This is a genomic window from Streptomyces sp. STR69 (genome assembly GCF_024519455.1).
Lineage (GTDB): Bacteria > Actinomycetota > Actinomycetes > Streptomycetales > Streptomycetaceae > Streptomyces.
Genome location: NZ_JALJRY010000007.1, coordinates 118,880 through 232,991, shown reverse-complemented (window position 1 = coordinate 232,991; position 114,112 = coordinate 118,880). Strand labels below are relative to the sequence as shown.

Here is a 114,112-nt window from a genome sequence, read left to right as displayed (position 1 = left end):
CGCAGCTCACGCTTGCTGAGCGGCCGCCGCGTCCCGAGCAGACACAGCGCGAGGTTCATCAGCCGCTCGGCCTTGGCAATGGCCATCGACGCCCTTCGCCTTCCTCTGTACTTACGAACGATGACCGTACCGCCCCGAGATGGCCTGACAAAAGCCGAGGGCCCATGCCCGAGCAGGCATGGGCCCCGGGTGATCGGGTCCGGTCGGATCCGGTGATCAGACGGCGACGAGGTCGACCACGAAAATCAGGGTCTCGCCCGGCTTGATCGCCGGGGTCGGGCTCTGGTTGCCGTAGGCGAGGTGCGCCGGGATGGTCAGCTGGCGACGGCCGCCGACCTTCATGCCCTGCACGCCCTGGTCCCAGCCCTTGATGACACGGCCGCCACCGAGCGGGAACTTGAACGGGGTGCCGCGGTTCCAGCTGGCGTCGAACTCCTCGCCGGTGCTGAAGGCCACGCCCACGTAGTGGACGGTGACGTTCTGGCCCGACTTCGCGACCTCGCCCTCACCCTCCCAAAGGTCCTTGATCTCCAGGTCGGCCGGGGGTGCGCCCTCCGGGAAGTCGATCTCGGGCTTCTCGATGCTCACGTCTCTAGCTCCTGCTTGTGTACGACAAGGCAACTCGGACAGTCTCGCATCCCGGCCGCGCGGATGCGTCGGCCAGGCTCTTCACCCGCGGGGCTACATCGCCGCCAGGATGTCGACCGAGAACACCAGGGTGTCGCCCTTCTTGATGGCGCCGCCGCTGGGCGGGTTGTCGCCGTAGGCCAGGTCGGCGGGCGCGACGATCAGGACGCGGCTGCCGACCTTCTTGCCGGTGACACCCTGCGCCAGGCCCTTGACGACCGACTCCATCTGCGAGATCGCGAACTGGCTCAACCGGCCCTGGGAGTACGTCGATTCGAACTGCTTGCCGGTGCTCCAGACCACGCCCTCGAACTGGCACAGGATCGTCTGGGACGCCTTGACGACGGCTCCGTCGCCCTCCAGGACGTAGTTCGACACCAGCTTCTTCGGCGGGTCCACCTTCGGGACGGTGACCGAGGGGGCCTTGCCGTCGGTGTTCGTACCGACCTTGGGCAGTGCGCTGTCGGACTGGGCGACGGCCTTGCCCTTGGCGGAGCTCTTGATGTTGAAGGCGTCCTGCACGTCGATCACGAAGACGAGCGTGTCGGTGCCCTTGATGCCCGCCTGACTGTTGCCCGCGGTGCCGTATCCCCAGGTCGGCGGGATGGCCATCTCGACCCGGCTGCCGACCTTCCGGCCCGCCAAGCCGTAGCGCCAGCCGTCGATGATGCTGCCCTGGGCGAGCTGGATGACCAACGGGGTCTTGCGGTCGTAGGAGTTGTCGAACACCTTGGCCGTCGACCAGATCTGGCCCAGGTAGTTGACCTGGACGAAGTCGCCCTCCGCGACCGCCTTGCCGCTGCCCGCGATGACCGTCTTGACCGCGAGGTTCTTCGACGGATCGCCGGTGCCCTTGGCGACGGTCGGCTTCTCGTCGAACTTCGTGCCCGCGGTGATCGCCGGCACCGGACCGTCCACGACCTTCGGCGGCGGAGCGGTCGTGGCCGAGGCGGACGGCGACGGCGACGCGCTGGCCTTGCTTGAGGAGGAGTCGCTGTCACCGCACCCCGCGAGCGTCACAAGTCCTGCGGGAACAGCGATGAGAAGGGAGCGTCGGCGCACGGTGAAGGCCTCGTATCGGTCGATCTTGTTGATGGCGTGCGCGCAACTCTACGGCGTGGCACGAGCCCCGTACGCGAAACGTACGGGGCCCGTGTGGCGTACCGAATATGTATCCGGACATCGGTATCCGGACGCTTTTGCCTACATTCCGGCGATCAGTTTCTCCACCCGGTCGTCCACGGAACGGAACGGGTCCTTGCACAACACCGTGCGCTGCGCCTGGTCGTTGAGCTTGAGATGGACCCAGTCGACGGTGAAGTCCCGCCGCTGTTCCTGGGCCCTGCGGATGAAGTCGCCGCGCAGCCGTGCCCGAGTGGTCTGCGGCGGAACGGACTTGCCCTCGAAGATCTTCAAGTCGTTGCAGATCCGGGCGGCTTGGCCCTTCCTCTCCAGGAGGTAGTAGAGCCCTCGGCGACGGTGGATGTCGTGGTACGCGAGGTCGATCTGGGCGACCCGCGGGTGGGACATGGTCATGTTGTGCTTGGCCCGGTACCGCTCGATCAGCTGGTACTTCATGACCCAGTCGATCTCGGTGCCAATCCGGTCGAGGTCCTCGGCCTCGATCGCGTCGAGGGTGCGGCCCCACAGTTCGAGGACCTGCTCGACGGTGCCGGTACGGATGCCGCGGCGATCGACGAAGTCCACGGCCTTCTCGTAGTACTCGCGCTGCACCTCGATCGCCGAGGCCTCGCGACCGCTGGCCAGACGCACCTTGCGCCGGCCCGTGATGTCGTGGCTCACCTCACGGATGGCCCGGATCGGGTTCTCCAGGGTCAGGTCACGCATCACCGTGCCCGCCTCGATCATGCGCAGCACCAGGTCGGTGGCACCGACCTTGAGCAGCATGGTCGTCTCGGACATGTTCGAGTCGCCCACGATGACGTGGAGACGGCGGTAGCGCTCGGCGTCCGCGTGCGGTTCGTCGCGGGTGTTGATGATGGGCCGGGAACGCGTCGTGGCCGAGGAGACGCCCTCCCAGATGTGTTCGGCGCGCTGGCTGACGCAGTACACGGCGCCGCGCGGGGTCTGCAGTACCTTGCCCGCGCCGCACAGCAGCTGACGCGTGACCAGGAAGGGGATGAGGATGTCCGCGAGCCGGGAGAACTCGCCGTGCCGTGCCACCAGGTAGTTCTCGTGGCAGCCGTACGAGTTGCCCGCCGAGTCGGTGTTGTTCTTGAAGAGGTAGACGTCGCCCGCGATTCCTTCCTCGTGCAGGCGTCGTTCGGCGTCCACCAGGAGTCCTTCGAGAATGCGCTCGCCGGCTTTGTCGTGGGTGACCAGTTCGGTCACGTTGTCACATTCGGGGGTCGCGTATTCCGGATGTGAGCCCACGTCGAGATAGAGCCGGGCGCCGTTTCGCAGAAAGACATTGCTGCTGCGGCCCCATGACACGACACGGCGGAAGAGGTACCGAGCCACCTCGTCGGGAGACAGACGTCGCTGTCCCCTGAACGTACACGTGACGCCGTACTCGTTCTCCAGCCCGAAAATGCGGCGGTCCATGAGTGAACATTACGCCCGATCCCCTGTGCTGAAACGGGGTTCGACCGCTCGGTTTGGATCATTTTCCGATGAAGCCGCAACGACCGCTCCCCCGGCGGGAGCTGCGAGGACCCGCCCGGTGGCCAGCAGGACCAGCAACGACACCGCCCCGGCCGCCCCCGGCACGGCGAACCCCCACAGGGCCCCACCGGCCTCTACGACCGGCCCCGCGACGCCCGTTCCGACCGACGCGCCCACGGTGAACGTCGTCACAAGCCAGGAGAAAGCCTCGGTGACCGTCCCTTTCGGGGCATGCCGGTCCACGATGATGAACGCACAGGCAAGAACGGGCGCGAGGAACACCCCGGCGAGCACGGTCAGCAGCACCATGGCGACCGCGCCCGGCATGAGCATCAGCGGCAGGTAACACACCGCCAGCAGCCCCACCAGGACCCGGAGTCGGCGCTCGGGCGTCCCGCTCCACTGCCGCGCCCCGTAGACCGTCCCGCCCAGCAGCGCGCCCAGACCGATGGCCGCCATGAGCCACCCGTACACCACGTCACCGCCGTGGCCGTCCGCGTACGGCACGGAGGCGACCGTGATGGACCCGAGCGCCATCCCGACGAACAGGAACGCGCCCAGCAGCGCCAGCAGCCCCGGCGAGCGCAGGGCGCCCAGCCAGTGCGCCGCACGCGGAGCCGACCGCCACGCGCGCGAGGGGGGCGACACGACCACGGAGAGGGCGCCCAGCACCCCTATGACGTTCAGCACGAGCAGCGCCACCGGGGCGGACCACAGCGACACGAACACCGTCACGAGCAACGGCCCCACGGTGAACATGACTTCCTGCGCCACGGCGTCCATGGCGTACGCCGTGTGCACCTGCTCCTCCCGGCGCAGCACGGCCGGCCACAGGGCACGCAGACCGCCCTCCAGGGGCGGCGCGAAGAGGCCCGCGGCGGCCACGGCGACATAGGCGAGCGGAAGCGGATCGGTGCCCCAGCAGGCGAAGACGGCCATCCCGAGGGCGGAGAGGACCGCGGCAGGCAGCTGCACACGCGGCTGTCCGTGGACGTCCACCAGCCGGCCGAGGAGGGGCTGCCCGACCGCGTTGGCGATTCCGTAGACGGCCGCCAGCGCCCCGGCGAGGCTGTAGGTGCCGCCCTCGGCTCGGATGAAGAGCACGATCGCGATCGCGGCGGTGGCGTTCGGCAGTCGGCCGACCAGCGTGCCCACCAGCAGACGAGTGGCGTGTCGCGCCCTGAGGATCTCCAGATATCCCACGGCCATGCCCCACCCTCACGTTTTACGTATAACTTCCACCGTCATACGTACCATGTGCCCTGTTCACGAGTCCAGACGAAGCACAGCCGAAGGAGCAGCCCCACGGTGGCACGAGGCAGCACCCGCCCCACGAGCCGCGACGTCGCCCGGGCCGCGGGGGTGTCGCAGGCCGCCGTCTCGCTGGTGCTCGGCGACAAATGGCGAGGCCGGGTCTCGGAGACCACCGCCGAACGCGTCCGGGAGGCCGCACGCGACCTGGGCTACCGCCCCAACCTCGCGGCCCGCAATCTCAGGCTGGGACGCACCCGTACCGTCCTCCTGGTCGTCCCCGCGCTGACCACGGAGTTCTTCGCCGGCGTCTACACCGGTGCCGCCCGCGTCGCCGCCGAACACGGCTTCGGGGTGGTCCTCTACCCCTCTCCCGAGGGCATCGGCCCCGCCCGTGACCCCTTCGCCTCCGCCCAGGCCGCCCTGGACGGCGTCATCGCCTCCTCCATGGCCGCCGACGCCCTCACCGCGATCCGCGGCGACCAACTGCCCCTGGTGATGCTCGACAGCGACCCGGAGGGCAGCCTCGGCGCCGCGACCGTCAACCTGGACATCGCCGACGGCGTCCGCCAGGTCGCCGACCATCTGCTGGCCCTGGGCCACCGCCGCTTCCTCCACCTCGCCGCGGACATCCCGTCCTGGACCTTCGAGGTACGCGCGCGTGAACTGGCCGCACGCGTCGGCGAGTTCGAGGGCACCACGATCCGTACGACCCGCGCCCCCATCTCGATCGAGGGCGCCCTGACCGCCGCAGAGGCCGCCCTCTCGGCACCGGGCCCCCGGCCCACCGCGCTGGTCTGCGACGACGACAAACTCGCCGCCGGCGCCTACAAGGCCGCCCGCCGCCTCGGCCTGCGCATCCCGGAGGACGTGTCGATCACCGGCCTGGACGACCTCGCCCTGGCCACCGCCCTCGACCCGGAGCTGACCACCGTCCGCCTCGACGCCGAACTCTTCGGGGAACACGGCATGCGCGCCCTCCTGGCGGTCCTGGACGGCCGTGTACCGGAGGAGGGGGACATCCCGGTGGAACTGGTCGTACGAGGCTCCACGGCGCCGCCGGGCAGCCCCTGACGCCCCGCTACGCCCGTGCGCCCCGGCCGATGACCGGCCGGGGCGCACGAAGGGCTAGGAGCTGAGCGAACGTCGGCTCACTTCTCGGCGTCGTCCTCGCCGTCGTCGTCGGACTCCGCCGAGGCGTCCGCGTTGGCACTGTCGAGCAGTCGGGACAGCTCGCCACCGACGATCCGCTTGAACTTGCGGGCCTGCGGGCGGGTACGGTCCAGCACCGCGACCTCCAGGCGCTCGGCGGGGATCTCCCGCTCGGTGCCGTTGGTGTCACGGGACAGGGACTGCACGGCCAGCTTGAGCGCCTCGGCGAGGGTCATGCCGTCACGGTGACGCTGGTCCAGATAGGTACTGATCGTCTCCGCGTTGCCACCGACCGCGACCGAGCCGTGCTCGTCCACGATCGAACCGTCGTGCGGCAACCGGTAGATCTGATCGCCGTCTGACGTGTCCCCGACCTCCGCGACGACCAACTCCACCTCGTACGGCTTCTCGGCCGCACTGGAGAAGATCGTGCCGAGCGTCTGGGCGTAGACGTTGGCGAGACCGCGGGCGGTCACATCCGCACGGTCGTAGGTGTAACCGCGCATGTCGGCATAGCGCACGCCGCCGATCCGCAGGTTCTCGTACTCGTTGTATTTTCCGGCTGCCGCGAACCCGATCCGGTCATAGATCTCGCTGAACTTGTGCAGCGCACGGGACGGGTTCTCGCCGACGAAGACAATGCCGTCGGCGAACTGCAGCACGACCAGGCTGCGGCCACGGGCGATGCCCTTGCGGGCGTACTCCGCCCGGTCGGCCATGGCCTGCTGGGGTGAGACATAGAACGGCGTCGACACCGGTATCCGTCCCTCTCTTTAAAGTTCCGTCGAAGTCACTGGATCACCTTGATGAGAACGGGCCCGCGGTCAGAGCAGCGCGGCGCGCGGGCCGTCGGGCTGCTGCAGTCGCCGCTCCAGGATCGAGGCGGCGATCTCGGAGGACTCGTCGTCGGTGAGCCGGCGGAAGCCGTCCTCGGTGATCACGGTGACGATCGGGTAGATCCGGCGGGCCACATCGGGTCCACCGGTCGCCGAGTCGTCGTCAGCGGCGTCGTAGAGGGCCTGCACCACGAGGGTCGTGGCCTCGGACTCGGTCAGTCCGTCGTGGAAGAGCTTCTTCATGGCGCTGCGGGCGAAGACCGAGCCGGAGCCGGTGGCCGCGTAGCCCTGCTCCTGGGAACGGCCGCCCGTCACGTCGTAGGAGAAGATGCGGCCGACGCCGCGGTCCACGTCGAAGCCGGCGAAGAGCGGGACCACGGCCAGGCCCTGCATGGCCATGCCGAGGTTGGAACGGATCATGGTGGACAGTCGGTTCGCCTTGCCCTCCAGGGAGAGTTGGGCGCCTTCGACCTTCTCGAAGTGCTCCAACTCCAGCTGGAAGAGCCTGACCATCTCGACGGCGAGGCCGGCGGTGCCGGCGATACCGACGGCCGAGTACTCGTCCGCCGGGAAGACCTTCTCGATGTCCCGCTGTGCGATGACATTGCCCATGGTGGCCCGTCGGTCACCGGCGAGCACCACGCCACCGGGGAACGTGACGGCGACGATGGTCGTGCCGTGCGGGGCCTCGATGACGCCCTGGGTGGGCGGCAGTTGCCGGTTGCCCGGGAGCATCTCCGGCTGGTGGTCGGAGAGGAAGTCCATGAAGGACGACGACCCAGGCGTCAGGAAGGCAGCTGGCAGACGCCCGGTGCTACGAGTGTTGGCTTCCACGAGGATCCTTCCAAGTAGGCGGCAGCCCGACGAACAGCGTCGGGATCATCTCCCAACTTGCCGATGGCCGAATTGCAGTTGAAGCACAGTACGCAACGGACCCTACCCGTCTCGTGGCAGTGATCCACATGAACGGCGGAGGCATTCCTTTACCGCTCGGAATACCGCTCCGAACGCGGCCGGCTCTCCCCGAATCGCACGCGATTCGTGCGCTCCGATGCGAGGACTGCGTGCGGCTTGGTCCCACCGCACCGCACGCAGCACTTCATCTTCGCCTCGCCCGCCACCACGCCACCCCGTTCACCTTCGAATTGAAGGACAGAGCGACCTACTGGCCGCCCTTCTGAACGAAGGACCGCACGAAGTCCTCGGCGTTCTCCTCCAGGACGTCGTCGATCTCGTCCAGGACGGAGTCCACGTCGTCGCTCAGCTTCTCGTGGCGCTCCTTGAGGTCGTCGGTCGCCTGTGCTTCTTCGACCTGCTCTTCGACCTCCTCCGTGGAGCGCGTCGCCTTCTGCTGTCCGCCGCCGGTGTCCTTGGTCGCCATAACCCTCACCCCGCTCGGTTCGACGTTCTTGATCAGACCCTACTTGCAGGGACTGACATCGGCCCCGCAGTTCCTACAACGTACGGCGGCCACCTCGATGATTCCCGGCCACCGGACATTCCACCCTGTCCGGAGCCCCGGGCCCGAGGGTCCTGTCAGCCGCCCGACAGGACCCTGACCAGGTCTTCCGCCGTACGACAGCGGTCCAGGAGCTCCTTGACGTGATTACGCGTTCCGCGAAGCGGTTCCAGGGTTGGGACGCGCTGCAGCGAGTCCCGGCCCGGGAGGTCGAAGATCACGGAGTCCCAGGAGGCCGCCGCGACATCGTCGGCGTACTGCTCCAGGCAGCGTCCGCGGAAGTACGCGCGCGTGTCCTCCGGAGGCGTCGTACGCGCCCGCTCGACCGTGTCCTCGTCCAGCAGCCGCTTGATGCGACCGCGGGCCACCAGACGGTTGTAGAGGCCCTTCTCGGCCCGTACGTCCGCGTACTGGAGGTCGACCAGCTGCAGCCGGGCCGCGTCCCAGTCGAGGCCGTCCCGGCGCCGGTAGCCCTCCATGAGCTCCCGCTTGGCGACCCAGTCCAGCTCGCCGGCCAGGCTCATCGGGTCGTTCTCCAGGCGGTTGAGCGTGTCCTCCCAGCGGGCGAGGACGTCCTTGGTCTGGTCGTCCGCGTCGGAGCCGTAGCGTTCCTCGACGTACTTGCGGGACAGCTCGAAGTACTCCATCTGCAGCTGGACCGCGGTGAGTGTCCGGCCGCTGCGGAGGGTGACCAGGCGCTTGAGGGTGGGGTCGTGGGAGACCTGGTGGAGGGTGCGGACCGGTTGGTCCACGGCCAGGTCGACCGCGATGAAGCCGTCCTCGATCATGGAGAGAACCAGGGCGGTGGTGCCGAGCTTCAGATACGTCGAGATCTCGGAGAGGTTCGCGTCGCCGATGATCACGTGCAGGCGGCGGTACTTCTCGGCGTCCGCGTGCGGTTCGTCGCGGGTGTTGATGATCGGGCGCTTGAGGGTGGTCTCCAGACCGACCTCGACCTCGAAGTAGTCGGCGCGCTGGCTGAGCTGGAAGCCGTGCTCGTGCCCGTCCTGGCCGATGCCCACGCGGCCGGCTCCGGTGACGACCTGTCGGGAGACGAAGAAGGGCGTCAGGTGGCGCACGATGTCCGAGAAGGGGGTCTCCCGCTTCATCAGGTAGTTCTCGTGCGTGCCGTAGGAGGCGCCCTTGTTGTCGGTGTTGTTCTTGTAGAGGTGGATCGGCTGGGCGCCGGGGAGTTGGGCGGCCCGCTCCGCCGCCTCCGCCATGATGCGCTCGCCGGCCTTGTCCCACAGAACGGCGTCCATGGGGTTGGTGACTTCTGGAGAGCTGTACTCCGGGTGTGCGTGGTCGACGTAGAGACGCGCGCCGTTGGTGAGGATGACATTGGCCAGGCCGATGTCCTCGTCGGTGAGCTGGGTGGAGTCGGCGGCCTCCCGGGCGAGGTCGAAGCCTCGCGCGTCCCGCAGCGGATTCTCCTCCTCGAAGTCCCAGCGGGCCCGCCGGGCCCGGTGCATCGCCGCCGCGTAGGCGTTGACGATCTGGGACGAGGTGAGCATGGCATTGGCGTTGGGGTGGCCGGGGACGGAGATCCCGTACTCCGTCTCGATGCCCATTACTCGCCGTACGGTCATGCGGCCCTCCTTGCCCGGCGGCGCCCTCGGTCGGGGGCGCCGCTCAAGTACCGCTGGCGCTCCGGTGCGTGTGCGGTGCCCGTCCCCGCACTGCGCGACTCGGCGGTACCGAAGAGCCTAGAACGGCTTTGCGCTGGTGGGGAGATCATTTGCGTCATTGCCTTGCGCGCCCCTTGTCGCGGTCATGGCCTGAAAAACAGTTGGCTGCGGGTACCCGCATAGGGCACCCGCAGCCACCCTGCTTTTTACAGGTACTGACCGGTGTTCGCCACCGTGTCGATGGAGCGTCCGGTGTCGGCGCCCTGCTTGCCGGTGATGAGCGTACGGATGTAGACGATCCGTTCGCCCTTCTTTCCGGAGATCCGGGCCCAGTCGTCCGGGTTGGTGGTGTTGGGCAGGTCCTCGTTCTCCTTGAACTCGTCCACGCACGCCTGGAGGAGGTGCGAGACGCGGATGCCCTTCTGCTTGTGGTCGAGGAAGTCCTTGATGGCCATCTTCTTGGCCCGGCCCACGATGTTCTCGATCATGGCGCCGGAGTTGAAGTCCTTGAAGTAAAGGACTTCCTTGTCACCGTTGGCGTAGGTGACCTCCAGGAAGCGGTTCTCCTCGGATTCCGTGTACATGTGTTCCACGGCCGTCTGGATCATGCTCTGGACGGTGGCGGTCTTGTCGCCGCTGTGCTCGCCGACGTCGTCGGGGTGGAGCGGGAGGCGTTCGGTGAGGTACTTGCCGAAGATGTCCTTGGCGGCCTCGGCGTCGGGACGTTCGATCTTGATCTTCACGTCCAGGCGGCCGGGGCGCAGGATGGCGGGGTCGATCATGTCCTCGCGGTTCGAGGCGCCGATGACGACCACGTTCTGCAGGCCTTCCACGCCGTCGATCTCGGCGAGCAGCTGGGGGACGATGGTGTTCTCCACGTCCGAGCTGACACCGGATCCGCGGGTGCGGAAGAGGGATTCCATCTCGTCGAAGAAGACGATGACGGGTGTGCCCTCGCTGGCCTTCTCACGGGCACGCTGGAAGACCAGGCGGATCTGCCGCTCGGTCTCGCCGACGTACTTGTTGAGGAGCTCGGGGCCCTTGATGTTGAGGAAGAAGCTCTTGCCGGTGGCCTGACCGGTGACCTCGGCGACCTTTTTGGCCAGCGAGTTGGCGACGGCCTTGGCGATGAGCGTCTTTCCGCATCCGGGAGGCCCGTACAGCAGGACGCCCTTGGGCGGCCGCAGTTCGTGCTCCTTGAAGAGGTCGGGATAGAGGTACGGCAGTTCGACCGCGTCGCGGATCATCTCGATCTGGCCGCCCAGACCGCCGATCTGCTCGTAGCCGATGTCGGGGACCTCTTCGAGGACGAGTTCCTCGACCTCGCTCTTCGGGACGATCTCGTAGACGTAGCCGGAACGGGGTTCGAGCAGCAGGGCGTCGCCGGGGCGGATGGTGATGTCCAGCAGTGGCTCGGCGAGCCGTACCACCCGCTCCTCGTCGGTGTGCCCCACCACGAGGGCGCGTTCGCCGTCCTCAAGGATCTCCTTGAGGGTGACGATGTCGCCGACGCGCTCGTACTCCATGGCCTCGACCACGTTGAGCGCTTCGTTGAGCATTACTTCCTGGCCGCGGCGGAGCTCTTCGAGATCCACGCTTGGGCTGACGTTCACCCGCAGTTTGCGGCCGCCGGTGAAGATGTCCGCGGTGCCGTCCTCGTTGGCCACGAGGAAGACACCGAAGCCGGCCGGCGGCTGTGCGAGCCGGTCGACTTCTTCCTTGAGGGCCACGATCTGGTCGCGGGCCTCACGGAGCGTGTTGGCGAGTCGCTCGTTCTGGGCGGACACCCCGGCCAGATTGGTCTGCAGCTCGACGATCCGCTCTTCGAGAATCCTCGTGTGTCGCGGAGAGTCGGCGAGCTTACGTCGCAGGACGGCGATCTCCTGCTCAAGGTAGGCAATCTGCCCGGACGGGTCGTCGGACCCTCGTCCCGGGCGGATGCCGCGGTTCATGTCGTCGTCGTGGGCTGCCACGGTCCTCACCTCCTCCAAGGGGAGCTGGACGCTTCCAGACCCTACCTGGGTGGGTGTCGATTGAAACCCCTAGATCACAAAGACTGTCAAGGTGTGTCGTCGGTCACCCTGCGCTCTCCCTCACGCCGTCTGGATACCCACTCAACGTGATTCAGAAGCCGACTGTTCCAAGGGTGGGTCGGTCAAAATCCTTCATGGGGGACGTGAGTTGCCGTGACGGCGGGTTCGGGGCCCGGCGAAATTCGGCCGAAGTGCCCCCTGACGGAGAGTGTCCGCGCGGACGGTGCCCGTCATGTCGTGGCGTGAAACCAGGGATCTCCAGGAAGTGTCGCCCGGGGGCGCGGAGGTAGGGTCGAAGTGTTCAACACCCGGCGGAAGCAGGAGACATCACCGTGCAGGACGAGGCAGCGGCCGACGGCGAGGCGCTGGAGGTCTGGATCGACCAGGACCTCTGTACCGGCGACGGCATCTGCGCCCAATACGCCCCCGAGGTCTTCGAGCTGGACATCGACGGGCTGGCCTATGTGAAGAGCCCGGACGACGAGCTGTTGCAGGACAAGGGCGCCACCACGCCGGTGCCGCTGCAGCTGCTGGTCGACGTGGTGGACTCCGCCAAGGAGTGTCCCGGAGACTGCATTCATGTCCGGCGGGTCACGGACCGGGTCGAGGTGTACGGCCCCGACGCGGCCTGAGAGCCGCTGTACCGGTGGCTCCGGGGCGTCAGACGCTCTGGGTGTTGCCGGGCGTGGAGCGGACGAACGTGCCGTTCTTCCACTGCCACTTCGCGCTCTCCTTCACGTCCGGGCAGCAACTGGGCACGTCCTGGGTCGAGTAGCCGAGCATCGTCGCGAGTACGGCGCCGTCGCGTACGGCGAACTCGGTGACCGTCTCCCGGGCCTTCGGCGCGATCAGGGTGGCCACCACGCGCGGCTTGTCGGCGTGCGCTGCCCGGGTCAGGACGTAGACGCCGTCGGGCGGGGTGCCCATACCGGCGTCGCAGTGGACCACGGCTACCGTTTCGGGCCTGCCGTCGCCGTCGAGGTCGCCGGAGGCCTGCTTCTGGACGACGGCCTTCTGGGGACCGCACTGGATGGGGAAGTCGACCCCTGTGGTCGCGGGGGCCGGGGCGGTGGAGAGCGCGGGCTTCGCCTGCGGGCCGGAGGCCTGGGCGGCGCGCGCCGAATCGGGCTGCAGGACCGAGGAGAGCGCCACGACGGCGGCGAGTGCCGTGGCGGTGGCGACCCAGTGGATGGGCCGGGTGTTCGTGTGTGCCAGTTCCAGTTCCGGGACGGCGGAGTGCTGCACTAGGAGTGTCTCCTGTGAGGGCTGTGCCGGTGGGGGTGGCCTGCATGGTGCCACACGTCACAATGCGGGGGAACGGCGGGGTCGACAGTTCGTTCGCGTGATCGCACGGGAGGGTTCTTCCGCTGTGGCGGTACGTCAGAAGAGAGACGCCGTGGCCGGGTTCCGGAGGTCTTCCGGGAACTCGGCCACGGCGTTCGTGCGTTGAGTGCGGCACAGGGCCGCCATGGAGCGGGCTCAGCGGCCGGCGGCTCCGCCGTCGGCGTTCGGGCCGGTGTAGTCGTCGCCGTAGGCGCCCTTGGAGGGGCGGCGGCGGCGCATGGGGGGCTCGACGCCGTCCGCGAGGCGGCGGGCGGTGAGGAGGAAGCCGGTGTGGCCGATCATGCGGTGGTCGGGGCGGACGGCCAGGCCCTCGACGTGCCAGTTGCGGAGCATCGTCTCCCAGGCGGTCGGCTCGTTGAAGGAGCCGATCTCGCGGATGGACTCGACGGTCCGCGCAAGCTGGGTGGTGGTCGCGACGTAGCAGCACAGGATGCCGCCGGGCACGAGGGCCTTGGAGACGGCCTCCAGGCACTCCCAGGGGGCGAGCATGTCGAGGATGACCCGGTCGACGTCCATGTCGGACAGGTTGTCCTGGAGGTCGCCGACGGTGAGCTGCCAGGCAGGGTGCGGGCCGCCGAAGTAGCGCTCCACGTTCTGCTGGGCGATCTCGGCGAAGTCCTCGCGGCGCTCGTAGGAGTGCAGCATGCCCTGGTCACCGACGGCGCGCAGCAGGAAGCTGCTGAGCGAGCCGGAGCCCACGCCCGCTTCCACGACGCGGGCGCCGGGGAAGATGTCCGCGAAGGACAGGATCTGCCCCGCGTCCTTGGGGTAGACCACGGCGGCGCCGCGGGGCATGGACAGGACGTAGTCGGGGAGCAGGGGGCGCAGCGCGAGGTAGGCGACGTTTCCGGTGGTGCGGACAACGCTGCCCTCGGGTGCGCCGATCAGCTCGTCGTGCGGGAAGGAACCCTTGTGGGTGTGGAAGTTCTTCCCCGCTTCGAGCGTGAACGTGTAGTGGCGGCCCTTGGGGTCGGTCAGCTGAACCTGGTCCCCGACCTTGAAGGGCCCGCGCCTGCGGGCGGCACCGGTCGGTTCGGACATGTGACCAGCCTACCGGCGATTGCCGGAGCCGCCGACCACGCGCGCGTGCCTCAGTTGGGGCGGGCCATGGCCTTCACGAAGGCGCGCTCCACGTCGGCCGCGGAGAGGACGCCGTAGATCTCGCCGGTCTCCTCGACCACGAGGTATTCGGTGGCCGGGGTGGCGCGCAGGGTGTCCAGGAGGTCCTCTCCGGCCAGTTCCGCGGAGACGCGCATGCCGTCGGTGAGGTCCTGGGCGAGGCCGCTGACGGAGACCCAGGGGCGGCGGTGTTCGGGGACGCCGACGATGGCGGCCTCGCGGACCAGGGAGAGGGGCTGGCCGTCGGCGTCGACGACGACCAGGGCGCGGGCGCCGGCGGCGTTGGCGCGGCGCAGGGCCTCGGAGAGGGGGGTGTTGGTCTCGACGGGGACCGCGCGGCGGGTGAGGTTGCGGGCGCGGAGGTCCGGGAGGTGTTCGCGCAGGCGGGCCATGCGGAGGCTGTTGCCGGCGCCGGTCCAGATGATCGCGGCGAGGATCGCGGCCAGGAGGGCGTCAGTGACGGTGTCCATGCCGCTGATGTCCTCGGTGTTGGTGCCGAGGGCGCCGGTCTGGGTGAGCAGCGGGAGGCCGATCAGGACGGAGACGGCGAGGGCGCGGCCGACCCAGGCGGCGGCGATCGTGCCGCTCATGGGCCTGCCGGTGATCTTCCAGACGACGGCGCGGAGCATCCGGCCGCCGTCGAGGGGCAGACCGGGCAGGAGGTTGAAGGCGGCCACGATGAGGTTGGAGACCATCAGGCCGGCCAGCAGGACGCCGGGGACGGTGCCGGGCTCCACCGGCTGCATGGCCAGGTAGAAGATGCCCGAGAGGATCAGCGAGAGCAGCGGGCCGACGAAGGCCAGCACGAATTCCCTGCCGGGGGTCTCGGCCTCCTTCTCGATCTCGGAGACGCCGCCGAAGAACTGCAACTGGATGCGGCGGACCGGGAGTTTGAAGCGGAGGGCGGCGACGGTGTGCGCGAGTTCGTGCACCAGGACGGAGCCGTAGAAGGCGACCGCGAAGAAGAGGGCCACGAGGTAGCGGGCGGCGCCGAGTTCGGGCAGCACGCGGTCCAGCTGGCCGCCGAACACCCAGGTGATGAGCGCTGCCACGAGGAACCAACTGGGCGCCACGTACACGGGCACCCCGAAGGGCCGCCCCATCAGCAGGCCCCCACCGGGCTCCTTGGGGCGCTGCGGGGGGCGCCCCTTGGGCATGGCGGTGCCGCCGGGGCGGGCGTCGGGGGGCGTGGGCGCGCCTGTGTGAGCGTGCGGCTCCGTGTGGGCGTGGGGGCGGTCGGGGGCCCGGTCGGCGTGCGGGGTGTCGTGGGGGGCGGTGGCCTTGTCGGGGGTACCGGTCGCGGTGTCCGTGTCGGCGTGTGGGGTGGGGCTGGTGGACGGTGTGCCGGATACCGGCGTGGACGGGGCGTTGTCGGCGGCGGAGTCGGCGGACTGCGTGCCCGTTTCGGACGCCGGCGCGGCCTCGTGCGGGGCGGAGCCCGCGAACGGCGTGCCCGACCCCGGCGCCGACAGGCCGTCGTGTGGGGCGGGACTGGTGGACGGCGTACCGGAGGTCCCCGCCGACGTGTCGTCGGGCGGAGTGGAGTCGCCGGACGGCGCACCCGATGCCGGGGCCAACGGGCCGTCGTGCGGAGCGGAGTCGGTGGACGGCGAGGCGGAGTCAATGGTCGGCGTGTCCGATCCCGGAGCCGAGAGGCCGTCCTGGGGCGCGGGGCTGGTCGACGGCGGGCTGTCGCTCGCGGTGGGCCCGGACGGCGGTCCCGGCTCGTTGCGGTCCGTCTGTGTCGTCCCGGACGGAACCGGCGTCCCCGAGTGGTCGGGGGTGGCAGGCTCGGGTGAGGTGGTCGGCTTCGTGTCGTTCTTGGACGACGTGCCGGGGTTCTCGTGGTTCCGGATCGGCCTCTCGGTGCCGTTGTGGGGGGTGTCGTCGTGTTTCGGTTCGGGGGTGCCGGGATCGGCGGCCGGGGTCGTGGCACCCGTGGCGTGTTCGGTCGGCTCGTCGTTGCCGGACCGCGGCTGTGCGCTGCCGCCGCTCTCGTCCACGGTGTCCCCTCGTTCGAAGCGTCCTCCGCGCCAGCCGGGCGGAGGGGTCTCGGGTCGATGGTATGCGGCGGTCGCGACGCGTTCCGCCCCGGCACCCCCCGTGTTTCCCCGGCTGTCGCGGGCGCGTCGGCCGGGGGCGGGTCACTGTCAGTGGCGGGTCGTAAGGTCTGTGGGCATGGAGACGAGTGCGGAGGGCGTCGCGGGGACAGTCGGCGACGAGGGCGCGGCGGGGCCGGGCGCGGAAGCGGCAGTGGAGGCGGGGACGGTGGGCGTGGTCGAGCGGGTCGCCATAGCGCCCGCTTCCCTGTCCCCCTCGCGTGCCGGCGACTTCATGCAGTGCCCGTTGCTGTACCGGTTCCGGGTGATCGACCGGCTGCCGGAGAAGCCCAGCGAGGCGGCGACCCGGGGGACTCTGGTCCACTCGGTCCTTGAGCGGCTCTTCGACGCGCCGGCTGCCGAGCGTACGGCGCCACATGCGAAGTCGCTGATTCCGGGGCAGTGGGACCGGCTGCGGGAGACCCGGCCGGAGGTCGTGGAGCTGTTCGCCGACGATCCGGAGGGCGAGCGGTTGGCGCGCTGGCTCGGGGAGGCGGAGCGGCTGGTGGAGCGCTGGTTCTCCCTTGAGGATCCGACGCGGCTGGAGCCGGCCGAGCGCGAGATGTTCGTCGAGGCCGAGTTGGACTCGGGGCTGAAGCTGCGCGGGATCATCGACCGGGTCGATGTGGCGCCCACGGGTGATGTGCGGATCGTCGACTACAAGACGGGCAAGGCGCCTCGGCCGGAGTACGCCGAGGGCGCGCTGTTCCAGATGAAGTTCTACGCGCTGGTGGTCTGGCGGCTGAAGCAGGTCGTTCCGCGGCGGCTCCAGTTGGTGTACCTGGGCAGTGGGGACGTGGTGACGTACGACCCCGTCCTCGCGGATCTGGAGCGGGTGGAGCGCAAACTGCTGGCGCTGTGGGAGGCGATCCGGCTGGCCACGGAGACGGGCGAGTGGCGGCCACGGCCGACCAAGCTGTGCGGCTGGTGCGACCACCAGGCGGTGTGCCCGGAGTTCGGCGGCACTCCCCCGCCGTATCCGCTGCCGGTGCGGGTGCGGGCGGCCGACGGCGCAGCGGCCGAAGGTCCGGCGGCGGACGGTGACTCCACAGCGGGCTAAGGGCAGCCGACGGTGTTTCTGACGAAGGCACGGCGGCCGACCCCGGCACCGTCGGCGGAGTCGGCGGCCCGGGCGCTGCCGGGCCGGGCGCCGACCCCGTCGGCCCGGGCGGGTCTGCGGATGTCGAGCAGGGCAGAATGGGCCCGGGCTAGCGAAGGAGACTCACGTGGCCATCCGCGTCCTACTTGTCGACGACCAACCGTTGCTGCGCACCGGGTTCCGGATGATTCTGGAGGCCGAGCAGGATCTGGCGGTCGTCGGCGAGGCCGGTGACGGTCTGCAGGCGCTCGACCAGGTGCGGGCTCTGCAGCCCGATGTCGTGCTGATGGACATCCGTATGCCGCGGATGGACGGGGTGGAGGCGACCCGGCAGATCACCGGTCCCGGGCGGGACGGCCCGGCGAAGGTGCTGGTGCTGACCACCTTCGACCTCGACGAGTACGTGGTGGAGGCGTTGCGGGCCGGTGCCAGTGGCTTCCTGCTGAAGGACGCGCCGGCGAACGAGCTGGTGCAGGCGATCCGGGTGGTGGCCGCCGGCGAGGCCATGCTCGCGCCGAGCATCACGCGGCGGCTGCTCGACAAGTACGCCGGGCATCTGCCGTCCGGTGACGAGCCGGTGCCGGACGCCCTGCACACGCTGACCGAGCGTGAGGTCGAGGTGCTGAAACTGGTGGCGCGCGGGCTGTCGAACGCGGAGATCGCCGCCGATCTGTTCGTCAGCGAGACCACCGTCAAGACGCATGTGGGGCACGTCCTCACCAAGTTGGGCCTGCGGGACCGGGTGCAGGCCGCGGTGTACGCGTACGAGAGCGGGCTGGTGCGCCCCGGCGCGCAGTAGAGACGGGTACCGAGCGGAGAGGGCGCCCCTTCCTGACAGGGGCGCCCTCTCCGTGTCTGCGGGGCGGGTTCAGCTCTTGCCGCGTTGCCGGAAGCGGAACACCGTCGGGTCGTCGACGCGTCGAGGAACCAGTGCCACATCCCGTCGACAGGACAGTGGCCGGCCCCGCCGCGATGGGCAGGACCGGCCACTGGTGGAACTTGCTCACTGCGTTGTCAGGCGGTCACACGCCTCGGCCGAGCTCCCACAGCTGCAGGGTCGAGGAGGAGTTGAGCGCGTACGCGGTGCCCGTGATGTCGTCGCGGGCGGCGACGTACTGCTTGCCCTGCCACAGCGGGATCAGCGGGACGTCCGTGGCGACGATGTCCTGGATCGTGGTGAGGCTCTTGGCGGCGGCGAGCCGGTCCGCCTCCTGACGGGACTCCGGGATCAGGGTCTTGATGATCTCGGAGTTGCTGTACGGCAGCTTGAGGAAGTTGTCCGTGTCGAGGAACGGCGCGAGGTAGTTGTCGGCGTCGGGGAAGTCGGGGAACCAGCCCATGCCCCAGACGTCGTACGAGCCCTTCCGCTCGGCCGGGACGAACGTGGACCAGGGGTCGCCCTTGATCGTGACGTCGAACAGGCCGCTGTTGTTGAGCTGCGTCCGCAGCTGCTCGAACTCTTCCTTGGTGGCCGAGCCGTAGTGGTCGGTCGTGTAGTGCAGCGTGAGCTTCACCGGGGTGGTGATGCTGGCCTTGGTCAGCAGGGACTTGGCCTTGGTGACGCTCGGGTTGCCGTACTTGTTGAAGAACGAGTTCGAGTGGCCGGTGATGGTCGCGGGGACCATGGAGTAGAGCGGCTCGGCCTCGGTGCCGTAGACCTTGGAGACGAGTTCGCCGCGGTCGATGAGCTGGGCCATCGCCTCGCGCACGGCCTTCGTCTTCACGCTCGCGGCGTCGGTGTTGAAGGCCAGGTAGCGGATCTCGAGACCGGGCATCTCGACGAGGTCGATGTCGCCGTTCGAGTCGTCGCCGAGCTTCTGGATCTGCTCCGGCGACATGGTGCGCGTCATCACGTCGATGTCGCCCTTGCTCAGCGCGGTGCCCATGGAGGTCGCGTCCGCGAAGGAGCGCATCTCGACCTTGCTGTTGTTCACCGCCAGAGTCCCCTTGTAATTGGGGTTCTTGGTGAACGTGGCCGTGGTGATCGCGTCGTCCTTCTGGGCGACCGAGAGCGTGTACGGGCCGGAGCCGTCCACGCTGAAGCCGTCGCGCAGCTTGTCCTTCTGGTAGTCGTCGGGGTTCACGATGCCGGCGACCGGGGTGGACAGCTTGTACGGGAAGGTGGCGTCGGCCGACTTCAGGTGGAAGATGACCTCGCGGTCGCCCTGGGTCTCGACGGTGTCGACGGTCGACAGCAGGGCGAACACACCACTGTCGGCCTTGATGCGCATCGCGCGGTCGATCGAGTACTTCACGTCTTCCGCGGTGATCTTGTCGCCGTTGGCGAACTTCAGACCCGCGCGCAGGGTGCAGGCGTAGCGCTCGCTGCCGGTGTCCGTGAAGCCGCACTTCTCGGCGGCCTCGGGGACCGGGTCGCCCTCACCCTTGGGCTGGATCATCAGGGTCTGCACGGTCTGGCGCAGGATGTTCCAGGTGCCGACGTCGTAGGCGTAGGCGGGGTCGAGCGGCGCCGGAGCGTCCTTCGTCGCCTCGAACCGGTCCGTGGTGCCGACGACTATCGCTCCGCCGCCGGAACTCCCGCTGCCGGAGCCGCCACAGGCGGCGAGCACCGGCGCGAGCAGGCCGACGACAGCCGGCAGCACCAAAGTCTTGCGGTTCATGCTCGAGTTTCTCCAGAGCTGTTCGATTCCGTGTACCCGGCATGCATAGGGTGGTGACGCCGATCACGGGGGCAAGGGCGATGTTCTCGCCTTGAGGTTAGTCCGGACCCGCACAGGGGTTCGCGGCCACCGCAGTTGAGTTCCCATCACGCTGCGGAACCGGCTGTGGACAGACCGAAAACCCGCCGACGGAAGGATTAGTGCAGCGTTTCACCAATCGGGACACAACGGTGCGTGATCGGCCTCAGAAATGGGGTGAACAGCACAGTACGGCGACGATGTCGACTCCCGTACACGTGGGGAACCTCACACCGTCAACTCGGTTGAACAGCGCCGGAATTCGACCGGTCGACCGGGTCCGAATTCCTTTCCCAATGAACTTTGCACGCTCGGTGAACGGCTGACGCATTTCCGTCATCGGTCGGTCATCAGTCCCCGCAGAAATGCCAGGTCGACGACTTCCAGCGAGGTCACGACGGTGCGCCGGGCGGTCGGGGCAATGGGCTGCACGGACGGCACGGCCACCACCAGACAGCCCGCCGCCTCCGCCGCCGCGACACCGGTCGCGGTGTCCTCCACGACCGCGCAGCGGGCCGGGTCGACGCCCAGGCGGGCGGCGGCGAACAGATACGGATCGGGGTACGGCTTGGTGCGTGCCACCTCGTCGCCGGCGACCGTCAGCGCGAAGTGCTGGGGGCCGAGCGTGGTCAGGACGCGGTCGATGATGCGCCGGTGCGAGGCGGAGACCAGGGCGGTGGGGATCTCGTACTCGGAGAGCTCGGCGAGGAGTCTGGCGGCGCCCGGCATCAGCGGCAGGGCCCGCCCGATGCGGTCCTCGAAACCGGCGTTGAGCAGAACGGTCAGCTCGGCCAGGGTGATGTCGGCGCCGGTGGCCTCGATCAGGAAGCCGGCGCTGCGGGTCATGGGGCCGCCGACCACGACATGGCGCCAGGAGTCGTCGAGGGTGTGCCCGAGGGCGGCGAAGACCTCGGCCTCGACGTCCCACCAGAAGCCCTCGGTGTCCACCAGGGTGCCGTCCATGTCGAGGAGTACCGCCTGCAGGGCTGAGCCTTCGGCCGTACGGGTTCCGAGCGCGGGGACCGTGCTGGTCATCCTGGCGCACCTCCTTGAGGGACGATCAGGCCGGCCGCCCCTGATACCAACAAGGGCGACCGGCCTGCGGTGGACCGACCAGTGTACGACTTATCCGATCAACGTGCGTTGAAGTACTTCGCCTCGGGGTGGTGGATCACGATCGCGTCCGTGGACTGCTCCGGGTGCAGCTGGAACTCCTCCGACAGGTGGACGCCGATGCGCTCCGGCTCCAGCATGTCGGCGATCTTCGCGCGGTCCTCCAGGTCGGGGCAGGCGCCGTAGCCGAGGGAGAAGCGGGCGCCCCGGTACTTGAGGGCGAACATGTCCTCGACGTCGGTGGGGTCCTCGCCGGCGAAGCCCAGTTCGGAGCGCACGCGCGCGTGCCAGTACTCGGCGAGGGCTTCGGCCAACTGGACGGACAGGCCGTGCAGTTCGAGGTAGTCGCGGTAGGAGTTGGACTCGAAGAGCTTGGCGGTCTCCTCGCCGATGCGGTTGCCGACGGTGACGATCTGGAAGCCGACGACGTCCTTCTCGCCGGACTCCTCGGGCCGGAAGAAGTCGGCCAGGCAGAGGCGGCGGCCACGGCGCTGGCGCGGGAAGGTGAACCGGGTGCGCTCGTTGCCCTCGTCGTCCAGGATGATCAGGTCGTCGTCCTTGGAGACGCAGGGGAAGTAGCCGTAGACGACGGCCGCTTCGAGGAGGTTGTCGGTCTGGAGCCGGTCCAGGAGGCCGCGCAGCCGGGGGCGGCCCTCGGTCTCCACCAGTTCCTCGTACGTCGGTCCCTCGCCCGTACGGGCCTGCTTGAGGCCCCACTGGCCCTTGAAGAGGGCGCCCTCGTCCAGCCAGGAGGCGTACTCCTTGAGCTGGATGCCCTTGATGACCCGGGTGCCCCGGAACGGCGGGGTGGGGATCGGGTTGTCGACGGCGACGTCGGAGCGGACGTGGCCCTCCTCGGGGCGCTCCTCGACCTCTGTGACGGCCGCCGTCGCCCGCACCCTGCGCTGCTTGAGCTCGGGCAGCTTCGCGCCGGGCACGCCCCGCTTGACGCCGATCAGGGCGTCCATCAGACGCAGGCCCTCGAACGCGTCGCGGGCGTAGCGGACTTCGCCCTCGTAGATCTCGTGCAGGTCCTGCTCGACGTACGCCCTCGTCAGCGCCGCACCGCCCAGGATGACCGGGTAGTCCGCGGCCATCTTGCGCTGGTTGAGCTCCTGGAGGTTCTCCTTCATGATCACCGTCGACTTGACCAGGAGACCCGACATGCCGATGACGTCGGCGCGGTGCTCCTCGGCGGCTTCGAGGATCGCGGAGACGGGCTGCTTGATGCCGAGGTTGACGACGTTGTAGCCGTTGTTGGACAGGATGATGTCGACGAGGTTCTTGCCGATGTCGTGGACGTCGCCGCGCACCGTGGCGAGCACGATGGTGCCCTTGCCTTCCGCGTCGGACTTCTCCATGTGGGGTTCGAGGTAGGCGACCGCGGTCTTCATGACCTCGGCGGACTGCAGCACGAACGGCAGCTGCATCTGCCCGGAGCCGAACAGCTCGCCGACGACCTTCATGCCGTCCAGGAGCGTCGCGTTGACGATGTCGAGGGCGGGGCGGGTCTCCAGGGCCTCGGCGAGGTCGGTCTCCAGGCCGTTCTTCTCGCCGTCGATGATCCGCCGCTTGAGCCGCTCGTCCAGCGGGAGGGCGGCCAGCTCCTCGGCGCGGCCCGCCGTCCGGGACTTGGTGGTGGCGCCCTCGAAGAGGGCCATCAGCTTCTGGAGCGGGTCGTAGCCCTCGGCGCGGCGGTCGTAGACGAGATCGAGGGCCGTCTTCACCTCTTCCTCGGTGAAGCGGGCGATCGGGAGGATCTTCGAGGCGTGGACGATCGCGGAGTCGAGGCCCGCCTTGACGCACTCGTCGAGGAAGACGGAGTTGAGCAGGACACGGGCTGCCGGGTTGAGACCGAAGGAGATGTTCGACAGGCCGAGCGTGGTCTGGACGTCGGGGTGACTGGCCTTGAGTCGGCGGATCGCCTCGATGGTGGCGATGCCGTCGCCCCGCGACTCCTCCTGGCCGGTGCAGATGGTGAAGGTCAGGGTGTCGATGAGGATGTCCGACTCGTGGATGCCCCAGTTCGTCGTGAGGTCCTCGATCAGCCGCTCGGCGATGGCGACCTTGTGCTCCGGCGTGCGGGCCTGGCCCTGCTCGTCGATGGTCAGCGCGATGAGCGCGGCGCCGTGTTCCTGGGCGAGCCGGGTGACCTTCGCGAAGCGGGAGTCGGGGCCGTCGCCGTCCTCGTAGTTGACGGAGTTGATGACCGCGCGGCCACCGAGCTTCTCCAACCCGGCCCGGATGACCGGGACTTCGGTGGAGTCGAGCACGATGGGCAGCGTGGAGGCGGTGGCGAAGCGGCCGGCCAGCTCCTCCATGTCGGCGACGCCGTCGCGGCCCACGTAGTCCACGCAGAGGTCCAGCATGTGGGCGCCCTCGCGGATCTGGTCCCGGGCCATCTCCACACAGTCGTCCCAGCGGGCGTCCAGCATGGCCTCGCGGAACTTCTTCGAACCGTTGGCGTTGGTGCGCTCACCGATCGCCATGTACGCGGTGTCCTGGCGGAACGGGACCGTCTGGTAGAGCGAGGCGGCGCCCGGCTCGGGCTGCGGGCGGCGCTCGGTGGGAGTCGCCTCGCGGACCCGCTCGACGAGCTGGCGCAGGTGCTCGGGGGTGGTGCCGCAGCAGCCGCCGACCAGGTTCAGGCCGTAGTCGCGTACGAAGTGCTCCTGCGCGTCCGCCAGTCCCTCGGGGTCGAGCGGGAAGTGGGCGCCGTCCTTGGTGAGGATGGGCAGGCCCGCGTTCGGCATGCACAGCAGCGGGGTGCGGGAGTGGCGGGCCAGATAGCGCAGGTGCTCGCTCATCTCGGCCGGGCCCGTCGAGCAGTTCAGGCCGATCATGTCGATGCCGAGGGGTTCCAGCGCGGTGAGCGCGGCACCGATCTCCGAGCCCAGGAGCATGGTGCCGGTGGTCTCGAAGGCCATCGAGACCAGCAGGGGTACGTCGACGCCGGTCGCCTCCATGGCACGGCGGGCGCCCAGGATCGACGACTTGGTCTGGAGGAGGTCCTGGGTGGTCTCGACGATCAGGGCGTCGGCGCCACCGGCGAGGAGTCCCTCGGCGTTCGCCTGGAAGCCGTCGCGGAGCGTGGCGTAGCCGATGTGGCCGAGGGTGGGCAGCTTGGTGCCGGGGCCGATGGAGCCGAGGACCCAGCGTCGGCGGCCGTCGCGGGCGGCGAAGTCGTCGGCCGTCTCGCGGGCGATGCGGGCACCGGACTCGGAGAGTTCGTGGACGCGGTCGGCGATGTCGTACTCCGCCATGGCGGAGTGGTTGGCGCCGAAGGTGTTCGTCTCGACGCAGTCGACGCCCGCGCGGAAGTACTCCTCGTGGACCGAGCGGACGATGTCCGGACGGGTGATGTTCAGGATCTCGTTGCAGCCTTCGAGATTCTCGAAGTCGTCGAGTGTGGGCTCCTGCGCCTGGAGCATGGTGCCCATGGCTCCGTCGGCGACCACCACGCGGGTGGCGAGTGCCTCTCGGAGCTCGGACACACGGGTCCGGCTGTCGGCAGAAGGGGTCAGTGGCGACGAGGCCATGAAGGGGCTCCCTGGAGTGCGACGGCTGTCGGCTTTGCGGCTTCCCTGGGAACCTCTCACGGAACTCCCCGGGGAGCGTGCACGCCGCCAGGGTAACGGGGTCGGGCGGGAGAATGCTCGACGCGTCCATGGGGCGGACCGGGGTGACGGGCGGATCAACCCCGTCTAGGTTCTCGCGACGAGTGACGCAACAGGAATCGACCGACCATTAGCGAGAGGTCGGCATGGACCGGTAGTGTTCGACATTGCCGAACGGCGGCGGCAGCGTCGCGCATCGGCGGTCGAACCGGACGGAGGCAGTACGGCGATGGCACGGAACATCCAGTCGCTCGAACGGGCGGCCGCGATGCTGCGCCTGCTCGCGGGCGGCGAGCGACGGCTCGGCCTCTCGGACATCGCCTCGTCGCTCGGCCTGGCCAAGGGCACCGCCCACGGCATCCTGCGCACCCTCCAGCAGGAGGGCTTCGTCGAGCAGGACGACGCCTCCGGGCGCTACCAGCTGGGCGCCGAGCTGCTGCGCCTGGGCACCACCTATCTCGACGTGCACGAGCTACGCGCGCGTGCCCTGGTGTGGACGGACGACCTGGCCCGCTCCAGCGGCGAGAGCGTGCACCTGGGGGTCCTGCACCAGCATGGCGTCCTGATCGTGCACCACGTCTTCCGGCCCGACGACAGCCGGCAGGTCCTGGAGATCGGCGCCATGCAGCCGTTGCACTCCACGGCCCTGGGCAAGGTGCTGTCGGCCTACGACCCGGTCGCGCACAGCGAGGTCCTGGAGGCCGACCGCAAGCCCTTCACCGAGCGCACGGTGTCCGAGCTGGCCGACTTCGAGCAGGTCCTGGACGTCACACGCGCGCGTGGGTACGCGGCCGACGTCGAGGAGACCTGGGAGGGCGTCGCGTCCATCGCCGCGCCCATCCACGACCGGCGGCGCATGCCGGTCGGCGCGGTCGGCATCACGGGCGCCGTGGAGCGGCTGTGCCGGCCCGACGAGGACGGCGCGCTGCGGCCCGAGCTGATCGCCGCGGTACGGGACTGTGCCCGCGCGGTGTCGCGGGACCTGGGCGCCGGGCGGTTCTGACCTCAGCGGATTCACAGCGAGAACTCACCGGAACGTCATGGGGACGTTCCGGTATTAGTCGTACTCTGGACGTCAAAGTCGGCCAAAACGTCAAATCACCACACACGGTGTCCGCCTGACTGCCGTGCGCATCGACCACGAGACCGATAGCTCACGCCAATCAATAACGATCGTGTTTTCGATAACAGCACTCTTGACGCGCCTGTAACCCCGGAGCAAGACTCCCGTCCATCGGTCGGCATTGTCGAACACCTACCGGCAATACGCGCTAGAGTGTGGCAACGCCAAAGGCCGACATCGCTCTCACCCCCGAGGGCGCACGAACCCCCGGCGGGACCCGGGGTTCGGCTTCCCTGGACGAAGGACAAAGGAGTCGCGGGTGTCCAGCTCCGACATCTTCATCGGCGAAACCATAGGTACCGCCGTACTCATCCTGCTCGGCGGTGGCGTCTGCGCCGCCGTCACGCTGAAGGCCTCCAAGGCACGTAACGCCGGCTGGCTCGCCATCGCCTTCGGGTGGGGTTTCGCCGTCATGACGGCCGTGTACATCTCGGCACCGCTCTCCGGTGCCCACCTCAACCCGGCCGTGACGCTCGCACTCGCGATCAAGGACGGTGGCTGGGACAACGTCCCGATCTACTGGGCCGGGCAGCTGCTCGGCGCCATGATCGGCGCGACGCTCGTCTGGGTGGCCTACTACGGCCAGTTCCAGGCGCACCTGACCGACAAGGAGATCGTCGGCGAGCCGGCGGCCAAGGCCGTCGAGGCCGAGGAGAAGGGCGCGGGCCCGGTCCTGGGCATCTTCTCCACCGGTCCTGAGGTCCGCAACGTGGTGCAGAACCTCGCCACGGAGATCATCGGCACCGTCGTCCTGATCCTCGCCATCCTGACGCAGGGTCTGAACGACAAGGGCAACGGCCTCGGTGTCCTGGGCGCCCTGATCACCTCGTTCGTGGTCGTCGCCATCGGTCTGTCGCTCGGCGGCCCGACCGGTTACGCGATCAACCCGGCCCGTGACCTGGGCCCGCGCATCGTGCACGCGCTCCTGCCCCTGCCCAACAAGGGCGGCTCCGACTGGAGCTACGCGTGGATCCCGGTGGTCGGTCCGCTGATCGGCGGCGCGATCGCTGCGGGTATCTACAACCTCGCTTTTGCTTAGAAGCAGAATTCCAAGCACTTCCAAGCACTGAAGCAGTCGTAGAACCAGTCCTCACGACCACGGAACCCCTCAGGAGCACACAGTGACCGACGCGCACACCGCCGGACCGTTCATCGCGGCCATCGACCAGGGCACGACCTCCAGCCGCTGCATCGTCTTCGACCGGGACGGCCGTATCGTCTCCGTCGACCAGAAGGAGCACGAGCAGATCTTCCCGAAGCCGGGCTGGGTCGAGCACAACGCCACCGAGATCTGGACCAACGTCCAGGAGGTCGTCGCCTCCGCCATCGAGAAGGCCGGCATCACCCGCGACGACATCAAGGCCATCGGCATCACCAACCAGCGTGAGACCACGCTGCTGTGGGACAAGAACACCGGTGAGCCCGTCCACAACGCCATCGTCTGGCAGGACACCCGCACCGACGCGCTCTGCAAGGAGCTGGGCCGCAACGTCGGCCAGGACCGCTTCCGCCGCGAGACCGGCCTGCCGCTGGCGAGCTACTTCGCCGGCCCCAAGGCCCGCTGGCTGCTCGACAACGTCGAGGGCCTGCGCGAGCGCGCCGAGGCGGGCGACATCCTCTTCGGCACCATGGACAGCTGGGTCATCTGGAACCTGACGGGCGGTGTCAACGGCGGCAAGCACTACACCGACGTCACCAACGCCTCCCGCACCATGCTGATGAACCTGCACACCCTGGCATGGGACGACAAGATCGCCGAGTCCATCGGCGTCCCGCTGAACATGCTCCCGGAGATCCGCTCCTCCGCCGAGGTCTACGGCGAGGTCACCGGCGGGCGCCTCGGCGAGCTGCTCGGCGGCATCCCGGTCGCCTCCGCGCTCGGCGACCAGCAGGCGGCCCTGTTCGGCCAGACCTGTTTCGCCGAGGGCGAGGCCAAGTCCACGTACGGCACCGGCACCTTCATGCTGATGAACACCGGCGAGAAGATCATCAACTCCTACTCGGGCCTGCTGACCACGGTCGGCTACCGGATCGGCAACGACGCGCCGGTCTACGCCCTGGAGGGCTCGATCGCCGTCACCGGTTCACTGGTGCAGTGGATGCGCGACCAGATGGGCCTGATCTCCACCGCCGCCGAGATCGAGACTCTCGCGCTCTCGGTCGAGGACAACGGCGGCGCCTACTTCGTGCCGGCCTTCTCCGGTCTGTTCGCCCCGTACTGGCGCTCCGACGCCCGCGGTGTGATCGCCGGCCTCACCCGGTACGTCACCAAGGCGCACCTCGCGCGTGCCGTCCTGGAGGCCACCGCCTGGCAGACCCGTGAGATCACGGACGCCATGACGAAGGACTCCGGCGTCGAGCTCGCCGCGCTCAAGGTCGACGGCGGCATGACCTCCAACAACCTGCTGATGCAGACGCTCTCGGACTTCGTCGACGCCCCCGTGGTGCGCCCGATGGTCGCCGAGACCACCTGCCTCGGCGCCGCCTATGCCGCCGGTCTGGCCGTCGGCTTCTGGACCAGCACCGACGACCTGCGTGCCAACTGGCGCCGGGCCGCCGAGTGGACCCCCAACATGGCCGCGGAGAAGCGCGACCGTGAGTACAAGAGCTGGCTCAAGGCCGTGGAGCGGACCATGGGCTGGCTCGACGACGAGGAGTAAGAACCCCACATGACCAGTCAGTCCACCCTGCAGTCCGTGCCTGCCCTCGGTACGCACCCGGCCTCCGGCTCGAACCCGAGCCGGGCCGAGACCCGGGAGCAGCTCTCCAAGGCGACGTACGACCTCCTCGTCATCGGCGGCGGCATCCTGGGCATCTCCACCGCCTGGCACGCCGCGCAGTCCGGGCTGCGGGTGGCCCTGGTCGACGCCGGCGACTTCGCCGGCGCCACCTCCTCCGCCTCCTCCAAGCTCCTCCACGGCGGTCTGCGCTATCTGCAGACCGGCGCGGTGAAGCTGGTGGCGGAGAACCACTTCGAACGCCGTGCGGTGTCCCGCCAGGTGGCCCCCCACCTGGCGAACCCGCTCACCTTCTACCTCCCCGTGTACAAGGGCGGTCCGCACGGTGCGGCGAAGCTCGGGGCGGGCGTCTTCGCCTACTCCGCGCTCTCCGCGTTCGGCGACGGCGTCGGCCACCTCCTGTCCCCCGCCAAGGCGGCGCAGGACGTGCCCGAGCTGCGCACCCAGAACCTCAAGGCCGTGGCCGTGTACGGCGACGACCAGATGAACGACGCCCGCATGGCGCTGATGACGGTCCGCGCGGCCGTCGAGGCGGGCGCGGTCGTCCTCAACCACGCCCAGGTCACCGGCCTGCGCTTCACCCAGGGCCGGGTGACCGGCGCGGAGCTGCGCGACGCGACCTCCGGCGACGAGTTCGGCGTGAGCGCCCGCCTGGTGCTCAACGCGACCGGCCCCTGGGTCGACCACCTCCGCAAGATGGAGGACCCGAACGCGGCCCCCTCGATCCGCCTCTCCAAGGGCGCACACCTGGTCCTGAAGCGCACCTCCCCCTGGAAGGCCGCGCTCGCGACCCCCATCGACAAGTACCGCATCACCTTCGCCCTCCCCTGGGAGGACATGCTGCTGCTCGGCACGACCGACGAGGAGTACGAGGGCGACCCGGCGGACGTCTCGGTCACCGAGAAGGACATATCCCAGATCCTGGACGAGGCCGCGTTCTCGGTCCGTGACCAGCAGCTCTCCCGTGACCTGATCACGTACTCCTTCGCCGGTCTGCGCGTGCTGCCCGGCGGCCCCGGCAGCACGGCGAAGGCCAAGCGCGAGACGGTGGTGACCGAGGGCAAGGGCGGCATGCTGTCCGTGGCGGGCGGCAAGTGGACCACGTTCCGGCACATCGGCCGTACGGTCATGGAGAAGCTGGAGGCCCTTCCCGGCCGCCCGCTCGGCGAGGACTTCGAGCCGATCTCCTCCCTCCCCAAGAAGCTCCCGCTGCCGGGTGTGGCCAACCCGCGCGCGGTCGCCCACCGTCTCCTGGTCGACAACCCGGCGCCGGGCCCGCGCATGGCGGCCGACACGGCGAAGCACCTGGCCACGCACTACGGCTCGCTGGCCTTCGACATCGCCCGACTCGCCAACGAGAACCCGGAGTTGGGCCAGCGCGTCCACCCCGACGCCCCCGAGATCTGGGCGCAGGTCGTCTACGCCCGCGACCACGAGTGGGCCGAGACCCAGGACGACGTCCTGCGGCGGCGCACGACCCTGACGATCCGCGGGCTGGCCACGGACGAGGTGCGGGCGAAGGTGCAGGATCTGCTCGACAAGAAGTAGGCGGTACGACGTTGAAGGGGCGGTTCCTTGGTGGAGGAACCGCCCCTTCGACGTGCCGCGACGGGTTGTGTGTCGTGTGCGGCTGAGTGGGGACTTGGCGCGCCCACGCGGCGGAGCCGCACACCGACACAGCCCCGCGCCCCTTCAGGGCGCCTCTGCTACCGCTCTTACAGCTTCCACGTTGCTCAATTCCCCGCGACGCACGATCAGTTCGCGGCCCAGCAGAAGTGCCCGCCGGGACGCCGGCACCGGATCCGGCAGTGTCGTCAGGTCGGTCAGGTGGGCGAAGCCGATGATGCGGCGGACGATCTCCGTGCCGGCGTAACCGACCGAGTCGGTCCAGACGCGGGACAGGAAGCGGTCGAGGAAGGCGTCGTCGAAGAAGGTGTCGACGCGGCTCGGCCACAGGCGCCGGAACTCGGTCTCGAACGCCTCCCAGGACAGCCGGAGTTGGTCGCCGTGGTCGGACAACGTGCCCAGCGCACGCGCCCGTTCCTCCGACACCAGCACGTTGGCCCAGTACAGGCCGAGGTCGTAGCCGATCGGGCCGACGAAGGAGAACTCGGGGTCGAAGACCCGTACCACCGGGGCCCCTTCGCGCTCGCCGACCATGACGCTGCCGGTGTGCAGGTCGCCGTGGAGGAGGGCCTGCGCGCTGGTCATGAACGTGTACCGGAGGTCCGCGACCTCCGTGCGCAGGCGGGCGTCGGCACGGAAGTCGGCGGCCAGGTCCGTCAACTCCGGGAGCCAGTGGTTGTGTTCGTGCTCGATGTACGGCTCGGAGAGCACCACGTCCTCGGTGATCCTGCACAGCTCGGGACTCACCGAGGCCGCGATCAGCGCCTTGCGGTCGGCGGACTCCATGCCGAAGTCGCTGGTCGCGAAGGCGAGTTGGGCGACGAATTCGCCGATCCGCGCCGAGGTGTCGGGACCGTACGACGTACCCTCGTTGAGGACCGTGCGCAGGACCTCCAGGTCGGACATGTCCTCCATGACGAGGGCGTAGTTGTCGGCGTCGTAGCCGTGGATCGACGGGATCTTGTCGGGGGCGACGCGGGCCACCTGCTCGTAGGCACGGGCCTCGGCGTCGGCGCGCTCGGGGCTCATCGGCCAGGAGGGCCCGGCGACCCGTACCCACGGCAGCGCCTGCTTGACGGCGAGGCTGTGGCTGCCGTCGGCGTTCGAGGCGAGGAACACCCGGTTCATGTTGCCGTCCGACACCTCGCGGACGTGGATGTCGGTCACGTCCGCCCAGTGGCCGCGCTCGTGCAGGTACGCCGGGATGTCGTCGGTCTCCAGGATGCGGTAGCCCATCGTACGAACTCCTCGAACTTCCTTATGCGGTGCGGCGCTTGGACAGGGTGAAGCTGAAGACCAGGGCGAGGATGAGGACCGCGCCCTCGACGACGTCCTGGGTGTAGTAGGGCAGGCCCTTGATCGTCAGACCGGTGGTGATGATGCCGATGAGGACGGCTCCGAGCGCCGTGCCCCAGACGTTCGGGCGGCCCCGGCCCAGCACCGAGGTGCCGACCAGGGCGACCGCGACCGCCTCCAGCAGCTGCGAAGTGCCCGCGCTCACGTCTCCCTGGCCGATGCGGGACGCCAGGATCAGGCCGCCGATGGAGGCGAGGACGCCGGAGAGGACGTAGGCCAGGGCCCGGTACGCGCCGACGCGGATGCCCGCCAGGCGGGAGGCCTCCGGGTTGGCGCCGATGGCGTAGAGGACGCGGCCCCAGCGGGTGCGGGCCAGGAACACCCAGGCGACGACCGTCAGCGCGCCGAAGATCACCACCGAGACGGGGATGCCGAGCAGCGTGCCGCGGTCGATGCGGAGGAAGCCGGCGGTGAACTTGCCGGGGGCGGTGGTGCCGTCCGACTGGGTCATGCCTGCGGAGATGGACTGGCCGTCGACCAGGATGAGTTTGGTGCCCTGGATGACGAACATGGTGCCGAGGGTGGCCAGCATGTCCGGGATCTTCATGACGACGATCAGCAGGGCGTTCAGGAGTCCGGCCAGCGCGCCCGCCGCGATCACGGCGAGGATCGCGACCGTGCCGACCTGGTTGTACGTCACCATCGTCTTGGCGGCGACGGTGACACCGAGCCCGGCGACCGCGCCGACGGACATGTCCATTCCGCCGACGGCCATGGTGAGGGTGACGCCGAGGCCGAGGATCGCGGCGACGGAGACGTACCGGAGGGTGTCGAGGAGGGTCGCCGACTCGCGGAAGGAGCCCTCGCTCAGCGCGAAGTACAGGAAGAGCGCGACGGTGACGAAGATGAAGCCGTACTTGATGACGGCGTTCTGCACGAGCGCGGCGGTGGAGACGGCGGGCGCCGCCGTCGCCTTCGGTGCGGCCTCGGGGCTCTGGGTGGTGGTCATGGCGTACTTCCTGAGTGGGCCGGGGTCACACGGACGCCGAGATGGTCTGGATCACGCGGTCGCGTTCCGCGTCTTCGCCGTACGCGTCGAGGTGGACCTCGCCGGCCGCGAGGACGACGACCCGGTCGGCGATCTCCAGGACCTCGTCCACGTCGGCGGAGAGGACGAGTACCGCCGCTCCCTCGGCGGCCAGCGCGCGGGCGCGGCGGCCGATGTCGCGCCGGGCGCCGATGTCCACGCCTCGGAACGGCTCGTCCAGGATGAGGACACGGGGAGTGTGCGCGAGCCAGCGGCCGACGACGACCTTCTGCTGGTTGCCGCCGGAGAGTTCCTCCACCGTGCTGTGCTCGTCGCGGGCGACGACCCCGAGGGCGTCGATGGTCTCGCGGCCGAGGGCGTCCTCCTTGCCCGTGTTCACGAGTCCGCCCCGGGACAGGGACTTGAGGAACGGCAGCGAGATGTTCTGCGCCACCGACCAGCCGGGGACGAGCGCGTCGGCGTGCCGGTCCTCGGGGACGAGGTGGACGCCGGCGCGGATCGCGTCGGCCGGGCGGCGGGGCGTGTAGGGCAGCTCGTCGAGCGCGACCGTGCCGGTGGTGAAGGGCTCGGCGCCGAACAGGCCGCGGGCGAGTTCCGTCTTGCCCGCGCCCAACAGGCCTACGACACCGGTGACTTCACCGGCGCGGAGGTCGAGGTCCAGGGGTGCCCGTCCCTCGAAGAGCTGGACGCCGCGCAGGGCGAGGACGACGTCCCCGTGCTCGCCGCTGCGTTGCGGGCGGGCCGTCGTCACCTCGTGGGCCTGAGCGAGCATTGCGCGCAGGGCGCTGTCCCAGTCGAAGGGCTTGACCTGGTCCTCGGTGAGACGGCCGTCCCGCAGTACGACCAGGCGGTCGGCGAGGGCGTCGATCTCGCCGAGGCGGTGGGAGACGTAGAGGACCGCGATGCCGTCGTCACGCATCTTCTCGACGAGGGCGAAGAGCCGCTCCGCCTCGGCGGCGGAGAGGGCGGAGGTCGGTTCGTCGAGGACGAGCAGCCGGGGGCGGGTGGCGAGGGCGCGGGCCAGGATGAGCAACTGGCGGTCGGAGATGCCGAGTTCGGTGACGTCCCGGCGCAACACGGCGTCGCTCCAGTCGAGTTCCAGCGCGGCCTGGATCTCGCGGGCGCGCGCCAGGACACGGCGGCCGTTCAGGAACGGGTTGCCGCGGCGCTGGGCCAGCTCCTCGAAGACCAGGTTCTCGGCGACGGAGAGGCCGGGCACGATGCCCTCGCCGATCCGCTGGTGGACCGTCTGGATGCCCAACTGCCGGGCGGCGGACGGGGACTGGAGAGCTGCGGGCTCCCCTGCGACCCGCACCTCCCCGCCGTGGTCCGTGTGCACGCCCGACAGGATCTTGATCAGCGTGGACTTTCCGGCGCCGTTCGCACCCAGCAGCGCGACCACGCTGCCCGGTGCGATGTCGAGCGAGACGGAGGCCAGCACCGTCTTGCCGCCGAAGGCCATGCTGACGTCGCGGAGCGAGACCGCGGCGTCAACGGCCGTGTCAGTGGGCGACATTGGGGATCCAGTCGGCGGTGCTCACCTTGGAGAGGTTCAGGGCGGGCAGCGCCGCGCGCAGCTGGTCCATGTTCTGGATCTTGTTCTTGCGCAGGAAGTCCTGGGTGATGGCGACGGCCGGGAAGTCGACCGAGGTCTTGTTCAGCTGACCGGCCAGTTCGAGGGCGGCCGTACGGACGACCGCCGCGCCGACGGCGGACGGGTCGGTGCCGGCCGTGGCGACCCACGGGCTGTTGGCGGCGGTCATGTTCTGGATGTCGGCGTTGGAGACGTCCGCGCCGAAGACCTTCACCTTGCTCTGGAGCTTCTTGTTCTGGACGGCGAGGACGGTGCCCTTGGCCAGCTCGTCGTAGGGGGCGAAGACGCCCACCACGTCGGAGTGCTGGGTGAGCGCGGCGGAGACCAGGGGAACGTTGTCGGTGGCCGTGGAGTCGGTGACCTTGCCGACCTTGAACTGCTGCTTCCAGCCCTGGGCTGCGACCTCCTTCGCCCAGACGGTGTTCCGCTTGTCGAGGGCCGCGTAGCCGGCCACGTTGACGTAGCCGACCTTGGCGCTCTTGCCGACCGTCTTGGCCATCACGTCGAGGACGGCCTGCGCCATGCTGGCGTCGTCCTGCTCGGTGCTGATCACGGACTTGTTGGTCTGGTCGACGTCGTAGACGACGACCTTGATGCCCTTCTTCACCGCCTGGTCGATCTCGGGCTGGATCGTCGACGGGAAGCCGTGGTCGATGATGATCGCCTGCGCGCCGGAGTTGATGGCCGAGGACAGGTCGGTGGCCTGCTTGGCGTTGTCGGCCTGCGCGTCGTACACGGTCAGGTCGACGCCGAGGGCCTTGGCCTGCGCCTTGGCGCCGTTGCCCCACTGCTCGAAGTAGTCGCCGGCGCCGCTCTGCCGTACGAGCGCGACCTTCACCGTGCCCTTGCTGAAGGGGGCCGGCTTCTTGCCCGTGGCGGCCGAGGCCGAGGCGGCGGTGTCGGCGGTGGTCTTCGACGCGTCGCTGGACTGGGAGCAGCCCGCGAGGAGAAGGGCCGAGGCGGAAGCCAGCGAGAGCGCGGCGAGGGGGACACGGGTGCGGGACATGAGGGGCTCCAGGTGCAAGGTGGTGCAGAAGGGGTGAAGAACGGGCATGCGTGACCCGGAGCGTGGGAAAAGGAATCAGCCACCGCGGAACGGGTGGTGGACCGCGGCACGAAAGGCTCGCGGGGCTCCGGATGTGGTCAGCGACAGCTGGCTGTGGTCGACCGGAGCAAGTCCACGTACAGCCGCCGCACGAGCAGCAGCGTCTTCATAGGGAGATCATGAGAATGATTTCAGCCATTGGTCAAAGGGATGGAAGCGGTTTCTCAGCTGGTGAGACAACGACTACGTCACATCAGGCCTGGTCATCGACGGCGGTTACCATCACATAACCGGCCCCGACCCGGGACGACGGGCCTCGCTGTACCCCCTTTGCCTCCCCCACCGGTCCGGTGTTCGTCTCGGCATCCGGACATCCCTCCCACTTTTCCGGAGTTGCTCCCATGACCCTGCTCACCACCTGGCCCGAGTCCGGTCCCGAGAATCTCGTGCGCCGCACCGCCGACCCCGTCGAGATCGCCGCCGCGCTCGCCCCCATCGGCGTGCGCTACGAGCAGTGGCCGATCCGTGAGGACGTCCCGGCCGACGCGGACAGCGACACCGTCTTCGCCGCCTACGGCCCGGAGATCGACAAGCTGAACGCCGAGGAGGGTTTCACCACCGTCGACGTCCTCGGTCTGCACCCCAGCGACGACCCGGAGTACCCGGCGAAGGCGGCCGGCGCCCGCGCGAAGTTCCTCCAGGAGCACACGCACGACGACGATGACGAGGTCCGCTTCTTCGTCTCCGGCTCCGGCATCTTCTACCTGCACGTCAACGGCGAAGTACACGCCGTCTACTGCGAGAAGGGCGACCTGCTGGGCGTGCCGCGCGGCACCACCCACTGGTTCGACATGGGCACGAAGCCCGCCTTCACCGCGATCCGCTTCTTCCACGAGGAGGACGGCTGGGTCGGCAACTTCACCGGCTCGACCATCGCCTCGCGCTTCCCCGACTACGACACGATCGACGCGGGCTACCAGCAGGACAAGGCCGCCGCGTGAGTCTGCGGTACACCGTGGACGCCGTGGTGCTCGACATCGAGGGCACCACGAGCGCCACGGGTTTCGTCGTCGACGTGCTGTACCCGTACTCGCGCTCGCGCTTCGCCGACCTGCTCACCGAGCGGGCCGACGACCCCGCCGTGTCCCGGGCGATCGCGCAGGTCCGCGAGCTGACGGGCGCCCCGGACGCCGACGCCGTACAGATCGAGAAGACCCTCAACTCCTGGCTCGACGAGGACCGCAAGGCCACGCCTCTCAAGACCCTCCAGGGCATCATCTGGTCCGAGGGCTTCGCCCGCGGCGACCTCGTCTCGCACTTCTACGACGACGTCGTACCGGCCCTGCGCACCTGGCACGCGGCGGGCCTGCGGCTGTACATCTACTCGTCCGGGTCAGTGGCGGCGCAGCGCGCCTGGTTCACCTCCAGCCCCGAGGGCGACCTCCTGCCGCTGGTCTCCGGTCTCTACGACACGGAGAACGCCGGTCCCAAGCAGGAGCCGGAGTCGTACCGCCGTATCGCGGCGGCGACCGGCATCGAGCCGTCCCGGCTGCTCTTCCTCTCCGACCGGCCCGGCGAGTTGGACGCGGCCGTGGCCGCGGGCTGGCACGCGGTGGGTGTACGGCGGCCGGGAGAGCCGTACTTCGAGCAAGGCGTCGGCGACCACGCGCAGGCGAGGGCGTTCGACGAGATCAGCATCACCAGTTCAAGGAGCACCACGTGACCACCGAGATCAGTGACCTCGACCTGAAGGAGGCGGGGGCCCAACTCGCCGCCGAGTCCGCCCGGTTCGCCTCGTTCGGCTGGATGCGGGGGACCTCCGGTAACTTGTCTGTGGTGGTGGGCCGGGATCCCCTGCGGCTGGCTGTGACTGCTAGCGGGCATGACAAGGGTGAACTGACTTCTGACGATGTGGTGTTGGTGGACGGCGTTGGTGCGGCCGTGCGGGGTGGTAAGCCGTCTGCCGAGGCTGAACTGCACGCCCGTGTTGCTGCGTTGACCGGTGCGGGTGCGGTCGTTCATGTGCACACCGTTGCGTCCGTTGCCATGGGGCGGCGGGAGCCGGGCGGGATCGTGTTCAAGGATGTCGAGATGCTCAAGGGTGTCGGTCAGCCTGCGCATGATGTTGAGGTGACCTTGCCTGTCATCGTCAACAGTCAGGACATGAAGGTGTTGGGGGATCGGCTGGAGGCGGCTCGGGATCCTCGGATGCCGGCCGTTGTTGTCGCCGGCCATGGGCTTTATGTGTGGGGGGCGGATCCTCGGCAGGCTAGGCATCACACCGAAGTCGTTGAGTGGTTGCTGGAGTTGGAGCTCAGCTCTCCCCGGGAAGCGTAGTAGTTCGTCTGCGGGCCGGTGGGGGCTGGTCGCGCAGTTCCCCGCGCCCCTAAAAGACAAAAGATGGGGCGCGGGAATTTGACGCTACTTCACACTCGCCGCTACTTCAGGCGGTCACCTGGGAGTTCGCCTGCTGATACTTCCAACACGCCGCGCTCTGTGACCAGTCCCGTCACCAAGCGGCCCGGGGTCACGTCGAACGCGGGGTTGTGGCCCCGCGATTCCGCCGGAGCCGTCCGAACTCCCGCCCACTCCAGCACCTCGGCCTCGCCCCGGAGTTCGATGTGGATCTCGTCGCCGGTCCTGGTGGCGAGGTCGACCGTGGTTGTCGGGGCCGCCACGAGGAACGGGATGCCGGCGTCCGCGCAGGCCAGGGCGACGCCGACCGTGCCGACCTTGTTCGCGGTGTCACCGTTGGCCGCGATGCGGTCCGCGCCGACGATGGCCGCGTCGACCTCGCCGCGCAGGATCGTGCCGGCGGCGGCGCCGTCTGCCTGTACGTAGTGCGGGATGCCCTCCTGCACCAACTCCCAGGCGGTCAGGCGCGATCCCTGAAGGAGCGGACGCGTCTCGTCGGCGTAGACGACCTCCACCAGCCCACGCGCGTGCAGTTCGCGGATGACACCGAGCGCGGTGCCCCAGCCGGCGGTCGCCAGCGCACCCGTGTTGCAGTGCGTCAGAAGCCTCAACGGCCGCTCCACGCCCACCTTCTGGACCAGCCAGTCCGCGCCGAAGGCGCCCATCGCGCGGTTGGCCGCGACGTCCTCGCGCTGGACGGCGGCGGCCTCCTCCAGCACCGCGTCGAGGCCCTCGTCGAAGCGGGTCATGACCCGGTCCACGCACACCATGAGGTTCACCGCGGTGGGCCGGGCCTCGCGGACGCGGGCGACGGCCGCGCGCACCTCGGCCTCGGTCCAGCCCTCGCGCTCACCCTCGATGATCGCGAGCGCGACACCGTACGCGCCGGCCGCGCCGATCGCGGGGGCGCCGCGCACCACGAGGCGCTGGATCGCGTCGACCAGGGTGTCCACATTGTGGACAGCCACCGTCTCATGGCGATGCGGGAGCAGGGTCTGGTCGATGAGCGCGAGGCCGCTGCCGGTCCAGTCGACCGCACGCAATTCCTGGGGCATAACGGGACACTCCTGCTGTTCCGATGGTGTCGGACACCGTACATGACCTCGAAGAACCACAGTTCGAGACAGTCGAGCAGGTGTCTCAAAACGAATGTTAAAGTCCAGCTCCCGCAGCCCGAAGGCCGAGACGAAGGAGGACGTGTGCTGCTGACCATGCGCCGTTTCCTCGATCACGGCCGCTGCGCGAGCGACTGCTGTCGACGCTGACCTGTCCCTCTCGCGTCCACCCCTCGTCTCTTCCTGTCTCACCATCTGGTCGCACGCGCTCCCGCCGGAGCGCGCCTTGCCGTACCCCGGAAGGTCCCCATGCTCCGCAGATCACGTCGCACCCTGCAGCTCGTCGCCGCCACCACGCTCATGGTCACCGCAGCCACCGCCTGCAACGCCGCCGCGAAGACCGACGCCTCGGACAACGCGAGCGGCAGCAGCGGGAAGTCGTTCACGCTGGTCACACCGGACGCGGTCGGGCAGAACGAGTTCCTGAAGCTCGCCGTCACCGGGGTGAAGGCCGCCGCGAAGACGCACAACGGGACCGAGAAGGTCTACGAGTCGACGGACACCGCGTCCCAGCAGCAGAACGTGCAGGCCGCCGTGGACGCGAGCCCGAACGTGATCGTGCTGGTCGGCTTCGAGTTCGCCGACATCGTCGCCCAGCAGGCCAAGGCGCACCCGAAGCAGCAGTTCCTGATGATCGACGCGTGCACGACGAAGACGTATCCGAACGTCACCTGCGCGGTCTTCCGCGAGCACGAGGGTGTCTATCTCGCGGGCGCCGAGGCCGGGTTGCTCAGCAAGAGCGGCAAGGTCGGCGCGGTGGACGTGCTCGACACGCCCCAGTTCCGGCGCTACAGCGACCCGTTCGCGGCCGGTGCCAAGAAGGTCGCCGCCAAGACGTCCGCGTCGACCCGCTTCGTCGGCGGCCAGTCCCCGTTCGACGACTCGGCGCGCGCCAAGGAGCAGGCCAACTCCCTGCTCTCCAAGGGCACCGACCAGATCATGGCGGCTGCGGCGGCCGGCAACTACGGCGTGTTCGAGGCCGCGAAGGCCAAGGGCGCGTTCGCGTACGGCGTCGACGTCAACCAGTGCGTCTCCTCCCCCGGCACGGTCGTCGACAACGTGATCAAGAAGACGGACGTCGCCGTGGAGAAGGGCGTCGAGCAGGTCCTCGCGGGCAAGACCGGCACCTCGGTGTCGTACGGCCTGAAGGAGGGCGGCATCAGCCTCACCGGCCTGGAGACGGGCGTCGACTCGTCGAAGTGCGTGATCGCCCAGCACAAGGACGTCCTCGCGAAGGTCAAGGCGCTGCGCGACCAGATCGTCTCCGGAGAGCTCAAGGTCGATGACCCCGCCGCCAGTTGACCCTGCGGTCGAGCTCCGGGGAATCACCAAGCGGTTCCCCGGCACGCTCGCCAACGACTCCGTCGACCTGACCGTCGGACACGGCGAGATCCACGCCTTGATGGGAGAGAACGGCGCCGGCAAGTCCACCCTCATGTCGATCCTCTACGGCATGGAGCGCGCCGACGCTGGCTCCATCCGGATCGACGGGCGCGAGGTGACCTTCGGCGACCCGAGCGCCGCCATGGCCGCCGGGCTCGGCATGGTCCACCAGAGTTTCAAGCTGTTCGACTCGCTGACGGTCGCCGAGAACGTCGTCTACGCCGCCGAGCCGCGCCGCTTCGGCCTGGTGGACCGGGCCGCCGCCCGCCGCCGGGTGCGTGAGCTGGCCGAGGAGCACGGGCTGGCCGTCGATCCGGACGCCCGGGTCGGGGAGTTGCCGGTCGGGCTGCGCCAGCGCGTGGAGATCCTGAAGCTGCTGCACCGGGGCGCCCGCACACTGATCCTCGACGAGCCGACCGCCGTGCTGACCCCGGCCGAGGCGGACGCCCTGTTCGCGGTGCTCAAGTCGCTGGCCGCACAGGGTCGTACGGTGATCCTTGTCACGCACAAGCTGCGCGAGGTCCTCGAAGGCAGCGACAACGTGACCGTTCTGCGGGACGGCCGGGTGGTCGCCCGCCTGGTCACCGCCGAGACCTCCGCCGACGAGATCGCCGCCGCGATGACCGGCCGCGCGGTCGAACTGGACCGGGTGCACGCACCCGGGACACCCGGTGACGTGGTCCTGGACGTGAGAGACCTCACCACGGACGCCGTCCACGATGTGGGACTCACCGTCCGCGCCGGGGAGATCGTCGGGATCGCGGGTGTCGCGGGCAACGGCCAGAGCGAGCTGATCGAGGCCCTTGCCGGGCTACGGCCGGTCGCCTCCGGACAGGTGATTCTCAAGGGGCGGGACATCACGCACGCCTCGGCCACCGAGCGCCGGGCGCAAGGCCTCGCCTACGTCCCGGAGGACCGGCACGCGGTCGGTACGGCACCGGCGGCCACCGTCGCGGACAACCTCGCGATGGGCCACCACCGAACGTCCCTGTCCGCGAAGGGTCTTCTGCCGCCCGCGTCCGTACGCGCCCACGCCGGACGGCTCATCGAACGCTTCGGCATCAAGGCAGCCACCCCCGAGGTGCCCGCCTCCGCGCTCTCCGGCGGCAATCTGCAGAAGCTGCTGATCGGCCGCGAACTCGCCCATGAGGCGCCGCTGTTGCTCGTCGAGCAGCCCACACGCGGGGTCGACATCGGCGCCATCCAGAACATCCACGACCAGATCGTCGCCTACCGCGACGCCGGTCACGCCGTCCTCCTCGTCTCCGCCGAACTGAGCGAGATCCGGGGCCTCGCGGACCGGGTCCTGGTCATGTACGAGGGCCGGGTCACGGCGACGTACACGAAGGACGAGGCCGACGAACGAGCGCTCGGGCTCGCCATGGCGGGCGGGGCCGTGGCGCCGACGGAGGCCGTCGACTGACATGACACTCACCCGAATATCCGGAGCCCTGCGCTCCCCCATCACCTTCTCCGTGCTCGCGGGCCTGGTCATCGGCGCCCTGTTCCTCGTCGGCACCGGCGCGGACCCGCTCACCGCCTACAGTGCCGTCCTCACCGGCTCGCTCGGCGCCGACGGCATCGGCTCCACGCTGAGCACCGGCACCAGCGTGCTCGGCATGGCGCTCGCGCTGGCGATCCCGCTGCGGGCCGGGCTGATCAACCTCGGCGGCGACGGCCAGATGGTCCTCGGCGGCATCACGGCGGCCGTGACCGGCCTCTACTCGCCGCTGCCGGCACCCCTGACCGTCGTACTGGCGCTGCTCGCCGGCATGGCGGCTGGCGCCGCGTACGCCGCGCTGGCCGCCCTGTGCGAGAACCGTCTCGGCGTCCCGCTCCTGGTCAGCAGCCTGCTGCTGAGCTACCCGGCGGTCTCCCTCGCCTCGTACCTCGCGCGCTACCCGCTCAAGGAACCCGGCTCCAGCCTCCCCCAGACCCGGGCAATGCCGGACGGCGTGGCACTGCCCGCGTTCGGCGACTCGACGGTGACGGTGGGCCTGCTCCTCGTCGTCCTCGCGGCGGCCGGGTACTGGTTCACCGACAAGCGCACGGCCTTCGGCTACGAGATCCGCATGACGGGCCTCAACTCCCGTTTCGCCGCCTACGCGGGCGTCGAACGCCGGGGCCTGACCCTCAAGTTGATGTCCGTCTCCGGCGCACTGGCCGGACTCGTGGGCGCCATAGGGGTGTTGAGCTTCCCGTACCGCTTCGTCGACGGCTCGCTCACCGCGCCCGGCTACACCTGGACGGGCCTGACGGCGGCCCTGTTGGCAGCCGCAGCCCCGCTCGGCACGGTCGTCGCCTCCTTCTTCTTCGCCGTCCTCGCGGTCGGCGGCCTGGCGATGGAGCGCACGACCGAGGTGCCGCGCGAGCTGACCCAGGTGCTCCAGGCCATCGTGATCGTGTTCCTCGCGGCCCGACTCCGCTTCCCGACGAAGTGGTTCACCAGGCGTACTCAGGAAAGCGGGGCCGCGTGATGTTCTTCGACTCCGACCTGCTGATGTCGGCGCTGCGCGCGCTGACCCCGATCCTGCTGGCGGCACTCGGCGGTGCCCTGTGCGAGCGGGCGGGGGTCTTCAACATCGGCCTCGAAGGCATGATGCTGATGGGCTGTTTCACCTCGGTGGCCACGAGTTGGTTCACCGGCAGCGCCTGGCTCGGCGTCCTCGCCGCTGCCCTCGCGGCAGCCGCGTACTCGCTGATCCTGGCCGTGGGCGCGGTAACTCTGCGCGGGGACGCGGTCGTTCTCGGAATCGCCATGAATCTCCTGGCAGTTGGCCTGACCAGCTTCCTTCTGCGTACGGTCTTCGGTGTGCAGGGCACTTTCGACGATCCGTCACTCGCCGGGCTGCCGTTGATCGGTGGATTCACCCCGCTCGCTTATCTGGCCTTCGTCGCGGTCGCCATCGCCGCAGTCATGCTGTCCCGGCATGTGTGGGGGCTGCGGCTGCGCGGGGTCGGTGAGGCACCGGACGCGGCGGCCACGCTCGGGGTGAGTCCGGCGAAGTACAAGTACGCGGCGGTGCTGGTCTCCGGTGTCCTCTGCGGACTCGCGGGGGCCCAACTCGCGCTCGGCAACGTCACGTTGTTCTCGGAGAACATGACGGCCGGCCGGGGCTGGATCGCGGTCGTCGCGGTGATGCTCGGCCGCGCGGCCCCCGTCGGCGTACTGCTCGCCGCGCTGCTCTTCGGCCTCGCCGAGGCCGCCGGCTTCCGCCTCCAGGGCGTCGGCCTGCCCCAACAGGCCACCGACGCCGCGCCGTACGTCGTGACGCTCGTCGCCCTCTTCCTCTCGACGGCCCGCCGCCGTCGCCGTACCGCCAACTCCCCTTCCGGAGCCACCACATGACACAGGACCTGCTGCCCATCACCCGCATACCGCGCACCGGGCTTCCGGCGCACGCGGTCGTCGTCGGCGACCCGGCGCGTGCCGCCGCCGTGGCCGCGCTGCTCGACGGTGCCGAGGAGGTGTCGTACCACCGCGAATACCGTGTGTTCAGCGGGAGTTGGAAGGGCCTGCCGGTCACCGTCGCCTCGCACGGGGTGGGCGGACCGGGTGCGATCCTGCTGTTCCAGGAGCTGGCGGACGCGGGGGTCCACACCTTCCTGCGCTTCGGCACGGCGGGCGCGATGAAGCCCGGCATCGGCGACGGCGACCTGGTGATCGCGGAGGCGGCCGTACGGGACGACGGTGTCACGCAGCAACTGCTTCCACCCGAGTACCCGGCCGTCGCCGCCCCCGAGGCGGTCCTTGCCCTCCAGCGCGCGGCCCGCGAGACCGGCGCCCCGCATCACCGGGGCATCGTCTGGACCCGGGCCGCCTTCCAGCCCGGTCTCATTCCCCTCTTCTCCTACGACGGCGCCGGGCTCGCGGCGATCGAGATGGAGCTGTCGGCGCTGCTGGTGACGGCCTCGCTGCGGGGTCTGGTCGCGGGTGGCGTGCTGGTCATCGACGGGGCCAACGCCGATGAACTCGTCGACGCGGACGCCACTGGTGGGTACGACCCGCACCGGGAGGTCGTCGCGGCCGGTGTCGAGCGCGGTGCGGTGGTCTCGCTGGAGGCGCTGCGGCTGCTGGCGGAAGGGAACGAGGCGTGAGCATCGATCTGTTGGTGCACGGCGGGGATGTCCTGACCGTCGACGAGGCCGGAACTGTCGTACAGGACGGGGCAGTTGCCGTCCACGAGGGCGAGATCGTCGCCGTAGGCCCTGCCGAGGAGCTGAAAGCACGCTTCACTGCTGCGGATTCGATCGACGCCGAGGGCTGTCTCGTCCTGCCCGGGCTGATCAACACACATACCCACCTCGCGATGACCCTGCTGCGCGGTCGCGCCGACGATGTCACTCTCCAGGGCTTCCTGGAGCGGGTGTTGAAGTGGGAGGCCGAGCTGCTGGCGCCGAAGAACGTGGCGGCGGCGGTGCGGCTCGCGGTGGTCGAGAGCGTGCGGGCCGGGGTCACCTCGGCGCTCGACATGTACTGGTTCCACGAGGCGGCCGAGCAGGCGGCCCGGGAGGCGGGCTGGCGGCTGCACACCGGGCCCACCTTCATGGACGTACCGGAGCCGCCGGACGGCATCGCGTACGAGGACCGACTCGACTGGGCGCGAAGGGACTTGGCGGCGCGGGGCGGGGCACGCCCGGGACTGCGCCCGGTCCTGTTCGCGCACTCGACCTACACCCTCGCCCCCGATCAGCTCGTCGAAATCGCCGCCCTGGCGCGGGAGTTCGGGGCGCTGCTGCACATCCACGCGGCGGAGAACGCGACCGAGGTCGCCACCGTCGAGGTCAAGTACGGCAAGCGGCCTGTGGAGTTGCTCGACTCGCTGGGGCTGCTGGGTCCCGATCTGCTGCTCGCGCACGCCGTGGACCTGACCGGCCCGGAGATCGCGGCGCTGGCCCGCACGGGCACGTCGGTGGCCCATTGTCCGGTGTCGAACCTGAAGTTGGGGTGTGGGATCGCGCCGGTGCCGCGGTTGCTCAGCGCTGGTGTCACCGTCGGGCTGGGCACGGACGGGGCCGTCAGCTCCAACACGCTGGACGTGCTGGGCGCCGTGCGGCAGGCCGCGTTGGTGCACAAGGCGGGCGGCGATCCGACAGCGGTCGGGGCCGAACAGGCCGTACGGATGGCGACGATCGAGGGCGCGCGGGCGCTGGGGCTCGGGGAGCACCTCGGCTCGCTCGAAGTGGGCAAGCGGGCCGATCTGATCGTGCTCGACCTGGGCGCACCGCATCTGCGGCCCCTGCACGACCCCTGGTCGACGCTCGCCTACGCGGCGCACTCGGCGGACGTGCGGGACACGGTGGTGGACGGCCGGGTGCTGATGCGGGACCGGACACTGGGCACACTGGACGAGGAAGCCGTGATCGCGGAGCTCGAATCACTTGCCTGAGCTGTGGATTTCCCACCCGTTCAGCCCACTGAACCCGCATAATGTGCCTGATACATCGGATGTCTGAGCAACAGGGAGGCCGGTCATGGCAGTGACCGATGAGGCGATCGAGAAAATCAAGGGAATGATCGTCTCCGGCGCGCTGCGTCCCGGGGACCGGCTGCCCAAGGAGAGCGAGCTCGCCGCCGAACTCGGCCTGTCCCGCAACTCCCTGCGGGAGGCAGTGCGTGCGCTGTCGCTGATCCGCATCCTGGATGTGCGGCAGGGCGACGGCACGTACGTCACGAGTCTGGATCCTCAACTCCTGTTGGAGGCGCTGAGTTTCGTCGTCGACTTCCACCGCGACGACACGGTGCTCGAATTCCTGGCCGTACGGCGGATTCTGGAGCCCGCTGCCACGGGGATGGCGGCACTGCGGATCAGCGAGCAGCAACTGGACGCGCTCACCCTGCAGTTGGACGCGCTGGGCGGTGCCCCTTCGGTGGAGGAACTGGTCGCCTGCGACCTGGAGTTCCACCGGGGCATCGTGCAGAGCTCCGGCAACTCGGTGCTCTGCTCGCTCCTCGACGGTCTGTCGGGCCCCACCACGCGGGCCAGGATCTGGCGCGGGCTGACCCAGGAGGACGCGGTCAGCCGGACCCTGCACGAGCACCGGGCGATCCTGGGCGCGCTGCGCGACCGGGACGCGGAGGCGGCGCGGTCGTGGGCGACGGTGCACATCGCGAGCGTGGAGCAGTGGCTGCGTTCGACCCTGTGAACGAGTGGGTGGGTCAGCTGATCCATCGGAGGAGTGACCTGCCGGTCCGCGTCCGCACCGGGTGGCGATCTTGTGTGTTCGACCGGCTCGGACGGGGCAGGCATGGGGTCACTCCCCCGTGCAAGGGGGCTGCGGGCGCCCCCGTCGGACGCCGTAAGGTTGGGGCGTACGCGAGGGCAGATCGGAAGGAGGCGCTGGGTGATCGAGCTGGAGGGGGTTCCCGAGCTGATCGACCCAGTGATGGTGGCCGCGTTCGAGGGCTGGAACGACGCCGGCGACGCCGCCTCCACCGCGGTCGCGCATCTGGACAGAGAGTGGAAGGGCGAGGTGTTCGCGGCCCTGGACGCCGAGGACTACTACGACTTCCAGGTGAACCGGCCCACGGTGTGGATGGATTCCGGTGTGCGAAAGATCACTTGGCCCACGACCCGTCTCTCGGTGGTCCGGGTCGGCGGTGAGAAGCCGCGTGATCTCGTACTCGTCCGGGGTATCGAACCGTCGATGCGCTGGCGCTCGTTCTGCAACGAGCTGCTGGGCTTCGCGCACGAGCTGGGCGTGGAGCTGGTGGTGATCCTGGGCGCGCTGCTCGGCGACACCCCGCACACACGTCCGGTGCCGATCAGCGGGACCACGTCCGACGCGGACCTGGCGCAGCGGATGGACCTGGAGGAGACCAAGTACGAGGGTCCCACCGGGATCGTCGGCATCCTCCAGGAGGCGTGCACGCACGCGGGCGTACCGGCCGTGTCGCTGTGGGCGGCGGTGCCGCACTATGTGTCGCAGCCGCCCAACCCGAAGGCCACCCTGGCGCTGCTGAACCGCCTGGAGGACCTGATCGACGTGCGCATCCCGCTGGGTGAGCTGCCCGAGGACGCGCGCGCCTGGCAGGTCGGTGTGGATCAACTGGCCGCCGAGGACAGCGAGGTCGCCGAGTACGTCCAGACGCTGGAGGAGGCCCGCGACACCGCGGAGCTGCCGGAGGCGTCGGGCGAGGCGATCGCCCGCGAATTCGAGCGCTATCTGCGGCGCAGGGACGGCGGGGGCAGTCCGCCGCCGGGTGGGCATGCCACGGCGGACGGCAGCGACAGCGCGTCGTATCTCCGGGACAACCCCGGCGGCGGCCGTCCGAAGCCGACGAGGCCCGCGAAGCCGGAGACTGAGCCCGAGACCGGGCCCGACACCGAGGCCGACGACGAGGATTCCTCCGAGGAGTGAGTCCGTCCTTCAACTGGGCGTGAAACAGGGGCGGTTCCTCCCACCCGGGAGGAACCGCCCCTGTTCTGTCCGCTGTTGCTACAGGGCCACGCCCAACAGGGCGTCCACGGCACGGGAGACGACGCCGGGGGCGCCCTCGTCGCTGCCGCCCCGGTCGCGCTGGACGGCGGCCCAGCGATCGACCGCGGCGAGCGCGGCGGGGGCGTCGAGGTCGTTCGCGAGGGCTTCGCGCATCTCCTCGACGAGCTTCAGGGCGGAGGGGCCGTCCGGCCGGGAGACGGCGGCGCGCCAGCGGCCGAGCCGGGCGACCGCGTCCGCGAGCACCCCGTCGGTCCACTCCCAGTCGGCGCGGTAGTGGTGGGCGAGCAGCGCCAGCCGGATCGCGGCCGGGTCGACGCCCTCGCGGCGCAGCGCCGAGACGAAGACCAGGTTGCCCTTGGACTTCGACATCTTCTCGCCGTCCAGGGCGACCATGCCGGCGTGGACGTACGCCTTCGCCATGGGGAACTCGCCGGTCAGCACCTGGGCGTGCGAGGCGCCCATCTCGTGGTGCGGGAAGGCGAGGTCGGAGCCGCCACCCTGGACGTCGAAGCCCATGCCGAGGTGGTCCAGGGCGATGGCCACGCACTCGATGTGCCAGCCGGGGCGGCCGGCGCCCAACGAGCCACCGTCCCAGCTGGGTTCGCCCTCGCGGGCGGCGAGCCACAGGATCGGGTCGAGCGGGTTCTTCTTGCCCGGACGGTCCGGGTCGCCGCCACGCTCGGCGGACAGCAGGCGCATCGCGGCGGCGTCGAGGTTCGAGACCTTGCCGAAGTTGGGGTCGGACCCGACGGAGAAGTAGGTGTCGCCCTCGAGTTCGTAGGCGGCACCGGCCTCCCTGAGGCGCTCGACGAGCGGCACGATGCCGGGTATCGCCTCGACCGCGCCGATGTAGTGCTTCGGGGGCAGCATGCGCAGGGCGGTCATGTCCTCGCGGAAGAGCGCCGTCTCCTTCTCGGCGAGGGCCACCCAGTCGACGCCGTCGCGCACGGCGCGCTCCAGCAGCGGGTCGTCGACGTCGGTCACGTTCTGGACGTAGTGAACCTGCCGCTTGGTGTCGAGCCACACGCGCTGCACGAGGTCGAACGCGTTGTAGGTCGCCGCGTGCCCCATGTGGGTGGCGTCGTACGGCGTGATGCCGCACACGTAGAGACGGGCGACGGGACCGGTGTCCGGGGTGACCAGACCGCCGGTCGCGGTGTCGTGGATCCGGAGGTCGCGGCCCTTGCCGGGCAGGGCGGGGACCTCAGAAGCGGGCCAGGCATACATGTCATGAGCGTAACCGGACAGATGTTTCGCATACGAACCGGACCAGGCCGGACGACCGGTAAGGCCCTCTTGCACAACCCCGCTCGCCGTGCTGCTACACGGGCGGCCACGGAATGGCCGGCCATTCCCCGCTCGGCTCGGGATGCTTGCCGGCCGCGAGCAACGCGTCGACACGCGCGCGCGTGGCATCGAGTTCTACGGCGGTGATCAGCTCGGCGAGCTTCCCGGCGAGCCCTCCACCGTCCCTGAGGGCCTCTCTGAGCCCCTGGAGGACGTCGACCGCCTCCTGGGTGAGCTGCTCCCCCGCCCAGCCCCACAGGAGGGTGCGCAGCTTGTTCTCGGCGTTGAAGGTGACTCCGTGGTCGATGCCGTAGAGGCGGCCCTCGTCGGCGGGCAGCAGATGGCCGCCCTTGCGGTCGGCGTTGTTGATCACGGCGTCGAGGACGGCGAGCCTGCGCAGCCGCTCGTCGTCGGCGTGCACCAGGAGGGCGGTTTTCCCCTCGCCGACCTCGGCGAACCCGATGGCCTTCCAGCCCGCTTCGGGCTCCTCCGCGTCGACCAGGGCGAGCAGTTCGGGTCCGCCCTCGTCCGTCGACGCCTCGATCCACAGCTGGCACATGCCCTCGCCGTACGGCCCGTCGCGCAGCACGGTCGTAGGAACGAGGCCCCAGCCGGTCGCCTCGGAGACCTCGTAGGCGGCGACCTCGCGCTGGGCGAGGTTGCCGTCCGGGAAGTCCCAGAGGGGGCGCTCCCCGGCGACCGGCTTGTAGACGCAGGACGCCTCGCGGCCCTCGTACGTCACGGAGCAGAACAGCACGGCGTTCGACGCCTCGCGGATGCGTCCGCGTACCTTCAGCTCACCCTTGGCGAGCAGCTCGGCCGTGGTCACGCTCCGCGGCGGTATCCGTTCTGGCGCGGACATACGTGTCCTTCCGGGTCGAGCGGGAGGCTGCACAGCGGGCACGGCGGCCGGCCGGCGTTGACGACGTCGAGGGCCCGCTTGGCGAAGGCGCGGGCCTGGGCGCCGGTGAGCCGGACCCGCAGCATCGGGGGGCCGTTCTCCTCGTCCTGGAGCAGCCGCTCCTCGGCCTCGGCGAGGTCCTCCTCGGACTCCGCGTCGAGCTCCACGAGGGCCTGCGCCTCGACGATCATGCGCTGTTCCTCGCCGTCCCAGGCCAGCGCCATGGTGCCGACGCGGAACTCCTCCTCGACGGGAGTCTCCAGCGGGCGGGTGTCGGAGATCTCGGTGGGGGTGACGGCGGGGACGGCCGCGCTGCCGCCACTGCGCCGTACGACCTCGTCCAGAAGCTCGTCCATGCGCTCGGCGAGCGCGGCGACCTGCGTCTTCTCCAGGGCCACGCTGGTCACCCGAGGACCGGAGGCGGCCTGGAGGAAGAACGTACGGCGCCCGGGCAGACCGACCGTACCGGCTACGAAGCGGTCCGGCGGGTCGTAGAGGAACACCTGACGGGACACGTCCTGTCTCCATTGGAATCGACTGCTGACAAGTGCGGCGCTACTGCGACCGCTTCACCCTACTGCGGCCGACGATCACGGTGCGCCCGCGCCGCCCCCGACCGTGGCCTCGTCGCCCGGGGGCTCCTCGCGCGGCGCCAGGGAGGCGAGATCGCCGGTGTCCCCGAGCCGTACGAGAAAGGGCCTGAGACGGGTGTAACGGATCGCGGTGATGGAACACGGTTCTACGGAGATCCGCTGGAAGAGGTCCAGATGAAGTCCGAGTGCGTCCGCGACGAGGGACTTGATGATGTCGCCGTGCGAGCACATCAGGTAGACGGCGTCGGCGCCGTGATCGCGCTCCACGCGCGCGTTCCACTCGCGTACGGCCTCGGCCGCGCGGGTCTGCATCGCCCGCATCGACTCGCCGCCGGGGAACGCGGCGGCCGAGGGGTGCGCCTGGACGACCTCCATGAGGGGCTCGTCCTTGAGTTCGGCGAGCTTGCGGCCGGACCAGTCGCCGTAGTGGCACTCCCCGATCCGGTCGTCGGTGTGCGCGCGCAGGTCGGGGCGGGCGTCCAGGAGGGGCTGGAGGGTCTCCTGGCAGCGTTGCAGCGGGCTGGTGACGACCTCGGCGATCGGCAGCGCGGCGAGCCGTCCGGGGAGCGCGGCGGCCTGGGCGTTGCCCCGCTCGTCGAGGGCTACACCGGGCGTCCAGCCGGCGAGCACTCCCCCGGTGTTGGCGGTCGAACGTCCGTGCCGGACAAGGATCAACGTGGGCATGCCGCCAAGGGTAGGCGCACGTCCGGGTGCAGGTTCGGCCGGACGGCGGGAGAATACGCACCGTGATCGTCGACTACGCCATCTACCGCGACGGACGCCGGACGAAGGGGCCCGGCGACTTCTCGGACGGCCTGGACCACTGCCGTCGGGTGGGTGACGCGTTCGTCTGGATCGGTCTCTACGAGCCCACGGAGGACGAGTTCGACAAGGTCACCCAGGAGTTCGCGCTGCACCCGCTGGCCGTCGAGGACGCCCTGACCGCGCATCAGCGGCCCAAGCTGGAGGTCTACGACGACTCGCTGTTCATGGTCCTCAAGCCGGTCGGCTACGAGGCGGACAGCGACGTGGTCACCTCCGGTGAGGTCATGGTCTTCGTGGGCGACTCCTTCGTGGTGACCGTCCGGCACGGTGAGGAGGCCCCCCTGGCGGCCGTACGGCACCGTCTTGAGGAGGAGCCGGAGATGCTGCGGCACGGGCCCACGGCGGTGCTGTACTCGATCGCGGACGCCGTGGTCGACCACTACGTGGACGTGGCGGGCGAGTTGCAGACGGACCTGGAGGAGCTGGAGGCGGCGGTGTTCTCGCCGACCGGCGGCGGCTCACGGACGACGGCGTCGCGGATCTACGCCTTCAAGCGGCAGATCCTGGAGTTCCGCCGGGCCACCGGACCGCTCGCGCAGCCGCTGTCCCGGCTCGCGGGAGCCGGTCTCGCCGGGGACCGGGTGCGGTTCGTGCACGACAAGGCGCGGCCGTTCTTCCGGGACGTGAACGACCACCTGATGAAGGTCAACGAGTCCGTGGAGGGCCTGGACCGGCTGGTCTCGGACGTCCTGGCGGCACATCTCGCGCAGACCGGTGTCCGGCAGAACGACGACATGCGGAAGATCTCCGGGTGGGCGGCCATGGCCGCGGTGCCCACGATGATCGCGGGCGTCTACGGCATGAACTTCGACCACATGCCGGAGCTGCACTGGCTGTGGGGGTATCCGGCGGTGATCCTGCTGATGGTCGCCCTGGAGGTGCTGTTGTACCGGACGTTCAAGCGGCGCGGCTGGCTGTAGCGGCCCTCCGCCCGGGCGCCGTTCAGGCTCACGCGAACTCGGGTGCCGTCGTGGCCGGTCCGCCGAGGGCGTCGCGTCGTTCCGGCATCCTCAGGGACACCATCCGGCGCCAGCCGCCCAGCCGTTCGTAGACGTACACGGCGTGGATGCCCGCCGCCAGGGCCACCGACTTGGCCCGCGGCCAGCCGAGGACGCGTCCCATGTGGGCCATCACGGCGAGACTCACGTCCCGGTAGATGCGGATCTCGGCGAGCGCGCACTCGCGCAGCGTCCGCTGGATCGCGCGGCCGTGTCCGGCAGACGCGAAGCGCAGCAACTCCTCGTGGCAGTACGCGAGATGGTTGTCCTCGTCGTGCGAGATCATCCGCACCGCGCGGCCGAGGTCGGGGTGGTCGGCGAAGTGCCTGCGCAGCAGGTCCATCTGCTCGGAGGCGCGCTGTTCGGTGACCCGGCTGTGGGCGAGGTAGACGACGATGTCCTGGACGGTGAGCGGCTGGTCGCCCTCGAGCTTCTCGTGCGCGAGACCGATGCCGTGCCGCTCCAGGAGCATCGTGTAGTCGGTGTCGGAGGGCACCGGGACTGGTTCGAGGCCGCGCTTCTTCAGAAGGGCGTTGAAAATGCGCCCGTGCTTGTCCTCGTCGGCGCCGTGCCGGCTGATCTTGGGGGCGAGGTCGCGTTCGGTCGGCGGCACGAGGGCGGCGATGCGCCCGTTCTCCCAGCCGCCCTGGGACTCTCCGCCGGCCGCGATGGAGCAGAACAGCCGGAAGGACTCGTCGTCGTCGAGGATCTCCTGGAACAGGCTCTTGGCCGAAAGCATCTGAACGCACCTCCATGCAGGATTTCGACGCATTCCGCAAAGAACGAGTCAAATGCGACGTCAGAGGTGCTGCAACAGCTGTGTCGGACAACTCCGCCGAAAGGAGGACGGCCGATGTCCCGACGGGGGCGTAACCGCGCGGGCTGCCGCGCGTTGTTCCCCGTGACGGCCGTGGCGGGGAAGACCCCCCGAGCCCCCACCACGGCCGTAGAAAACTTCCGTACGGCAGAGCCGCGTTACGCAAGACCCGCGCGCTCCAGTGCGTCGGTTCCGGCGCGGAGGGCGGCGATCCGCTCCTCCAGGGTCCAGCCCGCCGGGGCGAGCGTCAGGGTGGTGACACCGGCCGCCGCGTACTCCTTCATCCGGTCCGCGATGCGGTCCACGGAGCCCAGGAGCGTCGTCTTGTCGATCAGGTCGTGCGGGATGGCGGCGGCGGCGCCGTCCTTGTCGCCGGCCAGGTACTTGTCCTGGATCTCGGCAGCCGCCGCCTCGAAGCCCATGCGCCGGGCCTGCTTGTTGTAGAAGTTCTGCTGTCGGCTGCCCATCCCGCCGACGTAAAGGGCGGTGTACGGGCGGAAGGTGTCGGCGAGCTTCTCGACGTCCTTGTCCTCGCCGAGGGCGAGCGGGAGCGTCGGGACGATGTCGAAGCCTTCGAGGGTCTTGCCCGCCTTCTCGCGTCCGGCCCGCAGATGCCGGACGGCGGTGTCCTCCAGGTGCTCGGCGGACGGGAAGATGAGCAGCGCGCCGTCGGCGATCTCGCCGGTCTGCTCCAGGTTCTTCGGACCGATCGCCGCGATGTAGAGCGGGATGTGCTCGCGCTGCGGGTGCACGGTCAGCTTGAGGGGCTTGCCGGGGCCGCCGGGCAGCGGCAGCGTCCAGTGCTCGCCGTCGTACGACAGCCGCTCGCGGGTCATCGCCTTCCGTACGATCTCGACGTACTCACGCGTGCGTGCCAGCGGCTTGTCGAACTTGACGCCGTACCAGCCCTCGGAGACCTGCGGGCCCGAGACACCGATGCCGAGACGGAAGCGGCCCCCGGACAGCGAGTCGAGGGTCGCGGCGGTCATCGCGGTCATCGCGGGCTGGCGGGCCGGGATCTGGAAGATGGCCGAACCGACGTCGATGCGCTCGGTCTGCGCGGCGACCCAGGTGAGAACCGTGGCCGCGTCGGAGCCGTAGGCCTCGGCGGCCCAGCACACGGCGTAGCCGAGGCGGTCGGCCTCCTGGGCCACGGCCAGATTGTCGCCGTCCATTCCGGCACCCCAGTAGCCGAGGTTGATCCCGAGCTGCATGGCAGACCCCTTACCCATCAGTAACGTCGCTGTTGTGCCGACCCTAGCGCGAGGCGGTCCCGGCGGACAGGACGGGTGCCGGTGAGTGGTCACGGAGCGTGCCGTGCGAGGGACTGTGGATCATCGTGCAAATCGGTTGTCCACAGGCAACCACAGGCCAGGTTCAGGCCAGTAATCTCGGCGTTCATGGAGCAGAGGCATCTCGGCCGTACCGGCCTTCGTGTGTCCCGGATCGGACTCGGCACCCTCACGTGGGGGCGCGACACCGACGAGCATGACGCCGCGGACCTCTTGAAGGCGTTCTGGGAGGCCGGCGGCACCCTCGTCGACACGGCGGACGTGTACGGCGACGGGGAGGCCGAGTATCTGCTCGGACAGCTCATAGAAGGGCTCGTGCCGCGCCGGGACCTGGTCATCTCCACGAAGGCGGGGAGCGTGCCCGACCCCGACCGCCGCTTCGACGGCTCGCGCGGCCATCTGCTCGCCGCGCTGGACGCCTCGCTGGCCCGCCTCGGCACGGACTACGTCGACCTGTGGCACATCCACGCCTTCGACCCGTTCACGCCGCTCGAGGAGACCCTCCAGGCCCTCGACCTGGCGGTCAGCAGCGGGCGGGCGCGCTACGCGGGCGTCTCCAACTACTGCGGCTGGCAGCTCGCCAAGGCCGCGACCTGGCAGCTCGCGGCGCCGGGCACGCGGACGCGGCTGGCCAGCACACAGCTGGAGTACTCGCTGTTGCAGCGAGGTGTGGAGCGCGAGGTGCTGCCGGCCGCGCTCGACCTGGGCATCGGGCTGCTGCCCTCCTCGCCGCTCGGGCGCGGGGTGCTCACCGGGAAGTACCGGCACGGCACACCGGCCGACTCGCGCGGCGCCTCGGAGCACATGGGGCTCTTCGTCGCGCCCTACCTCGACGACACGGCGACCCGCATCGTGGACGCCGTGACGACGGCCGCGGACGGACTCGCCGTGACACCCCTCCAGATCGCCCTGGCCTGGGTCCGCGACCGGCCCGGGGTGGCCGCCCCGATCGTCGGCGCGCGCAACGCGCAGCAGCTCACGGCCGCGTTGTCAGTGGAGGCGCTTAGTCTTCCTGACGAGATCTGCCGAGCGCTCGACGATGTGTCGGCGCCTCTGCACCGCTATCCCGATCACGACTGGAGCACGCTGTGAGCACGGACCCGGAGACCACGGAGACCTCACCGGCCGAGGGCGCGGAGGCGACGCAGGACGCCGTGGCGGACGTCGCCGAGGGCGCGGACGCGGGTGAGGCTACAGCTGCGGAGGGCGCAGAGGGCACCGGTGAGGCCACTGCCGAGGCTGCCGCCGCGCCCGAACTGTCCGAGGCCGCCGCCGAGTTGCTCGCGCAGCGGCTGGAGCGGGAGCGCATCGAGCGGCGGAAGGCGGAGAAGGCCGGGCCCATCGTGGCGGGGACCAAACTGAGCGGGACGGCCGCCGATCTCCTCGCTGCCGTCCGAGCCGTGGAGAGCGGCGAGAAGCCCGTCGCCACCGCGTTCACCGGGCCGGAGCCCGCCCCGCGCCGATCCGCCGCCCCCGAAGCCGTGCGGCGGCCACAGCCCGTCACGGCCGAGCCCGGCGCCCCGGCCACCGAGACCGTCGCGTCCGTACGGCAGGTGCTGGTCGAGGGCGGCGCGCCCGAGACCCTCGCGGCACAGGTCGTGGCAGCGCTCGGCGAGGGCGCGGACGACGAACTCCGCGAGGATCCCTGGCAGTTGCTGCGCATCCCGGGGGTACGGCCCGAGCAGGCCGACGGGTTCGCGCGGGCGCTGCTCGGCGCCGAGTGCGCACCGGACGACGAGCGGCGGGGCCGGTCGGTCACCGGCTGGCTCCTGGAGCAGGCGGCCCTGGCCGGGCATACGGCCCTGGAGGCCTCGGCGTTGACGGCCGCACTGGCCAAGCAGGGCGTGCCCGACCCCGACGCGGCGACGCAGAGCGCCGTCGCGGAGGGCGAAGTACTGCTCTTCCAGGACGCGTTGGACGAGCCCGCGGTCCCGGTGCAGCGCACGGACGACGAGGCGGAAGAGGAAGCGGAGCGTCCGGTCCGGGTGCTGATCGGCCTGGAGCGTTACGCGCTCGCCGAGGAGAGCCTCGCCGACGGGCTGGCCAAACTGATCAACTCCGTGCCGAAGGAGGACGGTTCGGCGGCGGACTGGGAGCGGGCCGGTGCCGCCAAGGGGTCCACCGGCGAGCTGATCCGCGCGGTCGCCGGGCACGGCCTGGTGCTGCACACCGGCGGGGAGGCGTCCCTCGACGAACCGGCCGCGCTGCTGCACGCGGCGGCGGACTTCGGACTGCGCGCCTGGGCCGCCGCGTACAGCCCGGTGGGCCGGGACCGGTTCACCGCACTGCTGACGCGGTCCGCCGAGGCGGCGGGTGCCGCGCCCGGCGAGCCGCACCGGCCGGGGTCGGACGGCTCCGTGCCGGAGGGCCTCGTTACAGGGAACCTCGCGGCCGAGTCGGAGACGGGCACACCGTCGGGTCCGGTGGCCGAGAACGCCAGGGCGGAGCGTCACGCGTCAGATGGCCCCGGGCTCGGCGACGGCCCCCGAGTGGCAACCGTCGCCGGGCTGTTGGCCGGTGCCGAAGGGCCCGGGCGGGACGCGGACGGTGCGCTGGACCTGGACCTCCTCGTCGTGCTCGACGCGCCCCAGCTCGACGTGGAGACGGCCGCCCTGCTCACCGAGTCGCTGCCGGACGGCGCCCGGCTGGTGCTGGCCGGGGACCCTGCGGTGCTGTGGTCGGCGGGCCCCGGGCGGGTCTTCGCCGATCTGCTCGCGGCACGGGCCTGCCCCCACGTCGTCTCCCGCCGCCCCGACCTCGGTCCCGTGGGCGAGCTGGTCTCCGGCATCGGCATCGGCGAGCTGAACCAGGTGGAGGCCCCCGGCAAGGAGGTCGTGATCGTGCCGGTGCGGGACGCCGGCGAGGCCGTGCACCGGACCGTGCAGCTCGTCGCCGACTCGGTGCCGCGCGTGATCGGCGTCCCCGCCGAACAGACCGTGGTGATCACCCCGGGCCACGGCGGCGCGGCCGGCACCCGCGCCCTCAACGCGGCGCTGAAGGAGCGGTTGAACCCCGGCCCCGGCCGGTTCGGCGGCTTCGACCCCGGTGACCGGGTCGCCTACTCCCCCACCCCGGGCCGTACCGTCATCGGCCAGGCGGTGAAGGCCGACGCCGAGGGGCTGCACCTGTCGTGCGCGGGCGAGCCCGTCGTCGTACCGAAGGAGCGGGTGGAGCAGTCCGTACGGCACGGGTGGGCGTTGACCGCGCATCAGGCGGTGGGGGCGCGGTGGCCCGCGGTGGTCGTGGTGCTGCCCGGGGACGCGGCGCAGGCGCTCAGCCGGCCCTGGGTCTACACGGCGTTCAGCCGGGCGGACCGTCATCTCTCCGTGGTGCACGGCGTCGATCAGGCGCTGCCCCGCGCCGTCGCCGAGATCCCGGCCAAGCCGCGCACGACCCGGTTGCCGGTCCTGCTGCGACCGCAGGTCCCGGCAGGGGGCTGAAGCGGACGCCGCGATGACGAACGACGACGACGACGGTCACGTAGGGGTTCCTTCCGTGACCGCCGCCGTCGTTCGTCACAGCCGGCGCGGTGCGGCTCAGCGATCCGCTTCCAGCGCCTCCAGGTCCTCGTCCTCGTCGAGATCAGCGTCCAGGTCGGGATCGAGTTCGTCGTCGATCACGTCCTCGATCTCGGCTCCGGGCTCGTCCGCCTCGTCGATGTCGTCCAGTTCGTCGTCGATCTCGTCGTCGAAGACCGCGCTGACGTCGAAGCGGCACACCACCCGCTGGGGGTCGACCCCCTCGAAGGGAGCCTCAAGCCAGGCACCGGGCTCGGCCGCTTCGTCGGCCGCGGTCACCCACAGCGTGGAGTCGCCCTCCTCAAGGCCGAACTCCTTGGGCCGGGAGGCGATCTCGTCGGCCTCGAACTCGTCGAAGAGAATGCCGAGCGCACCGTGGATCGTGCCGGAGGCCTCCGTGCCCGTGCCGTCGCCGACCGCCGCCTCGACCCGCTGCGCCTGCGCGAGCAGCCGCTGCGGTTCCGCCACGGCGTAGTCGCGACGGATCAGCACACTCACCGCGTTCGGCTCCTCGGGGCCGGTGTACGGCGGCAGGGAGTCGTCGGTACCGGGGATCTCGAAAGGCGTGACCTCGTCATAACGGTCGTAGAGCAGCTCGTCATAGACCTCGGCGGCAGCGGCGAGCTGGTTGAACGCCTCGTAGACGGCCGGGTCGTCCTCCCCCGACCGGCCTTCGACCGCGGCCAGGTGGCGGTCGAGCGCGGTCTTGACCGCCTCGGCGGCGGCGCGTACCTCGGCAGCGGTGGGCTGCGCAGCATCAGACATAGTGCAGACGCTATCCGTACCGGGGCTCTGCCCGCACAATAGATGCGATGCCGGAATACGAATTTGTCGACGTGTACGTACCGCGCGGGGTCTCCCGCAAGGACGCCACACGTCTGCTGACGGACCACGCCGAGTACGGACACTGGGAATTGGACCGACTGAGCCTGCTGCGCGACGGCAGCCGCAGGGTGCGGCTGCGCCGGCGGATCATCCGCCAGGTGCGTGCCACGTGGTGAGCTGAGTCGGGCGAAACGGAGCGGGCCCCGGCTGTGCGGGGCCCCTCCGTCGCGCAGATCACATGTTCCCGGGTGCTACGCCATCGCCTTCGCCTTGCGGTAAAGCACCGCGCCCGCGAGCAGCGCGCCCGCTCCGACCGGCAGCGCGAGGCCCAACGGCAGATCGGCACCGGTGTGCGCGAGCTGCGGGCCGCCCTGGGACCGGACGGCGGACTGCGCACCGGGCTGGGTGACGTGGGCCGCGCCGGTCGGCGTGTGACCGCTGTTCACCGGTGAGATGCCGCCCGGCGAACCGGGGTGAGCGGGCGTGACCGGGTGAGTGGGAGTTCCGGGGTGACCGGGGGTCCCCGGGTGGCCCGGAGTGCTCGGGTGGCCCGGCGTTCCCGGCGGGGTCGTCCCGTGACCGCCGCCCGGAGGCGTGCCGTGATGACCACCACCGTGGTGGCCGCCACCATGGTGACCACCGCCGCCACCGTCCTGACCTCCGCCGTGGTGACCCCCACCATGGTGACCGCCGCCACCGTGATGCCCGCCGCCGCCCGGAGGCGTCCCGTGGTGGTGGCCGCCGTCGTTCCAACCGCCGCCGTTGGCGCAGTCGTTGCCGGTGACGGCGTTGCCGATGCCGATGACGTCGACGCTGTTGCCGCACACGTTCACCGGCACGTCGATCGGTACCTGGACGTGGTTGCCCGAGCCGACACCGGGCGAGCCCGAGGCATGTCCGCCGGCATGCGAGCCCCCTGAGCCGCCGTGCGCGCCGTGTCCGCCGGAGCCACCGTGTCCCCCTGAGCCGCCGTAGCCGCCCGAGTTTCCGTAACCCCCCGAGTCACCGTAGCCACCGGACGACCCATGGCCGCCGTAACCACCGCTGCCCCCGCCCTGGTTGGCGCACCTGTTGCCGACCGCCGGGTTGAGGATCCCGACCACGTTCACGGTGTTGCCGCAGACGTTGACCGGCACATGCACCGGTGCCTGCACGGTGTTGCCGGACAGTACGCCGGGCGAGTCCGAGGCGAAGCCGTTCGCGCCCGAGTCGGCGTGGGCGACACCGCCCGCGGCGGCGATCACCCCGGTCGCCGCCGCCATGGTCATCAAACTCTTGCGGGTGACCTGTCGCATTGTTGAATTCCCCCCTGCCTTCATTCCCTGCTGTCATTCCTGACTGACTGAATTCCTCGCGCGACTCCCCGCCCGATTCCCGGCGAAAGGACGCGCAAAGACCCGTCGGCCCCGGAGCGCATGGCGCGCGCTCCGGGGCCGAGGACGTGGTCACCCCTCAGTGGGGCGACGTCACTTGTTGATGCAGGTGTTGCCGAAGGCGGGGTTCAGCAGACCGATCACCGAGATCGTGTTGCCGCACACGTTCACCGGGACGTGCACGGGAACCTGGATGACGTTGCCGGAAACGACACCCGGGGAGTGCACAGCGGCACCCTGAGCGCCCGAGTCGGCGACGGCCAGGCCCGCTCCCGCGAGAACCAGGCCACCGGTGGCAGCCGCAGCGGCGACGACCTTCTTGATCATTATTCCTCCTTGTTGGCAAAAGCGATCTCGTGTTGCCGATCGCATCACCTGTAACGAGGAGGGAGTAATGGAGCTACGAGCTTATGAGCACATTCACTCGTCCCAGTCGCCCCCCGCACACGCGGTCGAATTCAGGCGTCAACCGGTGTCACCCGGCCTCCTACGACGCGTCGATGAAGCGGTCCAGGACCCGCACCCCGAACTTCAGCCCCTCCACCGGCACCCGCTCGTCGACGCCGTGGAACATGCCCGCGAAGTCCAGCTCCGGCGGCAGCTTGAGCGGTGCGAAGCCGAAGCCGCGGATGCCCAGATCGTCGAAGGACTTGGCGTCCGTGCCGCCGGAGAGCATGTACGGGATCGCCTTCGCGGTCGGGTCCTCGGCGAGCAGCGAGGACTGCATCGCCTCGACCAGGGGCCCGTCGAACGAGGTCTCCAGGGCCTTGTCGGAGTGCGCGCCCTCGCGCTTCACCTTCGGCCCGAGGATCCGGTCGAGGTCGGCGAGGAACTCCTCCTGGTACCCCGGCAGGAACCGCCCGTCGACGTGCGCGGTGGCCTCGCCGGGGATGACGTTGACCTTGTAACCGGCGTTCAGCTGCGTCGGGTTGGCGGTGTTGCTCAGGGTCGCGCCGATGAGCTTGGCGATGCCGCCGAGCCGCTTGAGGGTCGACTCCATGTCCTCGGGGTCGAGCTGGGTGCCGAGCGCGTCGCCCAGTTCGTCGAGGAAGGCGCGCGTCGTCTTCGTGACCCGTACCGGGAACTTGTGCCGGCCGATACGGGCGACCGCCTCCGACAACTCGGTGATCGCGTTGTCCCGGTGGATCATCGATCCGTGCCCGGCGGTGCCGGCCACGGTCAGCTTCATCCAGTGCATGCCCTTCTCGGCCGTCTGGATCAGATAGAGCCGCCGCTCCTCGCTCACCGTGAACGAGAACCCGCCGACCTCGCTGATGCCCTCGGTGACGCCGTCGAACAGCTCGGGGTGGTTGTCGACGAGGTGCCGCGCACCGTACGTGCCGCCCGCCTCCTCGTCCGCGAGGAACGCGAGCACGATGTCGCGCGGGGGCCGGCGCCCGCTGCGCAGCCGGTCGCGGACGACCGCCAGGGTCATCGCGTCCATGTCCTTCATGTCGACCGCGCCGCGCCCCCACACGCACCCGTCCGCGACCTCGCCTGAGAAGGGGTGGTGGGTCCAGTCCGCCGCGTTCGCCGGTACGACGTCCAGGTGGCCGTGGATGAGGAGTGCGGGCCGGGAGGGGTCCGTGCCCTCGATCCGGGCGACCGTGGAGGCGCGTCCCGGGTGCGACTCGAAGATCTGGGGTTCGAGGCCCACCTCGGCGAGCTGCTCGGCGACGTACTCGGCCGCCTTGCGCTCACCCGGGCCGGAGTGGTCGCCGTAGTTGCTGGTGTCGAACCGGATCAGCTCGCGGCAGAGGTCCACGACCTCGTCCTCACCGGTGACGCCCTTGGCCGTGCCCGTGTCGCTCACGCTGCTTCCTCCCACTGTCACTGCTGGCGGTCCAGCCCTCATCCTCTCTCTCCCCGGCCCGCACCCCAAGGGCGGTCCGGGCCCGTCACACGCCGTTCACGCGGGAGGCGGGTGGGAACAGGGGGTGATCGGCCACCCCTGGAAGCCTGGTAATGTTTCCTTCGTCGCCGCGGGGGAAGCCACGCGCGACAGACACCTTGTCCGGGTGGCGGAATGGCAGACGCGCTAGCTTGAGGTGCTAGTGCCCTTTACAGGGCGTGGGGGTTCAAGTCCCCCCTCGGACACATCGCAGGCGAGGGTCGCGACCACCAAGGTCGCGGCCCTCGCCGCATTTGTGGGGGATGTCTCCTTCGACCCGAAGATCACCAGGTCAGAGCGTTGCCGGACGCTCACGGAGCGCCCCCGTTCGGCTGCCCCGAGTGGCCGTCGGCAGGCGGGGCGCCTAGCGTCGTACTAAAATTTCCGGCTTGTTACGGAACGGAGCTGGAGCCGGACAACCCCAGGCATACCTGCGGGCCCGCCAGCACCCCGGAAGTTTCCGGGTTCGAGACGCGAGGACCGATGGCAGCCATACACGAGAGCAGTGCTCTCGGGCTTGACGAAGAGATCCGCACACAGTTCGGCGATACGGCACGATTCTCCGCGGCGCCCGCCGCCTCGGCCCGCACGCTTGTCGATATTTTCGACGCGTCAGTGCGGTCGTATCCCGACGAGCTCGCCCTGGACGACGGCACTGTCCGCCTCACCTACCGCGCACTCGCCGTCGAGGTGGAGACCCTGCGCCGCACCCTGGCCGCGGCCGGTGTCGGCCTCGGCGACCGCGTCGGTGTGCGCGTCCCTTCCGGGACCAACGACCTCTACATCGCGATCCTCTCCGTACTCGCCGCCGGCGCTGCCTACGTCCCCGTCGACGCCGAGGACCCGGACGAGCGGGCCGAGCTGGTGTTCGGCGAGGCCGACGTCCGTGCCGTGATCGGTGCCGAGCACGCACTGACCGTGCTCGGGCACAGTGACGTCCCGGCCGCCCGGCCCGGTGTCGAGCAGGACGCGTGGATCATCTTCACCTCCGGCTCCACCGGCAAGCCCAAGGGTGTCGCCGTCACCCACCGCAGCGCGGCGGCCTTCGTGGACGCCGAGGCGGCACTGTTCCTCACCGACGACCCGATCGGTCCGGGTGACAGGGTCATGGCGGGGTTGTCCGTCGCCTTCGACGCGTCCTGCGAGGAGATGTGGCTCGCCTGGCGCTACGGCGCCTGCCTGGTGCCCGTGCCGCGCTCGCAGGTCCGCAGCGGCGCCGACCTCGGCCCGTGGCTGGTGGACCAGGACATCAGCGTCGTCTCGACCGTGCCGACCCTGGCCTCCCTGTGGGAGCCGGAGGCGCTCAACGACGTACGCCTGCTGATCTTCGGCGGTGAGGCCTGCCCGCCCGAGCTGGTGCAGCGGCTCGTCACCGAGGGCCGTGAGGTCTGGAACACCTACGGCCCGACCGAAGCGACCGTCGTCGCCTGCGCCTCCCTGATGACCGGCGACGAACCGATCCGCATCGGACTCCCCTTGAACGGCTGGGAGTTGGCCGTCGTCGACGAGGCCGGGGTGCCCGTACCGATGGGCGGCAGCGGCCAGTTGGTGATCGGCGGGGTCGGACTCGCCCGCTACCTCGACCCCGAGAAGGACGCGGAGAAGTACGCGCCCCTCGAATCGCTCGGCTGGGAACGGGCGTACCGCAGCGGCGACTTGGTCAAGGCCGAACCGGAAGGCCTGATCTTCCTCGGCCGTGCCGACGAGCAGATCAAACTCGGCGGACGCCGGATCGAGTTGGGCGAGGTCGACGCGGCCCTCCAGGCGCTGCCCGGAGTCGCGGGCGCCGCCGCCGCCGTACGAACTGCCCGCAGCGGCAACCAACTTCTCGTCGGCTATGTCGTCACGCAGGAGGGCTGGGACCAGCCCTCCGCCGTCGAGAAGCTGCGGGCCGAACTGCCCGCCGCCCTAGTCCCGTTGATCGCCCCGGTAGAGGACCTCCCGACCCGTACGTCGGGCAAGGTCGACCGCAACGCACTGCCCTGGCCGCTCGAAGGTCTGGAGACGGGCGGCGCGAAGGAGCAGCTCTACGGCACGGAGGCCTGGCTCGCCGAGCAGTGGGCCGAGGTGCTCGGCATCCCCGTGGGCAGCGCAGCCGACGACTTCTTCGCGATCGGCGGCGGCAGCCTGGCCGCAGCCCAACTCACCACCCGGCTGCGCACCCGTTACCCGAGCGCGGCCGTCCTCGACATCTACCAGCAGCCCACGCTCCGCAAGTTGGCCCGGCACCTGGAGGACTCGGCCCAGGGCGACGGCACGGCCCGCGTGATCGCGCCGGTCCCGACCCGCGCCAAGGTGATCCAACTCCTCGCGCTGGTCCCCCTGTTCACTCTGGCAGGCCTGCGCTGGACAGTGGCACTGGCCGCGCTCGGCAACGTACTCAACGGTTACGCCTGGCTGCCCACCGCCTCCTGGTGGCTGGTCGCCGCCGGCGCGCTGCTGCTCTTCAGCCCGCCCGGCCGCCTCGCGATCTCCGCGGGCGGCGCACGTCTGCTGCTGCGCGGCGTGAAGCCGGGACGCTACGACCGTGGTGGCAGCGTCCACCTGCGGCTGTGGGCGGCGGAGCGGCTGGCCGAGTTCAGCGGCGCGACCGCGCTGACCGGCTCCTGGCTGGAGCGGTACGCGCGCGCCCTCGGCGCCAAGATCGGGCCCGACGTCGATCTGCACTCCCTTCCCCCGGTCACCGGCATGCTCAAGCTGGGCCGGGGTGCCGCCGTCGAGTCCGAGGTGGACCTGTCCGGCTACTGGCTGGACGGCGACCGTCTTGAGATCGGCCCGGTCAAGGTCGGCGCGCACGCCGTCGTCGGCACGCGCAGCATGCTGTTCCCCGGTGCCCGGGTGGGCAAGCGGGCCGAGGTGGCGCCGGGTTCGGCCGTCACCGGCACGATCCCGACCGGCCAGCGCTGGGCGGGCGCGCCCGCCGTCAAGCTCGGCAAGGCCAAGCGCAACTGGCCCAAGGAGCGCCCGCAGCGGGGCACGTACTGGCGCGCGATGTACGGCATGACGGGCTTCGCGCTCACCATGCTCCCGGTGGTCGCCGGAGCCGTCGCGCTCCTGGTGACCAGCCTGTTCGTGGCACCGGGCGACGGTCTCGGCGAAGCCCTGCGGGGCGCGTCCCTGGCCCTGGTCCCGGCGACGCTCGCCTTCGGGCTGACGTACGCGCTGCTGATCCTGATCGGTGTACGGCTGCTCAGCCTCGGGCTGCGCGAGGGCACGCACCCCACGCACAGCCGCATCGGCTGGCAGGCCTGGACGGTCACGCAGCTGATGGATCTCTCCCGCGAGACCCTGTTCCCGCTCTACGCCGGGCTGGTCACGCCGGTGTGGCTGCGGCTGCTCGGGATGCGGATCGGGCGGGGCGCCGAGGTGTCGACCGTCCTCGCGCTGCCGAGCCTGACGACCGTCGGTGAGGGTGCGTTCCTGGCCGACGACACATTGACCGCGCCGTACGAGCTCGGTGGCGGCTGGGTGCACATCGGGCGGGCCGAGATCGGGCGGCGGGCGTTCCTCGGGAACTCCGGGATGACCGCGCCCGGACGGAGCGTGCCGGACGGCGGACTCGTCGGGGTGCTGTCGGCGACGCCGAAGAAGGCGAAGAAGGGCACGTCGTACCTGGGCCTGCCGCCGGTGAAACTGCCGCGCAGCACGAGCGGCGGCGACCAGAGCCGGACGTACGACCCGCCGGCCAAGCTGCTGTGGGCCCGCGGGCTCGTCGAGCTGTGCCGGATCGTGCCGGTGTTCTGCTCGGCGGCGCTCGCCCTGCTGACGGTGGCCGCGCTGTGTGCGCTGGGGGTGTGGGCGCCGCTGCTGGCGGGGCTCGTGCTGCTGGCGGTGGGCGCGCTGGCCGGGCTGATCTCGATCGTGGCCAAGTGGACCCTCGTGGGTCGGCACCACGGTGCCGAGCACCCGCTGTGGAGCGGTTACGTGTGGCGCAACGAGCTGGCGGACACCTTCGTCGAGGTCGTGGCGGTGCCGTGGCTGGCCGGTTCGGTGCCGGGTACTCCGGTGCTGACGGCCTGGCTGCGCGGGCTCGGCGCGCACATCGGCAAGGGCGTCTGGGTGGAGAGCTACTGGCTGCCGGAGACCGACCTGGTGACCCTTGAGGACGCCTCGACGGTGAACCGCGGCTGTGTGCTCCAGACCCACCTCTTCCACGACCGGATCTTGCGGACGGATACTGTGGTCCTCCGTGCGGGCGCGACGCTGGGTCCTGGCGGAATCGTCCTGCCCGGCAGCGAGGTCGGGGCGCGCACCACTCTGGGCCCCGCGTCACTCGTGATGGCGGGGGAGTCCGTTCCGGACGACACCCGCTGGCTGGGCAATCCGATCGAGTCATGGCGATCCTGAACACGGGTCGCGCGGCGTCGGCTTCGGAGGGCGGTGCACGGGTACGAGATACGAGCACAGCGCAGGGAGCAGACGCAGCAGTGACCGTTCAGCAGGCGGCGGGTCCGGACCCGTATTTCCCGGCAAACGGCGATGCCCGCTACCGGGTGCACCGCTATGAACTCGCGCTGGACTACCGCCCCGGCCCCAACCGGCTGGCCGGCACGGCCCGTATCAACGCGATAGCGGGCCGTGCGCCGCTGCCCGAATTCCAGCTGAACCTGGGCGACTTCAAGATCGGCCGGATCCGGGTGGACGGCCGCCAGCCGCACTACACGCACCGCGGCGGCCGGTTGCGCATCCGGCCCGCGAAGCCGCTGCGGGCCGGTGCCGCGTTCACCGTCGAGGTGCACTGGTCGGGCAATCCCAAGCCGGTCGCCAGCCCCTGGGGCGGCCTCGGCTGGGAGGAACTGACGGACGGCGCGCTGGTGGCGAGCCAGCCGATCGGGGCACCGTCCTGGTACCCGTGCAACGACCGCCCCGCGGACAAGGCGTCGTACCAGATCTCGATCACGACGCCGTCGGCTTACTCGGTGGTGGCGGGCGGACGACTGCTGACCCGGACGACCAAGGCCTCCACGACCACTTGGGTGTACGAGCAGTCGGCGCCGACGTCGAGTTATCTGGTCGGCCTGTCGATCGGCAAGTACCAGACGGTGCTGCTGGGCGACCCGGGTCTGGGCGGAGTCCCGCAGCACGGACACATCCCGTCGGACCTACTCCCGGAGTTCTCAAGGGACTTCGCGCGGCAGCCCGCGATGATGGAGCTCTTCCAGGAACTGTTCGGCCCGTACCCCTTCGACGAGTACGCGGTCGTGGTGACGGAGGAGGAACTCGATGTCCCCGTCGAGGCACAGGGGTTGTCGCTGTTCGGCGCCAACCACGTTGACGGGGCCCGGGGTTCGGAGCGACTGGTCGCGCACGAACTGGCCCACCAGTGGTTCGGCAACAGCGTGTCCATCGCCGACTGGCGGCACATCTGGCTGAACGAGGGCCTCGCCAAGTACGCGGAGTGGCTGTGGTCCGAGCGCTCGGGCGGCCGTACGGCCCACCAACACGCCGCCGCCGCACACCGGTTGCTCTCCACCCTCCCCCAGGACCTGCGCCTCGCCGACCCCGGCCGCAAGTCCATGTTCGACGACCGCCTCTACGAACGCGGCGGCGTCACCGTCCACGCGGTGCGCTGCGCGCTCGGCGACATCGCGTTCTTCCGCATGCTGCGGAGTTGGGCGAGCGTGCACCGCAACGGCACGGTGACGACGGCTACGTTCACGTCGCATGCTTCCCGGTTCACTTCCGAGCCGTTGGACCAGCTCTTCGACGCGTGGGTGTACGGGACGCGGTTGCCGCCGATGCCTTCGGCGGAGACGGGGATCGCGGTCTGAGCTGTCGGCTCCGTTGCGAGTGGGGAACTGACGGAGTATCAAGTGACTTCACGGGGGTGAGGTCATGGGAGCCGCATGGGGCCGGGGGCGCGCGGAGACGGGCGAGTGGCTGGAGGTCTACGGGGCGACCGAGCCGCAATCTGTCCCGCTGGAGCAGATGTTCGCCACCGGATCGGACACCGCACGCCCTTTCACCGGGTACCTCTACGTCTGGTCGCTCGGGTACACGGGGGACGACGCGCCGTCCGTGAAGGTCACGCTGCTGTTCCCGGCCATGGGTGGTTGGCGGGTGAAGGACGTCCAGGCCGTCGTGTACCACCTGCCGCCGGTGGCGGACGAACGGGCGTGGCGGACCACGCCGGCCAGGGACCTGCGGGCGGCCGGGCCTGCCCTGGAGGCCGCCGGCAAACTCACGGCGGACCTGGTCGGCTTTCCCGAGATCAACGCGATGATGTCCGCCGCGGCCCATCTGAGGGCGCGCAGTGCGCCGCAGATGCGGGACGAGGAGTGGTTCGTCAAGAGAGTGCACTGCAGTCCCGGCGGGATCCTGCACCAGGGAGTCGAGTGGACGCTCCCGGCGAACTTCGTGCAGCAGATCGGGAGTCGGGTCACCGGCGCCCTGCTCGTGGAGTTCATCGGTGCGGCACCCGCGTACGAGGACACCGCCCCTCCTGGCAACGAGCCGCTGCCGCTCCTGGCCTGCGCGACGCTCACGCGCGACAAGGAGACGAAGCTGCCCGAGGACGCCTACGTCCGGCTGCCGCTCCGCGTCACCCCCGAGCGTCCGCGATCGTAGCCCCGGCACAATATGCCCATGACCCCAACTACCAACTGCCCCTGCGGCCTCCCCACCCCCTACGACAACTGCTGCGGCCGCTACCACTCAGGCACCGCCGCCGCCCCCACCGCCGAGGCGTTGATGCGCTCCCGCTACAGCGCCTTCGTGCGGTTGGACGCGCCGTATCTGCTGCGCAGTTGGCATCCGCGGACCCGGCCCGCCGAACCGCTCGACCTCGACCCGGGGATGCGGTGGACGGGGCTGGAGATCCTGGAGACGGGGGGCGGGTCTGCGCTCCACCAGGCGGGGACCGTGACGTTCCGCGCGTCGTACAAGGGCGGTGCGATCCATGAGCGCAGCCGGTTCGAGCGGGTCGACGGGGCGTGGGTGTACGTCGACGGGGAGTTCCTGGACTAGGACAACCAGGTCAACTACGGGGCCAGGATGTCCAGTTCCTGAAGCGCGCCGATCGTGATCTCGCGGGTCAAGGTCTCCGCGCGGACCGCGTCGCCCTCGCGGACCGCCTCCGCGACCTGGACGTGCAGGGTGACGGCGGCCGGGTCGGGGTCCTCGAACATGACCTCGTGGTGGGTGCGGCCGGCCAGGACCTCGGTGACGACGTCGCCGAGGCGGGCGAACATCTCGTTGCCGGAGGCGGCCAGGATCACCCGGTGGAAGGCCACGTCGTGGACGAGGTAGGCCTCCAGTTTGTGGCCTCGTGAGTTGGCGACCATGCCGATCACGCACTCGGTGAGTTCCGCGCACTGCTCCGCCGTGGCGAACTTCGCCGCCAGGCCCGCCGCGATCGGCTCGACCGCGGAACGCAGCACCGTGAGTGAGCGCAGCTGCTGCGGACGGTCGGCACCGGCCAGCCGCCAGCGGATGACCTGCGGGTCGTAGACATTCCACTCGGCCTTGGGCCGTACGGTGACGCCCACCCGGCGGCGGGACTCGACCAGGTGCATGGATTCGAGGACGCGGACCGCCTCGCGCATCACGGACCGCGACACCTCGAAGTCCTTGGCGAGCTCGTCCGTGCGCAGGACGCTGCCCGGTGGGTACTCGCCCGCGGTGATGGCGGGGCCGAGGGAGTCGAGTACGCGGCCGTGCAACCCGCGGCCCGGAGTGGTCATGCACTCAGCGTACGGGGCGCGTCACCGAACCAAAAAGTCAGACTTATATGTCACAGACTCTTGAATTCGTCGTACCTAATCGGTTTCAGTGGGATCGACAACAGGTGTCGTCGACGGAGACAGTGAGGCAGCGATGCGTACCCCCCATGTCGTCGTGGTGATGGGCGTAGCGGGCACCGGGAAGACCACCATCGGTCCCCTGCTCGCGGCCCGGCTCGGCGTGCCGTACGCCGAGGGCGACGACTTCCACCCGCAGGCCAACATCGCCAAGATGTCGGCCGGGCACCCGCTGACGGACGAGGACCGGTGGCCCTGGCTGGACGCCATCGGTTCCTGGGCGCACGGGCGCGCGGGACTCGGCGGGGTGGTCAGCAGCTCGGCACTGAAGCGGTCGTACCGCGACCGCCTGCGGGCCGCCGCTCCCGGGGTCGTCTTCGTGCATCTCACCGGCGACCGCGCGCTCATCGAGGACCGGATGGCGCACCGGCACGGGCACTTCATGCCGACCGCGCTGCTCGACTCGCAGTTCGCGACGCTCCAGCCCCTGGAGCCGGACGAGGCGGGGGTCGCCGTGGACGTCAGCGGCAGCCCGGAGCAGATCGCCGAGCGGGCGACGGCCGCGCTGGAGCAGGTCCCCGAACCGACCGTCTGACACCTGTAGCCGTACCCGTACCTCCCCTCCCCTCCGTATCCGCAAGGAAGCCACCGTGACCAGACTCAGCGTCGAGATGCTGGCAGCGGACCCCGTCGAGCCCATCACCTCGGCCGGCCACGCTCAGCTGGGCATCGCCGTACTGGCGGGCATCGCCGTCATCGTCCTGCTCATCACCAAGTTCAAGATGCACGCCTTCCTGGCGCTGACCATCGGCTCGCTCGCGCTGGGCGCGTTCGCCGGGGCGCCGCTGGACAAGGCCATCACCAGCTTCACCACCGGGCTCGGTTCGACCGTCGCCGGTGTGGGTGTGCTGATCGCGCTGGGCGCGATCCTCGGCAAGCTGCTCGCCGACTCCGGCGGCGCGGACCAGATCGTCGACACGATCCTCGCGAAGGCGGGCCCCCGGTCGATGCCGTGGGCGATGGTCCTGATCGCCTCGGTGATCGGGTTGCCGCTGTTCTTCGAGGTCGGCATCGTGCTGCTGATCCCGGTCGTGCTGATGGTCGCCAAGCGCGGCAACTACTCGCTCATGCGCATCGGCATCCCCGCGCTGGCGGGCCTGTCGGTCATGCACGGGCTGATCCCGCCGCACCCCGGTCCGCTGGTCGCCGTCGACGCCGTCAAGGCCAACCTCGGTCTGACCCTCGCGCTCGGCGTGCTCGTCGCCATCCCGACCGTCATCATCGCCGGGCCGCTGTTCTCGAAGGTCGCCGCCCGCTGGGTGGACGTGCAGGCCCCCGAGCGGATGATCCCGGCCCGCCCATCGGAGGACCTGGAGAACCGTCCCGGCTTCGGTGCGACCCTCGCCACGATCCTGCTGCCGGTCGTGCTGATGCTCTCCAAGGCGCTGGTCGACATCATCGTGGACGACCCCACCCACACCGTGCAGCGCGTCTTCGACGTCATCGGCTCCCCGCTGATCGCGCTCCTCGCGGCCGTGATCGTCGGGATGTTCACGCTGGGCCGCCCGGCCGGCTTCACCAAGGAACGGCTGTCCTCGACCGTCGAGAAGGGCCTGATGCCGATCGCGGGCATCCTGCTCATCGTCGGCGCGGGCGGCGGCTTCAAGCAGACGCTGATCGACTCCGGTGTCGGCCAGATGATCCTGGACATCTCCAAGGACTGGTCGATCCCGGCGCTGCTGCTGGCCTGGCTGATCGCGGTGGCGATCCGGCTGGCGACCGGCTCGGCAACGGTCGCCACCATCTCCGCGGCCGGTCTGGTCGCCCCACTGGCCGCCGACATGTCCTCGACCCACACCGCTCTCCTCGTCCTGGCGATCGGCGCGGGCTCGCTCTTCTTCAGCCATGTCAACGACGCCGGATTCTGGCTGGTGAAGGAGTACTTCGGCCTGAGCGTCGGCCAGACCCTCAAGACCTGGTCCGTCATGGAGACGATCATCTCGGTGGTCGCAGGCGGACTGGTCCTCCTCCTCTCGCTCGTGATCTAGGGGTACGGGAATGAGTCATCCTCTCTTCGACATCAGTGGCCGTACGGCCCTGGTCACCGGTTCCAGCCGGGGCATCGGACTCGCCCTCGCGCAGGGCCTGTTGGAGGCCGGCTGCACGGTCGTCCTGAACGGACGCGACGGCGAACGCCTCACCAAGGCCGCCGCCGAACTGTCCGGCGATGTCCACACCGCCGCCTTCGACGTGACCGACGGTCCGTCAGTGGCCGCCGGAATAGCGGACGTCGAGGAACGGGTCGGCCCGCTGGACATCCTGGTCAACAACGCGGGCATGCAACTGCGCGCCCCGCTCCTGGAGTTCACCGACTCCGACTGGCACCGCATCATCGACACCAACCTCACCAGCGCGTTCCTGGTCGGCCGCGAGGCGGCCCGGCGGATGACGGAACGCGGCCACGGGAAGATCATCAACATCTGCTCGCTGCAGAGCGAGGTGGTCCGCCCCGGCATCGCGCCCTACGCGGCCACCAAGGGCGCGTTGAAGATGCTCACCAAGGGCATGTGCGCCGACTGGGGCCCGTCCGGCGTCCAGGTCAACGGTCTCGGCCCCGGCTACATCGAGACGGAACTCACCCAACCCCTCGTCCAGGACGAGGAGTTCAGCGCCTGGGTGCGCAAGCGGACCCCCGCCGGTCGCTGGGGCAGCACACGGGACCTGGTCGGCGGGGTGCTGTTCCTGGCGTCGCCCGCCGCGGACTTCGTGAGCGGACAGGTGCTGTACGTCGACGGCGGCATGACGAGCGTGCTGTAGAGAACGGGAGTCCGGACATGCTGGGTTGTGTGATTCATGGTCAGGACGACCTGCGGGTCGAGGAGTTGACAGTGCCCGAGCCCGGCCCCGGCCAGGCCCTGGTCGCCGTCCGCTACGGCGGTGTCTGCGGCTCCGACCTCCACTACTGGCGCCACGGCGGCGTCGGCGACTTCCGCCTCAAGGAACCGATGCTGCTCGGCCACGAGGTGGTCGGCACGGTCCTGTCCTACGGCCCCGGGGGCTCAGGTCCCGCCCCCGGTACGGCAGTTGCGGTGCACCCGGCCACTCCGTGCGGGGTCTGCCCCGAGTGCGCGGACGGGCGGCGGAACGTCTGCCGGGACACCGCATATCTGGGCAGCGCGGCGCGCTTCCCGCACGTTCAGGGCGGCTTCGCGGCCCAAGTCACCGTCCCCGCAAACCAGTTGAGAGCGGTCCCGGCGGGCCTGGAGCTGCGCCGGGCCGCCCTCGCCGAACCGCTCTCCGTCGCGCTGCACGCCGTACGCCGGGCCGGAGACGTGACCGGACGCCGGGTGCTGGTCACCGGCGCGGGACCGATCGGCTGTCTGGTCGTCGCGGCGGCGAAGGCGGCCGGCGCGGCGCACGTCACGGTCACCGATCTGCTTCCGGCGGCCCTGAGTTACGCCACCGCGGCCGGTGCCGACACCGTCGTACGGGCCGATGATCCTGACGACTCCGGGTGGCCGTCGGAGGTCGACGTGGTCATCGAGGCGTCCGGGGTGGCGGCGGGGTTGGACACCTGTCTGCGGCTGGTGCGGCGGGGCGGGGTGGTCGTGCAGCTCGGGATGCTGCCGCCGGGGCAGAGTCCCTTCGCCGGGAATCTCGTCGTCAGCCGGGAGATCGAACTGCGGGGTGCGTTCCGCTTCGACTCGGAGTTCGACGACGCGCTCCAACTCCTCGCGGTGGAGCCCGCGTTCGACGCGCTGGTCAGCGCGGTGGTACCGGTCCGGGACGCCGAGTCGGCGTTCGCGCTGGCGGCCGACCGAAGCCGGTCCTGCAAGGTGCTGCTGGACTTCGGGAGTTGAGCCGATCCTGCGCGGTGCCGCTGGATCCCGGTGGTTGAGCCGGCCCTGCGCGGTGCTGCTGGACTTCGCGCCCTGAGTCGAGCCGCGCCGCCCGGCTCGCCTCCTGAGTCGGGCCTCGCGGCCTTGGCGTGCCCTCCGAGCCCAGGCATCGGCCCCCCCGACTCGTCTCCTGAGCCCAGTCGTCGGCCCCTCGGCCTGCCTCCCGAGCATCGATTCGCCCCTGCTTTCGCATCTTGGGCGCATTGCCTTCCCGGGCGGGGCGGCCCGTCCCATCATGAGGGAACCCACTGGGGCCCGCGCGCGCCCACCGGCCCGGCGAGGCAGGCCCGGGGGGCGATCGCATCGGGGGACGTCATGGGGGTTTCGCTCGGCGTGCGCATATCGGCGCTGTGTTTCGCGGGGGCGTTGGCCATCGGGACCGCCGCCGCGTGCGGTGGTGGCGACGGGGACACCGCGAGCAAGTCGTCCGAAGGTGGGAGCGGCGGGGGCACGAGTGCCGTCGGCGGGACCGTGAACGGAGGGCAGGACGGGGGCGGGACCGGCGACACGGGCGGCTCGGGCGGCACAGGCAGTACGGGGAGCACAGGCGGTACAGGTGGCGGCATGCCCACCTGGAAGGCGCCCGATGGAAACGGTGGCAGTGGAACGAGCGGCTCGGGGAGTTCAGGTGGATCCGGTGGCTCGGGCGGATCCAACGGGTCCGGCGGATCGGGCGGATCGGGCAGTTCGAGCGGTTCCGGCGGATCGGGCGGATCCAACGGGTCCGGCGGTTCGGGCAGTTCGAGTGGTTCGGGCAATACAGGCGGCGGAGGCGGCGGCAACATAGCGGGCCCCGCCTGGTTACCGCCCGGGCCGCACTCGCCCAACACCGACACGGAGATCGATCCCGAGGTCGTCTACGACCTGCTCGGTGAGAAGCCGGCGAGCTGCGCGGACACCGCCAAACAGATCCCGGCCGATCTCTCCAACGACAACTGGCGAGTGCTCCACGGTCTCGCCGAGGCGTGCAAGGCCGTGCAGGGCCAGGGCGGCGACTGGGATCTCGCGGCCTCGGACTACGCGGCGCTCCAGGGCAAGTCGAAGGGCTGCAAGACCGGTGCCGCCTACACCGCACTCGGCGGAATCCTGCGGTTCCACGGACAACACCCCTCCACCACCGTGAAGTTGAAAGCTTCCTCGTCGGGCGGCGGTGGAGCGGTCTGCCACTTCCGGATCGATTCCGTGAAGGCGGGCACCGATGGCGCGGCCAAGCCGGGCGACACGATCACCGTCACGGTCAGCGGCCTCTACTTCGACAAGGTGGAGCTGCTGGGCGGTGCGAGCACGATGACCATCGCCGGTGCGCCCGCCGAACTCCCGGATGACGACCCCGGCACCCCGACCAACCCGCCCGACCAGTTGACCTTCAAAGTCGTCGTCCCGGATCCGGGACCGGGAAGCTACGGGCGGAAGGTCGCCGTGAGCCTCTCCCACAACGGGGGAAAGCCGGTGACACTGAAGAACGCCTTCACCCTCGTCGCCCCCGGCCCGTCCCCCGACGACTCCCCGGTCACGTCCCCCGGGGTATCCCCCTCGACCGGCGCCGCCCACTCCCGGTGAACGCCCCCACACCGGAACCGCCCGGACCGCCGGACCCACCCGGACCGCCAGAGCCACCAGACCCGCCCAGTCCACCGAGCCCACCCGGACCACCAGAGCCGCCCCATCCACCGAACCCACCGGGCCCACCCGACCCACCGACCCCGCCCCCCGAACCACCCCCCACCCCCGGCCCCCCGAAATGGGTCGAGTTCCTCGGCACCGCCGGCTCGCTGCTCTCCCTCCTCACGGCCGTGCTGTTCTACTTCGGCTGGGCCAGCACGGACGCCGAGACACGGGCCCTCGGACTGCGGGACACGCTCTTCCGGTTCTCCACCGCCGACTACCTGCTGCGCAGCGTGGACGCGCTCTACTTCCCCGTGCTCGTGGCGGCGGCCGTGTGGATGGCGGCAGCGGCCCTGCACCACCGGGAGGAGCGCGACCCGGAGCGCACCGCGCGGGTGCTGCGCGTCCTGCGGTACGCCTGGCTGCCGTCGCTCCCGCTGCTCGCCCTCTACTACGTCGCCCCGGGCGCGCTGAATCTCGTCGTCCCGCTGGCGATCCTCGCGGGCGTGCTGCTCAGCGCGTACGCGTACACGCGGCCCGCCGACCGGCGCAGGGCGGCGCGGATCTGGGTACCGGCCCTGCTGGTCGCCGTAGTCTCACTGTTCTGGGCGGTGTACGCGTACGCGGAGATCGTCGGCCGGGGCCGCGCCGCCGAGACGACCGCCACGGTCACCGACGAGTTCCCGGCCGTCGTCGTGTTCAGCAAACAGGACCTGCTGATCCGCGGCGGCGGCAGCTGTGTCTCGGCCGTCGCGGAAAAGGGCAGCCCCTACCACTTCCGGTATGCCGGGCTGCGCCTGTTCCACGTCTCGGGCGACCGCCTGTTCCTCGTACCGCGGTACTGGGCCCCCTGGGACGGCACCCTCTACGTGCTGCGGGACGGGGACCCCGGGCTGCGCGTGGAGTACGTCAGCGGGCGCGGCTACCGGGCCAGGGAATGCTGAGCGCGCTCAGGGCCGCCACAGCGGGTGTTCCCGCTTCGCCCACTCCCTGCTCACCGACCCGGTGCGCAGGCCCGCCCGTGCCTCCGGGTCGCCGAGCGCCATGCCGATGTGGCCGCCCAGCACGATGCCGATCGTGAGGGCGAGCCAGTCGTGGACGAAGGTCGCGCTGGTGCGCCACATGATCGGGGTGAGGTGGGTGAACCACATCATCAGGCCCGTGCCGAGCATCACCAGGGTCGCGCCGGCGATCCAGTTGGCGTAGATCTTCTGGCCGGCGTTGAACTTGTCGGCCGGGCGGGCCGACCGGCGTTTGTCGCGCATCAGGGCGCCGCGCAGCCAGACCCGGTCGTGCGGGCCGAAGCGGTTGAGGAAGCCGAGGTTGACGCGGAAGCCCCGGGAGAAGAGACCGAAGAGGACGGGTACGGGGAGCGCGACCCCGGCCAACTCGTGGATGCGGACGACGAGTTGGCGGCGGCCGACGAGTTCGGCGAACTCGGGGATGTAGAGGCAGGCCGCCGTGGCCACGCAGATGCCCATCAGCGCGGCCGTGGTCCGGTGCACCCAGCGCTCGGTGCGGCCGAAGCGGCGGATCCGGGCCGAGGGCTCCGTCTGCGGGGCGTGGGCTTCAGCTCGTAGGGTCATCGTCGCGTCCGTTCGACTTGCCGACCCAGGCGTCGACGTCGTAGCCCCGATCCTCCCAGTAGCCGGGCTTCACGTGCTCGGTGACCGTGATGCCGGAGAGCCACTTCGCGGACTTGTAGAAGTACATGGGGGCGACGTAGAGGCGGACCGGGCCGCCGTGGTCGTGGCCGAGGTCCTTGTCCTGCATGCGCAGCGCGACCAGGATGTCGGAGCGGCGGGCCTGGTCGAGGGTGAGGCTCTCGGTGTAGGCGCCGTCGAAGCAGGTGAAGCGAACCGCCCCGGCCTTGGCGCGCACTCCCGCGGCGTCCAGGAGCCGGGACAGTCGCACCCCCTCGAAGGGGGTCCCGGGGACCCGCCAGCCGGTGACGCACTGGACGTCCTTGACCAGCCGGGTCTGCGGCATCGCGCGCAGGTCGGCCAGGGTGTAGGTCGCCGGTTTGTCGACCAGGCCGTCTACTGTCAGGCGGTAGTTCTGGGCGTTCCTGTTCGGCACGGACGCGGTGACGGAGTAGTAGCGGAAGCCGCCGCCGTTGGGGAGGAGTCCGGTCAGCCCGGTGGGGTCCTTGCCGGAGAGGGCGCCCAGGAACCCGTCCATGCCCTTCTGCAGGACGGGCGCGGACACGACACCGAGGGCGCCCAGGCCGAGGGTGCCGAGGAGGACACGGCGGCCGATGGGCCGGCCCTGCGCTTCCTGCTCCGCAACCTCGGGCTCGGGTTGTTCAGGGTTCACGCACTCATTCGAACACCCGCGACCCCGGCGCGGCCAGGGATCGCGGATGCTCGTCAGACTTCCGTAACCACTTCTTACGTGCTTCTCAGCAACGACAGCTCGACCACAGGTTCCTACGGTGTCTCTGTGGCCGCCTTGTCCAGCTGGAACGCCTCGTTGCCGAGCCCGATGCGGGCGTGCGCCTCGGGGTTGCGGGAGCGCAGGAACAGACCTTGGGCCAGGCCGACGATCAGGGCGAGGCCGACGATGCCGGGCAGGATCCAGCTCAGGGACGAGCCGGGGCCCGCGCCGACCAGGACGTCGAAGTCCTTGACGGTGTAGACGGCGATGACGACGAGCGCGATGCCGGAGAGCGCGGAGGTGACCAGCCGCCAGGCCTGAGCGCGGGCGGAGCCGCGGCGGGCGAAGAAGACGATCACCGAGAGGGAGGCGGCGGCCATCAGCAGGATGACGCCGAGGGCGCCGATGTTGCCGAACCAGGTGAACAGGTGCAGGACCGGTTCGGTCGGGTCGCCGGTGGGCTTGTCGTCGGCGACCGCGAAGACGATCACGATCACGGCGGACACGGCGGTCTGGAGCAGCGAGCCGGTGCCGGGAGCGCCGCTCGCGCTCGTCGTACGGCCGAAGGCGGACGGCAGCAGGCCCTCGCGGCCCATGGCGAAGGCGTAGCGGGCGACGACGTTGTGGAAGCTGAGCATGGCCGCGAACATGCCGGTGACGAACAGGACGTGGAGCACGTCGGTGAAGGTGCCGCCGAGGCGGGCGTCGGTGAGGTAGAAGAGCAGGCCCGCGCTCTGCTTCTGGGAGACGCCGATGATCTGGGAGGGTCCGGTCGCGACGGTGAGCGCCCAGCAGCTGAGCGCGAAGAAGACGGCGACGCCGCTGACCGCGAGGAACATCACGCGCGGCACCAGGATGTGCGGGCGGCTGGTCTCCTCGGCGTACACCGGGGCCTGTTCGAAGCCGAGGAAGGCGGCGATGCAGAAGCACAGGGCGGTGCCGACGCCGGCGCCGCTGAGGGTGTCGGGGTTGAAGGCGTGCAGCGACAGGCCCTCCTTGGCCGGGTCGGCGACGGCCGCGATGTCAAAAACAACAACGAGCGCGACCTCGACGATCAGCAGCACGCCGAGCACGCGAGCGTTGACGTCGATCTTCAGCCACCCGAGCCCGCCGACGACCGCTACGGCCACCAACGCCGGTATCCACCAGGCGACTTGGACGTGGGCGTAGGTGGAGAACAGCCCGGAGACCTCGAAGCCGAAGATGCCGTAGATGCCGACCTGGAGGGCGTTGTACGCGACGAGCGCCACCAGGGCCGCGCTCGCGCCCGCGGTGCCGCCGAGACCGCGGGAGATGTAGGCGTAGAAGGCGCCCGCGTTGTGGACGTGCCGGCTCATCTCGGCGTAGCCGACGCTGAAGAGGACCAGGACGACGCCGAGGAGGACGAAGAGCAGGGGCTGCCCTTCGATGCCCATCACTGCGAATGTGGTGGGCATGACACCTGCGACCACCATGAGGGGCGCGGTCGCGGCGAGCACGGAGAGCAGCAGGCCTCCGGTGCCGAGGCGGTCGGCGCGCAGGGCGCGCTCCTGCCCTCTGAACGTACTGATGCCGCTGCCGCCGCCGTCCGCGGTGGCGCTGCTCGTGCTGGAACTGCCCGTCGTCATGGCGGGAACGTCCTTTCGGGGTCGCTACGGGTTCGTTGCTACGGGTTCGTTGCTACGGTCGCGTTACTCCGCTACGGCGGCGTCGCTACGGTCGCGTTTCATCGCTACCGAGCCGTCGGTACGGGGGCGTTACGTCGTACCGAGCGCATGGTCGCGCGCGGCACGGAAAGTGGTGAGCGGGTCGCGGTCCGGGTAGGACCAGGGGGCCGGGGTCGGGTGTTCCCCGATGCGGTGGAACAGGGCGGCGGCCTCGGCGCCGCGGCCCTCGTAGTACTTGGCGTGGGCGAGGAAGTTGAGGTCGACCAGGCGGCGCGGATGGCCCTCGTGCTCCCACTCCAGCCACCAGTCGAAGGCGGCCTTCATCACCTGCCGGGCCCGGCGTCCGGACCAGTGCCCGGAGGCGGCCGGGTCGGCGGGTTCCAGGCCGGCGGCGGCCAGCACGCGGTAGCGCTCGGTGTGCGCGACGACCGGCAGGATGGCGAGCGGGGAGTCGGCGGGGGCCTGTTCGGCGGCCCAGTAGGCGAAGTCGTAGACCTCGTGCAGTGGGTCGAGGCCCGCGGTGGCCCGGCGCTCGGCCAGCCTGGCGACCATCAGATGGTGCGCGTGATGGTGGTCGGCGTGCCGGTGGCGGACCTCGTCGAAGAGCTGGACGACCCCCTCGTCCGTGCCGAGGCTGTGCTCCAGGAGGAGCAGTCCGAGCCAGGGCGTCGGATCGGCGGGCACGCGGGCCGCCGCCGTACGACAGGCGTCGCGGGCCCGGACAGGTTTCTCCTTGCCGGCCAGCACGCGCTGGACCAGGGCGACGGCGAGCAGGACGGAGGCGTCGGCGGACTCGGGCTCGGCGAGCAGCCAGTCACGGGCCCAGGCGGTGGTGTAGGACTCCAGGGCGAGGACGGTGACCCGGTGGGCGCGCAGATCCCACTCGTCGCCCGTCTGGGCGAGCAGACCACGCACCGCCTGCCAGCGCCCCTGGGCCAACGCGGCGCGCGCAGTGACGAGTTCTCCGTCGTCGAGGGCGGCGTCGAATGCCTGGGCCGCACGTTTGTTACGGCGCCCGAGGGGTGGCGGGGGTGGGGACACCCGGGTATTCCTCACGATCCTCACGCGACGCTGCGGGACATCGGCGTGCCATCGGCCGATCACGCACAGCAAACCCCCAGCCAATACTTCACGTCAAGTGCCGTACGGCTGTTACTCCTGTCAACTACCTTTTCACAAAAGGCACTTGTGGTCACAACCCCTACCCGGGACGGTACGCTCCCAAGCGTTCACGGGTAACCGATGTGGCGTACGCCATGGCGCTCGGCCGAGCGGCGGCGGACCATGGACAGGACGGTGCCGCTTCCGGGCACTCCCAGGGGCAAGCCGGGCCCTGGGGCGCTACAGTCACCCAAACGCATCCCGTAACCCGGCCAACGATCGAGGTACGCAGCGTGTCGGTTCTGGTTCTGATGCTCTCCGTGAGTGCGGCCTGTTGCCTCGGCTTCGGGTTCGTGCTCCAGCAGAACGCGGCCCAGCAGGCACCCTTGAGCGACTTCCTCTCCCCGAGACTGCTCCTCGACCTCATGAAGGTGCCGCGCTGGCTCGGCGGCATCGGCCTGATGATCGCGGGCATGGTGCTCGGCGCGATAGCGCTCAGCAAGGGCGAGGTCTCCCTCGTGGAACCCCTCCTCGCGACAAACCTCCTCTTCGCCCTCGCCCTCTCCCGCAAGCAGACACGACAGCCCCTGGGCCGCCAGGGCTGGGCGGGCCTCGCACTCCTGGCGGGCGGCGTCACGACCTTCATCGTCGCGGGCGAACCACGCAGCGGCACAGCCGTCACCGACCCGTTCCGCCACTGGCTGATCATCGGCGCGATGGTGGGCCTCGCCCTCCTCCTCACGACCTACGCCAAGCGCTCCCGCCTCAGTTCGGGCCCGGTCCTCCTGGCCCTGGCCGCCGGCCTGCTCTACGGCGTGCAGGACGCGCTGACCCGGGTCAGCGGCCAGCGCTTCACCGAGGGCGGCCTCACCGAACTCGTCACCGGCTGGCAGCCGTACGGAGTGCTGGCGCTCGGCGTGACGGGCCTGGTCCTCGTACAGAGCGCGTTCGAGACCGCCCCCCTGCGTATGTCACTGCCCGCCCTCACCGCGGCCCAGCCGCTGGCCGGGATCATCTGCGGGGTGGGCTTCCTGGGCGACCGGTTGCGCGCCGACACCGGCGCGCTGGCCTGGGAGGCGGTGGGCCTCGCCGGGATCGTCGTCGGCATCCTGCTGCTCGGCATGCACCCCGCGATGCCGCGCGGCACGACGAAACCGCAGCCGACCCTGAACCTCCAGCCCCGCTGACCCCCTCCCCTGTTTGGACGGGACCATGAGCGCAGCCGACGAAATCCTGGACATCGTCGACGAGCACGACCAGGTCATCGGCCAGTCCCCACGAGGCGAGGCCTACGCCCGGGGCCTGCGCCACCGCGCGGTCTTCGTCCAGACCCGAGACGCCCAGGGCCGCGTCTTCGTCCACCGCCGCACCCCCACCAAACTCGTCTTCCCCTCCCTCTACGACATGTTCGTCGGCGGAGTGGTGGGCGCGGGCGAGTCCTACGACGACGCGGCCCTGCGCGAGGCAGAGGAGGAACTCGGCGTCACCGGCCTCCCCCAACCCGGCTTCCTCTTCAAGTTCCTGTACGACGACGGCGCCGGCCAGACCTGGTGGTCGGCGGTGTACGAGGTGCGCTGCGAACTGCCGGTCAGCCCCCAGGTCGAGGAGGTCGACTGGCACGCCTTCCTGGAGGAGGGAGAGATCGTGCGGCGCCTGGACGAGTGGGAATGGGTACCGGACGGCCTGGCGGCCTACGAACGGCTCAAGGAGTACCACTCCAAGACGGCCGGATAGGGTCGTTCCCGTGATCGATTTTGCACGGAACGTCCGGCTGTGGTTCGCGCCCCAGGAGATCAGCGAGGAGGGCGGCACCCCCGACTACCGGTTCTCGCTGGCCAACGAGCGCACCTTCCTGGCCTGGCTGCGCACCGCCCTCGCACTGATCGGCGGAGGCTTCGCGGTGGACCAGTTCCTGCCGGACCTGCGCTGGGCCTGGCGGGTCGGCCTGGCCCTCGCACTCCTCGCGGCGGGCGTCCTGTGCTCACTGCGCGCGGTCAACCACTGGGTGCGCTGCGAACGGGCGATGCGGCGCGGCGAGGACCTGCCGGTATCCCGCTTCCCGGCACTGCTGAGCATCGCCGTGGCGATCGTGGCCGTAGCAATGGTCGTAGTCGTACTGGCCGGATGGGAAGGATGACCAGACCCCCGACCCCGGACCGCGACCCGGGCCTACAGCCCGAACGCACCCGACTGGCCTGGCGCCGCACGACCCTGTCGAGCACGGTAGCCGCGATCCTCGCGGCAAAGGCCGCGCTCCACGGCGGAGTCCGTCCCGAAGGCATCATCATCTGCGCCCTGTGCTGCGCACTCTGGCTCGGCTTCCTGACCATCGCCCACCGCCGAATCACCACCCTCGCAACCGGCGGCACACCGCCACCCCTACCCCCCCGGCATGCCACCGCGGCAGTGCTCTGCACGGTGGCCCTGGCGGCATGCGCGGCGGTACTCGTGTACTGAGGGACGAGGCAGAAGCCGTACGACCGAAGCACAGAACGAACCACGCACCCGCACCCACATCCGCACCCGCCACGCCCCCGACACCCCCACCACCCGCGGCGCCACACACCCCGGATGCCCCGATACGGGCGATTCGCATGGCAACCTGTCCGTCGTCATCGCCCGCACTTCCGAAGGTGAGCACCATGACCACCCTGCACCTGGAGCACTCCGCGCACGCCCACACCCACGGCCCGGACTGCGGTCACGCCCCGGTTCCGCACGGTGACCACATCGACTACGCGCACGACGGCCACCTGCACCGCGAGCACGGCGGCCACTGGGACGAGTGCGAGCCGGGCGGCCATGTCTCCCACCAGGAGCACGAGCACCAGCACGGCCAGGACTGCGGCCACGAGAGCGTGCTGCACGGCGATCACGTCGACTACGTCCACGACGGCCACCGGCACGCCCGGCACGAGGGCCACTGGGACGACCACTGAGCCGACCCCCACACCCCGGAACGGCCTGAACGCATCGACCCGCAGCTCCCCGCCGCCCCGCGCGGGGAGCTGTCGGCCTATCGTGGCCCCGGTCACGTTTCACTCCCCCACTGGACGACATACCGACCGGTCGGCATGATGGTGCGAGACCTGTTCGTCCGTTCGTAGGAGTGATGTATGAGCCCCGACCACCCGCCCGGACTCGATCTCGACCGGCTGCGCGGTCTGCTCGACCGCGAGCGGCCCGGTCTGGTCACCGCCCCCCTGTCCGGCCGGCTGATCGAGGGCGGACGGTCGAACCTCACTTACGCGGTCACCGACTCCACCACGAAATGGGTCGTACGACGCCCCCCGCTCGGCCACGTCCTGGCCACCGCGCACGACATGAAGCGCGAGCACCGGGTGATCAGCGCCCTGCACCCGACGAACGTGCCGGTGCCGAAACCCATCCTCCTCTGCGAGGACGACGAGGTGCTCGGGGCACCGTTCTACGTCATGGAATTCGTAGAAGGCACGCCCTACCGCACCGCCGACGAACTCGCCCCGCTCGGCCCGGAGCGCACTCGCGGCGCGATCCTCGAACTGGTGGACACCCTGGTCGAGTTGCACGCGGTGGCCCCCGCCGAGGTGGGCCTCGCGGACTTCGGCCGCCCCGAAGGCTTCCTGGACCGCCAACTGCGCCGCTGGGGCAAGCAGTTGGCCGCCTCCCGCAACCGCGAACTGGCCGGAGTCGAAGAGCTGCACGCGGCCCTGGGCCGCCGCCTCCCCGACTCCCCCGCACCCACGGTCGTGCACGGCGACTACCGCCTGGACAACGTCCTCATCGGCGAGGACGACAAGATCAAGGCGATCCTCGACTGGGAGATGTCCACCCTCGGCGACCCGCTCACCGACCTGGGCCTGCTGGTGATGTACAGCATCCCGCTGGAGCTCCCCAACTCCCCCATTTCCACCACCGCTTCGGCCCCCGGCCACCCCGCACCGGCCGAGCTGATCGAGCGGTACGCCGCGCGCTCGGGGCGCGATGTGTCGTCGGTCGCCTGGTACACCGCGTTCGCGTGGTTCAAGCTCGCCGTGATCCTGGAGGGCATCCACTACCGCTACACCCTGGGCCAGACGGTCGGCCGCGGCTTCGACCGCATCGGCGAACTGGTACCCGTCTTCATCGAGCACGGCCTGACCACCCTTCAGGAAGGCTGATCCACCATGGACTTCGCGTTCGACGCACGCACCGAGGAACTGCGCGCCAAGCTCCTGGCCTTCATGGACGAGTACGTCTATCCGGCCGAAGCCGTGGCCGAGGACCAACGCGCACAGCTCGCCTCCCCCTGGGACACCCCTGCCGTGGTGGGGGAGTTGAAGGCGGAGGCCCGCAGGCAGGGCCTGTGGAACCTCTTCCTGCCGGACGCCGAGTACGGCGGCGGCCTGACCAACCTCCAGTACGCCCCACTCGCCGAAATCACCGGCCGCTCCCCGCACTTGGCGCCCACCGCGCTGAACTGCGCGGCGCCGGACACCGGCAACATGGAGGTGCTGTACCAGTTCGGAGACGAGCAGCAGAAGAAGCAGTGGCTGGAGCCGCTGCTCGCCGGTGAGATCCGCTCGGCGTTCGCGATGACCGAGCCCGAGGTGGCCTCCTCGGACGCCACGAACATCACCACGCTCATCGAGCGGGACGGCGACGACTACGTCATCACGGGCCGCAAGTGGTACATCTCCGGGGCGATGAACCCCGACTGCAAGATCTTCATCGTGATGGGCAAGACGGACCCGGACGGCGCCGACATCCGACGTCAGCAGTCCATGATCCTCGTGCCCCGCGACACCCCGGGCGTCACGGTCAAGCGCGCGATGCAGGTCTTCGGCTACGAGGACCACTCCCACGGCGGCCACGCCGAGGTCGTCTTCGACCACGCGCGCGTGCCGGTGACGAACCTGGTCGGCGAGGAGGGCGGCGGCTTCGCCATCGCCCAGGCGCGGCTGGGCCCGGGCCGTATCCACCACTGCATGCGGCTGATCGGGATGGCCGAGCGCGCGATCGAGCTGATGTGCCAACGGGCCGTCTCCCGCGTCGCGTTCGGCAAGGCGCTGGCCCAACAGGGCGTAGTCCACAACTGGATCGCGGACGCGCGAGTGGCCGTCGAACAACTGCGGCTGCTGGTCCTCAAGACGGCCTGGATGATGGACACCGTGGGCAACAAGGGCGCCCACGCCGAGATCCAGGCCATCAAGATCGCCACGCCGCGCACGGTCGTCGGCATCCTCGACAAGGCGATCCAGCTGCACGGCGCGGGCGGTGTCAGCCAGGACTTCCCGCTGGCCGAGCTGTACGCGAGCGCCCGCACCCTGATGCTGGCCGACGGCCCGGACGAGGTGCACCAACGGTCGCTGGCGCGCAGGGAGTTGAAGAAGTACCTGTAGGCAGGAACGCGTGGGGCTGGAAGGGTGGTCGCACCCCATCGGATGGTCACACCCCTTCCAGCCCCGTTCCCCCGAGGTGATGGTCAGTTGGGCGTGCTCGCCTTCAGCGTCCAGCCCTGCCGGCAGGTGTGGCCGAAGGTGCCGATGTCGCAGCCCTCGACGACGAAGACGTAGGCGCCGGTGTTCCGCTCCTGCACCCGGATCCGGCCGGAGGTCCCGCCGCCGAACTCCCGCTGCGTGCCCCCGGGGTCGGAGGCGCTCGTCCAGCGGACCAGGAACGAGTCGTAGCGGTACGGAGCCGTCGTACCCCAGTTGAAGTAGGCGTAGCCGCGGTCCTCCCACGCTGCGACGACCATGTTCGAGCCCTGGCGCGGCGACCAGGTGGCGGTGCCGTAGGTGAAGTACTGGCGCTTCCCGGCGTAGGCGCCGTTCAGGTACACGTCCTTGGTGTAGCTGGTCGGACAACCCAGCCAGCCACCGGCCCCGCCGAGCGCGCTCCAACGCTGGTAGATGTGCGGCTCGTTGACCGCGGCACCGCACGAGGCCCGCGCCGGTGTCTGTGCGGCGGCCGGCACCGCGGCCGTACCGCCGAGAGCGAGCACGGAGCCCAGGACAACGCCGGTCAGGCGCCGCTTCGTTGACAGCATGGTGTTTCCCCCGTTGGTTCCTGTCGGTCGGTCCGGCGGTGCGCCCGCCGTTGTGCTGCTACGAGCATCACGGCGACGGGGGCCGGGAGTTGAGGGGAAGCCCCCGGGCAACGCCGGGGACCTCTCCCGGGTGGTCCGGGAAGCGTTCCCATGACACCCGGGCGCCGCGCCCCCACGATGGGACGCATGGACGACCGCGACGGACGCACCCGGCCGCACACGGCCGCCGCGTACGTCCTGTTGGGGCTGGCGGCGCTCCAAGTGGCGGTCGGGGCGCTCGCGTTGGCGGCGGCCGAGGTCTCCGTCACGGACCTGGTCCACTACGACATGGTCGTCGACCTGGCGGTGGGCATCGCGTACCCGGTCTGCGGCACGGTGATCGCGCTGCACCGGCCACGCAACCCCATCGGATGGCTGCTGATCGCCTACGGGCTGGGCCACGCCTTCACCGGCCTGTCGATCGGACTGGCCGTCGAGGGACTGCGGTTGGGCTGGCCGCCGGACGTACTGCACGCGGTCACGACCGTCGGCCGCCACAGCTGGATCCTCGGCAGCTCCACGGCGTTCGTGCTGGTGTTCTTCCTGTTCCCCGACGGCCGGCTGCCCGACCGCCGCTGGCGCTGGGCCCTGGCCGCCCAACTCCTCTCCTCCCCACTGGACTTCGCGATCTGGGCACGGGACGACTGGGGCCTGTTCCGCGGCACGCCCGCCCAGCCCTCGTACCTCCCGGTGCCGGACGGCTGGATGCCGGTCCTGCGGGACGTCGAGACCGCCAAGGCCTGCCTGGTGCTGGCCGCCGTGTTCGCCGTCATGGCCGTCCGCTACCGGCGCGGCGGGGAGCAGGACCGCCGCCGACTCCTGTGGCTCATCGCGGGCATGGTGCCGCTGGCGCTGAGCGTGGCCCTGCAGATCCTCGGTTTCCCGGCCGTCTACACCTCGTGCTGCACCCTGTTCCTGCCGACCGCCATCATGATCGCCGTGGTCCGCGAGGAACTCCTCGACATCCGCCTCGTCGTCTCCCGCAGCCTCCTCTACGGCACCCTCACGGTCGGCGTGATCGTCACCTACGTCGGCCTCGTCACCTCCGTGCAGGCCCTCCTCAACCCCGACCCCGTCCTCCTCGGCCCGGCGTTGATCACCGTCACGCTCGCGCTCGCCTTCGCCCCCGCCCGCCGCCTCCTCCAACGCATGGTCGACCACGCCCTGTACGGCGACCGGCACGACCCGGTGCGCGCGGTCTCCCGCATCGGCGAACGGCTGGCCGGCACCGGAGTCGACGCGGTCCCGGAGGCGGTCGGCGAGGCACTGCGGCTGCCGTACGTGTCCGTGGAGTCGAAGTCCGGGGTGACGGACGGCAGTTGGGGCGAACCGGGCGAACGCATCCACGCCATACCGCTCGACTACGACGGCCGGACCGTCGGCGCGCTGGTGATCGGGCTGCGCCCCGGCGAACAACAGCCCACACCGGCCGACCTGGCCGTACTCGAACTGCTCGCCGTACCGCTGGCCGCCGCGCTGCACGCCACCGACCTCACCCGGCAGTTGCAGCACTCCCGGGAGCGGATCGTGGCCGCGCGCGAGGAGGAACGGCGGCGGATCCGCCGCGATCTGCACGACGGGCTCGGACCGACCCTCGCCGGGGCGGCCTTCCAGGCGGACGCCGTACGCAATCTGCTGGCCTTCGATCCGGAGCGGGCCGCGGTGCTGCTGGCCGAGTTGCGGTCCGAGGTCGGGGGCGCGGTCGCGGAGGTGCGCAGGCTGGTGGACGGGCTACGGCCCCCGGATCTCGACCAGTTGGGGCTGCTGGGCGCGCTGCGGGAACGCGCGGTACGGCTGTCCTGGCGGGCGGACGGCATCCCGCTCCAGGTACGGGTCCAGGCACCCGAGCGGCTGCCCGCGCTGCCCGCCGCCGTGGAGGTGGCCGCGTACCGCATCGCGATCGAGGCGCTGACCAACGCGGCCCGGCACGCCCGCGCCTCCCGCGTCGACCTGCGCATCGAGATCGGCGACGGGTTGCGTCTGGAGGTGTGCGACGACGGTTCGCCGGTGGGCGAGGAGACCGCGTGGACGCCGGGCGTGGGCATCACGTCGATGCAGGAGCGCGCGGCGGAGCTGGGCGGCCGGTGCGTGGCGGGGCAGGGGCGGGTGGTGGCGACGCTGCCGCTGGGAGGGGCGCTGTGACGGGACGGGAACCTGGCGACGAGGAGGACCCCGACGCGCTGCGGGTCGTCCTCGCCGACGATCATCCCGTGGTGCGCACGGGGCTGGCCGCGCTGCTGGAGTCCGTGCGGGACGGGATCCCCCGGGTGCGGGTCGTCGGGGTCGCCGCGAGCGGGCGGGAGGCGGTGCGGGCGGCGGTGACCCTGCGTCCGCATGTGGTGGTGATGGACATCCGGATGCCCGATCTGAACGGTATCGAGGCGACCCGGGAGATCGGCCGGGTGGCGCCCCGGGTCGCCGTGCTGATGCTCACCATGGTCGAGGAGGACGACTCGGTGTTCGCGGCGATGCGGGCGGGCGCCCTGGGCTATGTCCTCAAGGGAGCCGGGCAGGACGAGATCGTCCGGGCGATCCGGGCGGTGGCCGCCGGTGAGGCCATCTTCGGCCCCGGTGTAGCCCGCCGCGTGCTCGGCCAGCTCAGCAGGCCGCCCGACCGTCCCGACCCGTGCCCGACCCTCACGCCACGCGAACGGGACGTACTCGCCCTGATCGCCGACGGCCAGCCCAACTCGACGGTGGCCACGCGACTGGGCCTGTCCCCGAAGACAGTCAGCAACCACATGTCGGCGGTCCTGGCCAAACTGGGCGTCGCAGACCGCGCGGGGGCGGCGGCCTGGGCCCGGGCGGCGGGGTTGGGCTCGCCCCCCGAGTCATAGGCCTACGGCCGCAATGCTCGCAGCAGCAGGTCGGCCAGGTGGTCGGCAACCTCCTGAGGGCTCAGCGGCCCGCCGGGTCGGTACCACGTCGACAGGTGGTGGACCGAGCCGAAGTGGTAGTCCACGACAAGGTCGGCCGGGGTCGCCGTGGAGAAGACGCCCTCGCGCTGCCCCTCCTCGACCAGCGCGCGGAAGCGCTCGTGGTAGCGGCGGCGCTCGGCGCGCACCTGTTTGTTCTTCTCCGGGCTCAGATGGTGCATGGACCGGAAGAAGATCGACGCGTCGTCGAGGTTGTCGATCGTCGTCACCACGACGTCGGCAGCCGCCGCCCGCAGCCGCTTCTCCACCGGTTCGTCGGCGCCCGCGAACACCTCCAGGCGCTCCATCTGGACGCGCAGCACGCGCGCGTACACCTCGTGCAGGAGGTCGTCCTTGGAGCCGAAGTAGTGGTAGAGCGCCCCCTTGGTGACCCCTGCGGCCTCGACGATCTCCTGCACCGAGGTGCGGTCGTAGCCCTGCTCGGCGAAGAGCCGGGTGGCGGCGGCGAGGAGCCGCTGCGGGACGGGAGCCCCGTCTCCGTCGGTCGTCCTGGGCACTGCCGCCACCTGCCTCTCCTAGGTGTTCACTCGCTGTCGTGCGACCGGGAACGCAGTTCCCGCCGGAGGATCTTCCCACTTGCCGTCTTCGGCAGCTCGGGCAGGATCTCCACCTGGCGCGGGTATTTGTAGGCGGCCAGTCTCTCCTTGCAGTACACGGCGAATTCATCGGGGTCGGTTTCGGCGCCCGGACGGAGACTGATGTACGCCTTCACGGTCTCGCCCCGGTACCCGTCGGGCACCCCGACGACGGCCGCCTCGCGCACCGCCGGGTGGGTGTACAGCACGTCCTCGACCTCGCGCGGCCACACCTTGAAGCCGGACGCGTTGATCATGTCCTTCTTGCGGTCGACGACGTACAGCCAGCCCTCCGGGTCCATGAACCCGATGTCCCCGGTGCGCAGTTCACCGTCCGGGAAGGTCTCGGCCGTGGCCTCGGGTCGCCGCCAGTACCCGGGCACGACCTGCGGCCCGCGCACCACGATCTCGCCCTGCTCCCCGAAGGGCACCTCCTCACCCTGGTCGTCGACGATCCGTACGACGGTGTCGGGACCCGGCACGCCCACGGCCAGCGTCCCGGACGCCGGGTCGACGGGCGCCTCCAGCTGGGGCGGCACGGAGGCGCAGGGCGCGGTGCACTCGGTGAGGCCGTAGCCGTTGCGGATGTACGGCCCGAAGCCGGCCCGGAACTTCTCGACCAGGGCGGGCGGTACCGGCGCGCCGCCGGAGGAGATGTTCCGGAAGGACGCGAAGTGCTCGGGGGTGACGGCCGGGTGCGCGGCGAGCGCCATGAAGGCGGTGGACGGGCCGACCGTGTAGTGCGGCTTGTGCTCGGCGAACGCGTCGAGCACCACCCCGCCCTCGAAGCGGTACGCCAGCACCAGCGAGCCCCCGCTGACGAGCGAGGCACCGAGCTGGCACACCATGCCGGTGATGTGGAACAGCGGCGCCATCGCGAAGTACACGGGCGAGTCCGGCAGTCCGAGCCCGGTGCGCTGCCGTTCGGCGTTGTAGAGGATGTTGCCGTGGGTGTTGGTGGCGCCCTTGGGGGCACCGCTCGTCCCCGAGGTGTAGCTGATCAGCGCGATCCCGGAGGGGACCGGGGCGGGGACCTCGGGCGCCTTGTGGCCCTCCTTGGCGACGGCCACCAGATCGGCCGCGTCCCCGGCCTGCGGAAGCCGCTCGAAGGTGAGCACGCGCGCGTCGTCACGGGTCTGGAAATCCAACTCGCACGCCGTGAGCACGATCCGCACCGACGACCCGCTCTCCTCAACCGCAGCCGCGGTCTCGCGCAGATACGACTCCCACGCGCGATCGGAACAGATCAGCGCGGCCACCTCCCCGTCCCGCAGGACGTGACCGACCTCCCCCGACTTGTACATCGGGTTGACGGGCACGACGATCGCGCCCGCCTTCCAGGCACCGAGCAGCGCGAGCACGAAGTGCGGCGAGTTCTGCAGCAGGATCGCGACCCGGTCGCCGTGCTCCAGTCCCCGCGCGGCCAGGTACCCGGCGACGGAGTCGCTCAGTTCGTCGACCTCGCGATAGCTGAGCCGGCCGTCGAAGTAGGTGAGGAAGGTGCGGTCGGGCGTCTCGGCGACAACCCGCCGCAGGGCGTGCACCAGCGAGTCGTCGGGACTGATGGGCCCGCGCTGGGCCTCGTTGAGCAGGCCGACCCAGGGCCGGGCGGCATAGCGGGAGTCGGTCACTCTCCGGCCTCCCACTTCTGCTGGATGTGGTTCATGGTGGTCAGCCAGCGGTCCGGTTCGGTGGCCCTGAGCTGGTAGTACCCGGCGACCTCGGGGTGCGGCAGGATCAGGAAGCGATCCGCCTCGATCCCCGCCATCAGTGCATCCGCCACCGCATCGGGCTCGATCGCGGTCGGCTGGAGCACCAGGTCGCCCGCGCTGCCGGTGGCGGCCAGCATGTCGGTGCGGACGCCCTGCGGACAGATCGCGTGGACCTTGATCCCCCGGTGCCGGTACGTCAGCGACAGCCACTCGGCGAAGGCGTACGCGCCGTGCTTGGTGACGCTGTAGGGCGCGGCCCCGATCATGGTGAGCAGCCCGGCGGCCGACACGGTGGACACGAACCGCCCGCCGCCCCGCTCCAGCCACCCCGGAATCAGCGCCTCCGCGGCTCGCACATGGGCCATCACATTGACGTCCCAGGCCTGCGCCCACACCTGCTCACCTGCGGCTTCGGACCCACCGGAGCCGAGCCCCGCGTTGGCGCAGTAGATGTCGACGGTCCCACCGAGCGCGTCCCGGGCTTCACCGACAACGGCGGAGGCATCCCCCGGCACGGCGATCCCACCGATCTCGTCGGCGACGGCTTTCGCCCGGTCGCCGTCCAGATCGTTGACGACGACCCGGGCCCCCTCGGCAGCGAACCGCCGCGCGAGCGCAGCGCCGATGCCACCCCCGGCCCCCGTCACGACTACCCCGGCACCCTGAACGGCTTCCACCATCGGTCTCCTTCGACTGCGGCTCCACTGCGTGGCCAGACTAACCGGTCGGTATGTAGCACCGGAAGGGCAGATGTCTTTGTCCTCGCATGCAGCCCATGACCTGCGACTACGCCTACGGTGCCGATATGTCCCTCACCAGAAGAGCTCTCCTGGCAGCGACCCCGGCGGCAACGCTCACTCCAGCACAACCCAAGAAAACCGCACTGCGCACCGGCTTCGAACAACTCGCCGCACACGACTACGCCCAGCTCAACGGCCGCCGCATCGGAATCGTCACCAACCCCACCGGCATCACCAGAGACGCCCACCACATCGTCGACGTCATGCACGCCGACCCCCACGTGAACCTCACCGCGGTCTTCGGCCCCGAACACGGCTTCCGGGGCACCGCACAGGCAGGCGGTTCCGAGGGCCGCCACACCGACCCGGCCACCAGACTCCCGGTCTACGACACGTACTTGAAGAACGGCCAGCCCCTCGCCGACATCTTCAAGGCCTCCGGCGTCGACACCGTCGTCTTCGACATCCAGGACGTCGGCGCCCGCTTCTACACCTACATCTGGACCCTGTACGACTGCATGGAGGCGGCCCAACTCGCCGGCAAGCGCTTCGTCGTGCTCGACCGCCCGAACCCGGTGACCGGCCGCACGGCCCAAGGCCCGGTCCTGCACCGGGAGTTCGCGTCCTTCGTCGGCCGGCAGCCGATCGCACAGGCGCACGGGATGACGGTGGCGGAGCTGGCCCGGTTGTTCAACGGCGAGTTCCTCAGGACACCCGTGCCACTGGAGACCGTACTGATGACGGGCTGGAAGCGGTCGGAGTTCTACGACGCCTGGTCGCTGCCGTGGGTGCCGCCGAGCCCCAACATGCCGACGCCGGACACCGCCCTCGTGTATTCGGGGACGTGTCTCTTCGAGGGGACGAACCTGTCCGAGGGGCGCGGCACCACCCACCCCTTCGAACTGCTCGGCGCGGAGGGCGTCGACGGCCGTTGGGCGGCGGCGGCGAATCAACTCGGGCTGCCCGGCGTGCACTTCAGAGAGGCGTACTTCGCGCCCACCTTCTCCAAGTTCGAGGGCAAAACCGTCGGCGGAGTCCAGATCCACATCCACGACCGGGCCGCGTTCGACCCCGTGCGCACCGGGATCGCACTGCTGGTGACCGCCAAGAAGGTCTGGAGCGGCTTCCGTTGGCGTTCGGACCACTGGATCGACAACCTCACCGGGTCGGCGCGGGTGCGTACGGCGATCGACGCGGGAGCCGGCACCGACGAGGTGGTGGCGGAGTGGCAGGAGGAGTTGAGGGCGTTCCGAGGGATTCGAACTGAATACCTCCTCTACAAGTGACTCGCGACGTATGGCCAATCTTCACCGGTAGCGGGACGATGCGCCCACATCGAGCCACTACGGGGGACGAGGAGGCCGGTCATGACGGATCCGGCGATGAGTGTGAGCCCTTACTGGGAGTTGACCTTCGACGCCGACGGAGACGTCGACCAGGGGGAATGTGATCGGCTGCTGCGCGAGGTGCGGCAGCGCGGGGTCGGTGACCTGATCGTCTTCTCGCACGGGTGGAACAGCCAACGCGCCGGTGCCACGAAGCTCTACAGCCGCTTCTTCGCACCGATTCCGAAGCTCGCGCCGAAGGCCCGCATCGGGTACGTGGGCGTGATCTGGCCATCGATGGAGTTCCCGGACCAGCCGATCCCGAACTTCCCGCGATCGACCGTGGCCGCGGCTGAACCGATCGCGGCTCCGGTGCTCGACGACGACACCCGGCACACGCTTCTCGACGCCTTTCCCGGCAACGCGACGCTGATCGACCAGATCGCCCGCATGCTGGACCAACAGCCCGCCCAGGATGCCGAGTTGGAGGAGTTCGGGCGGCTGGTGCGGACGCTCGTGGAGGTGGTGCCGCCCGGGCCGCAGGCGCAGTTCGGCGCGGACACGATGGTGGAGGGGCTGCCGCAGTGCGAGCCGCGGATGCTCGCCGTCGGCTGCACGGCCGAGGTCTGCGACCAGTTGGCGCAGGCCCTGGAGCATCTCGCGTCGCCCCAACCCACGGTCACCACCGCGGAGTTCACGCTGCCGAACCCCTGGAAGGGGGCGCGGGAGCTGCTGCGGCAGGCGGCGTACTACGCGATGAAGCGGCGTGCGGGCACGGTGGGCGAGCGGGGTCTCGGTCCGGTGATCGGGCGACTCGCGGGGGTGGCGCCGGAGGTGCGGGTGCATCTCGTGGGGCACAGTTTCGGCGGGCGCCTGGTGTCGTTCGCGCTACGGGGTCTGCCCGAGGGGGTGCACTCGGTCAAGTCGGTGACACTGCTCCAAGGGGCCTTCTCGCACTACGCGTTCGCGTCCCGGCTGCCGGACGACCCGCGTACCGGGGGCGTGCTGCAAGGTCAACAGAACCGTGTGGACGGGCCGTTGGTGTGCTGCTACTCGCACTTCGACTCGGCGCTCGGCACGATCTATCCGCTGGCCTCGCGGATGGCGGACGACGACTGCTCGTTCGCCGCCGTCGACATCGTCCGGGTGCTGGGCGACAAGTGGGGCGCGATGGGCCACGACGGGGTGCGGGCGGTGCCCGGCACCCACGCGCTGAGCCTGGCCGAAGCCCTCGACTCCCCGCTGCCCACGTCGGGTTGTGTGAACGTCGACGCCTGTGCGGTGGTGTGTCACGGTGGCGCCCCGAACGGGGCGCACAGCGACATCGTGCACCCGGAGCTGGCCCGGGTGGTGCTGGCGGCGGGCCGGATCGGCCGGCCCGCCGCCGCTACGGCGTCACCGGTGTGAGGTGAACTCCACCACTTGCTGGAAGGTGGGCCGGTTCTGCCAACTGATGTTGTAGTGCTTGATGCCGCCCAGCGTGCGCTGGACGATCGAGTCGGCACACCACTGGTCGCCCGCCGAGCACAGGGTGTCCCCGGGGTAGACCGTGGCCGCGGTGGCGCCGGCGGCCGTCTTCAGCGTGCTGATGAGGATGTCCCGGCAGGCGCTGAGGCTGCCGCCCCCGCAGTACTGCTGGGCCAGCGGCCCCGCCACGGTCTGCCCGAGCACCGACCGGAGGTCCTTGTCGACGTAACTCCACCAGCCGTACTGGAAGGAGCTTCCGGCGTGCGACCCGGTCGGGCCGTGGGCGGCCGAGGGGGTCTCGTCGATGTACAGGTTGTTGGTGAACGCCGTGTACAGGGTGTCACCGAGGCCGGGTTGGAACTCGGCCTTCACCAGCGCCGGCCACCAGGCGTCGAGGATCCGGACGGCGTCGGCGTTGGCATAGGTCTTGGAGCCGGCCGAGGTCTCCGTTCGTTTGCCGCCGGCGGTGAGCCAGGTCTGGAGCTTGGTGACGGCCGCCGCGGCGGTGGTGTCGGTGACCGTACTGCTGTTGATCACCTTCAGCATGTCGGGCAGGACGTCCTCGGCGCGCAGGTCGGTGAGCGAGGCGTCGGACATCGCCTTCACCAGCGCGGATCTGGTGACCCCGCCGGCCGCGACGAGCTTCTTCACCCGGTCGTCGATGAGATTGCCGCGGTGGACGGACCCGTCACCCCAGCTGGCCGTCGTGTAGTTGAGGGCCTGTTTGTTGTTCCAGGAGATGTAGTAGTCCTGGTCGATGGAGTTGGGGTGCGCGGAGGCCGGGGTGTAGTCGGAGGTGTTGGTGGTGGGGTCCCAGTTCTGCCACTCGTAGGCGGCCTGGCCCCAGATCGGGAACTCGGGGTCGACACCGCTGGCCCGCACCGGGTTGTTGCCGCTGTTGTAGTACGCGGTGTGCTGGGAGTCGGCGTAGAACCAGTTGAACGTGAAGTTGATGTGCTGGGCGGCGCTCTGGAAGGTCTGCGGACTCTTCACGTAGTCCGGGTCGTTGAGCATCTGGAAGCCGATGATCGAGTCGGCCTCGTGCATGTAGGAGGAGCGCAGGGTGGTGTAGGCGACCTTCTTGCCGCCGACGGTCGCCCGGTACTCGACGGGTCCGTACTCGGTCTTCCAGACCCGCATGGTGTACGACCCGGCGGCGGTGCCGTCGGCCGTGGTGGGCTTCCAGGAGTTCTTCTGCTCGATCTCCTCCATGGCGGTGCAGGTGCCGTGGAAGAGGTAGTGGTAGTCGTCCTGGCAGAGTTCGACGGCGTAGGTGTCGATGATGTCCTGGCCGGAGGTCGTGGCGGACCACGAGTAGTCCTGGCCGCGGCCGAGTTCGACGTACATGCTCAGTCCCGCGAAGGAGGCGCCACGGGCGCTGATGCCCGGGCCCTGGATCTCCTGGAGCATGAGCAACTGGGGTGCGAAGTAGCCGGTCTGGGGTCCGAAGACGGCGATCGGGTGGCCGCTCGCGGTGTATTTGCCGCTCACCACAAGGGCGTTGGACATCCCGCGCTTGGCGGAGCTGAGGGCGGTGGCGGTCGCCGCGGCGGAGGCGGCGTCGGCGCTCTGGTCGGCGCCGGTGCCCGTGGCGTCGTAGACGAGTGGCTCGGTCGTCACCGAACCGGCGTCCGGCAGGGCCTCGCCCTGGGCGGTGGTGGGCTTGGTGCCGTACGGGAAGCTCTCGCCGTTGTGGAGGGTGAGCGCGGCCTCGGGGTCGTTGCGCTCGCGGAAGGACTCCCAGACCTTGGTGCCCTGCTCCACGCCGTACTTCTCCTGGGCGGCGAGCAGGGAGATCGCGTTGTTGACCTCGCCGCCGCCGCCGGAGCCGAACAGGGTGCCGATGACGGAGGCCAGTGCGACCAGGTCGGTGATCTTGAAGTGGTCGATCGTGCCGGCGTTGGTGATCGAGTCCTTGTGACCGGTGAGGACGTACTCGCCGGGGAAGTAACGGCCGCTGTCCGAGGCGTCGATGTAGGCGTTGATGCCGGCCAGATAGGCGTTGGCGTCGGCGAGGGCCTGCTGGCCGCGGGCGCCGTTGTTGGCGACGGCGTTGTCGATCTGGGACTGCAACTCGGCCTCGGTGTACGGGGCGTTGCGGTAGAACTCCTGCTCAAGGCCCTGGTTGGAGGTCGCGCCGCCGGCGAAGGTGGTGAGCTGGCCGCGTCCGACGTGCCGGAAGACGTCCATCAGCCACAGCCGGTCCTCGGCCGCCGCGTAACCGGCGCCGTACTCGGTGCCGTAGCGCGTGGTGCCTGTGATGTGCGGCACACCGGTCGCCTTGTCGCGGACGATCGTCACATCGGTACGGCCACTGGGGCTCTCGGTCGAGGCGACGTTGGCGGCGGGGACCCCGAACGAGGCGTCGTTGAAGAAGGTGTTGATCTTCGCGTCGGTCAGCGTGGAAGCGCCCGTGGCCAGGTTGGCGTAGGGGCCGAGCTGATCCTCGGCGTGCGCGGGCTGGGAGCCGAAGGCCTGGTTGAGGAGGATCTGGGCGAGGGTGGCGTTGCCGTTCTCGCCGGCCGGGAGGATGTCCGAGCACTGGCCGCCGCAGTAGTCGTTCGAGGCGGTCGCGGCCGTCGCCGTTCCCTGGGCAAGAGGAGACAAAAGGGCGGCAATGAGGGCGCATACGGATGCGGCCTTCAGGAACCCGGGGAATCTTCCGGGAGTTCTCAGTCTGTCGAGCAAGTTACGTGGGGTGCGCCGAGGCATGGCGGCTCCTACCGACGGGGGTGTGGCCGGACGTTACCGCCGGTATCCCCGGGATTGAAGATGAACATGCGTCAAGTTTTGGATGAGCGTGGGCCGCTTATGGGGGCCATCGGAAATCGGATGGAGCCAAATCGCTTGTCGATACGTCTATTCGGCGACGTCCGTACGACGACGCCGAGGTGACCGAAGTACAGGTGCAGGTGTGACGGAGGTGCAGGGCGATGGCCGGTTTCCGGAGTCTGGCGAGACAGGTGCGAGACCCTCGGTGCGATCTGGCGCTGCGGCGCTACTCGCTGCGCAAGTGCCTTGAGCGGTTCGCCCCTTATGGGCACAGGGCGACCTGGGACCACTTGAGCTCCCGGGCCGGGTTCGGACCCGAGGACCGCTCCCCCGACCCGGCGCGGCTCGTGGCCGCACTGGACGAACTGGAGGAAGCGCGCAAGGTCTGGCTCGCCTATGAGGTCGGGTTCGCCGAACGCCGCAAGAAGGAGAAGCACGACGGGCTCCGCCGCCCGGGCACCGTGGACGACTGGCACCGGCTGACCTGGGGCGGCTTCGGTGTCGCCTGGTGCGACGACCCCCGTCTCCACCCCCATCAGTCACTGGCCGAGGTGCTGCGACGGCTGATCGCCGCCCTGGAGCGCGAACCGGGTTCCGTGTGCCCGGTGTGCGCCGGGGAGCGTCTCCAGTGGAAGTACGACCTGGCCCACGAACCCTCCTCGGGCCCGGTCTGCACGGACTGCGGCATCGTCGTCCCGCGTCCGGTGCTCACGCCCGAGGCCCTGGCGTACGCCAGGCGCGGACGGCTGCTGATGTCGGCCTGAACCGGGGCGAACCAAGAAAGGCGCCAGGGGTGCGCCGGGGATGCCGCACCCCCTTTTGACCGAGCCGGTTTGCCCTTGCTCCCGCAACGGCAGAGGCTGCCGACGGCGATCCGTCGACAGCCCCCGAGCGGTGCGCCGCAGGTGTCAGCTGGCCTTCCAGACGTCGGCGAAACTGCCGCCGGAGATCGAGCCCGGCTGCGCCCGTACGGCGGAGCTGCTGCTCTTCGTCATGACGATCTCGTTCGGCGAGTAGGTGTCCAGGTTGCTGCCGTTCGTCTTGGCGCCGGTGAAGTTCACGGTGCCGAAGTTGGCGAGGCTCGCGACCGAGCCGCCGACCTCGGGGGCCTCGGCGATGACCTCGGCGGAGGCGTTCTTGAAGCCGGACGAGCCCGCGTGCGTGGTGGTCTTGGTCCAGCCCTCGGTGGAGTCGGCGAGGGTCATGGTGAAGGTGGAGCCGGTGTAGGTCACGGTCGCGGTGAACTTGTCGCCGCCCTTGACGGTGACACCGGAGTACGCGCTCTCGGAGGCGGGCAGCACCTCCCACCAGGCGCCGTAGGTGGCCTTGCCGCCGATGCAGTCGGCTTCCGTACCGGTCTGCTCCAGCGCGGAGTTGCTGTACCCGTCGAGGCCGACCCAGAAGGACGAGTACGTGGTGGCCGAGCCGCAGGTGACGGTCGGCTGGGTCCACGCCGAGGTCACCGACGTGTAGGCGCCGGTCGAGCCGGTGGCCGCGTAGCCGGACCAGTTGGTGGACGAGACGGTGGCGTTGACCTTGCCGGGCTTCGCGAGCCCGTGCAGGGTGTGGCTCTCGTGGCTCGCTATGGCCTGGGTGAGCTGGGCGGGGGTGTGCGCGGCGGCGCTCGGCGCGGCGGCGAGCGCGGGGCCGGCCAGGGCGGCGGTGAGGGCGGCGGCGGTGACGAGAACGAACCCGGCGGAAGATCTCGGGGACATGACTCTCCGTCATTCGAGGGGTGGGGGGCTGCCGTGACGGCAGTGGACAGCAGCTTCCGCGAGGCCTCATGAGCATGGCAAGACGGTCAAGCCCCTTCAGTCTTGAGGGAATTGGCGGCGCAACAACTGAGAAATCTGACAGGTTCATTCAAATTTGATCAATCACCGGGCAAGACTGACCAAACTTCAGGGCAACGGTCTTCCGCCGCACGACAGCCCTGACTTGAGCTGGAGTACGTGACTTCCAGACCGGAGTACGCGACGTCCGGCACCGGGTCGATGCCGTTCCACGAGGCCCTGCGCGCGGCCATCGCGGCCAGCGGGCTGAGCCTGGACCGCATCCAGGACCGGCTGCTGCGACGCGGTACGCCGGTGGCGTCGGCGACGCTCAGCTCCTGGCAGTCCGGGCGCTACCAGCCCGAGCGCCAACGGTCGTTGGCGGCCCTGACCGTCCTGGAGGACGTCCTACGGCTGCCGCCCGGCGCGCTCACCGGACTGCTCGGCCCGCCCCGGCCCCGAGGCCGCTGGCTGCCGCCGGTCGGCGACCACCCGGATCTGGCCCGGGTCTGGTCGGACCACCGCGACCTCACCGCCACCCTCGCCGCGCTCGACACCCGCTGGGACGACAGCCTGACCCGGCTCAGCTGCCACAACCGGGTCGACGTGGACGCCGACCGCAGTGTCCGCTCCATGACCAGCCGCCGGCTGCTGCGCGCCGAGGCGGACGGCGCGGACCGCTGGATCGCCCTGTACCGCCTCGACGCGCCCGGTCCGTTGCCCCAGTTCCACTTGGCGGCCCCGGCCCGGCTGGGCACCGTCGTCGAACTGCCCGCCGAGGGGCTGGTGGCCGCGGAACTGCTCTTCGACCGCCCGCTGGCCCGCGGCGAGACCGTGATCGTCGACTACACGGTGGAGCACCGGGACCCGCCCCCGTACTCCCTGCGCGCCGAGACGACCATTCACGTGCCGATGCGCGAACACCTCCTGGAGGTCCGGTTCGCGAAGGGGGCACTGCCGCGCGCGTGTTACTCGTTCCGCACGAACGGCCTCGACCCGCACGCCGGTGCCGCGCGGCCCCGGGAACAACGGCTACGCGTGGACGCGTCGGGGTCGGTGCACGCGGTGGCGTTGGGGGTGGGACCCTGCCGGGTCGGGATTCGGTGGGTGTGGGCGTGAGGGGGCGGCCGGCTGACGGGCGGACGGACGGACGTCGTCAGTGGACGGGCAGGCGTTGTCAGTGGTGGGTGGCACCATCGAGGCATGGTGCAGGTCTGTCTCAACGGGGTCCGTGGGGCCGTCGACGGGGTGATGGTGCCGGTCTCGCCCGGGGCGTTGGCCGATGCCGCGGTGGAGGCTGTCGCGGCGGGGGCCACGGATGTCCACCTCCACCCCAAGTCCCCTTGCGGGGACGACACGTTGTCGCCGCGCGTCCTCGCCGTGACGCTCGACGTGATACGGGCGCGGGTGACCGTGCCGATCGGCGTGACCACCGGCGCCTGGGCCGAACCGGACCCCGCCGCCCGGCTGGAGCGGGTGCGCGGCTGGACCGTGCTGCCCGACCACGCCTCGGTCAACTGGCACGAGCCGGGCGCCGAGGAGGTCGCGGCGGCGCTGCTGGACCGGGGCGTCGGCGTGGAGGCCGGCGTCTGGTCCGGCACGGACGGCGCCGCCCGCTTCGCCGTCTCACCGCTCCGCTCGAAGGTGCTGCGGGTCCTCGCGGAGGTGACCGACCGGGATACGGACACGGCGGAAGCGTCCGCGCATGCCCTCCTCGCCGAGCTGGACACCGACCACGGCCGCCCCGTTCTGCTGCACGGTGAGGAGGGCGGCGCCTGGCCCGTGCTCCGGCTGGCGGGACGGCTGGGGCTCGCGACCCGGATCGGCCTGGAGGACACGCTGTTCCTGCCGGACGGCCAACGGGCGCTGTCCAACGCCCAGTTGGTCGCCGAGGCGCTGCTTCAGTACGGATGTCACGATGGCGCTGCGTAGCAGCTGATGGCCACCGTCTGATGGGGGCTCCATCGCTGCTCGACCGTGGCCATCAGTTCCCAGCCCAGCCGCTCGTACAGGGCGGCGGCTGCCGTATCGGACGTGACGACATCGAGCACCGGGTGCAGTCCATGACGCCCCGCCTCCCGCACTGCCCGGCCGATCAGCAGTGCGCCGATCCGATGCCCCCTCGCCCGCGGGGAGACGAACAGTCTGCCGACCACGGCGGTCGTACCCGGCGGCGCCCCCTTCCGCTCGCTCCACAACACGGGTGCCAGATCGCCTTCGCCGACACGCGACAGACTGACGTGCCCGACGAGGCGGCCCTCGAGTTCGGCGACCCAGGAGCCCAGCGAGGGACCGTGTGTCAGCCACTCACCGGGCCGATCGGGCCAGTTGACCGGATAGCCGTCGTGCGCGTGAACCTCCGCGAGAATCCGCACGCACGACTCGACATCGCCGTCAGCCCTCTCCCGGATGTTCACTCCGGAATGGAAACACGGGCCACGGAGTCACGACCGACCGGTTTCGACGCCGGCCCTAGCAGCCGATATTCCCCTCGCTCAACCCCTTTCGTACTGAGGACAGTTGAGAGCGATGAAACACAGCTGAGGAACCCGAGGAGTCCCGATGTCGACGCTGCGCGTCACCGCCGAAGTGCTGACCGTCCATGAACACCCGAACGCCGACGCCCTCGAACTGGCCCAGGTCGGCCTGTACCGGGCCGTTGTCGCCAAGGGCGCGTACCGCACCGGCGACACCGCCGTCTACATCCCCGAGCAGTCCGTGCTCCCGGCCACGCTGATCGAGGAGTTGGGGCTGACCGGACGCCTCGCGGGGACCAACGCCGACCGGGTCAAAGCGGTACGCCTGCGCGGTGAGCTCTCGCAGGGCATCGTGTGCCGGCCCGAGGCGCTCGCGGACGTGGATCTGGCCCGGGCCGCCCTGGACGGCACCGACTTCGCGGAACTGCTCGGCATCACCAAGTGGGTACCGCCGATCCCGCCCACCATGGCGGGGGACGTCGAGTCCGCGCCCGATCTGCTGCCCTGGGTGGACATCGAGAACATCCAGCGGTTTCCCGGGATATTCGAACCGGGCGAGGCTGTGGTCCTGACCGAGAAACTGCACGGCTCGGCCTGCCTGCTCACCTACTTCGCCGAGGACGGCCGCGTCCAGGTCTCCTCGAAGGGCTTCGGCGCCAAGTCCCTTGCCCTGAAGGAGGATCCACGCAATCTGTACTGGCGGGCGGTCCGCGGCCACGCCGCCCCCGAGGCCGCCGCCCGCCTCGCCGGACGGCTCGGCGCCCGCCGGGTCGGAATCTTCGGCGAGGTGTTCGGCGCGGGCGTACAGGACCTGACCTACGGTGCCGACGGCCGACGCGCCACGCTCGGGTACGCCGTGTTCGACGTCTCCGCCGAGATCGACGGGACGGTGCGCTGGCTGGACCCGACCGAACTCCTCGACGGGGAGCTGCCGTTGGTGCCACGGCTGCACGAGGGGCCGTACGACATCGGGCGGGTGCTGGAGATCGCGAGCGGACGGGAGACCGTGTCCGGACGCGGGCTGCATCTGCGGGAGGGCGTCGTGATCCGCCCGGCCGTGGAGCGGTACAGCGCGGTGACGGGCGGCCGGGCGATCGCCAAGGCGGTGAGCGCCGCGTACCTGACACGAAAGGGAGGCACGGAGTACGAGTGACACCCGGGCGCGCGAGGCCCTCGGCGCGGACGGGTCTCGCCGCGGCAGGCGAAGCCCCCGGCGCGGTGCGCGTGACGGCCGGCGCGCGAACCCGTTCGTCGCCGTGCGCGTACCGGCCGGTGTACGCACCGCTCAGCCGCGCTCCCGGCCCCGGGTCCTGGGTGCGCCCGGTTCCGTCATCAGGCGGGAACCCGCGCCCCGTTCGCCGACCACGTCGTCCGGGTTGGACAGGACGCAGGTCGCCAGGGAGAGGCAGCCGCAGCCGATGCAGTCGGTGAGGTGGTCGCGGAGGCGGTTGAGCTGCTTGATGCGTTCGTCGAGTTCGGAGCGCCAGGCCTCGGAGAGATGGGCCCAGTCCTCGCGGGTCGGGGTGCGCTCCTCGGGGAGTTCGGCGAGCGCCTCGCGGATGGTGGCCAGCGGGATGCCGACGCGTTGGGCGGCCCGTACGAAGGCGACCCGGCGCAGGGTGTCACGGGTGTACCGGCGCTGGTTGCCCGTGGTGCGGCGGCTGCTGATCAGACCCTTGGCCTCGTAGAAGTGCAGGGCGGAGACGGCGGCGCCGCTGCGGGCGGCGAGTTGTCCCACCGTGAGCTCGTGGATCTTCTCGGGAATCTGGGGCACCCCTCGAACCCTACCCATCCACCGGCACAGGTGTTCCGTTGACAGCGGCCCGGCATGCGACCATGCTAAGCAGTTGCTTAGGCATAGCGGGACGACATGTGTTGCTGGATGACGTGAGAGGCCGGGACATGGCAGAGCCGAGGATCTTCACCTCCGTCGACGACCTGCGGGCGGCGGTCGGCGAGCAGTTGGGGTACAGCGACTGGGTGGAGGTGGACCAGAAGCGGATCGACCTGTTCGCGGACGCGACGGGCGATCACCAGTGGATCCACGTGGACCCGGAGAAGGCGGCGGCCGGCCCCTTCAGGACGACCATCGCGCACGGCTACCTCACCCTGTCGCTGCTCCCCCTCTTCGGACCGCAGCTCATCAAGGTCGAGGGCGTGAAGATGGGCGTCAACTACGGGACGAACAAGGTCCGTTTCCCCGCCCCGGTCCCGGTCGACTCCCGGCTGCACGCCACCGCGACGATCACCGGCGTCGACGACGTACCGGGCGGTGTCCAGGTGACCGTCGCCTTCACCGTGGAGCGCGAGGGCGGCGACAAGCCGGTGTGCGTGGCCGAGTCGGTGTCCCGCTACTACCTCTGACGCCTCCGAGGGGTCAACCCCCGCGCCACGGCGACTAGTTGGCCCCCACCATCCGCAGCACGAGGTCGGCGTACAGCGCGCCGACCTCGTCGGGCGTCCGGGGTCCGTCCAGGCTGAACCAGCGCGCCACGTCGATGCACAGCGACAGGATCGCGAGGGTCGTGCCCTTCACGTCCGGCACGTCGAAGGAGCCGTCCGCGACCCCGTCCTCGACGATCCCGCGCACCTCGGCGTCGACCTGCCGGCGCAGCGCGAGGATCTCGGCGCGGGCGTCCGGGCCGAGCGAGTCGAGTTCGTACTGCACGACCCGCGCGGTGGTGCGACCGCCCGCGTGCCAGCGCACGAAGGAGCTGACCGCGTCGGCGAGCCGCTCGGCGGCGCTGCCCTCGCGCGCCGCCGCCGTACGCAGGATGTCGAGGGCCTTCTCGTGGCCGATCCTGCTGATCCGGTGGAGCAGCTCTTCCTTGGTCTTGTAGTGGATGTAGAGCGCGGCCGGGCTCATCCCGGCGCGGCCGGCGATGTCCCGGGTGGTCGTCGCGTGGTAGCCGCGTTCCGCGAAGGCCTCCACGGCGGCGACCAGCAGCCGCCGGGCCGCGTCGGGCGTGACCTCTGCCCAGGCCTGCGGGTCGCCCGCGGTCGTCTCCTCCGCCGTACTCATCGCTCGTAAGCCCCTCTCGATGACAAGGGCTCCACCATACCGCCGAACCTGAGCGAGCGCTTAGTCTCCCCGCTCAGAGCTTTTCGAACGGGTTGTAGGTACCGCGCGCCCCCTCCTGCCGGTCCCGGATCACCTTGGCGAGGGTGAAGGAGGAGGTGACCAGATACAGGACGGCGATCGCGAGGAAGGCCCGTACCCAGGCGTCGGCCTGCAGCTTGAAGATGCCGATGGCGGTCGCCGCGATGGCGACGGAGAAGGACGCGACGGCCTGGCCGTAGAAGGCGGCCGTGTTCTGCGGTTTGCCCGATGCTTCGCTCATGGGGACAAGCGTCCGCTCCTACGGCCGCCACCACATCCGTCCGCGTACTCAGCTCGCGTACTCAGAAAAGTCAGGCCTCAGAACGCCGAAATCCCCGTCAGCGCACGCCCGATGAGCAGTTTCTGGATCTGGCTGGTGCCCTCGTAGAGGGTCATCACGCGGGCGTCGCGCAGCAGCTTCCCGGCCGGGTACTCGTCGATGTAGCCGTAGCCGCCGAAGACCTGGAGCGCGTTGTTGGCGGCGCGCACGGCGGCCTCCGAGGCGAAGAGCTTGGCCTTGGAGGACTCGGTGGCGAAGGGCAGGCCGCGGTCCACGAGGTCGGCGACCCGCCAGGTCAGCAGCCGGGCCGCGTCCACGTCGACGGCGATGTCGCTGATGAGTTCCTGGACCAGCTGGTGATGGGCGATGGGCTTCCCGAACTGCTCACGTTCACCGGCGTAGCGGACCGCCACGTCCAGCGCGGCCTGGGCGATGCCGACACAGCCCGCCGCGACCGACATCCGCCCCTTGGCCAGCGCCGACATGGCGACGGAGAAGCCCTTGCCTTCAGGGGCGAGCATCGCCGACGCAGGGATACGCACGTCCTCCAGGACCAGTTCGGCCGTCGCCTGGCCGCGCAGGCCGAGCTTGCCGTGGATGGTGCGGCGGGTCAGGCCGGGGGTGTCGGTGGGCACGAGGAAGGCGGAGACGCCCTTGTGGCCGGGGGCGTCGGTCGAGCGGGCGAAGAGCAGCACGACATCGGCCCAACTGCCGTTCGTGATGAACATCTTGGTGCCGTTGATGACATAGTCGTCGCCGTCGCGGACCGCCCGGGTGGTGAGGTTGCCCGCGTCGGAACCGGTGCCGGGTTCGGTGAGGCCGAAGCAGCCGACGTACTCGCCGGAGGTGAGCCCCGGCAGCCAGCGCCGCTTCTGATCCTCGCTCCCCCAGGCCGCGATCGACTTGGCGACCAGGCCCAGCGACACGGAGACGATGCCGCGCACGGAGGAGTCGCCGCGGCCGAGTTCCTCGGTGACCAGGCAGTACGCGAGATGGTCGCCGCCCGAGCCGCCGTACTCCTCGTCGATCGTCAGCCCCAGGAAGCCGACCCCGCCGAGCTTCTTCACGATCGACCGGTCGACCTCCTCGGCGCGGTCCCAGGCGATGACGTGCGGGGCGATCTCACGGTCCACGAAGTCCTTGGCGAGCCGCCGTACGGCTTCCTGCTCCTCGCTCAGTCCCAGGTCCATCGCGCGTCACCCCAAGTGAAAGGCCGTACATCGACTGCTGCACATTGATTACTGCACAATTAAATTAGCACTGCTAGTTTGACTCTCGCAGCCCTACTATGTGCGCCATGGCCCGACCGCGCAAGCCCCTCCTCAGCACCGACCGGATCGTCGAGACGGCTCGCATGCTGGTGGACTCGGAAGGGCTGGCGGCCGTCTCCACGCGTCGGCTCGCCGCCGAGCTGGGGGTGAGCGGGCCCTCGCTCTACAACCACTTCCGCACGAAGGACCAGATTCTGGAGGCGGTCGCGGACTCGGTCAGCGCGCAGGTCGATCTGTCGATGTTCGAGGACGGGCGCGACTGGCGTACCGCGCTGCACGACTGGGCCGTGTCCTATCGGTCCGCGCTGCGGGATCACCCGAACATCGTGCCGGTACTGGCCACGGGGCCCGGGCGGCGGCCTGCGGGATTGCGGCTCGCTGACGCGGTGTACGGCGGGATGGTGGAGGCGGGGTGGCCGCCTGCGCAGGCCACGTCGATCGGGGCGTTGATGCGGTACTTCATCATGGGGTCGGCGCTGGGGTCGTTCGCCGGGGGGTTCGTGGACGACGAGAGTGCGTACGACCCGGCCGACTATCCGCATCTGGGGCAGGCACATCTTCTTGCCGAGCAGCAGGAGAAGATTGACGAGCGGGCTTTCGAGGTGGGGTTGGCTGCGTTGCTGGATGGGTTGGCGGGGCAGTTCGAGCAAGTGGCCGTTCGGTAGGCCGGCGGACAGACCCGGTCCCAGCCGAAGCCCGCGACCGCTTCGACGGTCGACCCCGGGGCGAACTGTCCGTCCGTTGCCTCCATGAGATCGAACGACACGGTGCCCCACAGGCATCGCGTCGGCACCCCGAGCCTGACGTCCGATTTCCGCCAGCGCCGCCGCCCTGCCCCCGCATAGCCTCGGGACATGAAGAAACCCCTCCGCCCCGCCGAAGCGACCGCCGCCGCAGCCGCTGTCGTCACCGTCGTGCTGTGGGCCTCCGCGTTCGTGTCCATCCGCAGCGCGGGTGCCGCCTACTCACCGGGGGCACTGGCCTTGGGGCGGCTGGCGAGCGGGGCGCTGACGCTGGGAGTGTTCTGTCTCGTACGGCGGGAAGGGCTGCCGCCCCGGTCCGCGTGGCGGGGGATCGCGATCTCGGGCGCGCTGTGGTTCGGCTTCTACATGGTCGTCCTGAACTGGGGCGAGCAGCAGGTCGACGCCGGTACGGCCGCCCTCGTCGTGAACATCGGGCCGATCCTCATCGCGCTGCTCGGCTCGCGGCTGCTCGGTGACGCGATGCCGCCGCGGCTGCTCGCGGGGATGGCGGTGTCCTTCGCCGGTGCGGTGACCGTGGGGCTGTCGATGTCCGGCGAGGGCGGTTCGTCCGTGCTCGGCGTACTGCTGTGTCTGCTCGCGGCGGTCGCGTACGCCGGTGGTGTCGTCGCCCAGAAGCCGGCCCTGAGCCGTGCCAGCGCGCTCCAGGTGACGACGTTCGGATGCCTCATCGGGGCGGTGCTGTGCCTGCCGTTCGCGGGACAGCTGGTCCAGGACGCGGCCGACGCGCCCGTCTCCGCCACGCTCAACATGGTCTACCTGGGCGTCTTCCCGACCGCCCTCGCCTTCACCACATGGGCCTACGCCCTCGCCCGTACGACCGCCAGTCGCATGGGCGCGACGACGTACGCCGTGCCCGCGCTGGTCGTCCTGATGTCGTGGCTCGCGCTCGGCGAGGTTCCGGGGCTGCTCACGCTGGCGGGCGGGGTGCTGTGTCTCGCGGGCGTGGCGGTGTCGCGGTCCCGGCCGCGGGCGAGGGCGGAGCGGGCTGCGGCGACGGAGGAGCCGCAGCCCGAACAGGTGCCGTAACCAAGGCAGTTCAGAACACCACCAACGCCCGCCCGCCCTTCCCCGCCACCATGTTCTCGAACGCCGCCGGAATCCCGGCCAGTTCGATCCGTTCCGTCACCAGTGCGCCCAGGTCCAGGCGTCCGGCACGCACGTGCTCGGCGAGTACCGGCAGGTCCTTCGCCGGGTCGGAGTTGCCGTAGACGCAGCCGCTCAACGTCCGTCCCCAGTGGAAGAGTTCGAGGGCGTTGAAGGTGACCTGCTGGTCCTTGCCGCCGATGCCGACGACCGTGGTGCGTCCGCCCCGGCGGGTGGACTCCCAGGCGGTGCGGATGGTGACCGCCCGGCCGACGCACTCCACGGCGACGTCGACGCCCTGTTTTCCGGTCAGGGCGCGGATCTCGCGGGCCGTGTTCTCGGAGGCGACCACGTAGTCCGTCGCTCCGGCCGCGCGCGCCAACTCCTCCTTTTCCGGGGAGACATCGACGGCGACGATCTTCGTGGCGCCCGCGATCCGGGCCGCCTGGAGCGTCGACAGGCCCACTCCGCCGACGCCGAACACCGCGACCGTCTCGCCCTCCCGCACCTGCGCCGAGTGGTGCACGGCGCCGTAGCCGGTGAGGACGGCACAGCCCAGAAGTGCCGCGTCCGTCAACGGGATTCCGTCCGGGAGGGGCAGGACACAGGCTGCGGACACGACCGTCTCCTCGGCGAACGCGGCTACGTTCAGGCCGGGGTGGAGGTCGCTGCCGTCGGAGGCGCGGTGGGCGTAGACGTCGGCGGCGCCGTTGAGCGCGTTGGCGCAGAGCCAGACCTCGCCGAGCGTGCAGGCGTGGCAACTGCCGCAGGACGGGGCCCAGTTGAGCACGACGGAGTCGCCGGGTGAGATGTGGCTGACGGCCTCCCCCACGGCCACCACCGTGCCCGCGCCCTCGTGGCCGAGGACCGCCGGGACCGGTACGCGCATGGTGCCGTTGGTCAGGGACAGGTCGGAGTGGCAGACCCCGGCGGCGGCGAGACGGACACGGACCTGGCCGGGGCCGGGGTCCGGGAGGTCGATCTCGGCGATCTCCAACGGAGCGCCCACGGCGGGCAGTACGGCTGCGCGGACCATGCGAACACTCCTCAGAACTGAAGGGACTTGGTCTGGAGGTACTCGGACAGCCCGTGCGCACCGAGTTCCCGGCCCACGCCCGACTGCTTGTAACCGCCGAACGGGGCACGGGGGTTGAAGCGTCCGCCGTTGATGTCCACCTGTCCGGTCTCCAACCTCCGTGCGAACGCGACCGCTTCCGCCTCCTCACCGGCCCACACCGCGCCCGCCAGGCCGTAGACCGTGCCGTTGGCGATACGCACGGCGTCGTCCTCGTCGTCGTAGCGGAGGACGGAGAGGACCGGGCCGAAGATCTCCTCCTGCGCGATCGTCATGTCGGGGGTCACATCGGCGAAGACGGTCGGGGCGATGAAGTAGCCCTGCTCATAAAGGGTTTCGAGGCCCCCGGCCACCAGCCTCGCACCCTCCGCCACCCCCTTCTCGATATAACTCCGCACCCTGGCCTGCTGCTTGGCGTTCACGACCGGGCCGATGCGGTCGCCGTACTTGGCGGCGGCCGTCGCCGCCAGCTGCACGGCCTCGTCGTACTGGTCGCGGTGGACCAGCATGCGGGTCCAGGCGCTGCATGTCTGGCCGGAGTTGGACATCACATTGGCGACGCCGACGTTGACGGCCTTGGCGAGGTCGGCGCTCGGGAGGATCACGTTGGCGGACTTGCCGCCGAGTTCGAGGGCGACCTTCTTGATCGCGGCGCCCGCCGTGGCGGCGATCCGCCGGCCCACCGCCGTGGAGCCGGTGAAGGAGACCAGGTCGACACCCGGGTGCTCGGCGAGGGCCTGGCCCGCGATCGGGCCGAGGCCGGTGACGAGGTTGAAGACGCCGGCCGGGACGCCCGCCTCGTCGACCGCTTCGGCGAACAACTGGGCGGTGAGCGGGGTGTCTTCGGCGGGCTTGAGTACGACGGTGCAGCCTGCGGCGAGCGCCGGGGCGACCTTGGCGACGATCTGGTGCAGGGGGTAGTTCCAGGGGGTGATCGCGGCGACCACGCCGATCGGCTCCTGGTAGACGGTCGAGTTGCCAACCTTCTCCTCGAAGGCGTGGGTCGCGGCGAGTTCGGCGTACGAACCCGCGACCGCGATCGGCACGCCCGCGTGGACGGCCTGGGAGAAGGCGAGCGGGGAACCCAGCTCGGCGGTGACCGTCTCGGCGATCTCGTCCTTGCGGGAGACGAGCACGTCCCTCAACGCCCCCAGGAGCGCGGCCCGTTCGGCGGGCGGAGTGGCGGCCCAGCCCGGGAGGGCGGCACGCGCGGCACGTACGGCGGCGTCGACGTCCTCGGCGCCGCCCGCCGGGACGCGGTCGATGAGCTGCTCGTCGACCGGGTTCACCACGTCGATGGTCTCCCCGCTCGCGGCGGGGCGCCAGGCGCCGTCGATGTACATGCCGTCGTGTGCCTTCATCGTGCTGCCTCCCGGGCGTGACTGCGTCGTCCGCCTCACAAACTAGCGGTGTTAGTTTTGTGGCGCCAGGGACCCCGGGTCACGGACGCGCGGGCCCCCCAGGAAACGGATGCGCGGGTCGGGTCAGAAATCGGCCCGGGTCCGGTCGTCCACCCGGCCCACCGACTCCTGCGCGAAGGCCTTCTCGTACGCCCGCCGGATCTCCTCGATCTTCCGGTCGCCCGCCCCCGCCGCCGTCACCGGATACAGCAGGATCAACTCGTACGACCGCTCCTTCTCGATCCTCCCGTTCGCGTCCCGCCACTGCCCGCGCCCGCTCTGCACGGTGAGCCCGTCCGGAAAGTCCGGCGTGACCTCCTTGTCGACGAAGGCCATGAACTGCCGGTCGGTGACGGCCGGTCCGCCGTCCGGCCGCTCGGTGCCGAAGAAGAGCTGTGTCTCGACGTACGGCGCTCCGCGCGTCGGCGCGGGAGCGGTCTCCGTGTCGAGGCTTGCGTAGGCGGTCGGGGCCGCCGCGGCCAGGAGGAGGCCGGCGATCGCGAGGGCTGCCCGGTTTCGGGTGAGGTGCACGTTCATGCACCTATCCGTATCGGTCGTCACTCGTCCAGGTCGGGCAGCCGCGCCGGAGCCGGGGAGATCCGTTCGCCGTGCTGGTCGAAGACGAACAGGTGGGCGATGTCGACGAGGAGCGGGACCTGCATACCGTGACGGAGCTGGATGTCGGGGGTGGTGCGGACGACGAGGTCTCCGGGGAGGCGGCCCTCGGGCGGTATGAGCTCGGGTTCCGTGTCCGCCGGGTGGTCCAGGACGACGACCGGGCCGGCGCGCAGCACGCCCGCGCGCTCCCGCAGCCGGCCCAGGACACCGCCCTCGCGTCGGCGGCGCCGGGCCGGGCGGGTGGGGCGCGGCGCCTCCAACTCCGGTACCACGGCGGGCCGGGAGCCGGTGTTGAAGTGGACGAGGACCTCGTGGCCCTGGAACTCCACGTGCTCGACCAGGCCGCTGATCGCCACCTCGCCGGGGCGGGCCGAGGCGGCCTTGGCGATACGGATGGCCTCGGAGCGCAGGCCGACGATGACCTCGCGGCCCTGCTGGACACGGAGCAACTGGTGGTCCAGGCACAGGGGTTCGGGCAGGCGCAGATACTGCTTGCCGAGGCTGATGGTCATCGCGCCGTCCAACGGGGCCCGGACCAGGCCGCGCAGGAGGTTGATGCGCGGGGTGCCGATGAAGGCGGCGACGAAGACGTTGCGGGGCAGGGCGTACACCGAGCGCGGGGTGCCGACCTGCTGGAGGACCCCGCCGCGCAGGACGGCGACCCGGTCGCCGAGCGACATGGCCTCGGCCTGGTCGTGGGTGACGTAGACCGTGGTGACGCCCAACTTGCGGGTGAGGGTGGAGATTTCGGCGCGCAGGTGGTTGCGGAGTTTGGCGTCGAGGTTGGAGAGCGGTTCGTCCATCAGGAAGGCGGAGGGGTGGCGGGCGATGGCCCGGCCCATCGCGACGCGCTGGCGTTCGCCGCCGGAGAGCTGGCTGGGGAAGCGGTCGAGGAGTTCCTCGATGCCGAGCATGCGGGCGGTGGCGTCCACACGGGGGCGCGGGTCGGCGCCGGGTGACTCGATGCGCAGCGGGAAGCCGATGTTGTCGCGGCTGGTCATGCTCGGGTAGAGGGCGAAGTTCTGGAAGACCATCGCCATGTCCCGTTCGGAGGGGGCGAGTTCGTTGGCGTACTCGCCGTCGAGTCTCAACTCGCCCTCAGTGATCTCCTCCAGGCCCGCGATCATGCGCAGCACGGTCGACTTGCCGCACCCGGACGGCCCGAGCAGGACAAGGAACTCCCCCGGCGCGATGTCCAGCGACAACCGGTCCACCACGCGGGGGCCTCGCGGGTAGGCCTTGCTCACGTCGTGCAGGGAGATGGCGCGTGTCATGACGAGTGCCCCCGGGGGCTCCGCGATCGGATCACCGCGTACGAGTAGTACGAGGCTTGTGAGTCACGGAAGCTAACGGATTGTGCGCGCCGGGGGGAAGAGACCGGACGGGATCGGGCGGGTCGGTCCGGGTGGTGAGAAAACGGACGATCGCGTTCAGGGTGTGCGGCCGCGTTCGCGGGTCGCGGTCAGGTAGGCGAACACGACGGTGTTGCCGGAGTAGCCGGTCCGGTGGTCGAAGCTGCCGCCGCAGGTGATCAGGCGGAGTTCGGGCCGGCCACGGGCGCCGTAGACCTCCCGGTCGGGGAAGTGCGCCTTCTCGTACGTCTTCACCGCGTCGACCGTGTAGACGGCGGTCCGGCCGTCGGCGCGGCGGGCCTCGATCAGGCGGCCGGGCTTGAGTTCGCCGAGGCCCGCGAAGACGGCGGGGCCGGTCATGGTGTCCAGGTGGCCGACGGCGACGGCGGTGCCCTGTTCGCCGGGGGCGGGCCCGTCCGCGTACCAGCCCACCCGCTTGGAGTCGTCGTCCGGCGGCGCGGACATGTGCCGTCCGCGGCCGAGCCGGAGCGGGACGACCGGGGCGTCGACGCCGAGGTAGGGGATGACGAGACCGGTCGCGCGGGAGCGCGGGAGGGGACGCAGCGGGGGTGCCGGGCGGGCGGAGCGGGCCACGGGGTGCGCCGGAGGCGGTTGTTGGCCGCCGCGCGCGTCCGTGGTCGGCGGAGCAGCCCGGTTCGGACCGGAGGTGCCTGTGGCCGGCGGAGCGGCCCCGGCCGGGCCGGAGGCGTCCGTGACCGACGGCGTCGCCCGGGCCGGGTCGCTGGGGCCTGCGCTCCCGGCGCACCGGGCGCCGCCGACCATCAGGAAGACGACCAGCACGATGGTCCGCGTGAGCCGGTAGGCCCGCCTCCGGTACCAGGGCCGACGGCGCCGCACCACGCGGGTGGTGGTGCGGCCCGGTGCCTCGCGGGAGGCGCGCCCGGCCGGTCGCGGCCCTTGGCGCAGGCGCACGGTGTCAGCGCCCCGCACTCCGGTGGGGCGCGGGGCGGCGCTGGAATTCATCGCATCCGCTCAGGACGCACCGTGGGGACGGCGGCGCAGCCGGAACCAGACCACCCCGCCGACCGCGGTCAGGCCCACCGCGGCGGCACCGGCGAGCGGGGTCAGGGCCGCTTCCCGGGCCAGCCCGCCGCCACCGGCGGGCGGGCCGCC

General features: G+C 70.3%; 103 protein-coding genes, 1 tRNA gene and 1 pseudogene (1 of these 105 only partly in view). 52 read left to right on the top strand and 53 right to left on the bottom strand.

Translation table 11 applies throughout. The features are described from left to right. The 5 genes from OC490_RS15270 to OC490_RS15250 form a co-directional block, all read right to left on the bottom strand. A protein-coding gene (locus OC490_RS15270; RefSeq protein ID WP_019066121.1) for a helix-turn-helix transcriptional regulator crosses the window boundary here: on the bottom strand, nucleotides 1-86 show its 5' end (the start). The gene continues 868 nt to the left of window position 1, outside the view; only the first 86 of its 954 coding nucleotides appear in the window; the start codon lies at nucleotides 84-86; the stop codon falls past the left edge of the window. Nucleotides 87-216: 130 nt separating this feature from the next. After that, nucleotides 217-588: an FKBP-type peptidyl-prolyl cis-trans isomerase gene (locus OC490_RS15265; protein ID WP_200715030.1), complete on the bottom strand. Its 372-nt coding sequence runs from the start codon at nucleotides 586-588 to the stop codon at nucleotides 217-219. A 93-nt stretch (nucleotides 589-681) separates the two neighbouring features. After that, complete coding sequence (locus OC490_RS15260; protein WP_262058455.1) at nucleotides 682-1,689, bottom strand: FKBP-type peptidyl-prolyl cis-trans isomerase; 1,008 nt, start codon at nucleotides 1,687-1,689, stop codon at nucleotides 682-684. Nucleotides 1,690-1,830: 141 nt separating this feature from the next. After that, a complete protein-coding gene (gene pafA, locus OC490_RS15255) occupies nucleotides 1,831-3,192 on the bottom strand; it encodes a Pup--protein ligase (RefSeq protein ID WP_043681683.1) in 1,362 nt (453 codons plus the stop codon). Between the two features lie 9 nt (nucleotides 3,193-3,201). Next, the gene (locus OC490_RS15250; protein WP_262058454.1) at nucleotides 3,202-4,461 is read right to left on the bottom strand and encodes an MFS transporter; all 1,260 of its coding nucleotides are present in this window, start codon (nucleotides 4,459-4,461) and stop codon (nucleotides 3,202-3,204) included. Nucleotides 4,462-4,560: 99 nt separating this feature from the next. Between OC490_RS15250 and OC490_RS15245 the strand changes: the two genes are divergently transcribed. Next, on the top strand, nucleotides 4,561-5,577 hold the full coding sequence (locus OC490_RS15245; RefSeq protein ID WP_262058453.1) for a LacI family DNA-binding transcriptional regulator: 1,017 nt from the start codon (nucleotides 4,561-4,563) through the stop codon (nucleotides 5,575-5,577). A 77-nt stretch (nucleotides 5,578-5,654) separates the two neighbouring features. Here the strand turns inward: OC490_RS15245 and prcA are convergent, their stop codons facing one another. The 6 genes and pseudogenes from prcA to arc form a co-directional block, all read right to left on the bottom strand. Continuing rightward, nucleotides 5,655-6,410, bottom strand: a complete 756-nt coding sequence (gene prcA / locus OC490_RS15240; protein ID WP_262058452.1) for a proteasome subunit alpha — start codon at nucleotides 6,408-6,410, stop codon at nucleotides 5,655-5,657. Between the two features lie 69 nt (nucleotides 6,411-6,479). Then, nucleotides 6,480-7,325 carry a proteasome subunit beta gene (gene prcB / locus OC490_RS15235; RefSeq protein ID WP_262058451.1) on the bottom strand — a complete coding sequence of 282 codons (846 nt, stop codon included), beginning with the start codon at nucleotides 7,323-7,325 and terminating at the stop codon, nucleotides 6,480-6,482. Then, nucleotides 7,277-7,468 (bottom strand): annotated as a pseudogene (locus OC490_RS15230) (endonuclease domain-containing protein); the annotation flags it as partial. The gene prcB and the pseudogene OC490_RS15230, both read right to left, overlap by 49 nt. A gap of 185 nt (nucleotides 7,469-7,653) precedes the next feature. Further along, nucleotides 7,654-7,872 (bottom strand): ubiquitin-like protein Pup, encoded by a 219-nt coding sequence (locus tag OC490_RS15225; RefSeq protein WP_033283731.1) that lies wholly within the window; start codon nucleotides 7,870-7,872, stop codon nucleotides 7,654-7,656. A 155-nt stretch (nucleotides 7,873-8,027) separates the two neighbouring features. After that, nucleotides 8,028-9,539 (bottom strand): depupylase/deamidase Dop, encoded by a 1,512-nt coding sequence (gene dop, locus OC490_RS15220; RefSeq protein WP_262058450.1) that lies wholly within the window; start codon nucleotides 9,537-9,539, stop codon nucleotides 8,028-8,030. A gap of 245 nt (nucleotides 9,540-9,784) precedes the next feature. Continuing rightward, nucleotides 9,785-11,551: a proteasome ATPase gene (gene arc / locus OC490_RS15215; protein WP_262058449.1), complete on the bottom strand. Its 1,767-nt coding sequence runs from the start codon at nucleotides 11,549-11,551 to the stop codon at nucleotides 9,785-9,787. Between the two features lie 386 nt (nucleotides 11,552-11,937). Between arc and OC490_RS15210 the strand changes: the two genes are divergently transcribed. Further along, the gene (locus OC490_RS15210) at nucleotides 11,938-12,243 is read left to right on the top strand and encodes a ferredoxin (protein ID WP_262058639.1); all 306 of its coding nucleotides are present in this window, start codon (nucleotides 11,938-11,940) and stop codon (nucleotides 12,241-12,243) included. Nucleotides 12,244-12,271: 28 nt separating this feature from the next. Here OC490_RS15210 and OC490_RS15205 read toward each other — a convergent pair whose 3' ends face one another. The 3 genes from OC490_RS15205 to OC490_RS15195 form a co-directional block, all read right to left on the bottom strand. Beyond that, the gene (locus OC490_RS15205; RefSeq protein ID WP_262058448.1) at nucleotides 12,272-12,856 is read right to left on the bottom strand and encodes a hypothetical protein; all 585 of its coding nucleotides are present in this window, start codon (nucleotides 12,854-12,856) and stop codon (nucleotides 12,272-12,274) included. A gap of 234 nt (nucleotides 12,857-13,090) precedes the next feature. Then, nucleotides 13,091-13,996 (bottom strand): tRNA (adenine-N1)-methyltransferase, encoded by a 906-nt coding sequence (locus OC490_RS15200; RefSeq protein ID WP_262058447.1) that lies wholly within the window; start codon nucleotides 13,994-13,996, stop codon nucleotides 13,091-13,093. Nucleotides 13,997-14,046: 50 nt separating this feature from the next. After that, entirely contained in the window at nucleotides 14,047-16,077 is a 2,031-nt protein-coding gene (locus OC490_RS15195) for a site-2 protease family protein (RefSeq protein ID WP_262058446.1), read from the bottom strand. A 175-nt stretch (nucleotides 16,078-16,252) separates the two neighbouring features. Here OC490_RS15195 and OC490_RS15190 point away from each other — a divergent pair, with 175 nt between their 5' ends. After that, nucleotides 16,253-17,233 carry a RecB family exonuclease gene (locus tag OC490_RS15190; protein WP_262058445.1) on the top strand — a complete coding sequence of 327 codons (981 nt, stop codon included), beginning with the start codon at nucleotides 16,253-16,255 and terminating at the stop codon, nucleotides 17,231-17,233. A gap of 166 nt (nucleotides 17,234-17,399) precedes the next feature. After that, nucleotides 17,400-18,071 (top strand): response regulator, encoded by a 672-nt coding sequence (locus OC490_RS15185; RefSeq protein ID WP_019066105.1) that lies wholly within the window; start codon nucleotides 17,400-17,402, stop codon nucleotides 18,069-18,071. A 223-nt stretch (nucleotides 18,072-18,294) separates the two neighbouring features. On the opposite strand, the gene OC490_RS15180 is transcribed toward OC490_RS15185, so the two are convergent. The 3 genes from OC490_RS15180 to metH form a co-directional block, all read right to left on the bottom strand. After that, nucleotides 18,295-19,893 (bottom strand): ABC transporter substrate-binding protein, encoded by a 1,599-nt coding sequence (locus OC490_RS15180; RefSeq protein ID WP_262058444.1) that lies wholly within the window; start codon nucleotides 19,891-19,893, stop codon nucleotides 18,295-18,297. A gap of 414 nt (nucleotides 19,894-20,307) precedes the next feature. Continuing rightward, entirely contained in the window at nucleotides 20,308-21,006 is a 699-nt protein-coding gene (locus OC490_RS15175; RefSeq protein ID WP_262058443.1) for an HAD family hydrolase, read from the bottom strand. 98 nt (nucleotides 21,007-21,104) lie between these two features. After that, nucleotides 21,105-24,623, bottom strand: coding sequence for a methionine synthase (gene metH / locus OC490_RS15170; RefSeq protein WP_262058442.1), 3,519 nt, complete (start codon nucleotides 24,621-24,623; stop codon nucleotides 21,105-21,107). A gap of 307 nt (nucleotides 24,624-24,930) precedes the next feature. Here metH and OC490_RS15165 point away from each other — a divergent pair, with 307 nt between their 5' ends. The 4 genes from OC490_RS15165 to OC490_RS15150 all read left to right on the top strand — a co-directional run bounded on the left by OC490_RS15165 (nucleotide 24,931) and on the right by OC490_RS15150 (nucleotide 30,110). Beyond that, nucleotides 24,931-25,704, top strand: a complete 774-nt coding sequence (locus OC490_RS15165; protein WP_262058441.1) for an IclR family transcriptional regulator — start codon at nucleotides 24,931-24,933, stop codon at nucleotides 25,702-25,704. A gap of 379 nt (nucleotides 25,705-26,083) precedes the next feature. Beyond that, nucleotides 26,084-26,863: an MIP/aquaporin family protein gene (locus OC490_RS15160; protein WP_262058440.1), complete on the top strand. Its 780-nt coding sequence runs from the start codon at nucleotides 26,084-26,086 to the stop codon at nucleotides 26,861-26,863. Nucleotides 26,864-26,945: 82 nt separating this feature from the next. Beyond that, on the top strand, nucleotides 26,946-28,484 hold the full coding sequence (gene glpK, locus OC490_RS15155; RefSeq protein WP_200709375.1) for a glycerol kinase GlpK: 1,539 nt from the start codon (nucleotides 26,946-26,948) through the stop codon (nucleotides 28,482-28,484). 9 nt (nucleotides 28,485-28,493) lie between these two features. Next, entirely contained in the window at nucleotides 28,494-30,110 is a 1,617-nt protein-coding gene (locus OC490_RS15150) for a glycerol-3-phosphate dehydrogenase/oxidase (protein WP_262058439.1), read from the top strand. Nucleotides 30,111-30,254: 144 nt separating this feature from the next. Here OC490_RS15150 and mtnK read toward each other — a convergent pair whose 3' ends face one another. From mtnK to OC490_RS15130, 4 genes are read right to left on the bottom strand one after another with little or no spacing between them, the layout of a single operon-like run. Further along, a complete protein-coding gene (gene mtnK, locus OC490_RS15145; RefSeq protein WP_262058438.1) occupies nucleotides 30,255-31,424 on the bottom strand; it encodes an S-methyl-5-thioribose kinase in 1,170 nt (389 codons plus the stop codon). A gap of 22 nt (nucleotides 31,425-31,446) precedes the next feature. Then, nucleotides 31,447-32,493, bottom strand: a complete 1,047-nt coding sequence (locus OC490_RS15140) for an ABC transporter permease (RefSeq protein ID WP_262058437.1) — start codon at nucleotides 32,491-32,493, stop codon at nucleotides 31,447-31,449. Between the two features lie 25 nt (nucleotides 32,494-32,518). Continuing rightward, on the bottom strand, nucleotides 32,519-34,048 hold the full coding sequence (locus OC490_RS15135) for a sugar ABC transporter ATP-binding protein (protein ID WP_262058436.1): 1,530 nt from the start codon (nucleotides 34,046-34,048) through the stop codon (nucleotides 32,519-32,521). Then, nucleotides 34,035-35,132: a substrate-binding domain-containing protein gene (locus OC490_RS15130; protein ID WP_262058435.1), complete on the bottom strand. Its 1,098-nt coding sequence runs from the start codon at nucleotides 35,130-35,132 to the stop codon at nucleotides 34,035-34,037. Before OC490_RS15130 ends, OC490_RS15135 begins: the two co-directional genes overlap by 14 nt. 440 nt (nucleotides 35,133-35,572) lie before the next feature. Here OC490_RS15130 and OC490_RS15125 point away from each other — a divergent pair, with 440 nt between their 5' ends. The 3 genes from OC490_RS15125 to mtnB are packed head-to-tail and all read left to right on the top strand — an operon-like array spanning nucleotide 35,573 to nucleotide 37,508. Next, nucleotides 35,573-36,172: a 1,2-dihydroxy-3-keto-5-methylthiopentene dioxygenase gene (locus OC490_RS15125; protein ID WP_262058434.1), complete on the top strand. Its 600-nt coding sequence runs from the start codon at nucleotides 35,573-35,575 to the stop codon at nucleotides 36,170-36,172. Further along, nucleotides 36,169-36,894, top strand: a complete 726-nt coding sequence (gene mtnC / locus OC490_RS15120) for an acireductone synthase (RefSeq protein WP_262058433.1) — start codon at nucleotides 36,169-36,171, stop codon at nucleotides 36,892-36,894. Before OC490_RS15125 ends, mtnC begins: the two co-directional genes overlap by 4 nt. Continuing rightward, nucleotides 36,891-37,508: a methylthioribulose 1-phosphate dehydratase gene (gene mtnB, locus OC490_RS15115; RefSeq protein WP_262058432.1), complete on the top strand. Its 618-nt coding sequence runs from the start codon at nucleotides 36,891-36,893 to the stop codon at nucleotides 37,506-37,508. Before mtnC ends, mtnB begins: the two co-directional genes overlap by 4 nt. Nucleotides 37,509-37,609: 101 nt before the next feature. On the opposite strand, the gene mtnA is transcribed toward mtnB, so the two are convergent. Further along, a complete protein-coding gene (mtnA, locus tag OC490_RS15110) occupies nucleotides 37,610-38,641 on the bottom strand; it encodes an S-methyl-5-thioribose-1-phosphate isomerase (RefSeq protein ID WP_262058431.1) in 1,032 nt (343 codons plus the stop codon). 309 nt (nucleotides 38,642-38,950) lie between these two features. On the opposite strand from mtnA, the gene OC490_RS15105 reads away from it, so the two are divergent. The 8 genes from OC490_RS15105 to OC490_RS15070 all read left to right on the top strand — a co-directional run bounded on the left by OC490_RS15105 (nucleotide 38,951) and on the right by OC490_RS15070 (nucleotide 47,446). After that, a complete protein-coding gene (locus OC490_RS15105) occupies nucleotides 38,951-40,003 on the top strand; it encodes a BMP family ABC transporter substrate-binding protein (protein WP_262058430.1) in 1,053 nt (350 codons plus the stop codon). Further along, on the top strand, nucleotides 39,984-41,507 hold the full coding sequence (locus tag OC490_RS15100; protein ID WP_262058429.1) for an ABC transporter ATP-binding protein: 1,524 nt from the start codon (nucleotides 39,984-39,986) through the stop codon (nucleotides 41,505-41,507). The genes OC490_RS15105 and OC490_RS15100 overlap by 20 nt, the downstream gene beginning before the upstream one ends. Nucleotide 41,508: 1 nt before the next feature. Further along, complete coding sequence (locus OC490_RS15095) at nucleotides 41,509-42,561, top strand: ABC transporter permease (RefSeq protein WP_262058428.1); 1,053 nt, start codon at nucleotides 41,509-41,511, stop codon at nucleotides 42,559-42,561. Next, entirely contained in the window at nucleotides 42,561-43,433 is an 873-nt protein-coding gene (locus OC490_RS15090) for an ABC transporter permease (RefSeq protein WP_262058638.1), read from the top strand. Before OC490_RS15095 ends, OC490_RS15090 begins: the two co-directional genes overlap by 1 nt. After that, complete coding sequence (locus OC490_RS15085; RefSeq protein ID WP_262058427.1) at nucleotides 43,430-44,182, top strand: nucleoside phosphorylase; 753 nt, start codon at nucleotides 43,430-43,432, stop codon at nucleotides 44,180-44,182. Before OC490_RS15090 ends, OC490_RS15085 begins: the two co-directional genes overlap by 4 nt. After that, on the top strand, nucleotides 44,179-45,474 hold the full coding sequence (locus tag OC490_RS15080; RefSeq protein WP_262058426.1) for an amidohydrolase: 1,296 nt from the start codon (nucleotides 44,179-44,181) through the stop codon (nucleotides 45,472-45,474). Before OC490_RS15085 ends, OC490_RS15080 begins: the two co-directional genes overlap by 4 nt. 85 nt (nucleotides 45,475-45,559) lie before the next feature. Next, nucleotides 45,560-46,231 (top strand): FadR/GntR family transcriptional regulator, encoded by a 672-nt coding sequence (locus OC490_RS15075; RefSeq protein ID WP_019066078.1) that lies wholly within the window; start codon nucleotides 45,560-45,562, stop codon nucleotides 46,229-46,231. Between the two features lie 198 nt (nucleotides 46,232-46,429). Next, nucleotides 46,430-47,446, top strand: a complete 1,017-nt coding sequence (locus OC490_RS15070) for a PAC2 family protein (RefSeq protein ID WP_262058425.1) — start codon at nucleotides 46,430-46,432, stop codon at nucleotides 47,444-47,446. Nucleotides 47,447-47,524: 78 nt separating this feature from the next. Here OC490_RS15070 and mshC read toward each other — a convergent pair whose 3' ends face one another. From mshC to OC490_RS15050, 4 genes are all read right to left on the bottom strand, one after another. Next, nucleotides 47,525-48,754: a cysteine--1-D-myo-inosityl 2-amino-2-deoxy-alpha-D-glucopyranoside ligase gene (gene mshC, locus OC490_RS15065; protein WP_262058424.1), complete on the bottom strand. Its 1,230-nt coding sequence runs from the start codon at nucleotides 48,752-48,754 to the stop codon at nucleotides 47,525-47,527. Between the two features lie 94 nt (nucleotides 48,755-48,848). Next, the gene (locus OC490_RS15060; RefSeq protein ID WP_262058423.1) at nucleotides 48,849-49,676 is read right to left on the bottom strand and encodes an SCO1664 family protein; all 828 of its coding nucleotides are present in this window, start codon (nucleotides 49,674-49,676) and stop codon (nucleotides 48,849-48,851) included. Then, nucleotides 49,640-50,230 (bottom strand): DUF3090 domain-containing protein, encoded by a 591-nt coding sequence (locus OC490_RS15055; protein WP_262058422.1) that lies wholly within the window; start codon nucleotides 50,228-50,230, stop codon nucleotides 49,640-49,642. The genes OC490_RS15060 and OC490_RS15055 overlap by 37 nt, the downstream gene beginning before the upstream one ends. A gap of 75 nt (nucleotides 50,231-50,305) precedes the next feature. Further along, on the bottom strand, nucleotides 50,306-50,992 hold the full coding sequence (locus OC490_RS15050) for a histidine phosphatase family protein (protein WP_262058421.1): 687 nt from the start codon (nucleotides 50,990-50,992) through the stop codon (nucleotides 50,306-50,308). 62 nt (nucleotides 50,993-51,054) lie between these two features. On the opposite strand from OC490_RS15050, the gene corA reads away from it, so the two are divergent. After that, on the top strand, nucleotides 51,055-52,053 hold the full coding sequence (gene corA, locus OC490_RS15045) for a magnesium/cobalt transporter CorA (protein WP_262058420.1): 999 nt from the start codon (nucleotides 51,055-51,057) through the stop codon (nucleotides 52,051-52,053). A gap of 28 nt (nucleotides 52,054-52,081) precedes the next feature. Here corA and OC490_RS15040 read toward each other — a convergent pair whose 3' ends face one another. Beyond that, on the bottom strand, nucleotides 52,082-52,870 hold the full coding sequence (locus tag OC490_RS15040) for a ferritin-like domain-containing protein (protein ID WP_262058419.1): 789 nt from the start codon (nucleotides 52,868-52,870) through the stop codon (nucleotides 52,082-52,084). Between the two features lie 236 nt (nucleotides 52,871-53,106). Further along, entirely contained in the window at nucleotides 53,107-54,162 is a 1,056-nt protein-coding gene (locus tag OC490_RS15035) for an LLM class F420-dependent oxidoreductase (RefSeq protein WP_262058418.1), read from the bottom strand. Between the two features lie 186 nt (nucleotides 54,163-54,348). On the opposite strand from OC490_RS15035, the gene OC490_RS15030 reads away from it, so the two are divergent. After that, a complete protein-coding gene (locus tag OC490_RS15030) occupies nucleotides 54,349-55,332 on the top strand; it encodes an aldo/keto reductase (RefSeq protein WP_262058417.1) in 984 nt (327 codons plus the stop codon). Further along, complete coding sequence (locus OC490_RS15025; protein ID WP_262058416.1) at nucleotides 55,329-57,680, top strand: helix-hairpin-helix domain-containing protein; 2,352 nt, start codon at nucleotides 55,329-55,331, stop codon at nucleotides 57,678-57,680. Before OC490_RS15030 ends, OC490_RS15025 begins: the two co-directional genes overlap by 4 nt. Nucleotides 57,681-57,776: 96 nt before the next feature. Here OC490_RS15025 and OC490_RS15020 read toward each other — a convergent pair whose 3' ends face one another. Next, nucleotides 57,777-58,523: a hypothetical protein gene (locus OC490_RS15020; protein WP_262058415.1), complete on the bottom strand. Its 747-nt coding sequence runs from the start codon at nucleotides 58,521-58,523 to the stop codon at nucleotides 57,777-57,779. A 47-nt stretch (nucleotides 58,524-58,570) separates the two neighbouring features. Here OC490_RS15020 and OC490_RS15015 point away from each other — a divergent pair, with 47 nt between their 5' ends. Then, nucleotides 58,571-58,759, top strand: a complete 189-nt coding sequence (locus OC490_RS15015; protein WP_005485166.1) for a DUF5703 family protein — start codon at nucleotides 58,571-58,573, stop codon at nucleotides 58,757-58,759. Between the two features lie 75 nt (nucleotides 58,760-58,834). Here OC490_RS15015 and OC490_RS49340 read toward each other — a convergent pair whose 3' ends face one another. The 3 genes from OC490_RS49340 to OC490_RS14995 form a co-directional block, all read right to left on the bottom strand. Next, on the bottom strand, nucleotides 58,835-59,878 hold the full coding sequence (locus tag OC490_RS49340; RefSeq protein WP_315986677.1) for a chaplin: 1,044 nt from the start codon (nucleotides 59,876-59,878) through the stop codon (nucleotides 58,835-58,837). 171 nt (nucleotides 59,879-60,049) lie between these two features. Next, a complete protein-coding gene (chpH, locus tag OC490_RS15000) occupies nucleotides 60,050-60,283 on the bottom strand; it encodes a chaplin ChpH (RefSeq protein WP_019066065.1) in 234 nt (77 codons plus the stop codon). Nucleotides 60,284-60,443: 160 nt separating this feature from the next. After that, nucleotides 60,444-61,769 carry a M20/M25/M40 family metallo-hydrolase gene (locus OC490_RS14995; RefSeq protein WP_262058414.1) on the bottom strand — a complete coding sequence of 442 codons (1,326 nt, stop codon included), beginning with the start codon at nucleotides 61,767-61,769 and terminating at the stop codon, nucleotides 60,444-60,446. Nucleotides 61,770-61,968: 199 nt separating this feature from the next. On the opposite strand from OC490_RS14995, the gene OC490_RS14990 reads away from it, so the two are divergent. The 5 genes from OC490_RS14990 (at nucleotide 61,969) to OC490_RS14970 (ending at nucleotide 68,813) form a co-directional block, all read left to right on the top strand. Further along, nucleotides 61,969-62,053: transfer RNA gene (locus OC490_RS14990), tRNA-Leu, on the top strand. A gap of 277 nt (nucleotides 62,054-62,330) precedes the next feature. After that, nucleotides 62,331-66,194, top strand: a complete 3,864-nt coding sequence (locus OC490_RS14985; protein ID WP_262058413.1) for a Pls/PosA family non-ribosomal peptide synthetase — start codon at nucleotides 62,331-62,333, stop codon at nucleotides 66,192-66,194. A gap of 80 nt (nucleotides 66,195-66,274) precedes the next feature. Further along, nucleotides 66,275-67,618 (top strand): M1 family metallopeptidase, encoded by a 1,344-nt coding sequence (locus OC490_RS14980; RefSeq protein WP_262058412.1) that lies wholly within the window; start codon nucleotides 66,275-66,277, stop codon nucleotides 67,616-67,618. A gap of 64 nt (nucleotides 67,619-67,682) precedes the next feature. Beyond that, nucleotides 67,683-68,414: a hypothetical protein gene (locus OC490_RS14975; protein ID WP_262058411.1), complete on the top strand. Its 732-nt coding sequence runs from the start codon at nucleotides 67,683-67,685 to the stop codon at nucleotides 68,412-68,414. Between the two features lie 18 nt (nucleotides 68,415-68,432). After that, on the top strand, nucleotides 68,433-68,813 hold the full coding sequence (locus OC490_RS14970) for a YchJ family protein (protein ID WP_262058410.1): 381 nt from the start codon (nucleotides 68,433-68,435) through the stop codon (nucleotides 68,811-68,813). A gap of 14 nt (nucleotides 68,814-68,827) precedes the next feature. Here OC490_RS14970 and OC490_RS14965 read toward each other — a convergent pair whose 3' ends face one another. Next, nucleotides 68,828-69,529 carry a FadR/GntR family transcriptional regulator gene (locus tag OC490_RS14965; protein ID WP_262058409.1) on the bottom strand — a complete coding sequence of 234 codons (702 nt, stop codon included), beginning with the start codon at nucleotides 69,527-69,529 and terminating at the stop codon, nucleotides 68,828-68,830. A 133-nt stretch (nucleotides 69,530-69,662) separates the two neighbouring features. Between OC490_RS14965 and OC490_RS14960 the strand changes: the two genes are divergently transcribed. The 6 genes from OC490_RS14960 (at nucleotide 69,663) to OC490_RS14935 (ending at nucleotide 76,034) form a co-directional block, all read left to right on the top strand. Further along, nucleotides 69,663-70,181, top strand: a complete 519-nt coding sequence (locus tag OC490_RS14960; protein WP_262058408.1) for a gluconokinase — start codon at nucleotides 69,663-69,665, stop codon at nucleotides 70,179-70,181. A gap of 55 nt (nucleotides 70,182-70,236) precedes the next feature. Beyond that, a complete protein-coding gene (locus tag OC490_RS14955; protein ID WP_262058407.1) occupies nucleotides 70,237-71,634 on the top strand; it encodes a GntP family permease in 1,398 nt (465 codons plus the stop codon). Between the two features lie 10 nt (nucleotides 71,635-71,644). Further along, nucleotides 71,645-72,403 (top strand): SDR family oxidoreductase, encoded by a 759-nt coding sequence (locus OC490_RS14950; RefSeq protein WP_262058406.1) that lies wholly within the window; start codon nucleotides 71,645-71,647, stop codon nucleotides 72,401-72,403. 17 nt (nucleotides 72,404-72,420) lie between these two features. Beyond that, a complete protein-coding gene (locus OC490_RS14945; RefSeq protein WP_262058405.1) occupies nucleotides 72,421-73,446 on the top strand; it encodes an L-idonate 5-dehydrogenase in 1,026 nt (341 codons plus the stop codon). A 603-nt stretch (nucleotides 73,447-74,049) separates the two neighbouring features. Further along, nucleotides 74,050-75,045, top strand: a complete 996-nt coding sequence (locus tag OC490_RS14940; RefSeq protein ID WP_262058404.1) for a hypothetical protein — start codon at nucleotides 74,050-74,052, stop codon at nucleotides 75,043-75,045. Nucleotides 75,046-75,278: 233 nt separating this feature from the next. Beyond that, nucleotides 75,279-76,034 (top strand): hypothetical protein, encoded by a 756-nt coding sequence (locus OC490_RS14935; protein WP_262058403.1) that lies wholly within the window; start codon nucleotides 75,279-75,281, stop codon nucleotides 76,032-76,034. 6 nt (nucleotides 76,035-76,040) lie between these two features. Here the strand turns inward: OC490_RS14935 and OC490_RS14930 are convergent, their stop codons facing one another. The 4 genes from OC490_RS14930 to OC490_RS14915 form a co-directional block, all read right to left on the bottom strand. Beyond that, complete coding sequence (locus OC490_RS14930) at nucleotides 76,041-76,676, bottom strand: cytochrome b/b6 domain-containing protein (protein WP_262058402.1); 636 nt, start codon at nucleotides 76,674-76,676, stop codon at nucleotides 76,041-76,043. Continuing rightward, nucleotides 76,660-77,406 (bottom strand): molybdopterin-dependent oxidoreductase, encoded by a 747-nt coding sequence (locus OC490_RS14925; RefSeq protein WP_262058401.1) that lies wholly within the window; start codon nucleotides 77,404-77,406, stop codon nucleotides 76,660-76,662. Before OC490_RS14925 ends, OC490_RS14930 begins: the two co-directional genes overlap by 17 nt. A gap of 113 nt (nucleotides 77,407-77,519) precedes the next feature. Next, nucleotides 77,520-79,073 carry an APC family permease gene (locus OC490_RS14920; protein WP_262058400.1) on the bottom strand — a complete coding sequence of 518 codons (1,554 nt, stop codon included), beginning with the start codon at nucleotides 79,071-79,073 and terminating at the stop codon, nucleotides 77,520-77,522. Between the two features lie 129 nt (nucleotides 79,074-79,202). Then, entirely contained in the window at nucleotides 79,203-80,153 is a 951-nt protein-coding gene (locus OC490_RS14915) for a hypothetical protein (protein WP_262058399.1), read from the bottom strand. Between the two features lie 353 nt (nucleotides 80,154-80,506). Between OC490_RS14915 and OC490_RS14910 the strand changes: the two genes are divergently transcribed. The 7 genes from OC490_RS14910 (at nucleotide 80,507) to OC490_RS14880 (ending at nucleotide 85,573) form a co-directional block, all read left to right on the top strand. Continuing rightward, entirely contained in the window at nucleotides 80,507-81,400 is an 894-nt protein-coding gene (locus tag OC490_RS14910) for a DMT family transporter (protein ID WP_262058398.1), read from the top strand. A gap of 25 nt (nucleotides 81,401-81,425) precedes the next feature. Further along, a complete protein-coding gene (locus OC490_RS14905; RefSeq protein WP_262058397.1) occupies nucleotides 81,426-81,947 on the top strand; it encodes an NUDIX hydrolase in 522 nt (173 codons plus the stop codon). 10 nt (nucleotides 81,948-81,957) lie between these two features. Continuing rightward, nucleotides 81,958-82,350: a YidH family protein gene (locus OC490_RS14900; RefSeq protein ID WP_093624836.1), complete on the top strand. Its 393-nt coding sequence runs from the start codon at nucleotides 81,958-81,960 to the stop codon at nucleotides 82,348-82,350. Further along, nucleotides 82,347-82,670, top strand: a complete 324-nt coding sequence (locus OC490_RS14895) for a DUF202 domain-containing protein (protein WP_262058396.1) — start codon at nucleotides 82,347-82,349, stop codon at nucleotides 82,668-82,670. The genes OC490_RS14900 and OC490_RS14895 overlap by 4 nt, the downstream gene beginning before the upstream one ends. A 185-nt stretch (nucleotides 82,671-82,855) precedes the next feature. After that, nucleotides 82,856-83,152 carry a hypothetical protein gene (locus tag OC490_RS14890; protein ID WP_262058395.1) on the top strand — a complete coding sequence of 99 codons (297 nt, stop codon included), beginning with the start codon at nucleotides 82,856-82,858 and terminating at the stop codon, nucleotides 83,150-83,152. A gap of 177 nt (nucleotides 83,153-83,329) precedes the next feature. Next, nucleotides 83,330-84,352 (top strand): phosphotransferase family protein, encoded by a 1,023-nt coding sequence (locus OC490_RS14885; RefSeq protein ID WP_262058394.1) that lies wholly within the window; start codon nucleotides 83,330-83,332, stop codon nucleotides 84,350-84,352. A gap of 6 nt (nucleotides 84,353-84,358) precedes the next feature. Beyond that, entirely contained in the window at nucleotides 84,359-85,573 is a 1,215-nt protein-coding gene (locus tag OC490_RS14880; RefSeq protein ID WP_262058393.1) for an acyl-CoA dehydrogenase family protein, read from the top strand. A gap of 83 nt (nucleotides 85,574-85,656) precedes the next feature. Here OC490_RS14880 and OC490_RS14875 read toward each other — a convergent pair whose 3' ends face one another. Beyond that, nucleotides 85,657-86,220, bottom strand: a complete 564-nt coding sequence (locus OC490_RS14875) for a hypothetical protein (protein WP_262058392.1) — start codon at nucleotides 86,218-86,220, stop codon at nucleotides 85,657-85,659. A gap of 186 nt (nucleotides 86,221-86,406) precedes the next feature. On the opposite strand from OC490_RS14875, the gene OC490_RS14870 reads away from it, so the two are divergent. Both OC490_RS14870 and OC490_RS14865 read left to right on the top strand, forming a co-directional pair. Beyond that, nucleotides 86,407-88,401 carry a sensor histidine kinase gene (locus tag OC490_RS14870; RefSeq protein ID WP_262058391.1) on the top strand — a complete coding sequence of 665 codons (1,995 nt, stop codon included), beginning with the start codon at nucleotides 86,407-86,409 and terminating at the stop codon, nucleotides 88,399-88,401. Beyond that, nucleotides 88,398-89,096 (top strand): response regulator transcription factor, encoded by a 699-nt coding sequence (locus tag OC490_RS14865; RefSeq protein WP_262058390.1) that lies wholly within the window; start codon nucleotides 88,398-88,400, stop codon nucleotides 89,094-89,096. The genes OC490_RS14870 and OC490_RS14865 overlap by 4 nt, the downstream gene beginning before the upstream one ends. A 2-nt stretch (nucleotides 89,097-89,098) precedes the next feature. On the opposite strand, the gene OC490_RS14860 is transcribed toward OC490_RS14865, so the two are convergent. The 3 genes from OC490_RS14860 to OC490_RS14850 are packed head-to-tail and all read right to left on the bottom strand — an operon-like array spanning nucleotide 89,099 to nucleotide 92,162. Continuing rightward, nucleotides 89,099-89,692 (bottom strand): TetR/AcrR family transcriptional regulator, encoded by a 594-nt coding sequence (locus OC490_RS14860; protein ID WP_200714572.1) that lies wholly within the window; start codon nucleotides 89,690-89,692, stop codon nucleotides 89,099-89,101. 26 nt (nucleotides 89,693-89,718) lie between these two features. After that, nucleotides 89,719-91,401, bottom strand: a complete 1,683-nt coding sequence (locus tag OC490_RS14855; protein WP_262058389.1) for a class I adenylate-forming enzyme family protein — start codon at nucleotides 91,399-91,401, stop codon at nucleotides 89,719-89,721. After that, nucleotides 91,398-92,162: an SDR family oxidoreductase gene (locus OC490_RS14850; protein ID WP_262058388.1), complete on the bottom strand. Its 765-nt coding sequence runs from the start codon at nucleotides 92,160-92,162 to the stop codon at nucleotides 91,398-91,400. Before OC490_RS14850 ends, OC490_RS14855 begins: the two co-directional genes overlap by 4 nt. A gap of 125 nt (nucleotides 92,163-92,287) precedes the next feature. Here OC490_RS14850 and OC490_RS14845 point away from each other — a divergent pair, with 125 nt between their 5' ends. Further along, nucleotides 92,288-93,508, top strand: a complete 1,221-nt coding sequence (locus OC490_RS14845; protein ID WP_262058387.1) for a DUF1343 domain-containing protein — start codon at nucleotides 92,288-92,290, stop codon at nucleotides 93,506-93,508. Between the two features lie 81 nt (nucleotides 93,509-93,589). Next, a complete protein-coding gene (locus OC490_RS14840) occupies nucleotides 93,590-94,954 on the top strand; it encodes a serine-threonine protein kinase (RefSeq protein WP_262058386.1) in 1,365 nt (454 codons plus the stop codon). Here the strand turns inward: OC490_RS14840 and OC490_RS14835 are convergent. Further along, nucleotides 94,943-97,726 carry a penicillin acylase family protein gene (locus OC490_RS14835; RefSeq protein ID WP_262058385.1) on the bottom strand — a complete coding sequence of 928 codons (2,784 nt, stop codon included), beginning with the start codon at nucleotides 97,724-97,726 and terminating at the stop codon, nucleotides 94,943-94,945. The genes OC490_RS14840 and OC490_RS14835 overlap by 12 nt on opposite strands. Nucleotides 97,727-97,947: 221 nt before the next feature. Between OC490_RS14835 and OC490_RS14830 the strand changes: the two genes are divergently transcribed. Then, a complete protein-coding gene (locus OC490_RS14830) occupies nucleotides 97,948-98,550 on the top strand; it encodes a hypothetical protein (protein ID WP_262058384.1) in 603 nt (200 codons plus the stop codon). 144 nt (nucleotides 98,551-98,694) lie between these two features. On the opposite strand, the gene OC490_RS14825 is transcribed toward OC490_RS14830, so the two are convergent. Beyond that, nucleotides 98,695-99,501 carry a G1 family glutamic endopeptidase gene (locus OC490_RS14825; protein WP_262058383.1) on the bottom strand — a complete coding sequence of 269 codons (807 nt, stop codon included), beginning with the start codon at nucleotides 99,499-99,501 and terminating at the stop codon, nucleotides 98,695-98,697. Between the two features lie 237 nt (nucleotides 99,502-99,738). Between OC490_RS14825 and OC490_RS14820 the strand changes: the two genes are divergently transcribed. Both OC490_RS14820 and OC490_RS14815 read left to right on the top strand, forming a co-directional pair. Continuing rightward, on the top strand, nucleotides 99,739-100,677 hold the full coding sequence (locus OC490_RS14820) for a hypothetical protein (protein WP_262058382.1): 939 nt from the start codon (nucleotides 99,739-99,741) through the stop codon (nucleotides 100,675-100,677). Nucleotides 100,678-100,761: 84 nt separating this feature from the next. After that, entirely contained in the window at nucleotides 100,762-101,490 is a 729-nt protein-coding gene (locus OC490_RS14815) for a 3-keto-5-aminohexanoate cleavage protein (RefSeq protein ID WP_262058381.1), read from the top strand. Here the strand turns inward: OC490_RS14815 and OC490_RS14810 are convergent. Continuing rightward, nucleotides 101,472-101,933, bottom strand: coding sequence for a GNAT family N-acetyltransferase (locus OC490_RS14810; protein WP_262058637.1), 462 nt, complete (start codon nucleotides 101,931-101,933; stop codon nucleotides 101,472-101,474). The two genes, OC490_RS14815 and OC490_RS14810, sit on opposite strands and share 19 nt — an antisense overlap. 187 nt (nucleotides 101,934-102,120) lie before the next feature. Here OC490_RS14810 and OC490_RS14805 point away from each other — a divergent pair, with 187 nt between their 5' ends. Beyond that, the gene (locus tag OC490_RS14805; protein WP_262058380.1) at nucleotides 102,121-103,188 is read left to right on the top strand and encodes an RNA ligase (ATP); all 1,068 of its coding nucleotides are present in this window, start codon (nucleotides 102,121-102,123) and stop codon (nucleotides 103,186-103,188) included. A gap of 132 nt (nucleotides 103,189-103,320) precedes the next feature. Here the strand turns inward: OC490_RS14805 and soxR are convergent, their stop codons facing one another. Then, entirely contained in the window at nucleotides 103,321-103,809 is a 489-nt protein-coding gene (gene soxR / locus OC490_RS14800; RefSeq protein ID WP_315986676.1) for a redox-sensitive transcriptional activator SoxR, read from the bottom strand. A gap of 128 nt (nucleotides 103,810-103,937) precedes the next feature. Between soxR and OC490_RS14795 the strand changes: the two genes are divergently transcribed. Next, on the top strand, nucleotides 103,938-104,399 hold the full coding sequence (locus OC490_RS14795) for a MaoC family dehydratase (protein WP_262058378.1): 462 nt from the start codon (nucleotides 103,938-103,940) through the stop codon (nucleotides 104,397-104,399). A gap of 34 nt (nucleotides 104,400-104,433) precedes the next feature. Here the strand turns inward: OC490_RS14795 and OC490_RS14790 are convergent, their stop codons facing one another. From OC490_RS14790 to OC490_RS14780, 3 genes are all read right to left on the bottom strand, one after another. Continuing rightward, on the bottom strand, nucleotides 104,434-105,057 hold the full coding sequence (locus tag OC490_RS14790; RefSeq protein ID WP_262058377.1) for a TetR/AcrR family transcriptional regulator: 624 nt from the start codon (nucleotides 105,055-105,057) through the stop codon (nucleotides 104,434-104,436). Nucleotides 105,058-105,130: 73 nt separating this feature from the next. Continuing rightward, nucleotides 105,131-105,376, bottom strand: coding sequence for a YiaA/YiaB family inner membrane protein (locus OC490_RS14785; RefSeq protein ID WP_019066249.1), 246 nt, complete (start codon nucleotides 105,374-105,376; stop codon nucleotides 105,131-105,133). Nucleotides 105,377-105,453: 77 nt separating this feature from the next. Next, nucleotides 105,454-106,605: an acyl-CoA dehydrogenase family protein gene (locus tag OC490_RS14780; RefSeq protein WP_262058376.1), complete on the bottom strand. Its 1,152-nt coding sequence runs from the start codon at nucleotides 106,603-106,605 to the stop codon at nucleotides 105,454-105,456. A gap of 107 nt (nucleotides 106,606-106,712) precedes the next feature. Here OC490_RS14780 and OC490_RS14775 point away from each other — a divergent pair, with 107 nt between their 5' ends. Both OC490_RS14775 and OC490_RS14770 read left to right on the top strand, forming a co-directional pair. Then, entirely contained in the window at nucleotides 106,713-107,351 is a 639-nt protein-coding gene (locus OC490_RS14775; protein WP_262058375.1) for a TetR/AcrR family transcriptional regulator, read from the top strand. A gap of 189 nt (nucleotides 107,352-107,540) precedes the next feature. Then, nucleotides 107,541-108,476 carry a DMT family transporter gene (locus OC490_RS14770; RefSeq protein ID WP_262058374.1) on the top strand — a complete coding sequence of 312 codons (936 nt, stop codon included), beginning with the start codon at nucleotides 107,541-107,543 and terminating at the stop codon, nucleotides 108,474-108,476. Nucleotides 108,477-108,486: 10 nt separating this feature from the next. Here OC490_RS14770 and OC490_RS14765 read toward each other — a convergent pair whose 3' ends face one another. The 5 genes from OC490_RS14765 to OC490_RS14745 all read right to left on the bottom strand — a co-directional run bounded on the left by OC490_RS14765 (nucleotide 108,487) and on the right by OC490_RS14745 (nucleotide 113,962). After that, a complete protein-coding gene (locus OC490_RS14765; RefSeq protein WP_262058373.1) occupies nucleotides 108,487-109,569 on the bottom strand; it encodes a Zn-dependent alcohol dehydrogenase in 1,083 nt (360 codons plus the stop codon). 11 nt (nucleotides 109,570-109,580) lie between these two features. Continuing rightward, nucleotides 109,581-110,969 (bottom strand): aldehyde dehydrogenase family protein, encoded by a 1,389-nt coding sequence (locus tag OC490_RS14760; RefSeq protein ID WP_262058372.1) that lies wholly within the window; start codon nucleotides 110,967-110,969, stop codon nucleotides 109,581-109,583. A gap of 123 nt (nucleotides 110,970-111,092) precedes the next feature. After that, nucleotides 111,093-111,545, bottom strand: coding sequence for a DUF3574 domain-containing protein (locus OC490_RS14755; protein WP_262058371.1), 453 nt, complete (start codon nucleotides 111,543-111,545; stop codon nucleotides 111,093-111,095). A gap of 20 nt (nucleotides 111,546-111,565) precedes the next feature. Beyond that, complete coding sequence (locus OC490_RS14750; RefSeq protein ID WP_262058370.1) at nucleotides 111,566-112,900, bottom strand: ABC transporter ATP-binding protein; 1,335 nt, start codon at nucleotides 112,898-112,900, stop codon at nucleotides 111,566-111,568. A gap of 156 nt (nucleotides 112,901-113,056) precedes the next feature. Continuing rightward, a complete protein-coding gene (locus OC490_RS14745; protein WP_262058369.1) occupies nucleotides 113,057-113,962 on the bottom strand; it encodes a class F sortase in 906 nt (301 codons plus the stop codon). Nucleotides 113,963-114,112: the final 150 nt, after the last annotated feature.

Coding starts and splice junctions, on each gene's coding strand:
- OC490_RS14815 (WP_262058381.1), top strand. CDS start 100,762: ATGGTGCAGGTCTGTCTCAACGGGGTCCGTGGGGCCGTCGACGGGGTG.
- metH (WP_262058442.1), bottom strand. CDS start 24,623: ATGGCCTCGTCGCCACTGACCCCTTCTGCCGACAGCCGGACCCGTGTG.
- OC490_RS14930 (WP_262058402.1), bottom strand. CDS start 76,676: ATGACCCTACGAGCTGAAGCCCACGCCCCGCAGACGGAGCCCTCGGCC.
- OC490_RS14795 (WP_262058378.1), top strand. CDS start 103,938: ATGGCAGAGCCGAGGATCTTCACCTCCGTCGACGACCTGCGGGCGGCG.
- OC490_RS14945 (WP_262058405.1), top strand. CDS start 72,421: ATGCTGGGTTGTGTGATTCATGGTCAGGACGACCTGCGGGTCGAGGAG.
- OC490_RS15060 (WP_262058423.1), bottom strand. CDS start 49,676: ATGTCCGCGCCAGAACGGATACCGCCGCGGAGCGTGACCACGGCCGAG.
- OC490_RS15130 (WP_262058435.1), bottom strand. CDS start 35,132: ATGTCCCGCACCCGTGTCCCCCTCGCCGCGCTCTCGCTGGCTTCCGCC.
- OC490_RS14850 (WP_262058388.1), bottom strand. CDS start 92,162: ATGGTGGAAGCCGTTCAGGGTGCCGGGGTAGTCGTGACGGGGGCCGGG.
- OC490_RS14985 (WP_262058413.1), top strand. CDS start 62,331: ATGGCAGCCATACACGAGAGCAGTGCTCTCGGGCTTGACGAAGAGATC.
- OC490_RS15200 (WP_262058447.1), bottom strand. CDS start 13,996: ATGTCCGAACCGACCGGTGCCGCCCGCAGGCGCGGGCCCTTCAAGGTC.
- OC490_RS14920 (WP_262058400.1), bottom strand. CDS start 79,073: ATGACGACGGGCAGTTCCAGCACGAGCAGCGCCACCGCGGACGGCGGC.
- OC490_RS14895 (WP_262058396.1), top strand. CDS start 82,347: ATGACCAGACCCCCGACCCCGGACCGCGACCCGGGCCTACAGCCCGAA.
- chpH (WP_019066065.1), bottom strand. CDS start 60,283: ATGATCAAGAAGGTCGTCGCCGCTGCGGCTGCCACCGGTGGCCTGGTT.
- OC490_RS14965 (WP_262058409.1), bottom strand. CDS start 69,529: ATGACCACTCCGGGCCGCGGGTTGCACGGCCGCGTACTCGACTCCCTC.
- OC490_RS14780 (WP_262058376.1), bottom strand. CDS start 106,605: ATGGACCTGGGACTGAGCGAGGAGCAGGAAGCCGTACGGCGGCTCGCC.
- mtnK (WP_262058438.1), bottom strand. CDS start 31,424: ATGGGCTACCGCATCCTGGAGACCGACGACATCCCGGCGTACCTGCAC.
- OC490_RS15135 (WP_262058436.1), bottom strand. CDS start 34,048: ATGTCGCCCACTGACACGGCCGTTGACGCCGCGGTCTCGCTCCGCGAC.
- OC490_RS14940 (WP_262058404.1), top strand. CDS start 74,050: ATGCCCACCTGGAAGGCGCCCGATGGAAACGGTGGCAGTGGAACGAGC.
- OC490_RS14775 (WP_262058375.1), top strand. CDS start 106,713: ATGGCCCGACCGCGCAAGCCCCTCCTCAGCACCGACCGGATCGTCGAG.
- OC490_RS15140 (WP_262058437.1), bottom strand. CDS start 32,493: ATGACCACCACCCAGAGCCCCGAGGCCGCACCGAAGGCGACGGCGGCG.
- OC490_RS15225 (WP_033283731.1), bottom strand. CDS start 7,872: ATGGCGACCAAGGACACCGGCGGCGGACAGCAGAAGGCGACGCGCTCC.
- OC490_RS14840 (WP_262058386.1), top strand. CDS start 93,590: ATGACGGATCCGGCGATGAGTGTGAGCCCTTACTGGGAGTTGACCTTC.
- OC490_RS14770 (WP_262058374.1), top strand. CDS start 107,541: ATGAAGAAACCCCTCCGCCCCGCCGAAGCGACCGCCGCCGCAGCCGCT.
- OC490_RS14875 (WP_262058392.1), bottom strand. CDS start 86,220: ATGCTGTCAACGAAGCGGCGCCTGACCGGCGTTGTCCTGGGCTCCGTG.
- OC490_RS15040 (WP_262058419.1), bottom strand. CDS start 52,870: ATGCTTTCGGCCAAGAGCCTGTTCCAGGAGATCCTCGACGACGACGAG.
- OC490_RS14755 (WP_262058371.1), bottom strand. CDS start 111,545: ATGAACGTGCACCTCACCCGAAACCGGGCAGCCCTCGCGATCGCCGGC.
- OC490_RS14785 (WP_019066249.1), bottom strand. CDS start 105,376: ATGAGCGAAGCATCGGGCAAACCGCAGAACACGGCCGCCTTCTACGGC.
- OC490_RS15050 (WP_262058421.1), bottom strand. CDS start 50,992: ATGCCCACGTTGATCCTTGTCCGGCACGGACGTTCGACCGCCAACACC.
- OC490_RS15095 (WP_262058428.1), top strand. CDS start 41,509: ATGACACTCACCCGAATATCCGGAGCCCTGCGCTCCCCCATCACCTTC.
- dop (WP_262058450.1), bottom strand. CDS start 9,539: ATGACCGTACGGCGAGTAATGGGCATCGAGACGGAGTACGGGATCTCC.
- pafA (WP_043681683.1), bottom strand. CDS start 3,192: ATGGACCGCCGCATTTTCGGGCTGGAGAACGAGTACGGCGTCACGTGT.
- OC490_RS14885 (WP_262058394.1), top strand. CDS start 83,330: ATGAGCCCCGACCACCCGCCCGGACTCGATCTCGACCGGCTGCGCGGT.
- OC490_RS14805 (WP_262058380.1), top strand. CDS start 102,121: ATGTCGACGCTGCGCGTCACCGCCGAAGTGCTGACCGTCCATGAACAC.
- OC490_RS15180 (WP_262058444.1), bottom strand. CDS start 19,893: ATGAACCGCAAGACTTTGGTGCTGCCGGCTGTCGTCGGCCTGCTCGCG.
- OC490_RS15030 (WP_262058417.1), top strand. CDS start 54,349: ATGGAGCAGAGGCATCTCGGCCGTACCGGCCTTCGTGTGTCCCGGATC.
- OC490_RS14750 (WP_262058370.1), bottom strand. CDS start 112,900: ATGACACGCGCCATCTCCCTGCACGACGTGAGCAAGGCCTACCCGCGA.
- OC490_RS15150 (WP_262058439.1), top strand. CDS start 28,494: ATGACCAGTCAGTCCACCCTGCAGTCCGTGCCTGCCCTCGGTACGCAC.
- OC490_RS15100 (WP_262058429.1), top strand. CDS start 39,984: ATGACCCCGCCGCCAGTTGACCCTGCGGTCGAGCTCCGGGGAATCACC.
- OC490_RS14790 (WP_262058377.1), bottom strand. CDS start 105,057: ATGAGTACGGCGGAGGAGACGACCGCGGGCGACCCGCAGGCCTGGGCA.
- OC490_RS14970 (WP_262058410.1), top strand. CDS start 68,433: ATGACCCCAACTACCAACTGCCCCTGCGGCCTCCCCACCCCCTACGAC.
- OC490_RS15085 (WP_262058427.1), top strand. CDS start 43,430: ATGACACAGGACCTGCTGCCCATCACCCGCATACCGCGCACCGGGCTT.
- OC490_RS14835 (WP_262058385.1), bottom strand. CDS start 97,726: ATGCCTCGGCGCACCCCACGTAACTTGCTCGACAGACTGAGAACTCCC.
- mshC (WP_262058424.1), bottom strand. CDS start 48,754: ATGTATGCCTGGCCCGCTTCTGAGGTCCCCGCCCTGCCCGGCAAGGGC.
- OC490_RS14975 (WP_262058411.1), top strand. CDS start 67,683: ATGGGAGCCGCATGGGGCCGGGGGCGCGCGGAGACGGGCGAGTGGCTG.
- OC490_RS14870 (WP_262058391.1), top strand. CDS start 86,407: ATGGACGACCGCGACGGACGCACCCGGCCGCACACGGCCGCCGCGTAC.
- OC490_RS15250 (WP_262058454.1), bottom strand. CDS start 4,461: ATGGCCGTGGGATATCTGGAGATCCTCAGGGCGCGACACGCCACTCGT.
- OC490_RS14905 (WP_262058397.1), top strand. CDS start 81,426: ATGAGCGCAGCCGACGAAATCCTGGACATCGTCGACGAGCACGACCAG.
- OC490_RS14830 (WP_262058384.1), top strand. CDS start 97,948: ATGGCCGGTTTCCGGAGTCTGGCGAGACAGGTGCGAGACCCTCGGTGC.
- OC490_RS14760 (WP_262058372.1), bottom strand. CDS start 110,969: ATGAAGGCACACGACGGCATGTACATCGACGGCGCCTGGCGCCCCGCC.
- OC490_RS14890 (WP_262058395.1), top strand. CDS start 82,856: ATGACCACCCTGCACCTGGAGCACTCCGCGCACGCCCACACCCACGGC.
- OC490_RS15105 (WP_262058430.1), top strand. CDS start 38,951: ATGCTCCGCAGATCACGTCGCACCCTGCAGCTCGTCGCCGCCACCACG.
- OC490_RS49340 (WP_315986677.1), bottom strand. CDS start 59,878: ATGCGACAGGTCACCCGCAAGAGTTTGATGACCATGGCGGCGGCGACC.
- OC490_RS15190 (WP_262058445.1), top strand. CDS start 16,253: ATGGAGACGAGTGCGGAGGGCGTCGCGGGGACAGTCGGCGACGAGGGC.
- OC490_RS14880 (WP_262058393.1), top strand. CDS start 84,359: ATGGACTTCGCGTTCGACGCACGCACCGAGGAACTGCGCGCCAAGCTC.
- OC490_RS14745 (WP_262058369.1), bottom strand. CDS start 113,962: ATGAATTCCAGCGCCGCCCCGCGCCCCACCGGAGTGCGGGGCGCTGAC.
- OC490_RS15165 (WP_262058441.1), top strand. CDS start 24,931: ATGGCACGGAACATCCAGTCGCTCGAACGGGCGGCCGCGATGCTGCGC.
- OC490_RS15035 (WP_262058418.1), bottom strand. CDS start 54,162: ATGCAGCTCGGGATCAACCTCGGCTACTGGGGTGCCGGAATGGACGGC.
- OC490_RS14765 (WP_262058373.1), bottom strand. CDS start 109,569: ATGGTCCGCGCAGCCGTACTGCCCGCCGTGGGCGCTCCGTTGGAGATC.
- mtnA (WP_262058431.1), bottom strand. CDS start 38,641: ATGCCCCAGGAATTGCGTGCGGTCGACTGGACCGGCAGCGGCCTCGCG.
- OC490_RS15090 (WP_262058638.1), top strand. CDS start 42,561: ATGTTCTTCGACTCCGACCTGCTGATGTCGGCGCTGCGCGCGCTGACC.
- OC490_RS15075 (WP_019066078.1), top strand. CDS start 45,560: ATGGCAGTGACCGATGAGGCGATCGAGAAAATCAAGGGAATGATCGTC.
- OC490_RS14950 (WP_262058406.1), top strand. CDS start 71,645: ATGAGTCATCCTCTCTTCGACATCAGTGGCCGTACGGCCCTGGTCACC.
- OC490_RS14960 (WP_262058408.1), top strand. CDS start 69,663: ATGCGTACCCCCCATGTCGTCGTGGTGATGGGCGTAGCGGGCACCGGG.
- OC490_RS14825 (WP_262058383.1), bottom strand. CDS start 99,501: ATGTCCCCGAGATCTTCCGCCGGGTTCGTTCTCGTCACCGCCGCCGCC.
- OC490_RS15015 (WP_005485166.1), top strand. CDS start 58,571: ATGCCGGAATACGAATTTGTCGACGTGTACGTACCGCGCGGGGTCTCC.
- OC490_RS15125 (WP_262058434.1), top strand. CDS start 35,573: ATGACCCTGCTCACCACCTGGCCCGAGTCCGGTCCCGAGAATCTCGTG.
- OC490_RS15175 (WP_262058443.1), bottom strand. CDS start 21,006: ATGACCAGCACGGTCCCCGCGCTCGGAACCCGTACGGCCGAAGGCTCA.
- OC490_RS14845 (WP_262058387.1), top strand. CDS start 92,288: ATGTCCCTCACCAGAAGAGCTCTCCTGGCAGCGACCCCGGCGGCAACG.
- OC490_RS15020 (WP_262058415.1), bottom strand. CDS start 58,523: ATGTCTGATGCTGCGCAGCCCACCGCTGCCGAGGTACGCGCCGCCGCC.